The 115,343-nt window shown below is 70.8% G+C and carries 89 protein-coding genes (1 of these 89 running past the window's edge); 40 read left to right on the top strand and 49 right to left on the bottom strand.

The features are described from left to right. The 3 genes from I596_RS15460 to I596_RS15450 all read right to left on the bottom strand — a co-directional run. Nucleotides 1-311, bottom strand: partial view of a hypothetical protein gene (locus I596_RS15460; protein ID WP_067649944.1) — the 5' portion only. 433 nt of this gene lie to the left of the window's left edge; only the first 311 of its 744 coding nucleotides appear in the window; its start codon is at nt 309-311; its stop codon lies beyond the left edge, outside the window. A gap of 227 nt (nt 312-538) precedes the next feature. Then, on the bottom strand, nt 539-1,105 hold the full coding sequence (locus I596_RS15455) for a hypothetical protein (protein ID WP_067649941.1): 567 nt from the start codon (nt 1,103-1,105) through the stop codon (nt 539-541). After that, entirely contained in the window at nt 1,102-4,191 is a 3,090-nt protein-coding gene (locus I596_RS15450; RefSeq protein ID WP_190278925.1) for a CHAT domain-containing tetratricopeptide repeat protein, read from the bottom strand. Before I596_RS15450 ends, I596_RS15455 begins: the two co-directional genes overlap by 4 nt. Before the next feature lie 245 nt (nt 4,192-4,436). Between I596_RS15450 and I596_RS15445 the strand changes: the two genes are divergently transcribed. Both I596_RS15445 and I596_RS15440 read left to right on the top strand, forming a co-directional pair. Further along, nucleotides 4,437-5,570, top strand: coding sequence for a S41 family peptidase (locus tag I596_RS15445; RefSeq protein ID WP_067649934.1), 1,134 nt, complete (start codon nt 4,437-4,439; stop codon nt 5,568-5,570). Nucleotides 5,571-5,804: 234 nt separating this feature from the next. Further along, nucleotides 5,805-6,134: a hypothetical protein gene (locus I596_RS15440; protein WP_067649931.1), complete on the top strand. Its 330-nt coding sequence runs from the start codon at nt 5,805-5,807 to the stop codon at nt 6,132-6,134. 82 nt (nt 6,135-6,216) lie between these two features. On the opposite strand, the gene I596_RS15435 is transcribed toward I596_RS15440, so the two are convergent. Beyond that, complete coding sequence (locus I596_RS15435; protein WP_190278924.1) at nt 6,217-8,325, bottom strand: sialidase family protein; 2,109 nt, start codon at nt 8,323-8,325, stop codon at nt 6,217-6,219. Between the two features lie 330 nt (nt 8,326-8,655). Continuing rightward, nucleotides 8,656-9,162: a nuclear transport factor 2 family protein gene (locus I596_RS15430; protein WP_083965638.1), complete on the bottom strand. Its 507-nt coding sequence runs from the start codon at nt 9,160-9,162 to the stop codon at nt 8,656-8,658. A gap of 123 nt (nt 9,163-9,285) precedes the next feature. Between I596_RS15430 and I596_RS15425 the strand changes: the two genes are divergently transcribed. Continuing rightward, the gene (locus I596_RS15425; protein WP_083965637.1) at nt 9,286-10,104 is read left to right on the top strand and encodes a LytR/AlgR family response regulator transcription factor; all 819 of its coding nucleotides are present in this window, start codon (nt 9,286-9,288) and stop codon (nt 10,102-10,104) included. A 375-nt stretch (nt 10,105-10,479) separates the two neighbouring features. Here the strand turns inward: I596_RS15425 and I596_RS15420 are convergent, their stop codons facing one another. The 3 genes from I596_RS15420 to I596_RS15410 all read right to left on the bottom strand — a co-directional run bounded on the left by I596_RS15420 (nt 10,480) and on the right by I596_RS15410 (nt 13,904). Further along, the gene (locus I596_RS15420) at nt 10,480-11,673 is read right to left on the bottom strand and encodes a M23 family metallopeptidase (protein ID WP_223303850.1); all 1,194 of its coding nucleotides are present in this window, start codon (nt 11,671-11,673) and stop codon (nt 10,480-10,482) included. 73 nt (nt 11,674-11,746) lie between these two features. Beyond that, nucleotides 11,747-12,763 carry a DJ-1/PfpI family protein gene (locus I596_RS15415; protein ID WP_067649919.1) on the bottom strand — a complete coding sequence of 339 codons (1,017 nt, stop codon included), beginning with the start codon at nt 12,761-12,763 and terminating at the stop codon, nt 11,747-11,749. 181 nt (nt 12,764-12,944) lie between these two features. Continuing rightward, nucleotides 12,945-13,904 carry a GlxA family transcriptional regulator gene (locus I596_RS15410; RefSeq protein ID WP_223303849.1) on the bottom strand — a complete coding sequence of 320 codons (960 nt, stop codon included), beginning with the start codon at nt 13,902-13,904 and terminating at the stop codon, nt 12,945-12,947. Here I596_RS15410 and I596_RS19315 point away from each other — a divergent pair. After that, a complete protein-coding gene (locus I596_RS19315; RefSeq protein ID WP_425478779.1) occupies nt 13,806-14,432 on the top strand; it encodes a LytTR family DNA-binding domain-containing protein in 627 nt (208 codons plus the stop codon). The two genes, I596_RS15410 and I596_RS19315, sit on opposite strands and share 99 nt — an antisense overlap. Here the strand turns inward: I596_RS19315 and I596_RS15405 are convergent. The 4 genes from I596_RS15405 to I596_RS15390 all read right to left on the bottom strand — a co-directional run bounded on the left by I596_RS15405 (nt 14,383) and on the right by I596_RS15390 (nt 17,604). Next, on the bottom strand, nt 14,383-15,099 hold the full coding sequence (locus I596_RS15405) for a hypothetical protein (protein ID WP_150132196.1): 717 nt from the start codon (nt 15,097-15,099) through the stop codon (nt 14,383-14,385). The two genes, I596_RS19315 and I596_RS15405, sit on opposite strands and share 50 nt — an antisense overlap. Before the next feature lie 183 nt (nt 15,100-15,282). Continuing rightward, nucleotides 15,283-15,753: an rRNA maturation RNase YbeY gene (ybeY, locus tag I596_RS15400; protein WP_067649911.1), complete on the bottom strand. Its 471-nt coding sequence runs from the start codon at nt 15,751-15,753 to the stop codon at nt 15,283-15,285. Nucleotides 15,754-15,760: 7 nt separating this feature from the next. After that, entirely contained in the window at nt 15,761-16,627 is an 867-nt protein-coding gene (locus I596_RS19060) for an SMP-30/gluconolactonase/LRE family protein (protein ID WP_067649908.1), read from the bottom strand. Beyond that, nucleotides 16,624-17,604 carry a PhoH family protein gene (locus I596_RS15390; protein ID WP_067649906.1) on the bottom strand — a complete coding sequence of 327 codons (981 nt, stop codon included), beginning with the start codon at nt 17,602-17,604 and terminating at the stop codon, nt 16,624-16,626. The genes I596_RS19060 and I596_RS15390 overlap by 4 nt, the downstream gene beginning before the upstream one ends. Nucleotides 17,605-17,785: 181 nt before the next feature. Here I596_RS15390 and I596_RS15385 point away from each other — a divergent pair, with 181 nt between their 5' ends. The 6 genes from I596_RS15385 to I596_RS15360 all read left to right on the top strand — a co-directional run bounded on the left by I596_RS15385 (nt 17,786) and on the right by I596_RS15360 (nt 24,282). After that, entirely contained in the window at nt 17,786-20,245 is a 2,460-nt protein-coding gene (locus I596_RS15385; RefSeq protein ID WP_083965635.1) for a M14 family zinc carboxypeptidase, read from the top strand. Between the two features lie 28 nt (nt 20,246-20,273). Continuing rightward, nucleotides 20,274-21,056, top strand: coding sequence for an ABC transporter ATP-binding protein (locus tag I596_RS15380; protein ID WP_067649900.1), 783 nt, complete (start codon nt 20,274-20,276; stop codon nt 21,054-21,056). Then, a complete protein-coding gene (locus I596_RS15375) occupies nt 21,053-21,856 on the top strand; it encodes an ABC transporter permease (RefSeq protein WP_067649897.1) in 804 nt (267 codons plus the stop codon). Before I596_RS15380 ends, I596_RS15375 begins: the two co-directional genes overlap by 4 nt. A 120-nt stretch (nt 21,857-21,976) precedes the next feature. Next, nucleotides 21,977-22,711, top strand: a complete 735-nt coding sequence (locus tag I596_RS15370) for a glycosyltransferase family 2 protein (RefSeq protein WP_067649894.1) — start codon at nt 21,977-21,979, stop codon at nt 22,709-22,711. After that, the gene (locus tag I596_RS15365; protein ID WP_067649892.1) at nt 22,708-23,091 is read left to right on the top strand and encodes a DUF2304 domain-containing protein; all 384 of its coding nucleotides are present in this window, start codon (nt 22,708-22,710) and stop codon (nt 23,089-23,091) included. Before I596_RS15370 ends, I596_RS15365 begins: the two co-directional genes overlap by 4 nt. A gap of 39 nt (nt 23,092-23,130) precedes the next feature. After that, nucleotides 23,131-24,282 (top strand): glycosyltransferase, encoded by a 1,152-nt coding sequence (locus tag I596_RS15360; RefSeq protein WP_067649889.1) that lies wholly within the window; start codon nt 23,131-23,133, stop codon nt 24,280-24,282. Here I596_RS15360 and I596_RS15355 read toward each other — a convergent pair. Together I596_RS15355 and I596_RS15350 are read right to left on the bottom strand one after the other, a co-directional pair. After that, a complete protein-coding gene (locus tag I596_RS15355) occupies nt 24,266-24,844 on the bottom strand; it encodes a hypothetical protein (RefSeq protein ID WP_067649886.1) in 579 nt (192 codons plus the stop codon). The two genes, I596_RS15360 and I596_RS15355, sit on opposite strands and share 17 nt — an antisense overlap. A gap of 57 nt (nt 24,845-24,901) precedes the next feature. After that, a complete protein-coding gene (locus I596_RS15350; RefSeq protein WP_067649883.1) occupies nt 24,902-26,182 on the bottom strand; it encodes an MFS transporter in 1,281 nt (426 codons plus the stop codon). Nucleotides 26,183-26,482: 300 nt separating this feature from the next. On the opposite strand from I596_RS15350, the gene I596_RS15345 reads away from it, so the two are divergent. Next, a complete protein-coding gene (locus tag I596_RS15345; RefSeq protein WP_067649880.1) occupies nt 26,483-26,692 on the top strand; it encodes a cold-shock protein in 210 nt (69 codons plus the stop codon). Between the two features lie 253 nt (nt 26,693-26,945). Continuing rightward, nucleotides 26,946-27,833 carry a hypothetical protein gene (locus I596_RS15340; protein ID WP_067649877.1) on the top strand — a complete coding sequence of 296 codons (888 nt, stop codon included), beginning with the start codon at nt 26,946-26,948 and terminating at the stop codon, nt 27,831-27,833. A 40-nt stretch (nt 27,834-27,873) separates the two neighbouring features. On the opposite strand, the gene I596_RS18570 is transcribed toward I596_RS15340, so the two are convergent. Continuing rightward, on the bottom strand, nt 27,874-30,057 hold the full coding sequence (locus I596_RS18570; protein ID WP_067649874.1) for a delta-60 repeat domain-containing protein: 2,184 nt from the start codon (nt 30,055-30,057) through the stop codon (nt 27,874-27,876). 337 nt (nt 30,058-30,394) lie between these two features. Between I596_RS18570 and I596_RS19055 the strand changes: the two genes are divergently transcribed. Then, on the top strand, nt 30,395-36,007 hold the full coding sequence (locus I596_RS19055) for an RCC1 domain-containing protein (protein WP_083965634.1): 5,613 nt from the start codon (nt 30,395-30,397) through the stop codon (nt 36,005-36,007). Between the two features lie 438 nt (nt 36,008-36,445). Here I596_RS19055 and I596_RS15325 read toward each other — a convergent pair whose 3' ends face one another. From I596_RS15325 to I596_RS15315, 3 genes are all read right to left on the bottom strand, one after another. Next, nucleotides 36,446-44,803 (bottom strand): glycoside hydrolase family 94 protein, encoded by an 8,358-nt coding sequence (locus I596_RS15325; protein ID WP_425478813.1) that lies wholly within the window; start codon nt 44,801-44,803, stop codon nt 36,446-36,448. 434 nt (nt 44,804-45,237) lie between these two features. Continuing rightward, a complete protein-coding gene (locus I596_RS15320; protein ID WP_067652121.1) occupies nt 45,238-45,849 on the bottom strand; it encodes a glycine zipper 2TM domain-containing protein in 612 nt (203 codons plus the stop codon). Nucleotides 45,850-45,956: 107 nt separating this feature from the next. After that, nucleotides 45,957-46,556: a YdeI/OmpD-associated family protein gene (locus I596_RS15315; protein ID WP_067649868.1), complete on the bottom strand. Its 600-nt coding sequence runs from the start codon at nt 46,554-46,556 to the stop codon at nt 45,957-45,959. Between the two features lie 190 nt (nt 46,557-46,746). Between I596_RS15315 and I596_RS15310 the strand changes: the two genes are divergently transcribed. Both I596_RS15310 and I596_RS15305 read left to right on the top strand, forming a co-directional pair. Continuing rightward, nucleotides 46,747-47,094 (top strand): guanyl-specific ribonuclease, encoded by a 348-nt coding sequence (locus tag I596_RS15310; RefSeq protein ID WP_425478812.1) that lies wholly within the window; start codon nt 46,747-46,749, stop codon nt 47,092-47,094. Beyond that, nucleotides 47,091-47,504: a barstar family protein gene (locus tag I596_RS15305; protein WP_067649866.1), complete on the top strand. Its 414-nt coding sequence runs from the start codon at nt 47,091-47,093 to the stop codon at nt 47,502-47,504. Before I596_RS15310 ends, I596_RS15305 begins: the two co-directional genes overlap by 4 nt. Before the next feature lie 103 nt (nt 47,505-47,607). Here I596_RS15305 and I596_RS15300 read toward each other — a convergent pair whose 3' ends face one another. Continuing rightward, nucleotides 47,608-47,967: a hypothetical protein gene (locus I596_RS15300; RefSeq protein ID WP_067649863.1), complete on the bottom strand. Its 360-nt coding sequence runs from the start codon at nt 47,965-47,967 to the stop codon at nt 47,608-47,610. 675 nt (nt 47,968-48,642) lie between these two features. On the opposite strand from I596_RS15300, the gene I596_RS15295 reads away from it, so the two are divergent. Further along, nucleotides 48,643-54,021: an ExeM/NucH family extracellular endonuclease gene (locus tag I596_RS15295; RefSeq protein WP_150132193.1), complete on the top strand. Its 5,379-nt coding sequence runs from the start codon at nt 48,643-48,645 to the stop codon at nt 54,019-54,021. Nucleotides 54,022-54,129: 108 nt separating this feature from the next. On the opposite strand, the gene I596_RS15290 is transcribed toward I596_RS15295, so the two are convergent. Next, nucleotides 54,130-54,495: a hypothetical protein gene (locus tag I596_RS15290; RefSeq protein ID WP_067649856.1), complete on the bottom strand. Its 366-nt coding sequence runs from the start codon at nt 54,493-54,495 to the stop codon at nt 54,130-54,132. 219 nt (nt 54,496-54,714) lie between these two features. On the opposite strand from I596_RS15290, the gene I596_RS15285 reads away from it, so the two are divergent. The 4 genes from I596_RS15285 to I596_RS15270 all read left to right on the top strand — a co-directional run bounded on the left by I596_RS15285 (nt 54,715) and on the right by I596_RS15270 (nt 59,427). Beyond that, nucleotides 54,715-56,349 (top strand): serine hydrolase, encoded by a 1,635-nt coding sequence (locus tag I596_RS15285; protein ID WP_067649852.1) that lies wholly within the window; start codon nt 54,715-54,717, stop codon nt 56,347-56,349. A gap of 10 nt (nt 56,350-56,359) precedes the next feature. Next, nucleotides 56,360-57,571, top strand: a complete 1,212-nt coding sequence (locus tag I596_RS15280) for a sensor histidine kinase (protein WP_223303847.1) — start codon at nt 56,360-56,362, stop codon at nt 57,569-57,571. Next, nucleotides 57,568-58,332, top strand: coding sequence for a LytR/AlgR family response regulator transcription factor (locus I596_RS15275; RefSeq protein WP_067649846.1), 765 nt, complete (start codon nt 57,568-57,570; stop codon nt 58,330-58,332). Before I596_RS15280 ends, I596_RS15275 begins: the two co-directional genes overlap by 4 nt. 219 nt (nt 58,333-58,551) lie before the next feature. Further along, entirely contained in the window at nt 58,552-59,427 is an 876-nt protein-coding gene (locus I596_RS15270; protein ID WP_067649843.1) for a CHAD domain-containing protein, read from the top strand. Here the strand turns inward: I596_RS15270 and I596_RS15265 are convergent. Continuing rightward, nucleotides 59,415-61,739 carry a TonB-dependent receptor plug domain-containing protein gene (locus I596_RS15265; RefSeq protein ID WP_067652115.1) on the bottom strand — a complete coding sequence of 775 codons (2,325 nt, stop codon included), beginning with the start codon at nt 61,737-61,739 and terminating at the stop codon, nt 59,415-59,417. The two genes, I596_RS15270 and I596_RS15265, sit on opposite strands and share 13 nt — an antisense overlap. Nucleotides 61,740-61,908: 169 nt before the next feature. On the opposite strand from I596_RS15265, the gene I596_RS15260 reads away from it, so the two are divergent. Both I596_RS15260 and I596_RS15255 read left to right on the top strand, forming a co-directional pair. Continuing rightward, nucleotides 61,909-63,048: a phytase gene (locus tag I596_RS15260; RefSeq protein WP_067649840.1), complete on the top strand. Its 1,140-nt coding sequence runs from the start codon at nt 61,909-61,911 to the stop codon at nt 63,046-63,048. A gap of 272 nt (nt 63,049-63,320) precedes the next feature. Beyond that, nucleotides 63,321-63,701 carry an HU family DNA-binding protein gene (locus tag I596_RS15255; protein WP_067649837.1) on the top strand — a complete coding sequence of 127 codons (381 nt, stop codon included), beginning with the start codon at nt 63,321-63,323 and terminating at the stop codon, nt 63,699-63,701. 193 nt (nt 63,702-63,894) lie between these two features. On the opposite strand, the gene I596_RS15250 is transcribed toward I596_RS15255, so the two are convergent. From I596_RS15250 to purE, 4 genes are all read right to left on the bottom strand, one after another. Continuing rightward, nucleotides 63,895-65,016: an alpha/beta hydrolase family protein gene (locus I596_RS15250; RefSeq protein ID WP_067649834.1), complete on the bottom strand. Its 1,122-nt coding sequence runs from the start codon at nt 65,014-65,016 to the stop codon at nt 63,895-63,897. A 358-nt stretch (nt 65,017-65,374) separates the two neighbouring features. Beyond that, nucleotides 65,375-66,976, bottom strand: a complete 1,602-nt coding sequence (locus I596_RS15245; RefSeq protein WP_067649831.1) for a phytoene desaturase family protein — start codon at nt 66,974-66,976, stop codon at nt 65,375-65,377. 13 nt (nt 66,977-66,989) lie between these two features. Further along, entirely contained in the window at nt 66,990-68,123 is a 1,134-nt protein-coding gene (locus I596_RS15240; RefSeq protein WP_067649828.1) for a 5-(carboxyamino)imidazole ribonucleotide synthase, read from the bottom strand. A 4-nt stretch (nt 68,124-68,127) separates the two neighbouring features. Beyond that, nucleotides 68,128-68,637: a 5-(carboxyamino)imidazole ribonucleotide mutase gene (gene purE / locus I596_RS15235; protein ID WP_067649825.1), complete on the bottom strand. Its 510-nt coding sequence runs from the start codon at nt 68,635-68,637 to the stop codon at nt 68,128-68,130. Nucleotides 68,638-68,736: 99 nt separating this feature from the next. Here purE and I596_RS15230 point away from each other — a divergent pair, with 99 nt between their 5' ends. Further along, the gene (locus I596_RS15230; protein WP_067649822.1) at nt 68,737-69,006 is read left to right on the top strand and encodes a Trm112 family protein; all 270 of its coding nucleotides are present in this window, start codon (nt 68,737-68,739) and stop codon (nt 69,004-69,006) included. A gap of 220 nt (nt 69,007-69,226) precedes the next feature. After that, on the top strand, nt 69,227-71,611 hold the full coding sequence (locus I596_RS15225) for a DUF1631 domain-containing protein (RefSeq protein WP_067649819.1): 2,385 nt from the start codon (nt 69,227-69,229) through the stop codon (nt 71,609-71,611). Between the two features lie 252 nt (nt 71,612-71,863). Here I596_RS15225 and I596_RS15220 read toward each other — a convergent pair whose 3' ends face one another. From I596_RS15220 to I596_RS15165, 12 genes are all read right to left on the bottom strand, one after another. Next, on the bottom strand, nt 71,864-74,371 hold the full coding sequence (locus I596_RS15220) for a S9 family peptidase (RefSeq protein ID WP_067649816.1): 2,508 nt from the start codon (nt 74,369-74,371) through the stop codon (nt 71,864-71,866). A 32-nt stretch (nt 74,372-74,403) separates the two neighbouring features. Beyond that, nucleotides 74,404-74,820 carry an SRPBCC family protein gene (locus I596_RS15215; RefSeq protein ID WP_067649813.1) on the bottom strand — a complete coding sequence of 139 codons (417 nt, stop codon included), beginning with the start codon at nt 74,818-74,820 and terminating at the stop codon, nt 74,404-74,406. A 228-nt stretch (nt 74,821-75,048) separates the two neighbouring features. Beyond that, nucleotides 75,049-75,546 (bottom strand): GNAT family N-acetyltransferase, encoded by a 498-nt coding sequence (locus tag I596_RS19050; protein ID WP_223303846.1) that lies wholly within the window; start codon nt 75,544-75,546, stop codon nt 75,049-75,051. Nucleotides 75,547-75,730: 184 nt separating this feature from the next. Next, complete coding sequence (locus I596_RS15205) at nt 75,731-76,003, bottom strand: YbdD/YjiX family protein (protein ID WP_083965628.1); 273 nt, start codon at nt 76,001-76,003, stop codon at nt 75,731-75,733. Next, a complete protein-coding gene (locus I596_RS15200) occupies nt 76,000-78,063 on the bottom strand; it encodes a carbon starvation CstA family protein (RefSeq protein WP_067649810.1) in 2,064 nt (687 codons plus the stop codon). Before I596_RS15200 ends, I596_RS15205 begins: the two co-directional genes overlap by 4 nt. 205 nt (nt 78,064-78,268) lie before the next feature. Beyond that, nucleotides 78,269-79,291, bottom strand: coding sequence for a magnesium and cobalt transport protein CorA (locus I596_RS15195; RefSeq protein WP_067649807.1), 1,023 nt, complete (start codon nt 79,289-79,291; stop codon nt 78,269-78,271). 7 nt (nt 79,292-79,298) lie between these two features. After that, nucleotides 79,299-80,600: a lipoprotein N-acyltransferase Lnb domain-containing protein gene (locus I596_RS15190; RefSeq protein ID WP_083965627.1), complete on the bottom strand. Its 1,302-nt coding sequence runs from the start codon at nt 80,598-80,600 to the stop codon at nt 79,299-79,301. Then, nucleotides 80,597-81,442, bottom strand: a complete 846-nt coding sequence (locus I596_RS15185) for a CorC family transporter (protein WP_067649804.1) — start codon at nt 81,440-81,442, stop codon at nt 80,597-80,599. Before I596_RS15185 ends, I596_RS15190 begins: the two co-directional genes overlap by 4 nt. Before the next feature lie 124 nt (nt 81,443-81,566). Next, the gene (locus tag I596_RS15180) at nt 81,567-83,285 is read right to left on the bottom strand and encodes a M28 family metallopeptidase (protein WP_067649801.1); all 1,719 of its coding nucleotides are present in this window, start codon (nt 83,283-83,285) and stop codon (nt 81,567-81,569) included. Nucleotides 83,286-83,389: 104 nt separating this feature from the next. Then, nucleotides 83,390-84,679 carry a TCR/Tet family MFS transporter gene (locus I596_RS15175; RefSeq protein WP_067649798.1) on the bottom strand — a complete coding sequence of 430 codons (1,290 nt, stop codon included), beginning with the start codon at nt 84,677-84,679 and terminating at the stop codon, nt 83,390-83,392. Nucleotides 84,680-84,752: 73 nt separating this feature from the next. Then, the gene (gene folE / locus I596_RS15170) at nt 84,753-85,346 is read right to left on the bottom strand and encodes a GTP cyclohydrolase I FolE (protein WP_067649795.1); all 594 of its coding nucleotides are present in this window, start codon (nt 85,344-85,346) and stop codon (nt 84,753-84,755) included. A 10-nt stretch (nt 85,347-85,356) separates the two neighbouring features. Continuing rightward, entirely contained in the window at nt 85,357-86,982 is a 1,626-nt protein-coding gene (locus I596_RS15165) for a tetratricopeptide repeat protein (RefSeq protein ID WP_067649792.1), read from the bottom strand. 160 nt (nt 86,983-87,142) lie between these two features. Between I596_RS15165 and I596_RS15160 the strand changes: the two genes are divergently transcribed. Together I596_RS15160 and I596_RS15155 are read left to right on the top strand one after the other, a co-directional pair. After that, nucleotides 87,143-89,032, top strand: a complete 1,890-nt coding sequence (locus I596_RS15160; RefSeq protein WP_067649790.1) for an MFS transporter — start codon at nt 87,143-87,145, stop codon at nt 89,030-89,032. 94 nt (nt 89,033-89,126) lie between these two features. Continuing rightward, nucleotides 89,127-89,636, top strand: coding sequence for a hypothetical protein (locus I596_RS15155; protein WP_067649788.1), 510 nt, complete (start codon nt 89,127-89,129; stop codon nt 89,634-89,636). Nucleotides 89,637-89,710: 74 nt separating this feature from the next. On the opposite strand, the gene I596_RS15150 is transcribed toward I596_RS15155, so the two are convergent. Continuing rightward, nucleotides 89,711-90,544, bottom strand: coding sequence for a polysaccharide deacetylase family protein (locus I596_RS15150; protein ID WP_067649785.1), 834 nt, complete (start codon nt 90,542-90,544; stop codon nt 89,711-89,713). Nucleotides 90,545-90,654: 110 nt separating this feature from the next. Here I596_RS15150 and I596_RS15145 point away from each other — a divergent pair, with 110 nt between their 5' ends. From I596_RS15145 to I596_RS15135, 3 genes are read left to right on the top strand one after another with little or no spacing between them, the layout of a single operon-like run. Continuing rightward, on the top strand, nt 90,655-91,827 hold the full coding sequence (locus I596_RS15145) for an acyl-CoA dehydrogenase family protein (RefSeq protein WP_067649782.1): 1,173 nt from the start codon (nt 90,655-90,657) through the stop codon (nt 91,825-91,827). Between the two features lie 52 nt (nt 91,828-91,879). Then, nucleotides 91,880-92,434: a GNAT family N-acetyltransferase gene (locus tag I596_RS15140; protein WP_067649779.1), complete on the top strand. Its 555-nt coding sequence runs from the start codon at nt 91,880-91,882 to the stop codon at nt 92,432-92,434. Next, nucleotides 92,431-93,033, top strand: a complete 603-nt coding sequence (locus I596_RS15135) for a glutathione S-transferase family protein (RefSeq protein WP_257722433.1) — start codon at nt 92,431-92,433, stop codon at nt 93,031-93,033. Before I596_RS15140 ends, I596_RS15135 begins: the two co-directional genes overlap by 4 nt. A gap of 27 nt (nt 93,034-93,060) precedes the next feature. Here the strand turns inward: I596_RS15135 and I596_RS15130 are convergent, their stop codons facing one another. Continuing rightward, the gene (locus I596_RS15130) at nt 93,061-95,394 is read right to left on the bottom strand and encodes a serine/threonine-protein kinase (RefSeq protein WP_083965625.1); all 2,334 of its coding nucleotides are present in this window, start codon (nt 95,392-95,394) and stop codon (nt 93,061-93,063) included. Nucleotides 95,395-95,496: 102 nt separating this feature from the next. On the opposite strand from I596_RS15130, the gene I596_RS15125 reads away from it, so the two are divergent. The 3 genes from I596_RS15125 (at nt 95,497) to I596_RS15115 (ending at nt 98,893) form a co-directional block, all read left to right on the top strand. After that, the gene (locus tag I596_RS15125) at nt 95,497-97,776 is read left to right on the top strand and encodes a thiamine pyrophosphate-dependent enzyme (protein ID WP_067649773.1); all 2,280 of its coding nucleotides are present in this window, start codon (nt 95,497-95,499) and stop codon (nt 97,774-97,776) included. A gap of 89 nt (nt 97,777-97,865) precedes the next feature. Then, nucleotides 97,866-98,417, top strand: a complete 552-nt coding sequence (locus tag I596_RS15120) for an NADPH-dependent FMN reductase (RefSeq protein WP_067649770.1) — start codon at nt 97,866-97,868, stop codon at nt 98,415-98,417. Nucleotides 98,418-98,503: 86 nt separating this feature from the next. Next, a complete protein-coding gene (locus I596_RS15115; protein WP_067649767.1) occupies nt 98,504-98,893 on the top strand; it encodes a VOC family protein in 390 nt (129 codons plus the stop codon). Between the two features lie 54 nt (nt 98,894-98,947). Here the strand turns inward: I596_RS15115 and I596_RS15110 are convergent, their stop codons facing one another. The 4 genes from I596_RS15110 to I596_RS15095 are packed head-to-tail and all read right to left on the bottom strand — an operon-like array spanning nt 98,948 to nt 104,246. Beyond that, entirely contained in the window at nt 98,948-101,908 is a 2,961-nt protein-coding gene (locus I596_RS15110) for a valine--tRNA ligase (RefSeq protein ID WP_067649764.1), read from the bottom strand. Beyond that, nucleotides 101,905-102,327: a DNA polymerase III subunit chi gene (locus I596_RS15105; protein WP_067649761.1), complete on the bottom strand. Its 423-nt coding sequence runs from the start codon at nt 102,325-102,327 to the stop codon at nt 101,905-101,907. Before I596_RS15105 ends, I596_RS15110 begins: the two co-directional genes overlap by 4 nt. A gap of 3 nt (nt 102,328-102,330) precedes the next feature. After that, a complete protein-coding gene (locus I596_RS15100) occupies nt 102,331-102,756 on the bottom strand; it encodes a hypothetical protein (protein ID WP_083965624.1) in 426 nt (141 codons plus the stop codon). Beyond that, nucleotides 102,753-104,246, bottom strand: a complete 1,494-nt coding sequence (locus tag I596_RS15095) for a leucyl aminopeptidase (protein WP_067649758.1) — start codon at nt 104,244-104,246, stop codon at nt 102,753-102,755. The genes I596_RS15100 and I596_RS15095 overlap by 4 nt, the downstream gene beginning before the upstream one ends. Nucleotides 104,247-104,398: 152 nt before the next feature. Between I596_RS15095 and lptF the strand changes: the two genes are divergently transcribed. Both lptF and lptG read left to right on the top strand, forming a co-directional pair. Then, the gene (gene lptF / locus I596_RS15090; protein ID WP_067649755.1) at nt 104,399-105,514 is read left to right on the top strand and encodes an LPS export ABC transporter permease LptF; all 1,116 of its coding nucleotides are present in this window, start codon (nt 104,399-104,401) and stop codon (nt 105,512-105,514) included. Then, on the top strand, nt 105,511-106,614 hold the full coding sequence (gene lptG, locus I596_RS15085) for an LPS export ABC transporter permease LptG (RefSeq protein ID WP_067649746.1): 1,104 nt from the start codon (nt 105,511-105,513) through the stop codon (nt 106,612-106,614). Before lptF ends, lptG begins: the two co-directional genes overlap by 4 nt. Before the next feature lie 25 nt (nt 106,615-106,639). Here lptG and I596_RS15080 read toward each other — a convergent pair whose 3' ends face one another. The 5 genes from I596_RS15080 to I596_RS15060 all read right to left on the bottom strand — a co-directional run bounded on the left by I596_RS15080 (nt 106,640) and on the right by I596_RS15060 (nt 110,011). After that, nucleotides 106,640-107,110, bottom strand: coding sequence for an RDD family protein (locus tag I596_RS15080; protein ID WP_067652097.1), 471 nt, complete (start codon nt 107,108-107,110; stop codon nt 106,640-106,642). A gap of 93 nt (nt 107,111-107,203) precedes the next feature. Then, nucleotides 107,204-107,455, bottom strand: coding sequence for an RNA recognition motif domain-containing protein (locus tag I596_RS15075; RefSeq protein WP_067649743.1), 252 nt, complete (start codon nt 107,453-107,455; stop codon nt 107,204-107,206). Nucleotides 107,456-107,529: 74 nt separating this feature from the next. Beyond that, complete coding sequence (locus I596_RS15070; RefSeq protein WP_067649740.1) at nt 107,530-107,739, bottom strand: cold-shock protein; 210 nt, start codon at nt 107,737-107,739, stop codon at nt 107,530-107,532. A gap of 279 nt (nt 107,740-108,018) precedes the next feature. Further along, nucleotides 108,019-108,840: a hypothetical protein gene (locus tag I596_RS15065; protein ID WP_067649737.1), complete on the bottom strand. Its 822-nt coding sequence runs from the start codon at nt 108,838-108,840 to the stop codon at nt 108,019-108,021. Between the two features lie 250 nt (nt 108,841-109,090). Continuing rightward, on the bottom strand, nt 109,091-110,011 hold the full coding sequence (locus I596_RS15060; protein WP_067649734.1) for a pseudouridine synthase: 921 nt from the start codon (nt 110,009-110,011) through the stop codon (nt 109,091-109,093). A 161-nt stretch (nt 110,012-110,172) separates the two neighbouring features. On the opposite strand from I596_RS15060, the gene I596_RS15055 reads away from it, so the two are divergent. Then, nucleotides 110,173-110,655 carry an MgtC/SapB family protein gene (locus I596_RS15055; protein WP_067649731.1) on the top strand — a complete coding sequence of 161 codons (483 nt, stop codon included), beginning with the start codon at nt 110,173-110,175 and terminating at the stop codon, nt 110,653-110,655. Nucleotides 110,656-110,658: 3 nt separating this feature from the next. After that, entirely contained in the window at nt 110,659-111,027 is a 369-nt protein-coding gene (locus I596_RS15050; protein WP_067649728.1) for a DUF6164 family protein, read from the top strand. Between the two features lie 13 nt (nt 111,028-111,040). Here the strand turns inward: I596_RS15050 and I596_RS15045 are convergent, their stop codons facing one another. Then, complete coding sequence (locus I596_RS15045) at nt 111,041-111,634, bottom strand: HNH endonuclease (RefSeq protein WP_067649725.1); 594 nt, start codon at nt 111,632-111,634, stop codon at nt 111,041-111,043. A 407-nt stretch (nt 111,635-112,041) separates the two neighbouring features. Here I596_RS15045 and thrS point away from each other — a divergent pair, with 407 nt between their 5' ends. From thrS to rplT, 4 genes are all read left to right on the top strand, one after another. Continuing rightward, nucleotides 112,042-113,946, top strand: a complete 1,905-nt coding sequence (thrS, locus tag I596_RS15040) for a threonine--tRNA ligase (protein ID WP_067649722.1) — start codon at nt 112,042-112,044, stop codon at nt 113,944-113,946. Between the two features lie 44 nt (nt 113,947-113,990). Further along, the gene (gene infC / locus I596_RS15035; protein ID WP_083965623.1) at nt 113,991-114,515 is read left to right on the top strand and encodes a translation initiation factor IF-3; all 525 of its coding nucleotides are present in this window, start codon (nt 113,991-113,993) and stop codon (nt 114,513-114,515) included. Nucleotides 114,516-114,762: 247 nt separating this feature from the next. Next, the gene (gene rpmI, locus I596_RS15030; protein WP_067649716.1) at nt 114,763-114,960 is read left to right on the top strand and encodes a 50S ribosomal protein L35; all 198 of its coding nucleotides are present in this window, start codon (nt 114,763-114,765) and stop codon (nt 114,958-114,960) included. A gap of 13 nt (nt 114,961-114,973) precedes the next feature. Continuing rightward, nucleotides 114,974-115,333 carry a 50S ribosomal protein L20 gene (gene rplT, locus I596_RS15025; protein ID WP_067649713.1) on the top strand — a complete coding sequence of 120 codons (360 nt, stop codon included), beginning with the start codon at nt 114,974-114,976 and terminating at the stop codon, nt 115,331-115,333. The last annotated feature ends 10 nt before the right edge of the window (nt 115,334-115,343 follow it).

Below are 115,343 nucleotides of genomic sequence, written 5' to 3'. Positions count from 1 at the left end.
GCAACCCAGCGGCGTCGCGGTTCGCCTGCCTCCGCCACCCGGCGCGCGGCGCGCTTGACGGCCAGCGCGCGTGCCACCTGCCAGCGCCAGTGCCCGTCCCGGTCGGCGATCAGGTGGCGCGCCACGTCCGCCTGCGTGGCGGCATCCAGCCGCCCGGCAGCGTGATCGTCGATCAGGTCGGTTTCCGCCTCGCGCAGCTGCGCCACCAGCGCATCCTCGCGCAGCAGCCGCTCCTCCAGCGCCGCGCGCGCGGCATCGGGCAGGCGGTGCAGCAGCCAGTCACGCAGGGTGGCGGGGGTGGGCGGGGTCATCTCTGGCAGGAGCGGGGTTTGTCTGGAGTGAGACGAACGGCCGAAACATCACGCTGGTGGGCGACGCATGCCGATTCGTCCGATGGAGTTCGTCCCGATGGCCGGCATCCGAGGCTTCCTCCGCCGGTCGGCAACGGGTTTCTTCCTCCGCCTGTCCGTGGGCCGGCGAGGCGCGGATTCCGGAATGAGTGCGCTCGGCGATGGCGCGCCCGATGGCCGGCGGTCGCTCAGCCGGGCAGCAGCCGGCCGCGTACGCAGGCTTCCAGCGCCTCGCGCAGGCGCAGCGCACGGTTGCGCAATGCGTTGAGGCTGATGCCGAGTGCGGCCGCCAGCCGCTGGCGCAGGGCGATGCGTTCGCCGCCGTCGGCGCCGTAGTAGTCCAGGATCAGCCGGCCCTGCGCCGGGCCGGCGGCGTCCAGGCAGGTATCCAGTGCGGCCAGTACGGCTTCGAACTGGAGCGCGTCGGCAGCGGCGTCCGCATCCGGGTCCGGCGGCTGCAGGGACGGATCGTCCTGCGCGCGCGCGGCCCGCGCTGCCTGCCCGTGTGCCTCGCGGACCAGGAAGCGGGCGATGCCGAGCGCGTAGCCGCCGGTGTCCTCTACCGCCACGCCCTCGGCCAGGCGCCGGCCGAGGCGGTCGAGCGCGACATCGGCCAGGTCGTCTGCCTGGGCCGGCAGGTGCAGGCGGAAGAACGCGATCAGCCGTCGGCGCAACGCCTCGTAGGCCGCCGCCGCGCCGCGGCCACCGTCCAGGTGCGCCAGCAGCGCGCGCAGCGGATCGTTCGCCTCGTTCATCGCCAGTCCCCCTGCAGCACGTAGCCGGCCCAATAGTACGGCGCCGCCCAGCGCGGCTCGGCGCGCAGTCTGTCCTGCGCACGTTTGAGCGCCTGCGGCGGCAACAGGCCGTGGCGCAGCAGGCCCTCGTAGAAGTGGCCCATCAGCGTCGCGCCGGCGCGGTCGTCCACCGCCCACAGGCTGGCCATCACGCGGCCTGCGCCGGCGTGGAAGAACGCCCGTGCCAGGCTGAATGGCCCTTCCGCACCCGGCGCCTCGCCGAGCGCGCCGTCGCAGGCGCCGAGGACCACCAGGTCCACCGGCATGTCCAGCGTGTAGAGGTCGTCGGCACGCAGGTCGCCCTGCTGGGGCCGGCCGGCGGCATCGTAGGCGGACAGCGCGATCGCCGACAGCGCCGGCCGCGTGGCGTCCAGGTGCGCGTGGGTCGCGAAATGCACCGTGCCGTAGCGGCTCCACGGCAGCGCCGCGAGCGTAGTACGGCTGGCGGCGAAGCCGTCGATCCAGCGGGAGGTGCCGCGGTCCGCCAGCGCCAGGAGTGCGCGCGCCTCGTCCCGTGCGGCCGGCAGCGGCACCGGCGCGTCCGCCGCCGCCCGGCCCGGCTTAGGCAGGCGCGGATCGTCCGCGCGCAGCACCGGGTCGGCGATGACCACCACGGCCTCCGGTGCACCGCTGCGCGCGATCGCGCGGATGCCGTGCAGCGCCGACAGCGCCGGCAGGTAGACGCGGCCACGCGTGCTGTCCGGTTCCAGCAGCGCGAACGGAATCCACGCCAGCGCACCGTCCGGCACGGTGACGCGCAGGGCATCCGCCGCCGCGTCGGGCAGGTCCAGCAGCCTCGCCAGCGCGCGCGCCGTGGTGTCGACGTCGGCCGCCTGCGCCGCATCCTGCGCGGCGAGCCGCTCGATCGGCAGCGTTGCCGCCACCGCCGGGGGCGCCGCCAGGCGCTCGCGCAGCGTGCGTGCCGCCTGCTCGATCGCGTCGCGACCCGGCAGCGTCGCCGCCGTCAGGCCGGCTGCCGTCACGCGCCAGCGATAGCTGCGCGGCTCGGCCAGCCACCAGCTGTCGGCCACCACGCCGCTGTCGCGCACGGCCAGCCGGAGCGTGTCGGCCGTCGGCTGCGGCGGATGCGCCAGCTCGGCGTAGCGCGGGCTCTGTGCACGGATCCGGCCACGCACCGCGTCCAGTGCCTGCTGTGCCTCGGCCAGCACCGCGCCGCCGGCCGCCGCGGCCTGCCGCACCGCCAGTTCGGCCGTGCGCTCGGCATCCAGCAGTGCCAGGTCCACCGTGTGCGGCAGCGCCAGCCGCCGCTCGGCCAGGCGGTCCTGCAGCGCGCGTGCCCGTGCGCGTTCGCTGACCACCAGCGCCTGCGTCGCGTAGTCGCCGTCCGGCTGCGCGGCGTGACGCTGCATCAGGATGTCGACGGCCAGGTCATAGGCATCGCGCCGCGTCGCGAAGTAGCGGCTGCGCAGCATCGGTGGATCGATCGCGCCGCGGGCGCCCTCGATCAGGTCCAGTGCCGGCAGCACGGCCGCCTGCGCGGCGGCGAGATCGCCCGCGGCCTGCGAGGCGCGTCCGCGCAGGATCAGCGCCTGCGCCTCGCCGGACACGTCGCGTCCGCGCCGTGCCTGGTCGAGCGCCCTGGCGATCGCGCGTGCCGCGTCCTCGCGATCGCCGCCGCGCAGGGCGAGGTCCGCCAGCGCGAGCCGTGCGGCCACGGCGTTCGCGCTCGCGCCGATCGACTCGGCCAGTGCGGCGGCGGCCTCCAGGTGCGTGCGCGCCTCGGCGTCCTCGCCGCGCAGTGCGGCCACACTGCCCAGGCCGATCCGCGCGTGCGCCTCCTCGCGGCGAAAGCCCTGCGCACGATCGAAGTCGAGCGCCGCGCGATAACCCTGCCAGGCCGCGTCGAGTTTTCCTTCGTCGAGGTCCAGGTCGGCGAGATTCAGCTGCACCTCGGCCAGACCCGAGGTGTCGCCGCTCGCGCGCCACACCGCCGCGGCCCGGCCGAGCGCATCGCGCGCTGCGGCGCGGTCGCCGGTTTGCCGGTAGAGCACGCCCAGATCGTTCCAGGTCATGCCTTCCACGCGCGGATACGGCGTCGCCTCGAGCGCATCCAGCGTCAGCCGGTACGCCGAAAGCGCCGGTCCCAGCTCGCCGCGCTGCAGGCGGATCGCCGCGATGCTTTCCTGCGCGAACACCGCCCGCCTGGCATCGCCCGCGCGCTCCGCCGCGGCGAGGGCCTGATGCGCCGTGGCGAGCGCCTGTTCGGTATCGCCCAGCGAACGGTAGTTGGCGCTGAGGTTGACCAGCAGCAGGGCCTGGTAGGCCAGGTCCCCGGTGCGGCGGTACAGCGCCAGCGCCGCTCCCTGGTCCGCCACCGCCCCGGTGAAGTCCCCGAGATAGCCCAGCGCCGCCCCGCGCGTGCGCAACGCGGCGGCGCGCTCCGCATCACCGGCCAGGCCGTCGTCGCAGGCCGTCGCCAGTGCGGCCTCGGCCGCCTGCCGGGCCTCGCGGTAGCGTCCCTGCGCAAAGTGGTGTCGCGCACGGCCCGTGCCGATCCGCAAGGCCAGGCAGTCATCCGCGGCGGCCTCCGCCAGCGCCTGCGCGTAGCGTGCATCGACCGCGGCACTGTCCGCGGCAGTGCCGGCCTCCAGGCTGCCTGCCGCGCGGCGCAGTGCTTCGGCCTCCGCCAGCAGGCGTTGCGACTTCGCGCGCGCGGCGAGCGCGGGTGTGACCGGCTGCCCCGGAGAAAACGCCACCTCCACCGTGGCTGGCCGGTCCGTACGGGTCGAGGTCAGCGTCAGCGTCCAGCGCGCCGGTTCGGTGCCGGCGGAGAGCACATGGTCGATCCGGCTGGCCTGGCCGGCGTCGTTGCGCAGGGTGACCGTCTCGCCGGCCGGCGACTGCAGCTGGACTTCGATGGCGCCACCGGTCTGGGTGAAATGGAGTTCCGCGGCCTGCAGTGCAGGGACATCGAGGGCGTAGGAACTGCCGCCGGCAGGGAGCGTGACCGAGGTGGACTGACCGGGCTGCAGCGAAGCCGCCGCCGCTACCGATGGCCCCGCCGAGGCGGCCAGTACGGCGGACACGAGGCAGTGCACGGGTAGGCGGGCCGGGCGCATGGGGGCATTGTCCACCTGTTCGAGCGGCGGCGTTATGACCTGTCGACACAGCCCGGATGCGGCCGCCCGAGGAACCGCGATTGACCTGTCCCGATCCGGGCGTAAGGTGCGCGCTTTCGCCTCCGCCCCGCCTGCTGGTCCGGAGCTCTTGCGACCTTTCCGCCACGCTCGGCATCTGTAGCGAGAACCCGATCCCCTCGCGAAGGCCAGCCATGCACACGCACGAGACGACGTCCGGTTCACCCCACGCCTTGCGTCACCGGCTGCTGGGCATCGGCCTGGCCGCACTCGGCGTGGCGGCCTCGCCGGCATTCGGAGCCGATGCAGCCGATACCTACGCGGAGGCGATCAATAGGCTGGCCGATACGCTGGCGACTCGCTTCGTCGATCCGGCTGCAGGCCAGCGGTACGCCCAGATGCTGCGTGCCAATCTCGCCGCGGGGAAGTACGAGGACATCGGTGACGCCAAGGCCATGGCACAGCGCCTGACGCAGGACCTGCAGGCCGTCGCGCCCGACGGCCATCTGCGTGTCGATCCTGCGCCCGAATCCGGCGTGCCGAGCGGCCCGGGACCCGGTGGTCCGCGCCGCATCGAAGGCGCACCGCCACCGGGCCGGCATTTCAATGAAGCACTGCCGCGCCTGGCAGCGCCCGGCGGGGCGCCGCCGCTGGTGTCAGCGCGCGCGCCGACCGACCTGCCGAGCGTCGCCGAGACGAAGTGGATCGCGGATGGCGTGGCCTACATCCGCTTCAACCAGTTCGCGGGCGAACCGGCCTCTGTCGCGGCGATGCGGGCGTTCGTCAAGGACTACGTGACCGCCAAGGCGATCATCATCGATACGCGGACCTTGTCGCGCGGCGGCGGGCTGGCCGAGATGGACGTGCTGTTCCCGTATCTTTTCGAGCGCGAAACCGTGCTGGTCGAGATGGCCGTGGCCAAGACCGGTGGTCCGGTGCCAATGGGCGGCGCCACCCTGCGCGAGGTGCCCGGTCCCGCCGGTCTGCGGGTGCGCCAGCACGTGGCCGTTCCCGATGCCACCGAGCACCGGCTCGCCAAGGCCAAGGTGTTCTACCTGACGTCCAGGCGCACGCGCTCGGCGGGCGAGCACTTCGCACTGGCGCTGCAACGCACGCATCGCGCCACGCTGATCGGCGAGCGCACCGCGGGCGCCAACCATTTCGGTGGCATCGAACCGATCGGCGCGGGGCTGGTCGCGTTCGTTCCGGTGGGGCGCACGTACGATCCGGATACCGGCAAGGACTGGGAGGGGACCGGCATCGTCCCCGACATCGAAGTGCCCGCCGACGCGGCGCTCGAACGGGCGTTGGCGTTGGTCAAGGGCTGATCATCCAGCGCCCATCGCTGGCGCTTGGATTTCCAGGGTGAGCGGGTCCTGAGGATGGTGCGCCAAGCAATCCCGCCTTCGCCAGATGGCGGCAGCGAATTCTGTTACGACTACGCCGTGCCTGAACCGACCAGTTGCTCAGCGATAGGCAAGCCTTGCCGCCGGGCCTTCGTCGCGACCGCTGAAGAGGGGTGATGATAGGGAAACCAGATCCGGTTCGAGGGTTTTCCCGTCATGAGCGTGAGCAAGATCGTATTCCACGAACGGGAGAGCAGCCCCGGTCGTCTCGTTCTTTCCTGCGAGACCAGGGAGTTTTCCGACACCCTTGCATTGGAGACGATCGGCATCCTCACGCTCGAACCCAAGGGGCAGGGCGTGGCATTCGTGCCGACGGGACCCTGGACATGCTATGGGGACGCCCTCGCTCGCGCTATCGTCCACAAGATCGAATCAGGCATCGATTCAGGGCGCGATGAGGACCTGGGGAGGCTGGATCCCTGGATCAGACTCATCGCGCACCGGGCTCGCCGCGAATGGGACTTGTTGACCCTGGCGAGCGAGTAAATCGCAGCGACATCGGACAGACGGTCCGATTCGTTCCTGCTGATGCGCAGTGCTGCCCGCCGCGGCGTTCCCGGTTCCGCTCTCAGGGATCGAACGCCTCCCGCAAGAGCGTATCCCCCGCCTCGGGTTCGCGTATCAGGAGTCCGGCTCCGAGGCCGCCTTCGCCCATCACCGCGACCGCATGAGTCTTTCCGTCCAGGCACAAATTCTCGAATCGGCCAAGCTTTGTCGGCGTCGCATCGACATCGCTGCGGAACGTCAGGCCATTGTCGCGTGAAATGGAGCCGCTGTTCGGCTCCCATACGGTGCGGCCGTCGCACGCATCGATTGACCACGCGCCGCTATAGCTGTTGATAGGCCCCGGACCCAGTATTTTCCAGTTCGCGCCGTCATCCGTGGTTTCCCAGGTGCGAACGGGGTTTGCGCCGAGTAAGACGTTGGACTCCTTGAGCAGCCGACGCCGCCAATTGTTGGGATCGGGGCGAGACGGCGCCCAGGAGGAACCGTCGGGGAAATCGGTGGGAACCGCTATGGGATGAAACGGCAGGGCGGCGCCTTGGCTGGCCAGATAGAGCGCGCCCGAGCCGGGCAGTCCATACGGGGTGACCGCCCCATATTCGTAGGCCAGATAGACCCGGTTCGTTTCCCTGTGTGTCTGCAGGTCTTGAAATGCCATATTCGTATCATTCGGCACGGCGACCGGCAGCCAGTGCGCGCCGCCATCGCTGGACCAATAGGTCATCCTGCTTTCCGGGGCGTACGTGAAGGTAACGAGGTGGGTGGAATCATCACCTATGAAGGTGATCGAATTGGGTACGTTGGCATCGAAAGGATAGTCGGACGCCAGCGGCGTCCATGTCACGCCACCATCCTGACTTTTGTAGAACGATTCCGTGCCGTAGCCGATCATCAGCCTGTGGTCGGCACGTGATCGCGCGATCCTCTGCGGATGGGCGGAGTAGAGTTCACTGTAGAAGTCGGCTTCGACCGCCTGGAAGCTGGTGCCACCGTCCTTGGTATGCAGCATGGGCAGGAGCCGGCGAGCCACCACGAACTCGGCAGGATCGCTCGGATTGACGGACACATTCAGAATCGTGCCGCCGGTCATGCCGGCGTGGTGGGGATTCCACGTGATGCCGCCGTCGTCGGAACGATAGACGCCGGCGCCCAGGCTCGGCATGTAGCTGCGTCCAGGCGTCGACGGATCGAAGACGAGGCGAAACTCCGTGTCGATCTGCCGCTCCAGGCTGGAAAGCGTCTGCCACGTCGCGCCACCGTCCAGGCTCTCGCGGATCGGGTAGCCCGTGATCGCCGCCGTATCCGGCGCGAGAGTCGTGGACGGTGCGAGAAGGCGCCCGGGCCGATGCGGATCGGGGACCACGCGGCGATGACAGTCACAGGGGTCCGAAAACAACGTGACCGACCAGTCCCGGGTGTCGACCCAGCCGCTGGTCGATACTTCATTGCCGTCGATATAGGCCCGAAAAATCGAGAAATAGAGGCGCTCGGGCTGGAGCGCATCCTGCACGACATGAGCCCGTCCATGGCGCCGGAGCGGCGGCGTCAAGTCGTGCAAGATCCAGGTCAGCCCGCCGTCGGTCGATTCAAGGAACTGAAGATTCACACCTGGCGAATGCGCCACGAAACGGCCCACGGCATCGGGAATCGCGAAGAGCTCGCTCCAGTTAGAACGGTCATCGACCGTCCGCCAGGTCTGGCCGCCGTCTTCGGAGCGTCGGAGCCTTACGTACTCCGCGAAGAGGATGACATCGCGATTGACCGGGTGGCTGATAAACCGGCCCGCAGATGTGCCTGTGTTACCCCAGAACAATGAATCCGACAACGTCACCCGCCATGTGGTGCCGCCGTCGGTACTGAGCTCCAGCGCGAGCGAATCGTACCTGCCGAGCGTTTCAGTGTAGGCGACCAGCCGATCACCTGAGCCGTCGACCGGGTGGACCTTGTGGAACTTCTTGTAGGAGGGCATGAGTTCCGCGCGCGTCCAGTGATCGCCGGCGTCGTCGCTGCGATAGAGGCCATCGGTAGTGCCGGCATAGAGCCGTCCGTCAGCGAGGACTGCCAGATCCTCGATTGCGCCTCCGGGCACCGGAACGCGGCGCCACGGCGCAGCATTGGCATTCCATGTCATCAGCGATGCGATCGCTGCGATCACTATGATTCGCACCTTCATTCCCTGACTCCTTGCGAATGGCTTGGCCGGAGTGGTCATTCGGCCGGACTGGCCGCATCCACGCAGGATGCATCAGCAACGCCCGGGCGATCAATGGGAACACGGCGTCGTCAAGAGGCCTTTATGCGCAGGAACGCGCTCTTCGGGCCGACCCGCTCGTGCGATGATCCGATGCGGACAGTTCGTGTGGGGCCGGATCCAGGCCGCTTCAGCAGAACCCGCCGACATATCGGCCTGAGCTGTCTCGAATCCGATGCACAGGATCGGTGCGCTTGGTCCGGCCGGGTGGCCGGATCGTCGCAGAACCGGCACACCGGTATCGCACCTGCCTCAAGGTGCAGGGGCAGGCGCGCTCGTCACGCGGACGAACTGGTTGGCGGCGTTCAGCCACTGGTCGCCTTGCCGCCGCCAGAGGTTGAGGTAGCGAATGCGCCAGGGCGGGGCGTTGGCGGGGGCGGCGCTGGCACTGGCTTCGATGAGGCCGGTCACGACGGCGGTGTCACACCGGTAGACGTGGATCTGGAGGTCGGCCAGCTCGAAGCGGCGCGCCCATCCGGGGCTCCGGCCGTCGGTGAAGCCCGCGAAGACCGCATTCAGGCGGCGGATGCTGCCGTCCATCTGGATCGAGAAATACTCCGGCGCGAAGAAGCCGCGCGCATCGGCCAGGGTCCAGCCGTCGAGGTTGGCGCGCGCGCCGCGCAGTTCTCGCGCTCGTACGGCTTCGACGTCGGCTCCGGTGGTCGCCACTTCGGGACAGGCCGGCGCCGGCGCAGACCGGCCGGGGGTGGTGAGGGTGCAGGAATGAACGGCAAGCAGCCAAGGCAACACGATCCGCATACGGCCTCCGGGGGCGACGCGTGTGCTGGCACGCGCTGGATGGTTGGACGATCCTGGGGCCCAGGATCCTAGTCAGGCCCGCGAAAGGCGGCGGAAAAAGTCCACGAAGCGTCGGTGACGCCGATGAATCGACATTCCGATCGACAGACGTCCCAGGCCGGGGCGGCATCCCGCAGTCCATGGCGCTACCTGGGCTGGATGGCGCTCGCGGTCGTGCTCATCGGCAGCCTCTACGCAGTGCTCTTCTGGGCCGCGATGGCGGTACCTCCGGGGGATGCGGTGTTGTACGCCGGGACCAATGCCGTCCCGCTGGTGCTGCTCGCCGGCATCTTCGGCCTGGTCATCCGCGGCGCCGTCCGGCCGCTCGCCCTGTCGTACCAGGCCCTCGCGCATGCCGCGCTGGCGGTCTCGTTCGCGGCCGCGTGGTACGGCGCCGTCATCGTGCTCCAGGCACTGGTGCGGCTGGCGCAGGGACGCGGGTTCGTACCCGGTCACTTCGCGCCCCAGGCGCTGGCCTGGCACGCCTTCCAGGGCGTGGCGCTGTATGCCGCGATCGCGGCGACGAGCTACGCCACCGCGCGGCAGGCGCAGCGGGATGCCCCGCCGCCGATGGATCGCCTCGAGCGGTACTTCAGCAAGGCGAGCGACACGATCCGCTGCATCCAGGTTCGCGACATCGTGTCCATCAGCGGCGCGCAGGACTACTCGGACGTCACGACGACATCGGGGCGCCACCTCGCGCGCTTCAGCCTCGGTGAGTTCGAGCGCCGCCTCGATCCCACGCGCTTCCTGCGCATCCATCGTTCCGGCATCGTCAACCTCGACCATTTCGACCGGGCCGAGCCGGCCGGCAGCGGCTGTTTCCTGGTTACCCTGCGCAACGGCGAAACGTTGCGCACCAGCCGGGAAGGCGCACGCAAGCTGCGCGCGCTGCTGTTCTGACGGTAACGGGCCCGGCACGCGGGGGGCTTGCGTCGGCCGGCGCCCCTTTCCGGTCCGGAACCGCCTTTGGTGCGCCAGGAGCCCGGCCGGCAACTCGCCGGAGAGGATCGCCATGCATGGCCAACCGGGTGCCCGCCGCCGCGCCTGCCGATGCCGCTCCGGGACGTCGCCGCTTGCTGCAAGCGACCGCGCTTGCAGCGTTCAGTACCGAGGCGCTGGCGCGGGAGGCTCGGATGAGCGAGGCGATCACCGACAGCCGCCTCTCGGCTACGAGGCGAGTCGTCTGGCCGCCGGCCGTCCGAATCGGCCGCGCCACGAGACGCACCGGCCTGGACGGATGCCTCATGGAGGTGTCGGCCGGTGGTCGCCGGGGGGCTAGGGCTGCTCGGCGGAATCGGGTGCGCGGAAATCGATCACGCGGTCGCCCAGCGGGAATTCATGTGCGTGGCTCTCCCAGTCACCGCTGGCCGTCCTGGTGCGGTAGTGGTCGATCAGGTACGGGATGCCTTCGCTGGCGAGAATCCCGGGGCCGTTCGTGACCTGGAAGTGCAGGTGCGGCCAGCGCGAATCGCCCGAATTGCCCACCTTGGCCAGGGGCTGGCCGCGCCGTACGCGGTCGCCGGTCCTGACGCGCAGGCTTCCGGGCTTCAAGTGGGCGTAGTAGGCGAACTGCCCGTCGCCCAGGTCGAGCACGACCGCGTTGCCGGCCACCGTTTCCATGGTCATCGGTACGGCGGTTTCGAACCCGGCAGCGGTGCGGGGGATGTTGTCGGGAAAGCCGTCCTTGGCCAGGACCACCGCTGCGTCCGCGACGGCGACCACGTCCGCGCCATAGGCGTGGTAGGAGCGAACGGCACGCGCGTCACCGGCGAAGAAGGCGCCGTCCCTGGACCGCTTCCAGTCGATCGCATAGCGACGGGAAATCTGCGCGAGGCCGCCGGCAACGACCAGCCCCTTCCTGTGGTGGGCGGTGATGCTGAGGCCGTTGTCCGCGATCCAATCGGTTCCCCGTACCGGTGGCCCGAGCACCTTCAGCGGGTCGTGGTGGGTCCCGATGGTCGGGCCGATCGCCACGGCACCATCGAGCAGCACGCGGTGACCGATTCGGTTGGGAGGCGTGCTGCCACCGTCGAACGCCAGGCAGAGGAAGGCGACCGCCCGTTGGTCGCTGCCCAGAGACGGGTCGCTGCCGAGCGTTTCGGCGCCGATCGGGACGAGCTTGTCGAAGAGACCAGGGCCCGCGAGCGTGGCAATGGATCGGCCTTCCGCGCTGTCCGGATCGAACACCTCGATCCCGCGGAGGGCCATCGGTGCCTCGGTGAAGTTCTGGAGATGCAGCTCGTAGACCAGGTAGTTGCGGCCGCCAGCGGGGAAGGCCGTGGGCTCGAAAGGCGTGCGGATTTCCAGTTGCACCGGCGGAAACGGCGGCTCGCCGGGAACGCGGGCGGTGGCCGGGGCGGTACCTCGTCCAACGCTCTCGCATCCGGCGGGTATCGGCGGGGTGTCGACACGTCCGGCGGCCGCCGCCGTGCTCGCGAGCAGACAGGCCAATACGGTCGTCGAGACCATGCGTCTGTTCAAAATGGGTACTCCTTCGTCGTTCGTTCTGCGTGACGGCTGGTTCGGCCGGAGCACCGGCGTCTCAGCGGCCCGGCGCGGCGGCCGCTACTGCGACGGTCAGTTCCAGTTCGTAGCTGCCGGCGGTCGCGGCCGGCGTCGTCGCCAGTGCCATGGTCACGCGGCGGCCGTCGGCGGTCGCGTGCCAGCGCCAGCCGTCCTTGCCGTCGCGCGTCCAGCCGCCGACATTCTCGACGCCGTCGGCGATCCGTGCCAGCAAGGCTTCGGCCGCGGTCGTGGTGGTGACGCGGTAGCGCTTGCGCCAGTGGCGCTCGTCGCCGAAGGAGACCAGCTGCGTGATCGCGAGGTCGGCGGGCCAGCGGATGCGGGTATCCAGCTGCCGGGGCAGGTAGCGATCGGCCATGCGCGAGCGGACGAAGCCGCCTTCGCGTTGCCAGTCGTACTCCAGCTGCAGGGCGGCCGTGCGGGCGGCGTCCTCGCCGCGCAGCCGGGCGACCACGTGCAGCGCGGCGTCCATGCCGGAGGACAGGCCGGCGGAGGTGATCAGCTTGCCGTTGTCGGTCCAGCGCACATCGGCGACCACCTGCACCTTCGGATAGCGTTGCGCCAGCTCGCCCAGCCGCGGAAAGTAGGTGGTGGCCTTCAGCCCGTCGAGCAGGCCCGTGGCGCCGAGGATCGAGGCGCCGGTGCATACCGAGAGCACGTGGCGTGCCGATGCGGTGCGCTGGCGGATGAAGTCCAGCAGCGCCCTGTCGCGCTGGGCCTCGCCGACGTCGCCGCCGGGCACCAGCAGCACGTCGAAGGCGGGCGCATCGGCAAAGCCGTGGTCCGGCGTCACCGTCAGGCCCATCGCGGTGGTGATCGGTTTGCCGTCGCGCGAAACCGTGACGACGCCGAAGCCGGCGGTGCCGAACACCTCGTACGGCGCGGCGAAATCGATGATCTCCACGTCATCGAACAACACGATGCCGACCGTGACCGGTGGATCGGAGCGCGGGGTATGGGCGGCGGAGGCGGGCGAGCAAAGCGCGAGCGCGAAGAACATGGCGAGCACGAGGGTGGGGGCCGAGGCGGAGCGCATGGGGCACCGGTGGATGCGGGGGCGTGAACACCGCAGCCTAGGCAGGACGGACGCGCAAATGCGGACAACCGGCCTGCAGATACGGACAATCGATGCTTTGCCGGCTGCCGGATCGACTGTTGCTGGAGCGTGCCGTGGATCTCGAGGGCCCTTGGCACCGGCTCAATGCCCGCAACACGCGCTAGGGCATGCCGAACCGGGTCCGATAGTCGCTGGGGGAGACGCCGAGCTGGCGTGCGAACGCGCGACGCATCGCCTCGGCGGACGGGAAGCCGCACTCGGCGGCGATGCGCTTGATGTCCTTGTCGGAGCTCTCCAGCAGTGGCTTGGCGGCTTCCACGCGCAACCGCTCGACATAGGTGTGCGGCGTGGTACCGAACGCGGCCTGGAAGCGGCGACCGAACTGGCGCGGACTCATGTGCAGCCGTTGCGCGAGCTGGGCGACGCCGAGCGTGGCGCGCAGGTTGGCGCGGATCCAGGCGGCGAGCCGTGCGAGTGGGTCGGGCAGGTCCAGGGCCTCCAACTGGTCGCTGAACTGGCTTTGCCCGCCGGCGCGCTTGCTCGTCATCACCATGCGCTTGGCCACCTTGAGCGCCAGCGGCAGGCCGTGGTCGGCGGCCACCATCGCCAGGGCCAGGTCCATGCCCGCGGTAATCCCGGCGCATGTCCAGACCGGCCCATCGCGGGTGTAGATCGCGTCGGGCAGGACGCGCACGCGCGGATAGCGCTGCAGGTCCTTCACGTCGCGCCAATGCGTGGTGGCCTGGCGCCCGTCCAGGATCCCGGCTTCGGCCAGCAGCAACGCGCCGCTGCACACCGAGGCGACCCGGCGCACGCGCGGCGCGGCGTCCCGCAGCCAGGCGACCAGGTCCACATTGGCGCGCGCACGGTCCAGTGCATCGCCCATGCCGCCGCAGACCAGCAGCGTGTCGGTGTCCGCCGGCAGGTCCTCGCACCGCAGGTCCGGCATCAGGCGCAGTCCGGAGGCCGTCGTGACCGGCCCCAGCCGCTGCGCGACCAGGCGCAGGTGGTACAGCGGCGGATGGCCCGGGTCGTCCTCGCGGGCCTGCCGGTCGGCCAGCGCGAACACCTCCAGCGGCCCGTTGACGTCCAGCGATTGGGCGTCGTCGTAGACCAGCATGCAAACGGTCCGTGCAGGCAGGGCGAGCGGCGGTGTGGCAGGGCAAGGCGGGGGACGCATCGCGAAAGGGTAGCGGAAGCGGCGCCCGGCGATCCGGGCGCCTGCCGTGCGGCGCCGGTGCGTGACGCGGCCGGATCACCCGTCGCCGGTGTCAATCGCGATAGGGGGGCAGCCACGCCCAGCCCGGCCAGCATGCGCAGCCTCGGCGAGTTCGAGCGCCGCCTCGATCCCACGCGCTTCGTGCGCATCCATCGTTCCGGCATCGTCGACCTCGACCCTTTCGACCGGGCCGAGCCGGCCGGCAGCGGCTGCTTCCGGGTCGCCCCGCGCAACGGCGAAACGCTGCGCACCAGCCGGGAAGGCGCACGCAAGCTGCGTGCGCTGTTGTTCCGAATGTGCCAGCGTGGCAGGGCACGTCCGCGTCTACGGGGGCGGCGACGTGGACCTCCTCGTCGTGTTGCTCGTGGTGGTCGAACGCCTAGATGCCGCCGGGGTCGGACCGCTCGACGCCTTCGAATCCACCCTTGAAAACAACGTCGCCGTAGTGAACGATCATCAGGTTGTCGACCCGTAGGTCGAACCCAAGGCTATGGCCGGGGGTGAACGCGCCCAGCTGGTCCGTAGTCAGGGAAACATAGCCGACATTGGCCATCACGTCGGCGAAACTGATGCCCTCGGGCAGCCCCGGCGCTAATGTGTAGGGACTGCTCGTAAAGCCAACCCAGCCGTCGGGCAGAACTGTACTGCGTGGATTCCATGTGAGACGCAGCGTACGCCAGTCCTGCCCCTCCGCCATGTCTGCCAGGTGATACACCACGACCGCCGTTCGCTCGGTGTTACCGATTCTCACCCAAAGTTTGGCGGGAAGAGGCAGTCCGGAAAAGTGATGAATCCGCTCGACCTTCAGGTCCAGACCGAAGGTCACGGCCACGCTGGACGCGTAATTGCCGACGAAGAATTCGGACCAGCCATTCCAGTACGAAAAGAACAAGCCGTCGATGTAGGGCTGGTACATCCGCGCATGCGCGCCGGGATTGCCGCCTTCGGATGGATACTCCGCAGTTCCCGAACCCAGTAGCCAGGGTGGTATCTGGTCGTATGTTTCGACTACGCCCGCAGTCTGGGCCGTAGCAGTCTGGGCGGCTGCCAACCCCAAAGCCAGCAACCGAACTCGCCATGCTCGTTGCATCTTCATGAGGCCTCCCTTCATCGAAGCGCCGGCATCTCCCCGCACTCGGGGTGCCGGCACGGATACGGACGGTGATGGGGGCACTACCGTTGCAGCGGAGTGGGGGTGGCCGAAACAGATCGGGGTGCTGCGGCCGGGATGGGCTTCAGCTCGAAACGCCGGCCGAGGCCGGATCACCCGTCGTGCATGTCAATCGCGATACGGGTCGGCCACGCCCAGCCCGGCCAGCACGCGCGTTTCCAGCGCCTCCATGCGCTCGGCGTCGGCGTCGGCTTCATGGTCGTAGCCGAGCAGGTGCAGCACACCGTGGACGGTGAGGTGGGCGTAGTGGTCGCGGGCGGTCTTGCCCTGTTCGGCGGCCTCGCGCGCGACGACCGGTGCGCAGATCACCAGGTCGCCGATCAGCGGCAGCCGGAGACCTGGTGGCAGGTCGGCAGGAAACGACAGCACGTTGGTCGCGTAGTCGCGACCGCGGTACTGGACATTGAGCAGCCGCCCTTCGTCGACGCCGACCAGGCGGATCGACAGCTCGGTCGCGCGGCGGCGGCGGGCGGCGGCGACGGCCGCGGCGACCCAGCGCGCGAAGCTCGTGCGCTGTGGCAGGCCGCGGCGCAGCAGGCCGACGGCGAGCGACAGGTGCACGGTCGGTTCGGCGGTCAAGCCGGCATCACCGCTCGAAGTCGTCGATGAAGAGGGAGCGACCGCAGCTGCTGGGATGCAGGCTGACGCGCGCGCCGCCGGATTCGGGCACGGTGATCTCGGCCGTGCGCATGTCGTAGTCGATGTCGGCGGGATTGGCCAGGCCATTGGCGACGACGACGGCCGGCGAGTCGATCGCGAACGGCGGGTCGAAGCGGCGCAGGCAGCCTCCGGCGGTACCGCAGCCGCTCCAGGCGGCGACGAAGAGCGTGCCGCGGCAGTCGAGCACGATGCCGTCGATGTTGCCGAGCGTGGTCTGGATCAGTGTCTGCGGCGTCGCGCCGGGCGTGCCGAGGTCCAGGCTCAGCACCTTGGCATTGCTGCCCCAGGTCGCGATCAGCAGGCGGTTGCCGTCGCGGTCGTAGACCACGCCGTTCGGCGTCGCGGTGCCGGTGGAGGTCAGCTCGACCTGCGTCGGCGCACCGAGGTCGGCGACGCCGACCTGGTAGATGCGCCGTCCGTTGAAGTCGCTGACGTAGAGCGTGTCCAGGCCGTTGGACGTGATGCCGTTGAGGAACGCGGCGCCGGTCAGCGGCAGGTTCATCACCGGCGCGGCGCTGTCGATGTCGTAGCCCTTGACGCGGCCGGAGTCGAGCACGAACAGCGTGCCGGCCAGCAGCTCGATGCCGTACGGCGAGGACGGGTCGGACGTGAACACGCTGAGCGTGCCGTCCTCGGCGCGTGCGAGCACGTTGCCGCCGCCGGTATTGCTGACCAGCAGGCGCTTGAGGCGCGGATGTGCCTCCACGCTTTCGGGCCCGTTGTAGGTCTGCGCGGCAGCCGGCAGGGCGGCGAGCAGGGCGAGCGCCGCCAGGCGGCGGTACGGGGTGATCATGGGGCTTCCTTCGGTAGGCCTTCGTGCGCCTCGTAGGCACGGACGATGCGTTGGACCAGCGGGTGGCGGACGACGTCCTTGGCGTTGAAGAACGTGAAGCTGATGCCCTCGACGTCGCGCAGCACCTCGATGGCGTCGCGCAGGCCGGAGCGGATGTGGCGCGGCAGGTCGGTCTGGGTGACGTCGCCGGTGACGACGGCGACGGAACCGAAGCCGATGCGTGTCAGGAACATCTTCATCTGCTCGACGGTGGTGTTCTGCGCTTCGTCGAGGATCACGAACGAGTCGTTCAGGGTGCGTCCGCGCATGTAGGCGAGCGGGGCGATCTCGATGACGTTGCGCTCGATCAGCTTGGTCACGCGCTCGATGCCGAGCATCTCGTAGAGGGCGTCGTAGAGGGGACGCAGGTACGGGTCCACCTTCTGCGTGAGGTCGCCGGGCAGGAAGCCGAGCTTCTCGCCGGCCTCCACCGCGGGACGCACCAGGATCAGGCGCTGGGCGCGGTTGTCGTTGAGCGCGTCGACCGCCATCGCGACGGCGAGGTAGGTCTTGCCGGTGCCGGCCGGGCCGATGCCGAAGTTGATGTCGTGGGTGGCGATCGCGTGCAGGTAGCGCGCCTGGTTGGGACCGCGGCCGCGGATCGTGCCGCGCTTGACCTTGACGCTGACGTCCTGGACGCCTTCGGCGGCCTCGGCGGCGATCGCCTCGATGCCCGACTCCTGCAGGTGCAGGTTGATCTGGGGCGCGGTCAGCACCTCGTCGGCGGTGGCGGCGTAGAGGCGCTGCAGCAGGCGCGTGGCCAGCTGCACCGGCCGCGCGTCGCCGATCACGCGGAACACGTGGCCGCGGTTGGCGATCTCGACGCCGAGCCGCAGTTCGATCTGGCGCAGGTGCTCGTCGAACGGGCCGACCAGGTTCGACAGCCGTTCGTTGTCGTCCGGCTCCAGGGTGAAATCGTGCTGGGTGGGTTCGGTCATAGGCGCGCGAGGGTAGCGCGCCGCCCGGCCGGCGTCACCCGAACACGCGGCGCGCAGCGTCCAGCATTCATCCGGCGGACGAGTCCGCTGCGCCACGGCCGCTGCATGACCTCCAGCGCGTGGCCTTCGCACCGCCCGGCAGCTACCATCCGGCGCTCGTCGCCGATCAGGATGGTCCGTCATGCCCGCCGCCGCTGGATTGCGTTCGCGCCGCTGTCTCGCCCCGGTCCTGGCCGCTGCGCTCGGATGGCCGCTGGCCGTGCCGGCAGCGAGCTGGATCGCCGAGATCGACTATGCCGACGACGCCGAGCGCGACCGGCTGGCGACGGAGTTCGGCCATCCCGCGGTCGATCCCTTGCGCCGGCGGGTCACGGCGGTGGCCGACGGCGCGACGCTGGCGCGCCTGGGCGCGGCCGGATTCGCGGTACGCATCGATGCGGTGGCCAGTGCGCGCCTGCAGGACCTGGAGCGCCACGGCGCCGCCGAGAGCATCCCCGGCTACGCCTGCTACCGCACGGTCGAGGAGTCCGAAGCGCGCATGCAGCAACTGGCGGCGACGTATCCGGCCCTGGCTTCGGTGGTCGAGATCGGGCCGTCGTGGCGGCGCACCCAGGACCCCGGCGCGGGTCACGCGCTCAAGGTGCTGCGTTTGACCCAGGCGGCGACGGCGGGCACGTTCCCGGACAAGCCGGCGCTGTTCGTGCTGGGCGGCATCCATGCGCGCGAGTACGTGACGGCGGAGGCGGCGCTGCGCTTCGGCGAGTGGCTGGCGACCGGCTACGGCCGCGACGCGGACGCGACGACGCTGCTCGACCACTACCAGATCCATCTGCTGGTGCAGGCCAACCCGGACGGTCGCAAGATCGCCGAGACCGGCGTGCTCTGGCGCAAGAACGCCGACGACGCCTTCGGCGCCTGCACGGCGCAGCCGCCGACCGGCAGCTACCACGCGGGCGTCGATCTCAACCGCAACTATCCGTTCAACTGGAACGCGGGCGGCGCCAGCGCCGATCCGTGCACGCAGACGTTCCGCGGGCCGGCGGCGGCGTCGGAGCCGGAGACGCAGGCGGTGATGGCCTATGTCGCCGGTGTGCAGGCCTCGGCCGGCGCGCCGTATGCGGGCGGCCTGTTCGCCGACCGCCGCCTCGACGACCGCACCACGCCGGCAGCGGACACGGTCACCGGCGTGGTGCTGGACCTGCACAGCAACGGCCGGCTGGTGCTGTGGCCGTGGGGCGACACCGCGACGCCGGCGCCGAACGCGCCGCAGCTGACCACGTTCGCGCGCCGCATCGGCTGGCACAACGGATACCTGCCGATCGTCTCCAACGGCATCGGCGCGACCAGCGGCACCACGCCCGATACGGCCTACGGCGCGCTCGGCGTGGCGGCCTACACGATCGAGCTGGGCGGCCTGGACTTCTTCCAGGACTGCGCGGCGTTCGAGGACGACACCTGGCCGAAGAACCTGGCGGGACTGCGCTACATCGCGCGCAACCTGGCGGCGCCGTACCGGCTGCCGGCCGGGCCGGACGTGGCCGAGGTGCGCGTGGAGCCGAACCTGATCCTCGCCGGCGAGACGGCGCGGATCCGCGCCCGGGCGGACGACGGCGGCTACAACGTCTACGGCGCCGCGCAGCCGGTGTTCGCGATCACCGCGGCCAGCGCGAGCATCGACGCCCTGCCGTGGCACGCGGCGTCCAGCCTGCCGCTGACGGCGGACGACGGCGCCTTCGACCAGGCCGCCGAGGCGGTATCGGCGCCGGTCAGCGCCGCTGCGCTCGGGGCCGGCCGCCACCCCGTGCACGTGCAGGCGCGCAACGCCGCCGGCGCGGACGGTCCGCCGGCCTCGGCCTTCGTCGAGGTGGCGGCGGCCGGCACGGTGGCGACGGTCGCCGGTACCGTCACCGACCGCACGACCGGGCTGCCGCTGGCGGCCGGGGTGCGCCTGGTGGAGAGCGACGGCGACGTCCGCGCGCTGCCCGCCGCGAGCGACGGCAGCTACCGCCTGCATGCGCATCCGGGATCGGCGGTGCTGGAGGCGCGCCGCTTCGGCTACCTGACCGAGCGGATCGAGAACCTCGCGCTGGTGGCCGGCGCGACGCGCACGCGCGATATCGCGCTCAGTCCGCAGTGCAACGCGTTCGCCGACGACGTCGAGGCCGGCAATGCCGGCTGGACGCCGCAGCCGGCGACCGGCGGCTGGGGCATCGAGCCGACGGTGACCGGCCAGCACGTCTGGAACGACAGCCCGGGCGGGCGCTATCCGTCGAGCACGGACCTGCGCCTGGTCTCGCCGGCACTGGACCTGTCCGGCTACGCGGCGGTGTCGCTGGCCTTCGACGAGCGCTGCTACACCGAGGAAACCTACGATACCGGTGTCGTCGAGGTGTCGACCGACGCGGCGCATGCGGTCTGGAGCGAGGTCTACCGCTGCAGCGGCCGTGCGCAGTGGCGGCGCGTGACGCTGGACCTGCCGCAGCTGGCGGGACAGGGCAGCGTCCAACTGCGCCTGCGCACGCGCAGCGACGCCTCGGGTGAGTTCGACGGTTGGAGCGTGGACAACCTGACGGTGGGCCTGCCGGACGCGCAGTGCCGGGCCGGCGTCGATCCGCTGTTCGACGACGGGTTCGAGCCGTGATGCGGCTCCGACACGTCGGAGCCTGCCGATGACGGCGATCGGCGCCGGGCGCGCCGGCCCGGGCGCCGCGCCGGTACTCGCCGTCGCCGATCTCGCCAAGCGCTACGGCGCGACGACGGCGGTGGACGGCATCGCCTTCACGGTCGGCCGCGGCGAGATCGTCGGCCTGCTCGGCCCCAACGGCGCCGGCAAGACGACCACGATCAACATGATCCTGGGCCTGCTGGCGCCGAGCGCGGGCAGCATCCGGATCGACGGCGTGGACCTGGCGCGCCACCGTTCGCAGGCGCTGGCGCGCAGCAATTTCGCAGCGGTCTACGCGGCGCTGCCGGGCAACCTGACCGTGCGCCAGAACCTGCGCTGGTTCGGCATGCTCTATGAGGTGCCGGACCTCGGCCGCCGCATCGAGGACCTGCTGGCCGAGTTCGACCTCGTGCGCTTCGCCGACACGCGCTGCGGTCTGCTGTCCTCGGGCGAGCAGACGCGTGTGGGCCTGGCCAAGGCGGTACTCAACGATCCGGTCCTGCTGCTGCTGGACGAGCCGACCGCCTCGCTGGACCCGGCGACGGCCCAGGACCTGCGCGCACTGATCCGCGGCATCGCCGACCGTGGTCGTGGCGGCATCCTGTGGACCTCGCACAACATGCACGAGGTGCAGGCAGTCTGCGACCGCGTGCTGTTCCTGGCGCAGGGGCGCATCCTGCTGGAAGGCGATCCGCGCACGCTGCCGCACCAGCACGGTGCCGATTCGCTGGACGCGCTGTTCATCCGCCTGGCGCGCCAGCCGCTGGCGGCCGAGGGGGAGCGATGAAACTGCGTCGTGTCGGCGCGATCGTGCTGCGCCAGTTCTACCTGATGCGCGCCAGCCCGACCCGGCTGGTGCCGGCCTTCGCCTGGAGCGCGATCGACATCGTGCTGTGGGGCTTCATCACGCGCTACCTGGCCACGCTGTCGGATGCCGGGCCGGCGTTGGCGCTCGGTCTGCTCGGCGCGGTGCTGCTGTGGAATTTCTTCGGCCGCATCATGCACGGCGTGACGACCGCGTTCTTCGAGGACATCTGGGCGCGCAACCTCCTGAACCTGTTCGCGACACCGCTGGCGATCTCCGAATACGTGACCGGCCTGGTGCTGACCAGCCTGGCGACCGGCGCGATCAGCCTGGCGGTCATGCTGGCGCTGGCGACCGGGGTGTTCGGCCTGTCGTTCTTCGCCTACGGGCTGGCCTTCGTGCCGTTCCTGCTGGTCCTGCTGCTGTTCGGCGTGGGGCTGGGGATCCTGGCCAGCGCGATCGTGCTGCGGCTGGGACCGGCGTCCGAATGGCTGATCTGGCCGATCCCGGCGCTGCTGTCGCCGTTCGCGGCGGTGTTCTATCCGCTGTCGATCCTGCCGGCGTGGATGCAGTGGGTCGCCCACCTGCTGCCGCCGGCCTACGTGTTCGAGGGGATGCGGGCGATCCTCGCCGGCCAGCCGTTTCCGGCCCAGACCCTGGCCTGGGCGCTGGGGCTGGCGGTGCTGGAGGTGCTGGCGGCCTATGCGTTCTTCGTCCATATCCATCGCCGCGCGGTGCGCAGCGGCCTGCTGGCGCGCTACAGCGCCGAGAGCGTCAGCTGAGCGGCGCCGGGCGGGCCGGAACCGCGCCGTTACGCGGTTTCCGGCGGGCCCGCGGTTGACAGCGGCTTGCGTGACTGCCGAGAATCGCGGTCCTTTCTCGCCGGGCCCGCCCCGATCCCGATGCGTCCGCCCTTGAATCCGCGCGATTGCCTGGCCGTCATGCCCGCCCGTAACGAGGCGGCCACGGTGGGCGAAGTCGTGCGCGGCGTCCGCCAGGTGCTCGGCTGCGACGTGCTGGTGGTGGACGACGCCGGCGACGACGGTACCGCCGAGGCGGCCCGCGCGGCGGGCGCCGAGGTGCTGGTCCTGCCGATCGGGCTGGGTGCCTGGGGGGCGACCCAGGCCGGCATCCGCTACGCCTTGCGGCGCGGCTACGGCGGCGTGGTGACCCTGGATGCGGACGGCCAGCACCTGCCGTCCTCGCTGCCGGCGCTGTTCGGCGAACAGGCGCGCAGCGGAGCGGACGTGGTGATCGGCACCTGCACCGAGCGGCTCAGCCGGCCCAAGCGCGTCGCCTGGCACTACCTGCGCGTGCTGACCGGCCTGCCGCTGCGTGATTTCACCTCGGGCCTGCGGCTCTACCACCGCCGCGCGGTGGCGCGCCTGGCCTCGCCCGAGGCGAGCCTGCTCGACTTCCAGGACGTCGGCGTGCTGATGCTGCTGGCGCGCGAAGGCCGCACGATCGCCGAGGTGCCCACGCCGATGCGGCCGCGCTGCAACGGTCATTCGCGCGTGTTCGCGTCCTGGTGGGTGGTGCTGCGCTACATGATCAACACGACGGTGCTGTGCCTGGCGCGCTTCGACGCCGGCCGCCGTGCGCCGCGGCAGGCGCCCGCCGGGAGCGCGCGGCGATGAACGCCCAGCTCACCGCCGGCATCATCGGCATCGGCCTGGCACTGGCGATCCTCTACCTGGTCCGGCGCGACCACCTGCACGGTCCCTATGCGGTCTGGTGGCTGGGCGTGGCGCTGGCGACGCTGGTGCTCGGCCTGTTTCCCGCCCTGGTCGGCTGGCTCGGCCGCGCGACCGGCATCAGCTACGCGCCGGTGCTGCCGATCATCATCGGCCTGTCGTTCGTGCTGCTGCGCCTGCTCAAGCTCGACATCGAGCGCTCGCGCCAGGAGCGGCAGCTGCGGCGGTTGACGCAGAAGCTGGCGATCCTCGAGCGGGAGCTGGACCGGGTCGGCTACAAGCTGCCCGAAGGCGACCTCGACCTCGTCTCCGACGACGAATGAGCGTCCGGCGCGCCGTGGCGCCGTCCTGCTGAGGCCGCCATGCGCATCCTGCACGTCGGCAAGTACTACGCACCGCAGCGCGGCGGCATCGAGCGCTGCACGCAGGACCTGGCCGAATGGATGCGCGACCGCGGCCACGCGGCCGCCGCGCTGGTACACCAGCCGGCCGGTCGCCGGTACGCCGAATCGGCCACGGTCGACGGTATCGAGGTGGTGCGTGCCGGCTGTCTGGCCGCGCCGCTCTACACGCCGCTCAGCCCCGCTTTCGCACTGCACCTGGCGCGCCTGCTGCGCAGCTTCCGGCCGGACGTCCTGCACCTGCACCTGCCGAACCCGTCGGCGTTCTGGGCGTTGACCAGCCCGGCGGCGCGGCGGCTGCCCTGGGTGGTGCACTGGCACGCGGAGGTGCCGACCGATACGCCGGACTGGCGCCTGCGTGCGGCCTACCGCGTCTATCGCCCGTTCGAGCAGGCGCTGCTGCGCCGCGCCGCCGCCGTCGTGACCACATCCGAAGCCTACGGCGCGGCGAGCCGGGCGCTGGCACCGTGGCGGGCGAAGACGCGGGCGATCCCGCTCGGCATCGGCCCGGCGCCGGCCGTGGCCGCGGCACCGCCGGACTGGCCGGCCGGGACCGGCCTGCGGCTGCTGGCGGTGGGGCGCTTCAGCGCCTACAAGGGGTTCGACGTGCTGCTGGCCGCCTTGGCGCGGACGCCCGCTGCCGGCCTGGTGCTGATCGGCCAGGGCGAGGAAGCGCCGCGCCTGGCCGCGCTGGCCGACCGGCTCGGCATTGCCGCGCGCGTGCGCTTCGCCGGTGCCGTCGACGATGCCGTGCTGGCGGCGGCCTATGTGGCGGCCGATGCCGTGGTGCTGCCGTCGCTGGACCGCGGCGAGGCGTTCGGCGTGGTGCTGCTGGAAGCGATGCGGGCCGGCCGTGCGGTGATCGCCAGCGACGTGCCGGGCTCGGGTATCGCCAGCGTGGTCGGCGACGACGCCGGCCTGCGCGTGGCCCCGGGCGACGCCGGGGACCTGGCTGCGGCGATCGCGCTGCTCGGCGGCGATCCGGCGCGTCGCGACCGGCTCGGCGCGGCCGGCCGTGCGCGCTGGGAGGCCCGCTTCACGCTCGACCGTTCCGCCGCGCAGTTCCTCGATCTCTACACCGAGGTCATCGCCGGCGTCAGCGGCCGGCGCTGACCGGCCGCACGATCGTCACGCTCGCCGCCACGGCCAGCACCGGCGTCAGCACGCTGGCGTCGTGGTCGCTCGAATACAGCGTGAAGACGATGACGGCCTCGCCGTCGAGCCGGACGCCGCGCGTCAGGAACAGGAACTCGCCCTGGCGCGGGTGGCGGTCGGTCAGGCGCGCATAGGCGCCGTCGCCGGCCGGACCGAAGCGCACCGGCGCCACCGCGGTCTCGAGGAACCGCGGCAGCAGGCCGGACAGGCGGCTGACCAGGTAGCCCGGAAGGCCATCCACGGTCAGCGCCGGCAGCCCGAGGCGTTCGCGGGTGTTGACCTGGATCTCCAGGCCGAAGCGGCGCGAATCGGGCGGCAGCAGCCGCACGAAGGTGGTGCCGGCGCCGTCCTGGCGTTCGTAGGCGAGCCAGTCGGGCGGCACCTGCAGCTGGATGCGCCCCACCTGCGGGTTGTCGAAGTCGCGGACCGATGCGGGTTCGGCGGCCGGTGCCGGCAGCGCGGCGATGGCCGCCACGAAGAAGGCAATGCAGCGCCAGGTCCCGCGCGTGATCGCGGACACGCCGCCGCCGGGCCGGGATGCCGGCGCTGCGCGGCGGCGGATCCCGGTGGGCATCGGTCAGCGGCCGGCGGGGCTGCCGCCTGGCGGCCGCATCGCCAGCAATGCGGCCAGCGACACCGCCGCGGCGGCCGACAGGTAGTAGCCGACCCAGGCGAGGCCGTGGTGGCCGGCCAGCCAGGTGGCGATGTACGGCGCCAGCGAGGCACCGACGATGCCGGCGAGGTTGAAGGTCAGCGAGGCGCCGGTGTAGCGCACCGCGGTCGGGAACAGCTCCGCCAGTGCGGTGCCGAGCGGGCCGTAGGTGAGCCCCATCAGGCCCAGGCCGATCGCCAGGAACGCCAGCACGCCGGCCGGGCTGCCGGCGCCGAACAGCGGCGCGAAGGCCAGGCCGTAGGCACCGATCGCGACCGTGGCGCCGATCAGCACCGCGCGGCGGCCGCGCCGGTCGGCGGCCACCGCCGACAGCGGGATCGTCGCGGCGAAGAACAGCACGCCGACCATCTGCAGCAGCAGGAACTGCTCGCGCTGGTAGCCGAGAGCCGAGGTGCCCCAGCTGAGCGCGAAGACCGTCATCAGGTAGAACAGCACGAAGGTGGCGGTGGCCGCGAAGGTGCCGAGCACCAGCGCCAGCGGGTGCTGCGCCAGCACGGTGGCCATCGGCAGGCGCACGCGCTCCTCGTTGGCGATCGCGGCGCGGAACGCCGGCGTCTCGGTCAGCCTGAGGCGGACGTAGAGGCCGACGAACACCAGCAGCGCGCTCGCCAGGAACGGGATGCGCCAGCCCCAGGCGAGGAACTGCGCCTCGTCCAGCCACGCGGTCAGCAGCAGGAATACGCCGGTCGAGCAGAGGAAGCCGATCGGCGCGCCGAGCTGCGGGAACATGCCGTACCAGGCCTGGCGGCCGGGCGGGGCGTTCTCGGTGGCCAGCAGCACGGCACCGCCCCATTCGCCGCCGAGGCCCAGCCCTTGGCCGAACCGGCACAGCGCCAGCAGGGCCGGCGCCAGCAGGCCGATCGAGGCGTAGGTCGGCAGCAGGCCGATCAGCACGGTCGAGCCGCCCATCGTCAGCAGGGCGGCGACCAGGGTGGCCTTGCGGCCGATGCGGTCGCCGAAGTGCCCGAACAGCGCCGAGCCGATCGGCCGCGCGAAGAAGGCCAGGGCGAAGGTCGCCAGCGACTGCAGGGTGGCCGAGGCCGGGTCGCCGGACGGGAAGAACAGCTGCGGGAACACCAGCACCGCGGCCGTTGCGTAGATGTAGAAATCGAAGAACTCGATCGTCGTGCCGATCAGGCTCGCGAACAGCACGCGCCGCGGCGAGTTGCCTGCGGGTGTCGCCATGTGGTCCGTCCCCCTCCGGGTCCCGCCCCGGGCGGCGCCGATTCTGGCACCCGCGGGGGGCGGAACGCACGGGTCCGCCGCCGGCCGGCGCAACCTGCACTCGCTTTGCGGCGAAAACCCCTGTACAGTGGCGGCACTGTGTTTACCAGGGTCACTGTGAATCGTGGCCCGATGTGGTTGATCGCTCGATCCGCTCCTTCGTTCCCTCTCGCGTTCTCCTTGGCAACTCAGTACCGGCCGACGGCTTTTTCGTAGGCCACACCCATTTCATCACTTATTGAGTTGTCAGGAGTTAGAGACATGGCCAATCGCCAGAACGGTACCGTCAAGTGGTTCAACGACGCCAAGGGCTTCGGCTTCATCACGCCGGAAAGCGGCCCGGATCTTTTCGTGCATTTCCGCTCGATCCAGGGCAGCGGCTTCAAGTCGCTCCAGGAAGGCCAGCGCGTGACGTTCGTCGCCGTGCAGGGCCAGAAGGGCATGCAGGCCGATGAGGTCCAGGTCGCCTAAGAAGCGCCCGCAGCCGCCCAGCGGCAGATCCAAGCAAACCCCGGGTGGCGACACCCGGGGTTTTTTGTTGGGCGCCGCGCGGAAATGCGCCGTGCCGCGGGAAGCGTTCGCCGCCGCCTGATGCCGGCCGGGCATCTAGCCACCGCAGCGGCTCGTCCGTAATACTCCCCCTGAGGGATCGGCCTGCACGCGTCGACCCTCGGCCGGTCGCGACGTCCGGCGGACCCATGAAGTGCCTTCAGGGGGGCATGCGGTGCTGATCGTCAAGGCAGCGATTTGGGCGCTGTTGCTGGCTTCCGTTCTGGTCTTCGTCCTGGGAGCGCTGCTGTCGTTCAAGCGGGTGCGCGATCTGCTCGCGCAGATGTCCCAGGCCGTGGAGGCCGATCTGGCGGCCCATCCCCTTGCCGACCTGCGCAAGCGGCTCTACGAGTATCTGCTGCGGGTGTTCTTCCTGACCAGGAACGGCCGCGTTTCGCGCCTGAAGACCCTGGGACTGGGCGTAGCTGGCGTGGCGAGCCTCGTGATGGCGGCCGACCTGATGCGGTCGGAGCCAGCGCGCGATGCCGCGCTTGAGCTGGCGCAGGGGGCCGTGATGGCGGTACCGGTGCATTGGCTGGTCGAGTACCAGTGTGTCGTGTGGTTCTTTCGAGCCTACAAGCGGCTGAGCGGGAGCGGCCTGGCCAGGCAGGTGGCCCGGGCGACGTTGGCATCGCTGTCGGGAACCGTCGCGGCGTGCATCGGCGCGTCGTTGGCGATGGTCGGGTTGGTCGTCACCGCGATGGTCGCCATGGGCGAGCGGTTCGATCCGGGCTTCCTGCTGGCCATCGCGCCGGCCGTGATGCATGGATACACCCTCGTCGGCCTGTTCCTGATCGACGTGCTTCTGGGGCTGGAGATCGCGATTCCGAACCGGGGTCCCGTCATCGCGTTGATGCTGGTCTCGGTGACGCCGACGTTCTTTGCGATCCTCCTCTGGTTGGTCGTGGCGGCCATCAGCACGAACCACTCCGTCCTGCACGGCTTGAAGCGCGTGCTCGACAGACTCGGATCGCTGACCGCGCCGATCCTGATGGGTGTTTCCTACACTTTGTTCCGGCACGCCCTGGATCTGATGCAGGCTTATTCGTTCCTGGCCCTGTGAAGCGGCCGCCTGCGGCCGCTTCTGCCGTGCGCGCCGACGGCTACGGCTCGAAGTCGTCCGCGAACAGCACGTCCGAGGCCGGCAGCGCGGCCAGGCCGTTGCGCGATGCGCCGCCGATCACATCGAAGCGGCCGCCGGCATAGATCACGCCGCTCGACGCGCGTGCCAGCGCGAGCACGTCGGCATCGGCGCCCGGGTTCCAGTCCGGATCGACGGCGCCGGTAGCGGCATCCAGCCGTGCGATGCGATCGCGGCCGATGCCGCCGACGGTCGACACCTTGCCGCCGACGTAGACCCAGCCGGCCGGGTCCGTCGCCAGTGCGGTGACGGCACGATCGGCACCGGGGTTCCAGGACGGATCGGCAGCGCCGGCACCGGTGCCGGCCAGCCTGGCCAGTCGCGCGCGCGCCTGGCCGCCGGCATGGGTGAAGCTGCCGCCGGCGTAGACGCGGCCGGCTGCATCGACGGCGAGCGCACTGACTTCCTCGTCGGCGCCGGGATTCCAGGCCGGATCGACCGCTCCGGTGCCGCTGCCGGCGATCTTGGCCAGGCGGTTGCGCGGCTGCCCGCCGACGCTGGTGAAGCGGCCGCCGGCATAGACGTTGCCGGCGCCGTCGGTGGCGAGCGCGTAGACGCCGCCACCGGCGGCGTTCGGATTCCAGTCCGGGTCGAGCGTGCCGTTGGGCCGCAGCTTGGCCAGGTAGTTGCGCGGCGTGCCGCCGACCGAGGTGAAGGCGCCGCCGAACACGAAGCTGCCGTCCGGCAAGGCGACCACCGCCCGCAGCACGCCGGATATCGTCAAGGGGCCGGGCTCGCCGAGCGAGGCGGCCACCAGCGCCAGGATCGCGTCGTCGGCGCTGGGATGGGTGTCGATCGTGCCGTCGCTCTTCAGCCGCAAGGCGTACGGCGCCAGGATGCCGTTGGCCTTGAGGAACTCGCCGCCGACCAGCATGCCGTACGGACGCTCGAGCAGCAGGGAGGCGGCGCGGGCCGGTGTTTCGGCATCCACCGCAGCGCCGGGCGCGCCGACGCCGCTGCCCGAGAGCATGGCCAGGCCCAGGCGGTAGGCGCCACCGACATGGAAGAAGCTGCCGCCGGCGTACACCCGGCCGGCGTCGGCCAGCAGCGCGCTGACCTGGCCGCCCTGGGGCGAGGGGTTCCAGTTCGCGTCGGCCGCGCCGCTGCCGTTGCCGGACAGCTTGGCCAGGCCATTGCGCGCCTGGCCGCCGATCGTCGTGAAGAGGCCGCTGGCGTAGACATGGCCTGCGGCGTCGACGGCCAGCGCGCCGACCCGGCGATCGGGTGCCGGGTTCCAGCCGGCATCGACTGTCCCGTTGGCCGTGGAGAGCTTGGCGACATAGGGGCGGGCCTGGCCGCCGATCGTCGTGAACTCGCCGCCGGCATAGACGCCGCCGGCGCCATCGAGCGCCAGCGCGCCGACCAGGCCGCTGGCCGTCGGATTCCAGGTGGCATCGACCACGCCGCCACCCGAGATCCGCGCGATGTACCGGCGGGCCTGGCCGCCGACCAGGAAGAACTGGCCGCCGGCATAGACATTGCCCGCGCCATCGACGGTGAGCGCACGGACGGTGGAATCGGGCGCCGGGTCCCAGGTCGCGTCCACCGCGCCCGAGCCGGTACCGGCGAGCTTGGCGAGGTTCGCACGGTTCTGGCCGCCGATCATGCCGAACTGGCCGCCGGCATAGACGGCGCCGCCGGCATCGACCGCCAGTGCATAGACGAACGAATCGGGCGCCGGATTCCAGCTCGCATCGGCCGTGCCGGTGCCGGTGGCGGAGACCTTGGCGAGGTTCGTGCGCGACTGCCCGCCGATGGCGTAGAACCAGCCGCCGACATAGACATTGCCGGCCGTGTCGGCGGCGAGCGCATAGACCTCGCGATCGGGGGCCGGATTCCAGTCCGGATCGAGCGTGCCGTCGGGCCGCAGCTTGGCCAGGTTGGCCCGCGGCTGGCCGTTGACCGAGGTGAATGTGCCGCCGAACACGAGGCTGCCATCGGGCAGCCGCAGCAGCGCCTGGACGCTGCCGTTGACGACCAGGTGGAGGTCGGGGCGGGGCAGCGGCGCCGGGCTCTGCGCCGCTGCGGGGATCGACCCGGCGAGCGCCGCGAGGAGGACCCCGGCGAAACGGATGATCGCAGTGGGACGCCGCGCGGCGCGGAGCGGCAGGCACCGGAGCGGGACGGGGGTGCGGGTCGGGTTCATGGCGGTTCCGTGGTCGGCGTCGAAGCGGTCGGGGGCTGCACCCGCGCGGCGGAGGGGTGTCTGTCGTGCCCCAGGGCGCAGGACGGCGCCGCCGTGTGTCACCCCGGCCTTCCGGTCATGGCCGGGCCCCGCGCTGCGGGTCGGCCGCCGGCGCGCAACGGCGCCCGCCGGCCGCGTCCCACGGTCCCGCGCGCAGCCGCCGACGGTGTACGGCGGACCCGGCCGCCGATGACATGCCAGCATCACGGGACCGCAACGATGTCCGGCCACACTCCCCGCGCTTCGTCGCTGCACCTTCGTGCGGCGCCGCCGTTTTTTCTTTCGGGGAGTACCCACCATGGCTTTTGTTCGCACATACCGGCTGGCCGCCGGATTGTTGCTCGTGCTGTCCGCCAGCGCCGCCCAGGCGCAGATGCGGATCACCGAATGGATGTACGACGGCGCCGGCGGCGAGTTCATCGAGCTGACCAACGTCGGCACGACGGCGGTCGACATGACCGGCTGGCGCTACGACGACGACAGCGCCAATCCGGCGATCGGCTTCGACCTCAGCGGCTTCGGCAGCGTGCAGCCGGGCGAGTCGGTGGTGCTGGCCGAGAGCGAGACCGAAGCGTTCCGCAGCGACTGGCGCCTGTGCGCCGGCGCCAAGATCCTCGGCGGCTACACCAACAACCTCGGCCGTGCCGACCAGATCAACCTCTTCGACGGCAGCGGCACGCTGGTGGATCGCCTGACCTACGGCGACCAGGCGTTCCCGGGCAGCATCCGCACGACCGGTGCCAGCGGCTGGGTATCGGCGGCGGGCCTCGGTGCGAACAACGTCTTCGCCTGGACGCTGTCGGCGGTCGCCGACGGCGAAGGCTCGGTGACCTCGAACAACGGCGCAATCGGCAGCCCCGGTCGCAGCACGCGCGCCGGCACGGCCTATGACCCGTGCGGCGGTGGCGCCCAGGCGCAGATGCGGATCACGGAGTGGATGTACGACGGTGCCGGTGGCGAGTACATCGAGCTGACCAACGTCGGCACTGCGCCGGCCGACATGACCGGCTGGCGCTACGACGACGACAGCGCCAATCCGGCGATCGGCTTCGACCTCAGCGGCTTCGGCAGCGTGCAGCCGGGCGAGTCGGTGGTGCTGGCCGAGAGCGAGACCGAGGCGTTCCGCAGCGACTGGCGCCTGTGCGCCGGCGCCAAGATCCTCGGTGGCTACACCAACAACCTCGGTCGCGCCGACCAGATCAACCTCTTCGACGCCAGCGGCACGCTGGTGGACCGCCTGACCTACGGCGACCAGGCATTCCCGGGCAGCATTCGCACGACCGGCGCCAGCGGCTGGGTGTCGGCGGCGGGTCTCGGCGCGGACGACGTGTTCGCCTGGACGCTGTCGGCGGTCGCCGACGGCGAAGGCTCGGTGACCTCGAACAACGGCGCGATCGGCAACCCCGGCCGCAGCACGCGCGCCGGCACGGCCTATGATCCGTGCGACGGCGGCGGCCCGGCGCCGGTGCTGGCCACGATCGCGGCCGGTTCGCAGTTCGCTTGCGGACTCGATGCCGGCGGCTTGCCTTATTGCTGGGGATCGGATGCGGGGGGGCGCCTGGGCAATGGCGCGGCCGTGACGTCCAACATGGTCAGCCCGTATCCGGTGGACCTGACCGGCCTGCCGGCCGGAACGCGGTTCGCGTCGATCGTGGCGGGCATGTCGTTCGCCTGCGGGTTGACTAGCGACGGCCTGGCCTACTGCTGGGGACAGGACGAGTACGGCCAGCTCGGCAACGGCGCGGCGGTGACCGCCAACCAGCCCGCCCCGGTCGCCGTCGACATGACGCCGCTGGCCGGCAAGGGCTTCGTCTCGCTGGCGGCCGGCTCCACGCATGCCTGCGGCATCGCCGAGACCGGCACCGCGTATTGCTGGGGCCGCAGCGGCCCGCTCGGCCTGCCGGCCGGCGTCACCGGCAACCAGGCCAGCCCGTCGCCGGTGGACATGGCGCGGCTGCCGGCCGATACGTCGTTCGTCTCGCTCAGCGCGGCATCCGGCCATACCTGCGGCCTGGCCAGCGACGGCAACCTCTACTGCTGGGGTCGCAACGGCAACGGCCAGCTCGGCATCGGCACCAGCGGCCAGACCGACCTTCCGATCAGCGCGGTCGTCACCTCGGGACTGCCGGCGGGGACGCACTTCGCGGCGGTGACCGCCGGCGACAGCCACAGCTGTGCGCTGACCACCGGCGATGTCGCCTACTGCTGGGGCGCCGGCATCAACGGCGCGGTCGGCAACGGCGCGCAGAGCCTGGACATCCTGCTGCCCAATCCGGTCGTGACGACGACGATCCCGGCCGGCACGCATTTCATCGCGCTGGAAGGCGGCAGTACCAATACCTGCGGCATCCTCGACACCGGCGCGGCCTACTGTTGGGGCTTCGCCAACTGGGGCGCGCTCGGCACCGGCGACGGTACCTCGCGCTACAGCCCGCATCCGGTGGCAACGGCGACGCTGCCGCCCGGAACGGTCTTCACCGAACTGAGTGCCGAGAACAACCTCACCTGCGGCGCCACCGCGGCCGGCCGCTTCTACTGCTGGGGCCGCGACGACCAGGGCCAGCAGGGCAACGGGCCGTCGCTCACGGCCGATCCTTCACTGGTGCCGACGCTCGTCGAGCCGTTCGCGCCGGTGACCGGCCTGCCGCCGACGATCACGGCTGCCGATTCGATCGTCGTGGGCTCGGTCGGTGATCCGACCAACCTCGGCACCACGCTGACGATCGCCGATCCGGACAGCCCGCTGGCCGGCCTGACGATCCAGGTGACGACCGCGAACGCGTCCGTGATCACGCCGGCCGGCGTGACCCTTTCGGGCGAGGGCGCCGAGCGGACCGTGACGTTCGCGCCGGTGGGGCGCGGCCTTTCCAATGTGACCTTCATCGTCACCGACCCGGACGGCAACGGCCAGTCGGCGACGCTGCAGTACGCTTCCTCGACGCAGGCACCCGACCCCAGCGGCCGCTACCACCACCACATCAGCGACGCTTCGGCCGCGCTCGACGTCGGTGATGGCTACGTGATCCTGCTCAACGACGAGACCAACACGATCTTCCTGCACCGCGCGGGCGAGACCGGACGGCCGGTCAAGACCTGGGCGTTCAACGCATCACAGCTCGGGACCAGCTCGGAGATCGACTTCGAGGGCATCACGCGTTCGGGCGACCTGCTGCTGCTGACCGGCTCGCACGGCAACAACCGCAGCGGCTCGGCGCGGCCGGAGCGCCGCACCTTCGTGGCGGCGACGATCACCGGCTCGGGTGCCGGGACGGAGCTGGTGTTCCGCGGCCGCTACAACAACCTGTGGGCGGAACTGCGCGCCTGGGACCAGACCAACGGCCACGGCCTGGGCGCCAATGCGCTGGGCTTCATTGCCGCCACCGCCGGCGGCGTGCTGCCGAATGCGCCGGGCGGGTTCAACATCGAGGGATTGGAGTTCAATCCCGACGGTTCGGCGGTCTACCTGGGCTTTCGCGCGCCGACGATCCAGCGCGAAGGTCGCTACGATGCGCTGATCGTGCCGCTGCTCAACGCTGCCGCGCTCACCAATGGCACGCCCGGCAGCGGCCCGGCGGTGTTCGGCGCGCCGATCTTCCTCGACCTCGGCGGCCGCAGCATCCGCGCGCTGGCGTCCAATGCCCAGGGCGACTACCTGATCTCGGCCGGTCCGTCGCCGCAGAACGAGTCCTGGGCGCTCTACACCTGGGACGGCCGTCCGGACCATGCGCCGCAGTTCAACCAGACCCTGCCGAGCGACGACGGCCTGACCGGCGGCGCCTGGGAGGCGATCGGCGCGGTGCCGCATCCGCTGGTGGAGGGCGCGACCGTGCGCGTCATCACCGACAGCGGCGACACCAACTTCTACGGCACCGGTGCCACCAAGGATCTGCAGCAGGTCTACCAGAAGTCCTACAGCCAGGCGTTCACGCTGGCCGCCGTGCCGACGGACCGGCCGGCGATGCGCATCACGGAATGGATGTACGACGGCGCCGGCGGCGAGTTCATCGAGCTGACCAACGTCGGCACGACGGCGGTCGACATGACCGGCTGGCGCTACGACGACGACAGCGCCGATCCGGCGATCGGCTTCGACCTCAGCGGCTTCGGCAGCGTGCAGCCGGGCGAGTCGGTGGTGCTGGCCGAGAGCGAGACCGAGGCGTTCCGCAGCGACTGGCGCCTGTGCGCCGGCGCCAAGATCCTCGGTGGCTACACCAACAACCTCGGTCGCGCCGACCAGATCAACCTCTTCGACGCCAGCGGCACGCTGGTGGACCGCCTGACCTACGGCGACCAGGCGTTCCCGGGCAGCATTCGCACGACCGGCGCCAGCGGCTGGGTGTCGGCGGCGGGTCTCGGCGCGGACGACGTGTTCGCCTGGACGCTGTCGGCGGTCGCCGACGGCGAAGGCTCGGTGACCTCGAACAACGGCGCAATCGGCAGCCCCGGTCGCAGCACGCGCGCCGGCGTCGCCTACGATCCGTGCGGCAGCGTCACCGAGTACCTGCTGACGGTGGCGATCGAAGGCGCCGGCCAGGGCCTGGTCAGCGGCGACGGCATCGCCTGTCCGGGTGACTGCGAGCAGCGCTACGCGGCCGGCACGGCCGTGCAGCTGACCGCGACGCCGGCCTCCGGCTTCGTGTTCGGCGGTTGGAGCGGCGCCTGCAGCGGCAGCGCCGCGTGCACGGTGGCGATGAGTGCCGACCAGAACGTCATCGCCACGTTCGTCGCCGCGCCGTTGCCGGTGCTGGCCTTCGACCCGGCGAGCCTCGATTTCGGCGAGGTCCAGACCGGCACCACCGCCACGCCGCTGACCGCCACCTTGCGCAACACCGGCGCGGCGGACGCGAGCGAGCTCAACTTCACCGCACCGGGCGGCGCCTTCACGGCCGACACCAGTGCCTGCGGTACCGTGCTGCCGGCCCAGGCCAGCTGCGCGGTCGTCGTCAGCTTCGCGCCGACCGCCGCCGGACCGGCGACCGCCGTGCTCGGCGTCGGCAGCGCCGGCGGCGTCACCGCCACGCTCGGCCTGCAGGGCGTCGGCCGCGTGCCGGTACCCCAGACCGACCTGGCGGTCGGCCTGGTCGCCCATCTGGACTACGCCCAGCGCGGCCAGCTGCTCGACTACGTGGTCACCGTCAGCAACCTCGGTCCGGACCCGACCACCGCAGCCAGCGTGGCGAGCAGCCTGTCGCCGGCGCTGGATCTCGACTTCGCCACGTGGCTGTGCATCGACGCGGCCGGCAGCGGCTGTACGGCCAGCGGCACCGGCAACCTCGGGGATGCCGGCCTGACGATTCCGGTCGGCGGCAGTGTCAGCTACCTGGTGAGTGCACCGGTGCGCTGGGAAGCCGATGGCGCGGTGACGACGCAGGCCCAGGCCATGGACGATCGCGATCCGAACCTGGGCAACAACACGGCCGAGGTCTCCGGCCAGGTCGTGATCCATCGCGACGGCTTCGAGCCGGAGAACCCGGGTGCATTGCCGCTGGACGCGGTGAGCGCGTCCCTCGCCACCGGCGATACGCTCGGCCTGACCTGGCCGGCACCGGGCCAGCCGCTGATCGAGACCGTGCTGGCAGCGGTACCGGACGGCCTGCAGCCGGCATCCGGGGCGTTCCGCCTGGAACGGCTCAATCACGGGGTGCGTACCTGGCTGCGGCTGGTCGCGCAGGACGAAGGCGGCAACGCCTATGCCACCGGCTGGCTGGCGGTGGTCGCGGGTGCCGAGCTTCGCCTGGCGCTGGTGCCGGCACCGCGTCCGGAGGACGCGAGCGGCGGGACCGGCGCGCCGACGGCACGGCTTCGCGTCGCCGGTGCCGAGCTGCAGCTTCCGCTGGCCGGACAGCCCGTCGCCTACCGGCTGCGGTCGGCCCTGCCGCTGGTCGTCGCGCCCGAAGGCGACGCCGACTAACCGGCTGTCGAGCTACGAACACCCTGTCAGCGCGATCCCGGGAGGGATCGCGCGCGGAACGACGGCGCACGCCGTCGGTCCGCGGAACCGGTAGCGCGGCCTTGCTGCAACCGCATGTGCGTCGAGAACGGGCAGGGCAACCCTTTCTCGACACCGTGCCAGCGACGGCGGGCGGGCCGGGCGCGTGCGCCTGGTTCCGCGTCCGGCGCCGCAGGGCCGGCTGCTTCGCGGCAGCCGACCGGGCCGGTGGCGGAAGCCTCGCCCCTGGCACGCACCATCCGAGACGGAAGCGACCGCGGAGAACCTTGCTGCGGCGCTCGTGGCCGAGCGGCACGCCGGCGCGCCTTGCGGTCTCGCCGGCAGCTCGGGCGGGCAATCCGCGCGTCGTGGCCGTTGCCAAGGCGCTGCGCGGACAGGGCCGGCTCCGAGGTCCGCGCGTCAGCGTGCGACCACCACCTCGACCGCGTGCTCGCCGCCGTCGTCGACCAGGGCCAGCGTGGTGCCGCCCGGCGCGACCGGGCCGTCGCCGACGACGACCGCCACGCGATAGGTCGTACCGCCGTAGCGGTAGCTGAAGCGGAAGCCGGGCCAGCCGGCGGGCAGGCGCGGATCGATGCGCAGCTGCGCGCCCTCGCGGCGGATGCCCAGCAGCGACTCGATCGCCAGGCGGTACATCCAGCCGGCCGAGCCGGTGTACCAGGTCCAGCCGCCGCGGCCGGTATGCGGCGCGACCGCGTAGACGTCGGCCGCGACCACGTACGGCTCGACCTTGTAGACCTCCGCTTCCTCGCGCGTGCGCGCATGGTGCAGCGGGTTGATCATGTCGAACAGCGCCCAGGCGCGCGCGGTGCGTCCGGCCTGGGCGAAGGCCATCGCCGCCCAGATCGCCGCGTGCGTGTACTGGCCGCCGTTCTCGCGCACGCCGGGCACGTAGCCGCGGATGTAGCCCGGGTCCGGCCCGGCACCGTCGAACGGCGGGGTGAGCAGCTGGACCAGCCGGGCGTCCGGCTTGACCAGTTGCGCGTCGAGCGCGTCGAGCGCCTGTGCCGCGCGCGCGGCGGGAGCGGCATCGGACAGCGTCGCCCAGCTCTGCGCGATCGAGTCGATGCGGCACTCGGCGTTGCGCTGCGAACCCAGCGGCGTGCCGTCGTCGAAATAGGCGCGCCGGTACCAGCCGCCGTCCCAGCCGTGCCGGTCGAGCTGCTCGCGCAGCACCGCCGCCGCGGTCTCGCAGCGTTCCGCAAAGGCCGCATCGCCGCGATCGCGCGCCAGCGGCGCGAAATCGACCAGCACGCGGTGCAGGAAGAAGCCCAGCCAGACGCTTTCGCCGCGTCCGGCGCTGCCGACGGTGTTCATGCCGTCGTTCCAGTCGCCGCTGCCGATCAGCGGCAGGCCGTGCGCGCCCAGGCGCAGGCCGTGCTCGATCGCACGCACGCAGTGCTCGTACAGCGTGGCGTGGTCGTCCCAGCGCAGCGGCAGGTCGTAGTAGGATTCCTCGTCGGCGTTGAGCGGCCGGCCTTCCAGGAACGGCCGGGTCTCGTCGAGGACGGCGCGGTCGCCGCCGCAGGCGATGTAGCGGCAGCAGGCCAGCGGCAGCCACAGGTAGTCGTCCGAACAGCGCGTGCGCACGCCGCGGCCGGCGGGCGGGTGCCACCAGTGCTGCACGTCGCCCTCCTTGAACTGCCGCGATGCGCACAGCAGCAGCTGATCGCGCAGCCGCCGCGGTGCGGCATGCACCAGCGCCATCGCGTCCTGCAACTGGTCGCGGAAGCCGAACGCGCCGCCGGACTGGTAGTAGCCGCTGCGCGCCCACAGCCGCGCCGAGATCACCTGGTAGAGCAGCCAGCCGTTGGCGAGCCGGTCGAGCGCGCGGTCGGGCGTGGCGATCTGCACCGCGCCGAGCAGGTCGGCCCAGCGCGCACGGACGGCTTCCAGCGCGTCGCGCGCGGTACCCGGCTGGCGCAGGCGCAGGATCAGCGCGCTGGCGTCGTCGGCCTGGGCCGCCGCGCCGAGCCGGAAGATCAGTTCGCGCGACTGGCCGTCCTCCAGCTCGAACGGGATCTGGATCGCCGCGCACGGATCCATCAGCGCGCCGACCCGGCCGGACAGGCGCTGGCGCTGCAGGGCCGCCGGCTGCGCCAGCGTGCCGTTACGGCCGATGAACTCCAGGCGGTCGCCGGTCAGCGTGCGGGCCGGCTCGTCGACGTCGAAGAAGGCCACCCGTTCGCCGAACTCCGGATGGAACCGGTTGCGCGCGACCAGCGCGCCGCTGCGCGGATCGAGCTCGGTGACGACGTGCATCGCCGATTTCTCGGCGAGGTCGCCGAGCACCCATTCGACGTAGCCGGTCGCCGAGAGCGCCCGGCGCCGGCCGGACAGGTTGCGCAGCCGCAGCACGAAGAACTTCACCGCCGCGTCCGGCGCCACGTAGATGCGCAGCTCGCTGCGTATGCCGTCCTCGACGTGCTCGAACACGCTGTAGCCGAAGCCGTGCCGCGTCGTGTACGGCCCGCTGCCGCGAGCCGGCAGCGGCGCCGGCGACCAGTAGCGGCCGCTGTCCTCGTCGCGCAGGTAGAACGCCTCGCCGGCGGCATCGGTGACCGGGTCGTTGTGCCACGGCGTCAGGCGGTACTCGTGTGCGTTCTCGTGCCAGGTGTAGCCCATGCCGCTTTCGCTGACGACGCAGCCGAAGTGCTCGTTGGCGATGACGTTGGACCAGGGGGCCGGCGTCGTCTCCCCGGGGCGGCTCACGATCAGGTACTCGCGGCCGTCCTCGGAGAAGCCGCCCAGGCCGTTGTCGAGCGCCGGTGACGGCGCCGGCTCGGGTTCGACTGCCGCGGACACGGGCGGGTTCTCGCGCGGCAGCAGCCGCGGCGGCGTCGGGTCACCGATCGCGCGGCGCCGCAGCTGCTCGCCGAAGCTGCCGTTCTTGTCGCTGAGCACGACCCGCGCCACCGCCAGCAGCAGTACCCGGTCCTCGTGCGGGATCTGCTCGACCGCGCGGACGAAGATGCCGCCGGGGCGTTCGAGCACGTTGGCGTCGACGCTGGCGGCGATCATCCCCATCAGCGCGTCGTTGAGGCTCTGCCGGTAGCCGCCGCGCTCCTCGTTCCAGATCACGAGGTCCACGACCAGGCCCTTCATGCGCCAGTAGGCGTGCGCCTGCACCGCTTCGCGCGCCAGGTCCAGGTGCGCCTCGTCGCTGACCTGCACCAGCATGATCGGCAGGTCGCCGGAGATCGCATAGGTCCACAGCCCGGGCTGGCCGCGGCGGTTGCGCACGACCAGCTGCGCCTCGGCGCGCAGCGAGGCGTGGCTGTAGAGCAGCCGGCCGGCCAGGTGGGCATAGGTCTGCGCCGCCGCTTCGCTGATGTTGATCTGGCGCAGCGAGATCTGGCTGTGGGTCCAGGCCAGGTCGATCACGCGATCGGCCAGCCGCCGGTCGTGATAGGTGTCGGCCAGCTGCAGGCACTGGTCGCGGCTGGCGCCGACGCCGGTGACCAGGTCGACCAGGACGGTCTGGTCCGGCGGCACGCGGATGCGGCTGCGGATCGCCACGATCGGATCGAGCACCGAGCCGGCCGTGCCCGACAGGTCGGCGCCCGGTGCCAGCGCGGCGGCGCGCGCCGGCGAGCCGTGGCGCCCGAGGAAGCGCGCGCGATCGGTCTCGAACGAGGTGCCCAGGCTCTGGCCTTCGTGCACGGCCAGCAGGTGGAACATCCACGGCGGCTGGTCGTGCGCGTCGCGCGGCCGGCGCGAGCAGACGATGGCATTGCGCGAGGCGACGATCTCGGTCTGCACGAACAGCTTGCTGAAGGCCGGATGCAGGCTGTCGCTGATCGCCGGCGCCAGCACCACCTCGGCATAGCTGGTGACCTCGATCGTGCGCGCGGTCGCCGCGCGGTTGGTGATGCGGGTGCGGCGCAGCTCGATGTCGTCCTCGGGAGACACGACGATCTCGGTATGCGTTTCCCAGTCGTCCAGGCGGCGGCGGAATTCCACGCGCGCCTCGGTGAAGACCGCCTCGTAGGTTTCGTCGGCCTCCAGGGTCGGCTGGAACGCGGTCGACCACACCCGCCCGCTGCCGAGGTCGCGCAGGTAGCAGAAGCTGCCCCAGTCGTCGCGCGTGGGATCCTCGCGCCAGCGCGTCAGCGCAATCGAGCGCCAGCGGCTGTAGCCGCCGCCGGCGCTGCTCAGCATCAGGTGATAGCGCCCGTTGGAGAGCAACTGCACGGCCGGCACCGCCGGATCGGGACGATCGAACACGCGCAGCGGCACCGCTGCCGCTTCGCCGGCGTTGCGCGCATCGACCAGCTTGGGATCGCGCGCCGGCTGGCCGGTGGCGCGCGGCAGGCGCTCCTGCAGCAGCAGCAGCGCGGACTGCACCTGCGGGTCGGCCTCGAAGCGGCGCTGCATCGGCCGGTCCAGCAGCACGTGCTCGATCGCCAGCAGGGCCATGCCCTGGTGGTGCGCCATGAACGAGCGCACCACCGCGCAACGCTGGCCCGGCGGCAGGCGCGTGCCGGTGTAGTCGATCGCCTCGTAGAAACCCTGCGGCGCCAGCCAGCCTTGCCCGGCCATGCGCTGGAGGTTCTCGGCGGCGGCATCGGGTGCCGCGAGCAGGGCGAGCGCGCTGGCATACGGGGCGATCACCAGCTCCTGCGCCAGTCCGCGCTGCAGGCCCAGGCCCGGCACGCCGAAGGCGCGGTACTGGTAGTTCTGCGCCGCGTCGGTCAGGAGGTAGCCGCTTTCGGAGATGCCCCAGGGAACGTCGCGTTCGCGGCCATAGGCGATCTGCCGGGTGACCGCGGCGCGGCCGGTGTGCTCCAGCAGCGAGCCCGGGTAGGCCGGCATCACCAGGTTCGGCATGAGGTACTCGAACATCGAGCCGCTCCACGACAGCAGCACCGGCGCGCCCCCGGCCTGGGTCAGCAGCCGTCCGAGCGAGAACCAGCTCTTCGGCGATACCTGGCCCTGGGCGATCGCGACGAAGATGCCCAGGCGCGCCTCGGAGGCCAGCAGGTCGTAGTAGCCCAGGTCGCGGCGGTGGTCGTCGACGTTGAAGCCGATGCTGAAGAGGTCGCGCGCGCGGTCGTGCAGGAAGCCGTAGTCGGGCCGGGCGAAGCCGGCCGCGCGCTCGGCCAGCTGCCGCGCCACGCCGAGCCAGGTGATCGCCGTGGCGGAGCCGGTGCCGGCCAGTTCCGCCAGCGAGGCGGCGGGCGCGGCGGCGAACACCTGCAGCTCCTCGACCGCTTCGGCGCATTGGACGACCAGGCGGCGTGCCCAGTCGGCCGCGTCGGTATCCGGAGCGGCTTCCAGTACGGTGCGCGCCTCCTGCTCCAGCACCGCCAGGATCGCCGCAAGATTGCACGGACCGGCGTTGCAGCGGGCCTCGGCCTCGGCGGCAGTTTGCAGGAAGCGCGTCACCGACGGCTGCAACGGCGCGGGTGCCAGGCTGCGCAGCACGGTGGCCGTGTCGATCAGGCCGGGCAGCAGGCGCGCGCGCGATGGCGCGTAATCCGCCAGGCCCAGCAGGCCCTGGCGCAGCGTCAGCAGGAAGCCGGCCAGGTTGCCGCTGTCGACGGTGGACACGTAGCGCGGCGGCAGCGGGGCGAGGCTGCGGGTGTCGTACCAGTTGTAGAAATGCCCGCGGTGGCGTTCGAGCCGGTCGAGCGTGTCGAATGTCGCCGTGATGCGTTCGAGCAGGCTGCGCAGCGACAGGTAGCCGAGGTCGTTCGCGGCCAGCGCGGCCAGCAGGCTGAGCCCGATGTTGGTCGGCGAGGTGCGCGTGGCGAGGATGCCGTCGGGCTGTTCCTGGTAGTTGTCCGGCGGCAGCCAGTTATCGGAGCTGTCGACGTGGCGCTCGAAGAAGTGCCAGGTCCGGCGGGCGACGTCGCGCAACAGGGGCTGGTAGCGCGGGTCGAGCGTGGTCTGCGCCGGCCGCGGTGGCCGGCTGACGTGCCAGGCGATCCAGGGCGCCAGCAGCCAGACCAGCAGGAACGGTAGCGCCGGCAGCAGCGCGGCCGGCTGCAGCCAGGCCACGCTGCCGCCGATGCCGAGCGCCGCCAGCGGCGAGAACGCCATCTGCCGCAGCATGTGCGCAGGCCCGGCGCCGAGGCTGCGCTGGACCATGTTCGAAGGCGTCCACGCGAGCAGGTGGCGCCGCGACACGAACAGCCGCCAGAGCGTGCGCACGATCGCGTCGACGGCGACCAGCGCCTCGAAGGGCAGGCAGGCCAGGGCGAACAGCGCCTGGCCGAGCCGCCGGCCGGCGCTGCGCACCGCGAAGCCCAGGTGACGGCGCCACGCGGCCTCGGCCGGCTTGCGCGCCGCCGCCAGCAGCGCCTCCACCAGTACCGGCACCAGGACCAGCTGCAGGACGATCGCCGTCCAGTAGCCCGGCGCGGGCAGCACCGTCCAGCCGAGCACCAGCAGGGCGAACAGGGCCGGTGCCACCAGGCTGCGGCGCAGGTTGTCGAAGATCTTCCAGCGAGCCAGTCCCGACAGCGGATTGGCTTCGTGGCGGCCGTCGCTGCCCGGCACCCACGGAAGCAGCCAGCAGGCGATCTGCCAGTCGCCGCGGATCCAGCGGTGGCGACGGCGGATGTCGGCGGCGTAGCTCTGCGGGAAGTCCTCGAACAGCACCAGGTCGCTGGCCAGGCCGGCGCGCACATAGCTGCCTTCGAGCAGGTCGTGGCTGAGGATGCGGTTGTCGGGCAGGCGCTGGCCGAGCGCGCGCTCGAACGCCTCGACGTCGTAGATGCCCTTGCCGGTGAACGAGCCCTCGCCGAACAGGTCCTGGTAGACGTCGGACACCGCGCGGGTATACGGGTCCAGCCCCGGGTCGCCGCCGAACAGCGTGGCGTAGCGCGACAGCCCGGCCAGGGTCAGCGCGGTACCGACGCGCGGCTGCAGGATGCCGTAGCCGGCGACCACGCGGCTGCCGTCCGGCGCGAAGCGGGGACGGTTGAGCGGATGGCGCATCGTCGCCACCAGTTCGTGCGCCGCGCCATGCGGCAGCTGGGTGTCGGCATCCAGGACGATCACGTAGTTGATGCCCTGCAGGGCATCGACCGTGCCGACGATCCGCGAGAAGCGCGAGGCATCGCCGCTGCGCAGCAGCGCGTTGAGCGCACCGAGCTTGCCGCGCTTGCGCTCCTCGCCGATCCAGGCGCCTTCGCCTGCGTTCCAGCGGCGCGGCCGGTGGAACAGGAAGAACGGCCCGCCGCGCTCGCCGGCATGGCGCCGATTCAGTTCCTCGATACCGGCCACGGCGGCGGCGAGGATCGCCTCGTCGCCATCGGTGTGCTCGCTGGCGGCATCGGGGAAGTCGCTGAGCAGGCCGAAGTACAGGTGCTCCTGGCGATTGGCCAGGTAGCGGATCTCCAGGTCCGCGATCGCCTCGCGCGCGGCGTCTTCGTCGCCGATCAGGAGCGGCACGGCCACCAGGGTCGCGGCATCGGCCGGGATGCTGCGGCTGTAGTCCATCCGCGGCAGCGCCTGCGGCACGGTCACGATCGCGGTGAGCCAGTGGGTCATCGTCAGCGCGAGCTGGCTCGCCGCCAGCGTGAGCAGGCCGATGGTCGCGAGCGCCAGGCCGAGGGAGGTGGGCGTACGCAGCAGCCACAGCGCGGGCGCGGCGACCAGCGTGGCGGTGAGGACGGCCAGCGTGCCCAGGTACAGCGACAGCGGTGGCCGGCGCAGTGCCGCGCGCAGGCCGCAGGCCCGCCGCAGCACCGGCCGGCCCTCGCCGATCAGGTACCAGCCCACGTGGGCCTGCGGCGCGTCGGGCGTGGCCGCATGCGCGGCCGCCAGCGCGATCGCGGCAGCGGCGACGTCCTCCTCGGGGCGGGCGGCGCGGCGCGCCAGGCGCTCGACGACATGGCGATAGGTATCGCGGGTCGCGAAGTCCATCGCAGGATAGACCCCCGCCGGATCGGTGTGCAGGATCGCCTCCATGCGGCTGAGGCCCTCGACGAAGCGGCGCCAGTCGGTCGACAGCAGCAGGCGCAGGCTGGCGATCGAGTTGCTGACCGAGATCTGGTCGGCGGCCTGCTGCTGGTTCTCCGACTGCACCAGCTGCTCGATCGTCACGCCCGCCTCGGCCAGGCGTTGCTCGAGCCAGGACACCGGCAGGGCCAGCGAAGCGCTCTGGCCTTGCAGGCGCTGCATCAGTTCGGCGACGAAGGAACTGCTCGCCGGCGGGTCCGAGCGCGCCATGTCCGCCACGGCGAGGATCAGGCTCTTGGGATCGCGCGCGGCGACCTGGGCCATCGTCTCCCCCCAGACCGCCGCCAGGTCGCGGTGGCGGCGATCGAGCATCACCCGCATAGCGACGCGCCGCAGGTTCTCGATCAGCGCCAGCCGCAGCATGATTGGTATCGCCCACAGTTCGCCGAGAGAGAGCGGCGCCACGCGCTGGTAGGCGGCGACGAAGCGATGCAGGCTCTCCTGGTCGAACCGGCCGTCGCCGTGCGAGATCGCGTTCAGCGCGATGTCGTAGATCCGCGGCAGGCCGGCCGATACGCCGTTGGCCAGTCGCGGCAGCTGCCAGCTGTACCCTTGGGGAAAGTGCCTGCGCGCGGTGCGCAGGTGCTCGTCGATCAGGTAGTAGTTGTCGAGCAGCCACTCGCTGGCGGGCGTGACGCGCCGGCCTTCGCGGATCGCGGCATTCAGCAGGTCGCAGGTCTGCAGCAGGGCCGCTTCGTTGTCGGCGAGCCGGGCCAGCAGGCGGTTGCGGCTGCGCCCGCCGTACAGCCGGTGGAACCGGGCCAGTACCGCCCCGTGTTCTTCCATCTGCTCGGTGCTGAACAGCTCGGCGCGCAGCGGCTGTTCGATCTCGGCCGCCAGCAGGCTGCGCGTATCGGCGGCCTTGGGCCCTGTGAGCCAGCGGTTCCAGGATCCGAGCGGTAGCTTCACGGCGACCTCGGTAGTGTCCAGCCCGGTCGGGTGGAGTGGAACGATGCGGCCTGCGCATCGCGCGCGGCAGGCGCCGGCACGGAGCGTCGCGAGCGGACACCGGTTGCCGGCGTGGCGATCCGAACCCGCTGGCGCCCGGCCAGCATCCCGTACGTGGGCGAACCGCCGCCTGCGCGCCGACGCCAAGGCGCGCGCGTCGTCCGGCGGGGCTTCGCCCGATGCGACCCGGCGTTACGGGACGTCGGCGGGATCGCGCCGCCACCGCTGCGGCATCGCGCGGCGTCCGCTGTCGGCGCGGTGCCGCGTCGCGGTCATTGCACCATGCCGCGGACCGGCAGCTTCACGCGGTCGCCCGGGTCGTGGTCGAGGCGCGCGGTGAGCACGGTGCCGGCGTACTCGTAGCCGACGTCGTAGGCGTAGACCTCTTCGGTGGCGTCGTTGACGGTGCGGCAGACGTTCTCGACGTGGGTCACGGTGTTCTTGCGCTGCTGGTTTTCCTGGATCTTGCGCCCGGCCACTGCGCCACCGACGACGCCGGCCACCGTGGCCAGGTCGCGGCCGCGGCCGTCGCCGACCTGGTTGCCGGCGACGCCGCCGACCAGGGCGCCGACCACGGTGCCGGTGACCTTGTTCTCATCCTTGGGGCGCGCCTGCCGCGTGACGACACGGTCTTCGCAGACCTGGCGCGGGTGATCCACGCGGCGCTTGACCGGCGTCACGCTGACGACGCGGGCGTAGTCGGCGGCGGCCGGGGCGCGCTCGGCCGCGTCGGGCGCGGCAGTGGGGGAGGCGGCATCGGCCGCCGCCGGTTGCTGTTCGGCGGCCAACGGTGCGGGGGCCTGGCTCTGGGTGCAGCCGGACGCCAGGGCGACGACGAGCAGGCCCAGTCCCAGGTGGGCCGGCGACGGAAGCGGCAGTTTCATGAGCATGCGTCTCGCGAGTGGAAGGAATGCGTCTTTGTGCCCAATGGCCCCCACCGGCGGCTGAACGGGGCGCGATCCGCGTGGACCGCCGTTGCCGGGAGCGGTGTTCAGCCCTTCACGTATTTCCAGTTGCGCGGCTTGCCCTCGGTCATCCAGGCGACCGCCTGGGCGATCCGCCGTTGCCGTGTCTCCGCGCGCTTGGCCTCGAGCACCCACTCGACGTACTCGCGCCGATGACTGGGACTGAACGCCTCGAAGGTCCGGGCGGCGGCCGGCACGGCGCGCAACGCCTGCTGCAGGTCGGCCGGCACGGCCAGCGGCGGCCGGGCGCGGCGTGGCGCCGCTGCGGTCCGGACGCCGTGCTCGTTGAGACGGACCGCCTTGCGGATCAGCGCCATCAGCGTGCGCTTGGGCGGCAGGTCCTCGATCGAGACGAGCCTGCCGAAGCTGCCCATGCCGTTGCGCTCGCCGTCCTCGCCCATGACCAGGCCGTGCTTCCAGAAGCCGAACGAGGCGTGCTGCTTGAACGCCGCCATGCCGCAGAGCAGGCCGCCGGCGTGCACGAAGGTCGGCATGCCCCATTTGATCGTTTCCTCGACGTCCGGGCAGGTTTCGTGGACGAGGCCGCGGACGTGGGTGAGGATCGGTTGCGCGAACGGCTGGGCGCGGTCGATGTAGGCGTCGATGCGGGGATCGCGAGCAGGCATGGTCGGCGTCCGCGTGGCCGGGATGGCTACTGTACGCCGAAGCGGCAGAGCGGGGTCGCGCGGCGCGGCGTGGCACAGGCACAATGCGGCCTGGTTTTCCTGATGGCCGCATGCCGCCTTGGCCTCGCCGATAGCCCGCACGTCGTTTTCCGTCCTGGCCTTGCTGGTGCTGGTCCTCGTCGCGGCCTGGCTGCGGCCTGCGTCCGGACCGGTGCCGTCGCCGGCAGCGCCGGCCGGTGGCGAGGTGGCCGCCCCCGTCGACCTGCCGGCCTTCCTGCCGCCCGAGGCACGCGAGACCGTGCGGCTGATCGCGCGCGGCGGCCCGTTCCCGCACCCGCAGGATGGCGGCGTGTTCGGCAATCGCGAAGGGCATCTGCCGCGCATGGCGCGCGGCTACTACCGGGAATACACGGTCGCCACGCCGGGCCTGGGTCATCGCGGTGCGCGCCGCATCGTCACCGGCGGCCAGCCGCCGGCGGCGTACTACTACACCGACGATCACTACGCGAGCTTCCGCCGCTTCGAGGTGCCGCGATGAGCGCGCCGCTGCCGTTGCTGGCCGATCCGGCACGGGCGGGCCTCTACCTGGTCGCCGCTGCGGACTTCGGCGCGCTCGCGCAGGCGGCGCGGGAGGCCGGCCTGCTGGCGCGTCAGGTCGACCTGCGCGGCTGCCGCGGCAAGACGGCCCTCCTGCGGCGCATCGCCGAGGCGCTGGATTTTCCGCCGACGTTCGGCGGCAACTGGGATGCGCTTGCCGACAGCCTGCGCGACCTGGGCTGGCTGCCGGCCGGCGGCTACGTGCTGACGCTGCTGCGCGACGCGCCGCTGCGGCACGGCGATCGCACCTTCGATGTGCTGCTCGACGTACTGGAGGAGGCCGCGCTGGCCTGGGCCGAGCGCGGCGTGCCGTTCTGGGCCCTCGTGGCGATGCCGGACACCGCCGGGTAGGCGGCACGGCATCCGGATCGCGCGGCCGCGCCTTCCGGCCTCCTTGCACGGAAAGCGCGATCCGATGGCGTGCGGTACGGCGGGCCCCGTCCCGCCGTGGCGGTCAGATCTGCAGGGCCTGCTCGGCTTCCTGGGCGGCGCGGCGCGCCAGCGCCAGGTTCGAGCGCGCCTTGTCGAGCACGAGGTAGACGAAGAGCCCGGGCTTGGCCACCACCGGCCGGATGATGTGGTACTGCTTGCCGAGCGTGATGAGGATGTCCTCGATCGTGTCGTTCAAGCCCAGCGACTTCATCGTCTTGAGCTTGGCGCGGACGACCTCGGTATTGCCGGCGGCCGCCAGGTCCAGGTCGATGCCGGTACCGGCCTTGCCCAGCATCATGCCGCTGTTGGCATCGACGATCGCGCCGCAGGTGGCGCCGTCGATCTCGAGCAGCTTCGCCAGACTTTCGTTGATATTGGCCACGGGTGTTCTCCTTGGGATCGAAGCGACAGGTCGGTTCCGCTGCGGACGTCGCCTCGTGGATCGCGCAGGGTGGTTGAAGAAGGTCCTGGTCCGGGGCGGTGCCGGCACGAGGGCCGGTGATCGCATCGCGACGAAGCGCCTGGGGCCGGACGCGCCGGCGGGTCATACCCGCGCGCAATTTGTCGACAAGCGACGCGCCGCGTCGCGCCGGCCCGGGCCGCTACGCCGGTGTCGCGTACATCCGCCGGATGCCGTCCTCGCCGCGCTGCGCACGGCCTTGCAGGCGCTGCATGCGCGAGGCCGGGCGGGGAAGCGAACGAGGCGCGGTGGGTCATGGCTACCAGGAAGCAACTCCTGCGCCCGGGTGCGAAGGGTTTTCAGGAACGGCTTCGCGTTTTCGCGAATGTTGCCGGTGCACATCGGGAAGTGTGACGCGCAGCGGCTTTTCCCCACGGACGGTCGCAGCGCGGTGGCGTTTCGCCGGCGCTTCGGAAACCCGGCATCATGCGGTTCTGCAGGGGGACTGTGGCGCCGCCGGATCGGTCAGGCGTCATGACGGTGTCGCATCGGCCGACCACCATCGCCGCGGTGCTCTGGCGTCGCCTTCGTGGCAAGGCGAAGGCGTGGGCGTGGGGATTTCGTCGATTGCAACCGTTCGCTTCCAAGGAGAAGTCCGTGGTCCTGCTTCGTTTCGCCTGCCCGCCCCGGGAGGGCGGTGCTCATGAGCGCGCGCTCGCGCGCCGCAATCGGTTCGGCCGGGCTCTGGCCCTGGCGGCGCTCGCGCTCGGCACGGCACCGGCCGCGGCACAGGTCGCGCTGACCGCGCTCGATACGCCGTACACGCAGGACTTCAACGGCCTGCCGGCGAGCGGCTCGACGACCTGGACCAACAACGCGACGATACCCGGATGGTTCCACGCGCGGGTCGGCACCGGCACGACGATCGTCGCCGATACCGGCGCCAGCAACGCCGGCAACCTCTACAGCTACGGCGCCAGCGGCAGCAGCGATCGCGCACTCGGCTCGCTCGGCTCGGGCAATGCCGCCGTCGGCAACCTGTTCTGGGGCGTGCGGCTGCAGAATGCGACCGGCACGACGATCACCTCGCTGGACGTCGCCTTCACCGGTGAGCAGTGGCGCAACAGCGGCGCGACCGGTACGGCCGCGCAGCAGACGATCACGTTCTCGTACCTGATCGGCAATCCGTCGGTGACCGGCACGCTGGCCGAATTCCAGTCGACCGGTGTCGCCGTGACGGCGCTCGACTTCACCAGCCCGGTAACCACGGGGACGGCGGGCGCGCTCAACGGCAACCTGGCCGCCAACCGCACGGCCAAGGCCTTCACGATCACCGGCCTCAGCATCCCGGCTGGCAGCGAGGTCATGCTGCGTTTCGCCGATCCGGATCACACCGGCGCCGATCATGGCCTGTCGATCGACGACTTCTCGGTCACTGCGCACGGTGAAGCCGCCGGTCCCGAACTCAGCATCGACGACGTGACGCTCGACGAGGGCGACACCGGCACGACGGCCTTCACGTTCACGGTCAGCCTGTCGGAACCGGCCCCGGCCGGCGGCGTCCATTTCGACCTCGCGACGATCGACGACACCGCGACCGCGCCGTCCGACTACACCGCGCTGTCGCTGACCGGTCAGACCATCGCCGCCGGCCAGTCGAGCGCGACCTACACCGTCCTGGTCAACGGCGACACCGTGCCGGAGGACGACGAGGTGTTCCTGGTCCGCGTGTCCAACGTGGTCGGCGCGAGCGTCGCCAACGACACCGGCATCGGTCTGATCGTCAACGACGACGCCGGCGTGCTGCTGCGCGTGGACAGCGTCTCGGAGACCGAGGGCAACAGCGGCACCAAGGCGTTCACGTTCACCGTGAGCCTGACCGAGCCCGCCCCCGCGGGCGGCGTCAGCTTCGACATCGCCACGGCGGACGGCAGCGCGACGGCGCCGTCGGACTACATCGCGCGGTCGCTGACCGGCCAGACGATCGCGGCCGGCACCGACAGCTACAGCTTCGCCGTCACCGTCAACGGCGACACGACGCCGGAACCGGACGAAACCTTCTACGTGCGGGTCAGCAACGTCGTCAACGCCGTGGCCGTGGTCGCCGAAGGCATCGGCACGATCCTCAACGACGACGCGCCGCCGACCTCGCATCGCATCCACGACCTCCAGGGCAGCGGCGCCGCCACGCCGATCGCGGCCGGCGTCACGGTCTCGGTGGAAGGCGTCGTCACCGCCAGCTACCAGGGCAATGGCCGCCTGTCGGGCTTCTTCCTGCAGGAAGAGGACGCCGACGCCGATGCCAATCCGGCCACGTCCGAAGGCATCTTCGTCTACTGCGGCGCCTGCCCGGTCGGCGTGGCCGAAGGCCAGCGCGTGCGCGTCTCCGGCACGGTCTCCGAATACTTCGGCATGACGCAGCTCAATGCCACGACGGCAGCGGCGGTGGTCGTGACCTCGACCGGTAACCACCTCGACGAAGTCACGCCCACGCCGATCACGCTGCCGATCAGCGGCGACGTCGACGCGTTCTACGAAGCGCGCGAAGGCATGCTGGTGACCTACGTCGATTCGCTGGCGGTGTCCGAGTACTTCCAGCTCGCGCGGTTCGGCCAGATCACGCTGTACCAGGGCGAGCGGCCGCGCCAGTTCACCGAGGACCACGCCCCCGGCGCCAGCGCCTACAACGCCCACCTGGCGGAGCTCGCGCGCCGCCGCGTGATCCTCGACGACGACAACAACACCGAGAACGTCTCGCTGACCCAGCCCGACGGCCAGCAGTACATCTACCACCCGCGGGCCAACGGCGGCCTCGGCGTCGGCGTGCAGGGCACGGACTTCTTCCGCGGCGGCGACCAGGTGCAGAACCTCACCGGCGTGCTGCACTGGTCCTTCGCCGGCTTCACCGGCACCGATGCCTGGCGCATCCGGCCGACGACGGCGCGTCCGGCGACGTTCACCGTCGCCAACCCGCGCCCGGCGACGGCGCCGGTGGTGCCCGGCGCGATCAAGGCGGCCGGCTTCAACGTGCTGAACTACTTCTCGACGATCGACACGACCGCCAGCACCTCGTCCGGCCCCTGCGGCCCGTCCGGCACGATGGATTGCCGCGGCGCCGACAGCGCCGCCGAACTGGTGCGCCAGCGCGAGCGCACCTCGCTGGTGGTCTGCGGCCTCGACGCCGACGTGGTGGGCCTGGTCGAGATCGAGAACCACCCGACCTCGGCCGCCGTCACCGATTTGCTCGGCGCGGTCAACGCGCGCTGCGGCGGCAGCCATCCGTATGCCTACGTCAACACCGGCGGCGCACTCGGCAGCGATGCGATCCGCGTGGCGCTGATCTACCGCTCCGGCGTGCTCTCGCCGGTCGGTGCGCCACAGGTCGATCTCAACGCGATCCACAACCGGCCGCCGACCGCGCAGACCTTCGACGTGGTCGATGCGGGCAATCCGGCGTTCGGCGAGCGCTTCACCGTGGTCGCCAACCACTTCAAGTCCAAGGGCTGCTCGGGCGCCAGCGGTGCCGATGCCGATTCCGGCGACGGCCAGGCGTGCTTCGCCAGCCGGCGCAACCAGCAGGCCAGCCGCCTGCTGACCTGGATCAACGGCACGGTGATACCGGCCGCCGGCGACCCGGACGTGCTGCTGCTCGGCGATTTCAACTCCTATGCGCGCGAAACCCCGATGACGACGCTCGCCGGTGGCAGCTATGTCGACCTGATCGCCGACCGGCTCGGCCCGGCCGCGTACTCGTACCTGTTCGACGGCCAGCTCGGCCACCTGGACTACGCGCTGGCCAATGCCGCGCTCGACACCCAGGTCGCCGGCATCGGCGTCTGGCACATCAACGCCGACGAGGTGCCGCTGTTCGACTACAACGACGAAGTACGCGATACCGGCGAGCCGGACTACGAGGAGAAGCCCGACGGCTCGGGGCTGACGCCGCCGCGCGTGCTGTTCGAGCCGGCCAGCCCCTACCGCGTGTCCGACCACGATCCGGTCCTGGTCGGCCTCTTCGCCGATGCGGTATCGACCGACCTGGCGATCAGCGCCAGCGCCACGCCCGATCCGGTCCTGGCGGGCGGAACGCTGACCTACGCGATCGAGGTCCGCAACCTCGGCCCCGCGTCGGCCAGCAGCGCGAGCTGGACGCTGGCCCTGCCGGCCGGCACCGGGTTCGCCACGCTTTCCGGCGCCGCCGGCTGGACCTGCACGACACCCGCGGTCGGTACCGCCGGTACCGTGACCTGCACGCTGGCCACGTTCGCGCCGGGCACCGCGGCCTTCACACTGGCGGTCACCGTCGCGGCGGACCTGGCACAGGGCAGCACGCTGGCCGCCGCGACCACCGTCACCTCGGCGACGGCCGATCCGGCCACCGCCAACAACAGCGCCACCGAGACGGTCGGCGTCGACACCGCGGCCGATCTGGCCGTCACCCTCCTCGACAGTCCGGACCCGGTCGCTGCCGGTGCGGCACTGACCTACACGATCACGCTGACCAATGCCGGCCCGAGCGCCGCAGCCGCGGTGACGCTGACCGACGCCTTGCCGGCATCGCTGCGTTTCGCGTCGCTGACATCGCCCGCCGGCTGGTCGTGCACGACGCCGGCCGCCGGCCAGGCCGGCACGGTGAGCTGCCAGCGGCCGTCGATGGCGGTCGGCAGCGCCGTGTTCACCCTGGTCGCCGACGTGGCGGCGGACGCCAGCGGCAGCGTGACGAACACCGCCTCGGCCACCTCGACGACGTTCGACCCGGTGCCGGGCAATGGAAGCGCGACGGCGACGACCACGGTATCGGCGCCGCAGGCGGATCTTTCGGTGATGCTGGTGGACGCGCCCGATCCGGTCGAGGCCGGCGGCGCGCTGACCTACACGATCACGCTCGCCAATGCCGGTCCGGACAGCGCGGCGTCGGTGACGCTGACCGATGCCTTGCCGTCCGCGGTCCGCTTCACGTCGCTGGGCGCGCCGTCCGGCTGGTCGTGCACGACGCCGGCGATCGGCCAGAGCGGTACCGTGACCTGCCAGCAGCCGACGATGGCGGTCGGCTCGGCGGTGTTTACCCTGGTGGTCGCCGTGGCAGCCGATGCCGGTGGAACGACCGTGACCAACACCGCGACCGTGACCGCGGCCACCGCCGATCCGGCGGGCGGCAACAACAGCGCTACGGCCACGACGGCGGTGACCCTGCCGGCGCAGGCGGACGTCGCGGTGACGATCACCGACGGGCGCGACTTCGTGCAGGTCGGCCAGACGCTCGACTACCTGATCACCGTCAGCAATGCCGGGCCGGCCGCGGCGACCGCGACGGTCAGCGACGTGCTGCCGGCGGTGCTGGCCGACGGCACCTGGGTCTGCACCACCACCGGCGGCGCCACCTGCGCCGACGGCAGCGGCGAGGTCTTGAGCGACACCGTCACGTTGCCGGCCGGCAGCCAGGTGACCTACCTGTACTCGGCTACGGTGCAGGCCGGTGCCGACGACGAGCCGATCGTCAACGCGGTCACCGCGACGGTGGCGCCCGGTGTGACCGACCCGAATCCGGCCAACAACAGCGCCAGCGACACGGCGACGCTGATCGTGTTGTTCCGCGACGACTTCGAGCAGGCCGAGGCCGACCAGGCGCTGGATGCGCCGGACGCAGCGGGCTTCGTCGGCGCCAGCCTGCTGCCGGACGCGGACCTCGTCGGCCGGCTCGGCGCACTGCCGGTGCGCGTCGCCGTCGGCCAGGCCGGCAGCGGCGAGGCGCTGTTCGCGATCGACCTGGTCCGCCTGGGCGCGCAGCCTGCCGTGCGCGTCACCGTCCGCGATGCCGATGGACGCGCTGCGCGCAGCGGCTGGCAGCCGCTGACGCCGGGCGCCGGCCCGCTTGAGCTGGGCTGGCAGCAGGCCGGCGAGGCACGCGGCTATCTGTATGTCGGCAGCGCCGGCGCAGCGCCGGCACCGCTGGCCCACGACCGCAACGCGCTGCCGGTGCGGTTGCGCACCGTGGTCGGCGACGAGCGGCCCTGGCTGGCGCCGGTCACGCAATGACGACCGCGTCGCCCGGGGCCGGCAGGGCCGGATCCCGGGCGACGATCGCAGGATGCGAGCAACCGATGACGAGCCCCGCGCCGGTGTGCCGGCGCGGGAGCCACCGGTTCAGTCGCGCTTCTTCGGCCGGCCGGGCTTGAGCGGAACGAGCCGTTCCAGTCGTGCCTGCAACGCCGCGTCGTCCAGAGCCGCCAGGGCTTGCAGGCCGGCACGCAGCAGTTCGCTCTTCTTCGCCGGGTGCTTGAACCCGAGCGCGCGCTCCTTGAGCGCATGAATCAGCTCGAAGTCCGCACGCGGCATCGTGAAGCTGTCGCGGACCAGCTTGTGCTTCTTCGGTTCCTTGCCGTTGCCGGCCGCCGCGGTGCCGCTGGCCGGCGCCGGGGGACGCTTCACCGGCCGCGCGACGCGTGCCGGAGTCTTGCCGGGAGCGGCCGGCTTCTTGCCGGTCCGGTCCGCCGTCGTTCGATTCGCCATACACTTCTCCGGTCAATCGGTATAAATGGTTTATACCGAAGCCAAGCCTAGCCGGTTCGCGCGATCCCCGCCAGCGGCGCCCGACGGACGGCACCGCCACGCGGCCGCTCCGGCCAGGGCGGGGTTCGTCGGCGGGATCGGCCGGTTCGTCGCAGCGTCGGGCAGGACGCGCCCGCACCCGGCAGCATCGGTCTCCCTCGACCACAGGAGATCACGACCATGCATCTGGCAACGATCGGCGTCGCGCTGGGGTTGGCCCTTGCGTCCGGACAGGCCCGGGCGATCGACGACGCGCAGCTGCGCGACCTGGTGAACCGGCGCCTGGCCGGCGACCGTACCGGCGCCTGCATGGCCGTGGCCGTGATCGAACGCGACCGGGTCGCACGCACGATCGCCTGCGCCGATCCGGCCGACGCGGCCCGGGTCGACGCGAAGACGGCGTTCGAGATCGGATCGGTCAGCAAGACGATGACGGCCGCCCTGCTGGCCGACCTGATCGCGCAGGGCAAGGCCGCGCTCGACGATCCGCTGGCGGACTACCTGCCGAAGGGGACGCCGCTGCCGGTCTTCGAGGGCCAGCCGATCCGCCTGCGCCATGTGGTGACGCATACCTCGGGCCTGCCGGCGCTGCCCTCGCGCATGTCGACGGCCACCCAGGCCGATCCGTACGCGAAGCTGACCGAGCGCGACCTGCTCGACTCGCTCGGCGACGTGAAGCTGACGGCGGCGCCGGGCACGCAGTTCGAATACTCCAACTTCGCCTCGATGGTGCTGTCGCTGGCGGTGGCCCGCCGCGCCGGCAAGGACTACGAGACGCTGCTGGCCGAGCGGCTGCTGCGGCCGCTCGGCATGGACGGCGCCTACGTCGCGCGGCGGCCCGGGGGCATCCGCGCGGCGATCGGCCACACGCCGAACGGTCGCGCGACGCCGGCCTGGACCTTCCCGGTGGACTTCGCCGGCGTCGGCGGCGTGCGCGTGACGCTGGAGGACATGGTGCGCTACGTGCGGGGCCAGCTCGGCCACGGCGACGCGCCGATCGTCGCGGTGCTGGAGGCCACGCAGCAGCCGCTTTCGCAGCATCCACCGATGGGCATGAACTGGATGCTGATGCCGGTCGGCGAGCGCCGCGTGCTGGTCCACGAGGGCGGCACCGGCGGATTCTCCTCGTTCGTCGCGGTGGACCGTGCGCGCCAGCGTGGCGTGGTCATCCTGGCCGATACCGCCTGGACCTCGATCGGCAGCCTCGGCAGTCTCGGCCTGCACCTGGTCGATGCCAGCTTCCCGCTCGGCGCGCCGCGCAAGGCGGCCGCTCCCGATCGCGCCCTGCTCGACGGGCTGGCCGGGCGCTACCGCATCGGCGATGGACTGACGATGCAGCTCACGCAACGCGACGGCGCCCTGGTGATCGAGCCGGAGGGGCAGGGCGCGCATGCGATGGGCTACGACGACGCCGGCGACTTCTACCCGCTCGATTTCGACGCGGTGCTGCGGCCGCAGCGCACGCCGGGCGGCTACACGTTCACGTGGATGCAGCTCGGCGCGGAGCTGCCGGCCGTGCGGCTCGATCCGCCCGTCGCCAAGGCAGCCGTGACGCTGACGCCCGAGGCGCTGCGCGACTACGTCGGCGAGTATCCGCTGGTACCGGCCTTCTCGCTGACGGTGAGCGCGAAGGCGGGCACACTGTACGTCCAGGGCAGCGGCCAGCAGCCGATCGAGGTCAAGGCAGTGGAGAAGGACGTGTTCGTCGCCGAGGCCGTCGCAGCCGAGATCCGCTTCGAGCGTGACGACGCCGGCGTGGTCCGCGCGCTGACGCTGCTGCAGGGCGGCCAGCAGTTGCGCGGCGAGCGCCGCTGAGCGCATCGGCATGACCGCCGGCTACCCGCTCGACCGCCGCCTGCCGCCCGACGTCCTGGTCGGCGGCGGCACGGCCTGGAGCCGCTACCGCCAGTACCCGGTGTTCAGCCTGCCGTGGCTGCGCGGCCGCAGCGCCTTGTTCGCGACCATCATCGGCGTGATCGCGCTGCTGATCGGCGGAACGATCGGCCTGTTGGCGCGCGACTACGGCCTGGTGCTGCCGATGGCGTCGTACCAGTTCGCCGGGTTCGCGCTGATGGCGACCGCCGGGCCGGCGCTGGCGACCTGGGTACGGCATCGCGGCTGGTCGGCGCTGGCCGAACGGCGCGGCATCGTCGCGGCGATGCTGCTCGGCATGGTCGTCAGCTACTTCGCCGACTCGATCGCCTCCGCACGCATCGATGCGATGCTGGTGGCGGCCCTCGGTCCGTCCGCCCGTCCACCGGCGCCGGACCTCGGGCCGATCGAGCAGGCGGTCTCGACCGCGCTCAACATACTGCTGCTGATCGTGATCTACGGCCTCTTCGGTGGCGGGCTTGCGCTGCGCGCCTACTTCAGCGAGCGGCAGCGCTGGCGCGATCACCGCAACCAGCGCGAACTGGCCGATGCACGCGTGCAGGCGCAGCGTGCCGACCTGCGCCTGGGCCTGCTGCAGGCGCAGGTGGAGCCGCACTTCCTGTTCAACACCCTGGCCTCGGTGCGCGCGCTGGTCCGCCGCGATCCGGCGCGCGCCGAGGCGACGCTCGACGCGCTGGTCGACCACCTGCGCGCGACGATCCCGAAGCTGCGCGAAGACGACGCGCTGCTGCATTCCACGCTCGGCCAGCAGCTGGACATCTGCACCAGCTACCTGGAGCTGATGCGGCTGCGCACGGGCGACCGGCTGGGCTACGCGGTCGAGGTGGCGCCCGCGTTGCGTGGCTGCGCCTATCCGCCGCTGCTGCTGCTGACCCTGGTCGAGAACGCGGTCAAGCACGGCATCGAACCCAAGCCCGGTCCCGGGCGCATCCGGATCGACGCACAGCGGACCGAGGGCGAGCTGGTGGTGACGGTGAGCGACGACGGCGCCGGCCTGCAGCCGGGCCTCGGCAGCGGCATGGGCCTGGCCAACGTGCGCGACCAGCTGGCGATGCGCTACGGCGATCGCGCGCGGCTGCGGCTGGACGGCCGGCCCGGCGAGGGGACCCGGGCGCAGATCCGCATCCCGGTCGAGGCGCCATGAGTGCCGTGGTCACCGCCCTGATCGCGGAGGACGAGGCGCCGCAGCGCGCCGCGCTGCTGGACATGCTGGCCGAGGCGTGGCCGGAGCTGGAGGTGGTCGGCGCCTGCGAAGACGGGCCTTCGGCGCTGCTGGTCGCTGCGGAACAGCGTCCGCAGGTGGCCTTCCTGGACATCCGCATGCCGGGCGTCGGCGGCCTGGACGTCGCCCGCGCGGTGGTGGCCGGTGGCGGCCTGGTCGTGTTCACGACGGCCTACGACGAGTACGCGATCCGCGCGTTCGAGGCCGGTGCGACCGACTACCTGCTCAAGCCGGTACAGGCCGCCCGGCTGCAGCAGACGGTGGACCGGCTGCGCATCCGCCTGCAGCAGCCGCGGCCGGTCGCGCCGGCACCGGCGATCGACGAGCTCGAAGCGCAGCTGCGGCCGCGCGGCGAGCGCCTGATCCGTTGGATCAGCGCCAGCGCCGGCGACAGCGTGCGCATGATCGGCATCGACGAAGTGGTCTACTTCCAGGCGCAGGACAAGTACGTGCGCGTCGTCACCGCCGCCGACGAGGCGGTGATCCGCATGCCGCTCAAGGAGCTCCTGGCAGGGCTCGATCCGGACCTGTTCTGGCAGGTGCACCGCAGCGTGGTCGTGCGGGTCTCGGCGATCGAGCGGCTGCGCAAGGACGACCTCGGCCGGCCGGGACTGCGCCTGAAGAGCCGGCCCGAAACGCTGCCCGTCAGCGCCGCGTTCGTGCATCGGTTTCGCGGCATGTAGCCGGCGCGGTGCGTGCCGGTCTCATGGCGCCTGGCGCCGGCGCCGGAGGCGTAACGGTTCTCTCACGGCGTTCGGCTAGTCTTGGCATCGACCGGCCACAGCGGCCGCGGGATTCCCGATGCGCGCCGTTTCCGCAAAACGCCGCTCCAGGCCACCGCGCCGTGCCGCCGGGTCCGGCGGGCCGCGATCGACCCCGGTGATCGCCGGTGGGGATGAGCCATGACGGTGCCGGCGGACGAGCGGGGCCTGGGCGCGGACTTGCGCGCGGGGGCCCTCGACCAGATGCGGGCGATCGCGGCGGCCTTGGCCGGCACCACGGCACGGCATCGCGGCGTCCACGAGGCACGCAAGGCGATCCGCCGGCTGCGGGCCGTACTGGAGCTGGCGCACGCGCGCTTCGGCCGGCGTGCGCAGCGGCTGGACGCCCGGCTCAAGACGCTGGCCGGCAGCCTGTCGGCGCTGCGCGATGCCCACGTCGTGGTCGATCTGGCCGGGCGGCTGGCCCGTCGCGCAACCGATGAAGAAGAGCGCCGCCGCTGGTCGGCGGCACGGCGCCGGCTGGTCGTACGCCGCCAGCAGCTGCTGGCGTCGACGCTGGCGCAGGATCCGGCATTCGCCACACGGCTGGCCGAGGTCGCGCGGCTCGAGACCGCACTGCGGCGGCTGCCGTGGAACCGGCTCGACCCGGAGGATGTCAGGCGTGCGCTCGCACGCAGCCTGCGGCGCGTCGAGCGGGCCCGCGTGTCCGCGACGGCCACCGCGGCCACGGTGGAGCAACGCCATCGCTGGCGCCGCCGTCTGCGCCGGTTGCGCATGCAGTGGAACGCGCTGAAGACGCTGCGCCAGCGCGAGCCGGAAAGCGACCCGGCTGTTCGCCGGCTGCTGGCCTGGCTGCGCCGCAAGGCCCCGGGCTTCCGGACCGTATCCGAGGCGGTCGATGCCCTCGGCGCCGAGCAGGACCTGGGCCTGCTTCGCGTGGCGCTGGAAGCGCTGCCAGAAAGCCAGGTCCGTACCGAGGCGCTGGCCGGGCTGCCGGGACCGGGCCCCGGTGGCGCCAGGTCCGTCGCGCCCGCCGACGCGGCTCAGAACACGTAGCGGGCGACCAGCTGGAACACCGGGCCGGCCTTCTCGGTCTCCCGCTCGTACTCGTCGTAGTCGCGGTCGATCTGGTCGCCGAGCGTGTCGAACGCGTGGAAGGTCTCGTCCTTCGACGCGTCGAGCAGGTTCGAGCCGGTCAGGCGCACGGTCCACTTCTTGCCGAAGCGCTTCTCGACGAAGGCTTCCAGGTCGGCGCCGTACTCGGTCGTCACCTCCTCGGCCAGCAGGCGCGCATACGCGTCGCCCTGGCGGCGATAGCTGGCGCCGAAGGTGAGGCCGGCGGACGGGATGTCGTGGATGAAGCCGACGTTGAACACCGAGCGCGCCTGGTCGTTGAACCGGCGCTTGCCGAGCGCATCCTTCACGCTCGAATCGAGCCAGGAGTAGTTGAGGAACACGCCGGTATCGGGCAGGCCGAGCGCCGTCAGCGGCGTGGACAGGTCCAGCTCGACGCCGTACACATGGCCGTCGCCGACGTTGGCGGCAGTGTAGACCCAGCTGTCGGGATCGAGCTGCGGATAGCCGGGTGTTTCCGGCGTAGCGCCGGGGTGGTCGGCCAGGAAGTCCTCGATGTCCTCGGCATGATCGTCCAGCGCGGTGGCGCTGGGCTGGCCGGTGCTGACGATCTCGATCAGGTCCTGCACGTCGCGGTAGAACAGGTTGACGCCGACGATGCCGCGGCGGCCCAGCCGGTGCTCGAAGCCCAGGTCCAGGCCCCAGGCGCGCTCCGGGTCGAGTTGCGGGTCGCCGATGAAGTCGTTGTCGCCGTACTCTTCCTCCAGCAGCAGCGGCAGCAGGTCGCGGAAGGCCGGGCGGCGCACGGTCCGCGCCAGCGACAGGCTGATGCGGTCGTCGTCGCCGAGGTTCCAGCGCAGGTGTGCCGACGGCAGCAGCGTGGCGTAGTCGTTGGACCAGGCGGCGCCGTCGGCGGTCACGTCCACGTCGGTGGTCTCGTAGCGCAGGCCGGTCTCCCAGTCGATCAAGCCGCGGCTGCCGGAGAACATCAGGTACGGATCGACGCGCCGTTCCTCGATCGTGCTCGCGGCGGTCTCGAAGTCCACGTACGGCGGCAACGGCGCTCCTTCGTCCTCGGCCTCCACCTCGCTGGTGCGCAGCCGCGCGTCGCGGTCCTTGCCGGTGTAGTCGACGCCGAACGCCAGCGTGGCGCCGCCGAGATCGCGCTTGTGCGAGACCGTCAGCGCCCGTTCGCTGTCGCGCATGTCGCCGAGCGTGCGCGTGCCTTCGTAGCCGTCGAACACCGGCGGCGTCTCCTCGGCGTCGTAGGCGATCTCTTCCTCGGTGTCGAACTGCGTGTCCTTGAAGCGCGCGTAGCTGGCCTCGACCTCGGTGCGCCCGCCGCCGGCGTCGATGGCGTAGCCGAGCGACAGCGCGAGGTTCTCCTGGTCGATGTCCACGACCTGGTCGTTGACCGAGAGCAGGTGGTCGGGTGTCGAGCCGGTGCGGACGTTGAACTCCCTCGAATGCTCGGTCTCGGTGCGGTCGGTCTTCACGTACAGGCCCGACAGTGACAGTCGCCCGGGGCCGAGTTCGCGCGTGTAGGAGAGGTTGAACGAATCATCGGTGCCGTCGCGCGTGTCGCTCTGGTCCTCGCGGTCGACGAAGGCGCCGCCGGGCGCCTCGTAGCGCAGGCTCTGCTTCTGCTTGGGGTTGTAGCGGCCCTGGTGGCTGATGCCGACCAGGGCGTGGCCGCCGGCGAAATCGCCGCTGGCGACGCCTGCCAGCGTCGGCGTGACCTCGCCGTCGTCGAAGACCGACGCGCCGGCCCGGATGTAGGCGCCGTCGAATTCGTAGGCGTCGCGCAGCACGATGTTGATCGCGCCGGCCATTGCGTCGCCGGAGCGGTTGGCGCTGGGACTGCGCACGATCTCGATGCGCTCGACCACCTCGGCGGGAATGCGGTCGACGAAGAACGAGCGGTCGTCGCCCGCGCCCGGCACCTTCTTGCCGTTGATGAGGATCTGCGTGTAGCCCGGGTCCATGCCGCGCAGCCGCGCACCGTCGTACTCGAGCACGTCGGACAGGAAGGCCACGCTCGGTACGCGCTTGAGCATGTCGCCGACCGTGCGCGGTTCGAAGCGCTGGAAGTACGCCAGGTCGTACGACAGCGTCGGCGCCACGGCGTCGGCGCGATCGCGATAGACGATCTGGCCGGTGACCACCACGCCGTCGAGCTCGACCGGAGCTGTCTGCGCGTCCTGCGGCGTCGCCGCGGTCTGTGCCGCTGCCTGCATCGGCAATGCCAGCGCGATCGCCTGCGAGAGACTCACGGCCAGAAGCTGTCTTTTCATCGCGTACTCGAGGAGGCCGCCGGAGGGGTGGCAGGGCACGCGAAAGTAGAAGGCCAAGATGGCGGCAATGTGACCCTGCACGCGACCGGGCGGCGTCTTCGCGCTGCAACGAAAACTGCCGGCGGGCCGTGGTACAAGCTGCGCCCTCACCGCCATTCCGAGGCCTGGCATGTCCCGTTTCGCATTTCGTCCGGCGTTCGCCGTGGTGCTCGCCGTCGGTATCCTGGCCGGCTGCGCCGGCAGGCCGGTCGCCACCGCACCCGCGTCCGAGCCGGACCAGGGCGGCGCCGACCCGCTGCTGGCCGGGTCGGGCATCGCGCACGTGGTCGTCGGCGAGGCCTTCGTGACGCCGGCCACGCCGGACGACAACGTCGATTCCCCGGCGGTCTGGATCGACGCCGCCGGCCGGCCGCTGCTGCTGGCCACGGCCAAGGCCAGCGGCCGCCTGAAGATCTACGATGGCGACAGCGGGGCGCCGCTCGGCGACCGCGGGACGCCCGGCACCGGTGTCGGCCAGTTCGACCGGCCCAACGGCATCTTCGTCATCGGCGACCTCGCCTTCGTGGTCGAGCGCGACAACCACCGTGTCCAGGTGCTGCGCCTGCCGGCCTTCGCGTCGCTGGGCAGCTTCGGCGAAGGCGACCTCGTGCAGCCGTACGGCCTGTGGCTGCAGGAGACCGCGCCCGGCCGCTACGACGTGCTGGTCTCCGACGCCTACATGGCCGGCACCGACGCACACGGCGAGGATGTCGCACCACCGCTGTCCGCGCTCGGCGCACGCATCAAGCGCTATGCGGTCGAAGTCGACGCCGGGCGGCTCCGGGCGCGGCTGACCGGTACCCACGGCGATACCACCGAAGCCGGCGCGATCCGCATTCCCGAGTCGCTGTGGGGCGATCCTGCCAATGGCCGCCTGCTGGTCGCCGAGGAGGACACTGCTACCGGCACGGCGGTCCGCGACTACGGACTGGACGGTCGGTTCCGCGGCCGTACGCTCGGCCTGTTCAAGGCCCAGGCCGAAGGCATCGCGCTGTGGGCCTGCGGCGACGGCAGCGGCTACTGGATCGCGACCGACCAGTTCAAGGACCGCAGCCTGTTCCATGTCTTCGACCGGCGCACGCTCGAGCACCTGGGGGCCTTCGCCGGTCGCGTGACCGGCAATACCGACGGCGTCTGGCTGCACGCCGGAGCCACGCCGCGCTTCCCGGACGGCGCCTTCTACGCCGTGCACGACGACCAGGCGGTGGCCGCGTTCGACTGGCGCGACATTGCCCGCGGCCTGTCGCTGGCGCCGCGCTGCCCGAACTGACAGGGCGGGCGGCATCCGCGCCCGCTTCCGGCCGCCGCCCGGGCCCCCGGCGACACCCGGCTCGGACCCGCCGCCGGCCCCGGCGCCGGGGGCCGGCCGGCGCCTCCCGGCAGCCTGGCGTGCCGACACCCGCCCGTAGCGGCGAAAACCCCTGGGTTTTGCGCGTTGCAGCGCCCTCGAACCTGCTTGGCGGCGCGTCGGGCTTGCCCTACAGTGCGCACTCCGAAGCCGTGATTCCCCGTACCCAAACCCCGATACCTGGAGTGACACCGATGACCAAGAAGCCCGCGAAGAAGACCGCCCCGCAGAAGCCGGCCGCCGCCAAGGCCACCACCGCCAAGCCGATCAAGGAAGCCCTCGGCAAGTCGGGCCTGGTTGCGCATCTGGCCGAATCGACCGGTGTGGCCCCGAAGGACGTCCGCGCCGTGCTGTCGAGCCTGGAATCGGCGGTTGCCGGCTCGGTCAGCAAGAAGGGCGTCGGTTCCTTCACGCTGCCCGGTCTGCTGAAGATCAACGTCGTGAAGGTGCCTGCCAAGCCCAAGCGCAAGGGCATCAACCCGTTCACGAAGGAAGAGCAGTGGTTCGCCGCCAAGCCGGCGACCGTCAAGATCAAGGTGCGCGCGCTGAAGAAGCTCAAGGACGCCGCGGCCTGATTGCGTTTTCCCGGATGCGGCGGCAGTGGCCGCCGCATCCGTTCTTCCGCGCGGCATCGCCGCGCGCGCGTCACTCCCAAGCACTCTCCGCCTGATCTTCCGCGCCGATGGTTTCGCTCCGCGCGGGCAGCGCACAGACACTCCGCTCCGGAACGATTCACCGACGCCTCGCCTGATGCGCGAACGGATCCGGCTACCGGAACGACCAGGCGTGTGGATGGCCGGAGAAGCGGGCGGCGGTCGTACGGTCCGCTCCGATCGTCCCTGTCGGCTCGCCGTGCGATCCGGCGATGTACTGCGCGAACAAGGTCCGGTGCGCACGCCCCCAGGCCTCGAGGTCGGCCCCGTCCGTTCCGTACGCCTGCTCGAGAAAGGCCAGTGACAGCGATTGCGTCGCGGCCTTGACCTCGGCCGCCACCTGCCGTGAATCGAAGTAGCGGCGATCGGTGAACACGTTGTGGCTGCCGTGGCGGTAGACCGCCAGTGTCTTGAAGCGGCTGCCGGTGGCGTCGAAGACCTTCAGGCGATCCTCCGGTCCCGAGCCGAAGCCGGGAAGGCGGATCACGTCTTCCGCGGTCGTGATGTGCAGTGTCGGGATGTGGATGCCCGACAGGATCGGCACGAAGTCCGTCTCGCCATAGAACGGGGGTGAGGAGATCAGGATGGCCGCGCCGATACGCGGATCGCGGAACTGCAGGAGCCGCCCGTCGCGATGGACCGCCGCGCCGGCTGCGAGCAGGGTGGTGGTGGCGCCATAGGAGTGTCCGGCGGCGGCGATGCGGTCGCGTGCGACCTGCGCACCGCGCTCGCTTTCGAGCAGACGGTCCAGGGCGTAGCGCAGGTCCTCGACGCGCGCGATCGCCTCGGTCTCGTCGGTCGCCTGCCGGAAGCGCGCGACCAGCGATGCCACGCTGCCTTCCCACAACGCGCGATCGCTGCCGACGTGCTGCACGTGCAGGCTGGCGATGCCGTGACCGGCCCAGTAGCGGCCCAGGTAGGTGTAGCCGTCGCGCGAGCTGCCGATGCCGTGCGAGAAGATCACCAGCGGCACGGGACGTCCCGCTGCGGCCGCCGGCCAGAACAGCTTCGCCGGCACGCGCCGGTCGCGGCGCGAGTCGATCCATTCCAGATCGGTCACGGCATAGGCTTCGTGGCCGGTGTCGATCTCGGCGAACGGTTCGGGAGCGGTCGACGGCAGCAACGCGCTCGCGCGCAGCCACGCCGGCGTCGTCAGCAGCGCCGCGATGGCGCAGGCCGACAGCAGGGCGAGGGTGCGCAGCGGCACGCGGAAACGGTGTGCGAACGGCAGGCTCATCGACTCGAAAACGAAGCCGGCGTTCGAGCGCGCGGCGCGTGCAGGGTAGGACCGGATGCATCGTGCCGGGATGCCGGCACGATGCGCTGCGATAAATGATTTATACAGTTTATACCGTTATCCGGTGCATCGCCACGACGTCTTCGTCCGGGCGTCATTTGCGGTTCAGCCGCTGGACGTCCATTGGCATCGCGGTGGGGCGCGTGCGATGTGCGCCCCGGCACGGCCGATGAAGCGAGCATCGATGGCGGCATCCGCCGCAGGCGCGCGGTCTCTCGCGTTCCGCGATCACGCGCGCCGTTTCGCGCGCACGGGTTCGGTGCGGCGCCGAGTGGATCGATCGAAGGAACGCGCGATCTCAGCGCAGGTCGGCGGCGATCACGCGGGCGGCATTGTGGCCCGGTGCGCCGGTGACGCCGCCCCCCGGATGGGTGCCGGCGCCGCACAGGTACAGGCCGGGCAGGGCGCCGCGGTAGCCGGCCTGGCCGAGCATCGGCCGGGCGCTGAAGAGCTGGTTCAACGTGAGCGCGCCGTGGAAGATGTCGCCGCCGACCAGGCCGAAGTCGCGCTCCAGGTCCAGCGGGCTCTTGATCTGCCGGCCGAGCACCGAGGCGGCGAAGCCCGGCGCATAGCGGTCCACGGTCGCGATCATGAGGTCGGCCACCGTGTCGCGGTGATCGTCCCAGGAGCGTCCGTCCGGCAACGCCGGCGCGACGTGCTGGCAGAACAGGCTGGCGACGTGCTTGCCGGGTGGCGCCAGGCTGTCGTCCAGCGTCGAGGGAATCAGCAGCTCGACGATCGGCTCGCGCGACCATCCGTGCGCGACAGCGTCGCGGTAGGCGCGATCCATGTAGGCCAGGCTCGGCGCCAGGATGATGCCCGCTGTCAGGTGGTCGCCCGTTCCGGGCAGTGCCGTGAAATCGGGCAGGCGGTCGAGCGCGACATTCATGCGGAACGTGCCGGAGCCGCAGCGCCAGTGGCGCATGCGCTCGCGCGTCGGCGCCGGTACCACGTCGGGCGCGATCAGCCGTTCGTAGAGCAGCTTCGGGTTGACGTTGGCGACCACCGCGCGCGCCGTGAGGACGTCGCTGCCGGTCGTGACCACGCCGGTGACGCGGCCGTTCTCGACGGTCACCTCGCGTACGCCGCAGCCGGTGCGGATCTCGGCGCCGGCCGCTTCGGCAGCCCGGGCCATCGCCTGGGTGATCGCGCCCATGCCGCCGATCGCATGGCCCCAGGCACCCTTGACGCCGTCGACCTCGCCGAAGACGTGGTGCAGCAGCACGTAGGCGCTGCCCGGCGTGTAGGGGCTGGCGTAGTTGCCGACGACACCGTCGAAGCCGAAGACCGCCTTGATCGGCTCGCTCTCGAACCAGCGGTCCAGGTACTCGGCCGCGGAGATCGTGAACAGATCCAGCAGCTCCTGGCGCAGCGTCTCGTCGAGCGCATGCAGGCGCCGCCCCAGCCGGCCGGCGCGCAGCAGTTCCGGCAGCGCCTTCCACCAGCCACCGTCGGTCACGTTGGGCGGCGGCTCCAGCGCCAGCGCACGCAGCACGTCGGCAATCGCGTCCAGTCGCCGCTCGTAGTCCGGCAGCCGCTCCGCGTCGCGGCGCGAGAACTTCGCGACCTCGGCCTGGGTGACGCCGGCGCCCACCTTCAGGTGGGTGCCGTCCGGCAGCGGCAGGAAGTTGCCGAGCCGGCGCCGCACGATGCGCAGGCCGTGCGCGTGCAGGTCGAGATCGGCGATCACCTTCGGCTGCAGCAGCGAGACCGTATAGGCGGCGACCGAGTTGCGGAAGCCCGGATGGAATTCCTCGGTGACCGCCGCGCCGCCGACGACGTCGCGGTTCTCCAACACCAGGACCTTGAGCCCGGCCTTGGCGAGATAGGTCGCACAGACCAGGCCGTTGTGGCCGCCGCCGATCAGGATGACGTCGTGGCGATCGGACACGGCGCTCATCGCACGGGTCGGCTCAGCTGGCGCGCAGCGCGGCGAGGACCGGCGCCACCTGCTCGTTGCGTCCCAGTGCCGCGCCGATCCGTTCGAGGCGATCGGCCAGTTCGCGCGGGTCGTCGCCGCAGAGCGTCGCATGGCCGACCTTGCGGCCGGCGCGCGGAGACTTGCCGTAGTCGTGCCAGTGGGCGCGCGGCTCGCGCAGGACGGCATCGGCTTCGGGAAGTTCGCCGATCCAGTTCAGCATGACGCTGGTGCCGATCGCCGCGGTGTCGCCGAGCGGCAGGCCCAGGATCGCACGGACGTGGTTCTCGAACTGGCTGCAGCCGGTGCCTTCGATCGTCCAATGCCCGGAGTTGTGCACGCGCGGCGCCATCTCGTTGCCGAGCAGGCGCTCGCCGTGGACGAACAGCTCCAGCGCGAACACGCCGACGTAGTCCAGGTGCTCGGCCAGCGTGCGGGCATGCGCGACCGCGCGCGCCTCCAGCGCCGGATCGCCGGCCAGGGGTGCCAGGCTGGCGGAGAGGATGCCGCCGGCATGCCAGTTGCGGGTCAGCGGGTAGTGGCGGAATTCCCCGGTGCGCGAGCGCACCGCGACCACCGACACCTCGCGGTCGAACGGCACGAAGGCTTCGAGGATCAGCGGCACGCCACCGAGTGCCTGCCAGGCGGCGTCGAGGTCGGCGGGGGCGCGCAGCACGAACTGGCCCTTGCCGTCGTAGCCGAGGCGACGCGTCTTGAGCACGGCCGGCAGGCCGGTCGCGGCGACGGCGCGCTCCAGGTCTTCGCGGCTGTCCACGGCGGCGAAGGCCGGTGTTTCCAGGCCGATCCGGCCGAACAGGGTCTTCTCGGCGAGCCGGTCCTGGGCGACGGAGAGCGCGGCCGGGTTCGGGAAGACGCGCGTGCGGGCGGCCATCCATTCGGCGGTTTCGGCCGGTACGTTCTCGAAATCGAAGGTGACGACGTCGCTGTCGGCGGCGAAGGCCTCCAGTGCGGCGAAATCGCGCCAGTCGGCCTGCACCAGCGGGGCGATCTGTGCGGCACAGGCATCGCCGGCGCTGTCGACCAGGCGGAAGCGCTGGCCGAGCGGCGTGCCGGCGAGGACGAGCATGCGGGCGAGCTGGCCGCCGCCGAGGATGCCGATCGTCGCCATCGGATCAGTCTTCGCGCGGGTCGGACTTGGCGAGCACGGCGTCGGTCTGCTCGCGCCGGAACGCATCCAGGCGGTTGGCCAGCGCGGCGTCCTCGAGCGCGAGCACGGCGGTCGCCAGCAGGGCGGCGTTGACCGCGCCGGCACGGCCGATCGCCAGGGTGCCGACCGGAATGCCGGCCGGCATCTGCACGATCGACAGCAGCGAATCCATGCCGTTGAGCGCGTGCGACTGCACCGGCACGCCGAAGACCGGCAGCCGCGTCTTGGCGGCCAGCATGCCGGGCAGGTGGGCGGCGCCGCCGGCCCCGGCGATCACGACCTTGAGGCCGCGGCCGGCCGCCTGTTCGGCATAGTCGAACAGCAGGTCCGGCGTGCGGTGGGCGGAGACGACGCGGACCTCGTGCGCCACGTCGAGACGCTCGAGGGTTTCGACGGCATGACGCAGGGTGTCCCAATCCGAACGGGAGCCCATCACCACGCCGATCAGCGGTTGCCCGGCCTTGCTGTTGGTCATTGCGCTGCTGGATCGCGAGTCTGGCGCGCACAACCTGCGCGAAACCGCTATTGTAAGCACAACCGGGCGCCTTCCGGTGCCCGCCCGATGCGACGACCGATGGATTCACGATTGCTGGACATCCTGCGCTGCCCGGTCAGCAAGGGTGCCGTGCGCGCGCTGCGGCGCGACGAACTCGATGCGCTCAACCGCGCGATCGCCGCCGACGGGCTGGCGACGGCCGATGGCCAGGTGCGCCGCCAGCCGCTGCAGGCGGGGCTGTTGGCCGCCGACGGGCAGCGCGTCTACCGGATCGACGACGGCATCCCCGTGATGCTGGCGGACCAGGCGATCCCGGTGGCCGGAGTGGCCGGTTTCGTGGCCGGGTAGGACGCCTGCGATTCGCCGCAGGCGGGCAGTGCCGCAAAAGGGAGCGGCGGATGCGAGGACGGCGGCCGATAACCGGCAGATGACGACGGAAATCGTCGACATTCGTCATGGCCTGTCGGCCTTGTGCGTTGGTTCACATAAGAATAACGGTGTGTGAATAAGCTTGTCGGCGATGGCGGGAGGGGACCGCTCCGACAGGTTCACCCGGACTGCAGATCTCATGGTCAGCCCCGACGACAGCAAGAAGATCATCGACCTGCACCAGCGGCAGTCGATCCAGAGCGCCGCCGGCGACCGTCTGGGCGATCTGCTCAAGCGGGTCCGGGGCATTGCGCTCAAGCGCATCAGCGCCCTGGTCGGCGTCCTGTTCGAGAACATCGACGACGCCCTGTTCGACCTCGCCGAGAAGGCCGAGAACAACGCCGCGCAGACCCAGTTCTTCGACGGCATGCGCGAGGTCCGCAAGAAGCGCCACCTGGTCGAGCGCCGGTTCCAGGAGCAGGTCTCCAAGGCCTTCACGGATTTCGCCGAAGGCCGGATGCGCACGGCACGCCCCGAGGTCGCCCCGCAGGCCGGTGGCGGCCTGTCGCTGGTCGACGACCAGGAGCTCGAGCAATCGCTGGCGGTCTCCGGCATGGTCGCCAAGGCCAACAGCCGGTGGTCGCGGTCGCTGTTCCAGATCAACCAGCGGCTGTCGGTCGTGACCGGCGGCGGGCAGGTCGACGACGGCAGCAACCCGATCGGGCCGGCCGCGCTCGGCGAGGCGTTCCGCGAGGCGACGCGTGAGTTCGACCTCGGCATGCACGTGCGCCTGATCGTCTACAAGCTGTTCGATCGCTACGTCATGAGCGGTCTGGACGGGTTGTACGAGGAAGTCAACGGCGAGCTGATCCAGGCCGGCGTGCTGCCGCAGATCGCGTCGGCGCCCGCGCGTCCGTCGGCGGGCGCCGGCGGCCATGCCGCGGCGCCGGCCGGTCATGCGGGTGCGCCCGCGCCGCACGTCGACGCGCACGCCGATCGGGGCCGCTACGACCCGGCCACCGTGGCCTGGCAGACCGAGCTCTACCAGACGCTCAACAAGCTGCTGGCCGGCCGCCGGAGTCCGGCGCACGAGGCCGCCGAGCATTTCCGCCACGAGTCCGAACTGGCCGCGCCGCCGGTATTGAGTCCGGTGGACCTGCTCAGCGCGCTGACGATCCTGCAGAGCCAGAACCAGCTCGCCGCCAGCCGGCAGCACGCGCAGGCCAGCAGCATGGCCGATGCCGCGCAGGCGGTGCAGCAGATCAAGCAGGACCTGCTCGACCAGGTCCAGCGGATCGGCAGCGGCGACGGCCATGGTCACAGCCATGTCTCCAGTGCCGACGAGGACACGATCGACCTGGTCGGCATGCTGTTCGAATACATCCTGCAGGACCGCAACCTGCCGGCCCAGATGCAGGCCGTGCTGAGCCGGCTGCAGATCCCGTATCTCAAGGTCGCGATTCTCGACCGCCACCTGTTCGCGCAGCGGGCGCACCCGGCGCGGCGCCTGCTCGATGCGCTGGCGCAGGCGGGCCTGGGCTGGTCCGAGGAAGCCGACCGCGACCATCGGCTGCTCGATCGCGTGCGCCAGTCGGTCGAGAAGATCCTGACCGAGTTCGACGACGACATCGCGATCTTCGAGCACGAACTGGAATCCTTCGAGGGGTTCCTCGACCAGGGCCGCAAGCGCGCGGGACTGGCCGAGCAGCGCGTGGCCGAGGCCGCGCGCGGGCGCGAGCGCCTGGAAGAAGCGCGGCGCACGGCGGCGCGCGAGATCCTGCAGCGTATCGACGAACGGGTACTGCCGCCGATCATCCATGCCGTGCTGTCGCGTCCCTGGGCCAACTATCTCGTCGTCGCGCTGCTGCGCCACGGCGAGAATTCCGAGGAGTGGCGCAACGGCCTGCGCTTCGTCGACGAGTTCGTCTGGAGCGCGCTGCCGAAGGGCACCGAGGCCGACCGCCTGCGCCTGCAGAAGGTCAAGCCGCAGATCGAGCGTGCGCTGCGCCATGGCCTGGGCACGATCGGCCTGCACGACAACGAGATCACCGAGACGATGAGGGCGCTGGCGGATTTCTACGCCTCGCTCCAGGGAGGCGCGCCGGTCGAGCGCAAGACCGTGCGCGAGGTCATCGTCGAGCGCGCCTGCCTGGCCGCCGCCGGCGCGCAGCCCGCTGCCGAGGCAGGGCAGGCAGCCGATGCCGCAGGCACGGCCGAGCTGGCCGGCAGCCCGGTCGAGGAGATCGTGCTCGGCACCCGTACGATCGAGGGCGACCGTGGCGAGGCCTTCCTCCAGGAGGACGAGTTCCTGCAACTGGCGCGGTCGCTGCGGCCGGGCACCTGGCTGGAGCTGGTCGACGAGAACGGCCATCGCGAGCGCGCCAAGCTGTCCTGGATCAGCCCGATCAGCTCGAAGTACCTGTTCGTCAACCGGCGCGGCCTGAAGGTCGACGACAAGACCCTCACCGCGCTGGCCGCGGAGCTTCGGGCCGGCGCGGCCGTCGTGCTGGAGGAAGCACCGCTGTTCGATCGCGCACTGGACGCGATCGTCGCGCGGCTGCGCGAGGATCACGAGGCGGCCTAGCCGTCTGGACGGACGCACCCGCGGGATAGGAGGGTGCGCGCCTCCGCGTGTCCATCGTCATCCGCTACGCGACGCCTGCACATGCTGCAGGTCGATGCCGGTTGCAGGCACCTGTCGTCACAGGTCGTGCGGATGCGTGGGAAGTCGACCGATCGGAGGCCGGACCTGTTGGGGACCACAGTCGCGACAGCGTGCGATGCACCGGTCATCCGCCGGCGCAGTCTTCAACCCATCGTTCGCTTCGGAAACTCGTCAGGGTGTAGCGCCGGCCGGCTTGAGGCAGTCGGCCAGAAACGAATCGACTGCCGCCTCCAGGCGCAGGCGATTGTCCAGGCTGGCGATGCCGTGTCCTTCGTCGTCGAACGGCAGCCAGCGCGCCGGGCGTCCGGCCTTGGCCAGCAGCAGCCGCAGCCGCAACGCATGCTCGATCGTCACGCGGCGATCCTGTGCACCGTGCGCCAGCAGCAGTGGCTTGCCGATCTGGCGGTACCGGTAGACTGGGGAAATCGCCTCGACCTCGGCGATCTGCTTGACGGGGTCACCGACCATCTTCTTCATCAGGTCCTGCGCCGAGGTGCTCGCGGCCCAGTCGCTGGACGAGAACGTCAACGGCCAGTCCGTCACCGCCGCCGTCGCGATGCCGCAGCGATACCGCTCCGGGAAGCGGATCAGGCCCATCAGGGTCGAGTATCCGCCGTAGCTGCTGCCACGCAGGGCGACACGTCCCGGGTCGAGGGGATGCTCGCGCAGCGCCTTGTCCACGGCGCTGAGCACGTCGTCCTCGATCTGGGTCCCGAACGCGCCGTAGCCGGCATGTCGGAACTCGCGGCCGAATCCACCGGAGCCCCGGAAGTTCACCCGCAGGACGGCATGGCCGCGGTTGGTCATCAGCTGGACTTCCGGGTCGTAGTGCAGCGTATCGCGCACGCCGATCGGGCCGCCGTGGGGCATCACGACCAGCGGATGTGGACCCTTGCCTTCGGGCAGGCTGAGATAGGCCTCGATCGGCGTTCCGTCGGTCGCGGCCAGGCGCAGCAGTGAAGAGCGCACGGGGCGTGCCTGCCGGAACGGTTCCAGCCGGGAGAGCAGTTCCTCAATGCGGTTGTGCCCGGCGTCGTAGAGGTAGTAGGTGCCCGGATTGGTCTCGTCGTTGGCGATGACCAGGGCGCGCGTGCCGTCGCGGCTGGTTTCGTAGACGGCCACGCTGCGATCCGGAAGCGCACGGGCCAGTATCGCGTGCAGCGAGCCGCTGGCCGAGTCGAAGTAGTGGATCTGGTGCCGGCCGTCCTGCAGGTAGCTGGCGCCGACTGGTTCGCCGGTCGGCGTCGTCAGAACCTCGAGGATGTCGATGCCGGGCAGGGTCAGCAGGGTCTGTACGATCTTGCCATCGGCCAGGTCGACGCGGACCAGTTCGGTCTGGGCGCGGTCGATGTCGGTGGTGGCATAGAAGCTCGTCCCGCCGGGTGCCATTTCCAGCAACTGGAAGCGGTCCTCCGACGAGAAGCGCCGTACCACCTGCCAGGTGCCGTCGGTGCGGGTCTGGGTCTTGAGCACGTAGTCGCCGTCCTCGGTCGCCATGACGGCGCGCGGCACGCCGCTGCGGTCGGTCAGGACGTTGCTCCAGCCCTCCAGTCCCTTGTCCAGCCTGCGGCTGCGTTCGAACTGGCTGCGTTCGATCCGCTTGCCGTCAAGCGTGACGCGATAGAGGCCAGCGCCTCCTTCCGTCTCGACACGCGCGAATACGGCCTGCCGCCCCTCTGTGCCGATCGTGCTGACGAACCAGCCGGCATACGGAAACGTCAGCAGGTCGAAGGACGGTGCCCGGCCCGGCTCGACGCGAAGGCGGACGGCATAGCTGGTGCGTCCGCGGTTGTTGACGCCGATCAGCAAGGTACGGTCCGCTGCCCAGCTCATCTGGTATACCGGGTAGTCGCCGCTGTAGACGGGGCTGGCCTGCAGCGTGGCTACGTCCAGCACGCTGATCGTGTGTCGATCGCCCTTCTGCTCAGCGACCGCCAGCATGTCGCCGGCGGGGTTCATCCGGATCGTCGATACCTGCCAGTCCGCGAACAGCTCGCGGACCAGGGCAGGTAGCCGGTCGTCTCCGCCTGCCTTCTCCGCGTCGTCCTTCTCCGCCGGTTTGATCGTCGCCGATTCGGCGGCTTCGAGCGCGGCCGACAACGGCATGTCGCCCAGCTCGTTCGCAAGGAACTCGCCGAAGCGATCCGGTACGGCGCCTTGCCAGCGCAACGGCCAGCGCTTGCGCAGACCGGGATAGTCCTTGTCGAGATCAATCGCGAGCTGGGCGAACCGGTTGCGTGGCGCCGTATGGAACCTGCTGTAGCCCAGTGCGATCAGGTCGAGGTCGCCGGCATAGCTGATGACGCCGGGTTCGACCTTGAAATCCAGGCGGCCATCCTTGCTCAGGTTAAGGTACCAAAGGGGCCGGTTGTCCAGGCCGATCTCGAGCCGGCTGAAGCGGTAGTCACCCGCGGGCAGTTCGAGCAGACGCAGGCTGCGTCCATGTCCCAGCCGCAGCAGGCGCTGGCCGCCGAAGCCACCGTCCTTCCGGTCGATCTTGAGCGAGGAAACCGGTAGCGCGGCCTCGACCGCTATCGCCACCAGTCCGCGTCCCTCGCGCGGCTCGACCGTGTCGCCGGGACTGATTTCCCGTGCACCCGCAACGGCGGCCAGGACCATCAGCAAGCCGCCGGCCAGGCCGCGAAGCCCGCGCAGAAACCCCCCGTGGCGCTGCATCATGCACGCCCCTGAAAACCGTGCATGCAGCCGCCTCAGACGTTGAAGAGCTTGCGCAGGTTGTCGAGGCCGGCCTGATAGATGCCCTGCATCGTCGCGACGGCATCGTTCTCCGGTACGCCGGCGGGAACGAAGTCGCCCGACCACTCGACCACGCAGCCCTCCTTGCCTTCCTCGTTGCGCACGCGCACGGTGGACTTGTAGTTGGCGACGGGCAGGGCGCCCTTCTCGAGCGTGTAGGTGTAGACGTGATCGTTGTCGTCGAACGATTCCATGCGCTCGACCAGGCTGGCACCGCCCATCAGCTGAAGGCGCCGGACGCGACCGCCGTCGGCCAGTTCGCTCTTCTGCACGGCAGGATGCCAATCGGGCAGGGCATGAAAACCCCCGATCAGCTTCCAGACCTGATCGGCCGATACCGGCAGCGGCGTGGACATCTTGACCTTGGCCATACGGTTTCTCCTGTTCGGCTCGGCGCGCATCGCATCGATGCGTCGTCAGGCTACATCGGGCGTCTTCGCTCGATCACGGTCGAGCGAAGACGGGCTGCCTAGAAGCGGCCCGGCCAGTATACGCCGGGCGTCCGGCGACAGCGGCAGCGTGGGCGCGGTCTTGCGCACGCAAGCGCCGGACAAGGTTCGCTGCGATGCATCAATATCGTGGCGATTCGCGGCGCGCGACTACAGCGTGCGCTGCCAGAAACCGACGTCCACCCAGCGGTCGAACTTGCGCCCCACTTGCGCGTGGTGCGCGACCTTCAGGAAGCCGCAGCGTTCGTGGAATGCGACGCTGGCCGGATTCGGCAGCGCGATGCAGCCGAGCGCGACATGGAAGCCGTGCTCGGCGAGCGTGCGCAGCAGCAACTGGTACAGCGGCAGGCCCACGCCGCTGCGCTGCGCGTCGGCGGCGACGTAGATCGTCGTCTCGACCGTGGGATCGTAGGCGGCGCGGCTGCGCCAGCGCGTGGCATAGGCATAGGCGGCGACGCGTCCTTCGTGCTGCGCGACCAGCCACGGATATCCCGCGCCGAGCACCTGGTCGATGCGCTCGATCATCTGTGCCGGCGTGACCGGCACGTCCTCGAACGTCACGATCGTCTCGCGCACGTGCGGGTTGTAGATCGCGCAGATCGCGTCGGCATCGTCGCGATGGACGGGTCGGAACAGCGGCGCGCTCACGGTGCTTCCGTTGCGGTGAGGGTGCAGTGGCGGCGTGCAGCGCAGCAGCCGGCGAGGAGCGAGGGTGGAAGGAGCCGGGATGTCGGAACGATCATCGGAGGACGCTGCCGGTGGTGCCGGCGTCCAGTATCCGTGTCCGGGCTCGGCGCCGACAAGTCCGGTTGCGTCCGGTCGGCAGCGGGCGTCAGCAGCAGCGTCCGCCGCCGCCCTTGTAGCGTGCTTCCAGGCGCTCGTTGAAGAACTCGGCGTAGGTCGGGATCGGTCGGTCCGGATGGTAGGCGCGCAGGTGCGCGACATAGGTGCCGTAGTCCGGGATGCCGATGATCTGGCGGGCGATGCGCACGGCACGCAGCCACAGTGCGGCCAGTGGCGAGGCGGCGGCGCGCGCGGCCGCCTCGCCGGGGTCGAGCGGGCCTTGCGGTGCGCGCGGCCCACGCTTGCCCGCAGGCAGGTTCATCGTGCCACCGAGGCCAACGCGACGTACGGCGTTTCCTGCGCGGTCGGCAGCGAGATGCGCCGTGCGCGAACCGCGGCGCGGATGCCGAACACGACGACGACGACGACGATCGCCATGAACGTGGCCGCGAGGCCGGCGTTGACGTAGTCGTTGAACACGATGCGGTTCATGTCGTCGAGCGACTTGGCCGGCGCCAGCACCTGGCCCTGGGCCAGCGCGTCGGCGTACTTCTTCGCATGCGAGAGGAAGCCGATGCGCACGTCGCCGTGGAACACCTTCTGCCAGCCGGCGGTCAGCGTGCAGATCAGCAGCCACACAGTCGGCACCAGCGGGATCCACACGTACTGGTCGCGCTTCATCTTGATCAGGCACACGCAGCATACGGTCAGCGCGATCGCCGCCAGCATCTGGTTGGCGATGCCGAACAGCGGCCACAAGGTGTTGATGCCGCCGAGCGGATCGACCACGCCCTGGTAGAGGAAGTAGCCCCAGCAAGCCACGCACAGCGCGGTCGCGATCAGGTTGGCGGCCCATGATTCGGTGCGCTTGAGGGCCGGCACGGCCAGGCCCGCCAGGTCCTGGATCATGAAGCGCCCGGCGCGCGTGCCGGCATCGACCGTGGTGAGGATGAACAGCGCCTCGAACAGGATCGCGTAGTGGTACCAGAACGCCATCATGCCTTCGCCGGCGATCACGCTGTGCAGGATGTGCGCCATGCCGACGGCGAGCGTCGGCGCGCCGCCGGCGCGCGAGAGGATCGTGCCCTCGCCGATGTCGGTGGCGGTCTGGGCGAGCGCCTCCGGCGTGATCACGAAGCCCAGGTTGCTGATCGCCTGCGCCGCCGATTCGACCGTGGTGCCGATCAGCGCGGCGGGCGCGTTCATCGCGAAGTAGATGCCCGGATCGAGCACGCAGGCGGCGATCAGGGCCATGATCGCGACGAAGGCTTCCATCAGCATGCCGCCGTAGCCGATGAAACGTGTTTCCTTCTCGTTGGCCAGCAGCTTGGGCGTGGTGCCGGACGAGATCAGCGAATGCCAGCCGGACACCGCACCGCAGGCGATCGTGATGAACAGGAACGGGAACAGGCCGCCGGCGAACACCGGGCCGGTGCCGTCGACGAACTTGGTCAACGCCGGCATCCGCAGTTCCGGCGCGGCGATCAGGATGCCGATGGCCAGCAGCACCACCGTGCCGATCTTGAGGAACGTGGACAGGTAGTCACGCGGTGCCAGCAGCAGCCAGACCGGGATCACCGAGGCGACGAAGCCGTAGGCGATCAGCATCCAGGCGAGCTGGCGGCCGTTGAAATGGAACGCCTCGGCCCAGGCCGGGTCGTGGGCGACCACGCCGCCGAGCCAGATCGACAGGAGCAGCAGGACCAGGCCGATGATCGAGACTTCCATGACGCGGCCGGGGCGCAGGTAGCGCAGGTAGACGCCCATGAACAGCGCGATCGGCATCGTCATCGCCACCGTGAAGGTGCCCCACGGGCTTTCCGCCAGCGCCTTGACCACGACCAGGGCGAGCACGGCCAGGATGATGAACATGATCATCGTCACGCCGATCATCGCGACCACGCCGGCGCCCGGGCCGAGCTCGGAGCGGGCCATGTCGCCGAGCGACTTGCCGTCGCGGCGCGAGGAGAAGAACAGCACCATGAAGTCCTGCACCGCGCCGGCGAAGATCACGCCGACCAGGATCCAGAGCGTGCCGGGCAGGTAGCCCATCTGCGCGGCGAGCACCGGGCCGACCAGCGGTCCGGCGCCGGCGATCGCGGCGAAATGATGGCCGAACACCACGTACTTGTCGGTCGGCACGTAGTCCAGGCCGTCGTTGCGCAGCACGGCCGGCGTCGCCCGCGTCGCATCCAGGCGCAGCGCCTTCTCGGCGATGAACTTGCTGTAGAAGCGATAGGCGATGAAGAGGATCGAGACGGCGGCCGTCACCAGCCAGACCGCGTTGATCGTCTCGCCCCGGTGCAAGGCGACGGTGCCCAGGCAGAACGCGCCGAGGATGGCCAGGGCCAGCCATCCCAACTTGCTTGCGACCGATGTCATACCGCCTCCACCCTACGGATTGGGAACCGGGAAAGCGTGTTCCCGCAGCGCACCACGGTCAAGCCGCGGTGCATTAGCCATTGGTCGAATGGACGGCGCCGGTGCCTGCTGCCGGCAGGTCCGCATGGGCGCGCAGGATGGTGGCAGGCGGCCCGCCGGGACCGGCCGCCGCCGTGGAACGAATCGGTGCAGGCGCCGCGGTGCTCTACAGCCAGCGCGCCCGGCGCAGCAACAGGAACAGGCCGCCGCAGATCGAGACGGTCAGCGCGATCATCGCCGGGTAGCCCCAGGGCTTGTCGAGCTCGGGCATCTGGTGGAAGTTCATCCCGTACCAGCTGGTCATCAGGGTCGGCGCGGCGAGCAGCGCCGCCCAGCCCGCCAGGCGCTTGACGACTTCGTTCTGCGAGGCGCCGACCACGGCGGCATTGATGCTGATCGCCGCCGAGAGCATCTCGCGCATCGTGTCGATCGATTCGTTGATGCGGATCGCGTGGTCGGAGACGTCGCGGAAGTACGGCCGGACCTCGTCGCGGATCAGGCCCGGGTACAGGCGTACCAGCTGGTTGAGCATGTCCTGCAGCGGTGCCACCGCCAGCCGCAGCGAGACCAGCTCCTTCTTCAGTTCGTACAGGCTGCGGATCGTCTGGCGCTTGAAGGTGTCCTGGAAGATGTCGTCCTCCAGGTCCTGCAGCTGCTCGCGGAAGTTGCGGACGATCGGCAAGATGTTGTCGACGATGAAGTCGAGCACCGAGTACAGGCCGTAGCTGGGGCCGAGCGCGAGCAGGTCGGGTGTCTGCTCGCAGCCGCGCCGGGCCGGCGCGTACGACAGCGACGCGCCGTGGCGGATCGTCACGATGTAGTTGCGGCCCAGGAACACATGGGTCTCGCCGAACTCGATCCGCCCGCTGACGAACTGCGCGGTCTGCGCGACGATGAACAGCGAGTCGCCGTAGCTCTCGATCTTGGGGCGCTGGTGCGCGTTGTTGGCGTCCTCGATGGCGAGGTCGTGCAGGCCGAATTCCTCCTGCAGCTTGTCGAGCAGCTGGGCGTCCGGCTCGTGGAGCCCGACCCAGACGAACTGGTCGGGCCGTTCGAGCACGTCGCTGATCTCGTCGATCGTGATGTCGCCGACGCGACGGCCCTGGTTGGAGTACGCCACGCAGTTGACGACCATCGGGGTCTGCGGGCGCGGCGCCTCGGCGGTGACGGGGGCGGGAGCTTCGGCCATGGGCCGATCATGCCGCTTCGGGGTCGTCTCCGGCAATGTTCGCCGCGGCCCGGCCGGGCGCCGGCTGGCGCCACAGCGCCAGCGCCAGCGCGACATGGATCGGTACGAGCAGGGCGATCCAATGGCCGTTCTGCTGGACGAACCACGGCAGCACCTTGGAGAACACCGCGAAACCCGCCGCGAGCAGCACCAGCAGCATCAGCATCCGTGCGACGCGGCCCGGCCGCCAGGCCGGTCGCATCGCCGCCCACCAAGTCGGCAGCAGCGCGAGGCAGAGCGGGTCGAGCAGCAGCAGGTTCTCGTTGCGCCAGGCCGCACGGTGCTCGGTGAAGCCCCACAGCAGGGCCAGCACCAGGCCACCGAGGCCGGCGGCCAGCGCGACCAGCAGCGCGGCGAGCGAGAAGCCGATCCGTGCGGCGCGGTAGCGGCGGGCGCGGGCCAGCGCGGTCAATGCCAGGCCGATGCCGATGCCGCCCGCCAGGAACGGCCAGCGCAGGTCGGCCGGCAGCTCGGGAGGAGCGGCGATCCGGTTCTCGGCCAGCGTGTCCTCGGCCATCACCAGCGGGCGGGTGGCGCCGGCGTCGTCGACGATGCGGGCATCGCGCACGACGGACGCCAGCGTCATCGGCACGAAGCTCTCCTGCCAGAAGTCCAGCCGCTGGTCGGCGAACGGCCCGAGGCCGAGGTCGACCACGTGCATCAGCCACGGCTGCGGCGCGAGCAGGCGGACGGCGTCCATGCGATAGGTGTAGCCGCGCGACCGCCCGCGCGACTGGTCGCGCAGCGCGCCGCCGAGCGCGCGGTCGATCGCGTCGCGAATGCGGGTCGAGCAGTTGGAGGTGAAGTAGTCGTAGTCGTAGCGTGCGTGGGCCGGCTGCACGTTCCATTCGAGGAAATCGCGCAAGGCGGCCCGCTGTGCCGGGGCCAGGTCCAGCTGCTGCTCGACCGCGCCGCGGCCGGCGGCGACATAGGCCGGCAGGTCCTCGTCCAGCGGCCAGGCGCCGACGTGGTAGGTCATGCGGCCGCGGACGAAGTTCCAGAAGAAGTCGTCCTCGGCGAAATCGAACATGCCGTAGTTGTAGACGAGGGCTTCGCCGGTGGCGCGATCGCGGACGAGCAGCGCGTTGTGGCCGAAGCGCTCCCAGTACAGCTCGCCGGGGCCGTAGGTGAGCAGGCTGATCTGCAGCGTCTCGCCGGGCTCGGCGGCGTCCGCGGCGGGCACCCGCATCAGGACGGCCAGCAGCGCCAGCCAGGCCCATGCGCCCAGCCGCAGCGCCAGGCCGCCGCGTCGGGACGCAGGCCGGATCACGCGACGTGCATCCGGACCGCGAACTGCTGGACGCGCCGGGCGTCGCCCTTCATGACCTGGAAATGGAAGCCGCCGAGGTCCGCCTCGTCGCCGGGCTGGGGCAGGTGGCCGACGGTCGCCGCGATCATGCCGCCGACGGTGTCGTACTCCTCGTCGTTGAACTCGCTGCCGAAGCGCTCGTTGAACGCGGCGATCGGGGTCTGGGCGTCGACCAGGAAGGTGCCGTCCGGCGAGACCCGGATCAGCGTCTGGCGGTCGTCGTCGTCATCGTGTTCGTCGTCGATGTCGCCGACGATCTGCTCGAGCACGTCCTCGATCGTGACGATGCCGGCGACACCGCCGTACTCGTCGACGACGATCGCCATGTGATGGCGCGACAGCCGGAATTCCTTGAGCAGGATGTTCAGGCGCTTGGACTCGGGGATCAGGATCACCGAGCGCAGCAGCGGCCGGATCTCGCCGGGCGCGTCGCCGGTCTGGGTGAAGCAGCGCAGCAGGTCCTTCGCCAGCAGGATGCCGAGGATCTCGTCGCGGTCGTCGCCGTGGACGGGGAAGCGCGAATGCCCCGATTCGATGACGGTCTGGACGATCTCCGGAAGCGGATCGTCGACGGCGATCGAGACCATCTGTGCGCGCGGGACCATGACGTCGGCCACCTTGAGGTCCGTGACCTCGATGGCACCCTCGATCATCGCCAGCGTATCGTTGGAGATCAGTCCGGTGGACTGGGCGTGACGGAGCTCGTCGATCAGCTCCTCACGGCTGCGCAGCTCGCCGCTCAGCACCTGGAAAATACGGCCGAACCAGGTCCGGGGCGGTCTACTCGGGGGATCCTCGCTCATTCTCGACGGGGGCGGCGCCACGGGGGCGGGACCGCGGAGTGTAGCAAACTCGCTTTACAGCGCTTTTCGCGTTCCCGCAGGCCCCGGACCGGCCGCGTGGCCGGCCCGGAGCGGGCGGTGATCCTTACTCGGGACGCCGGAAGTCGGCGCCCGGCTTCCACTGGGGATAGGTCGATTCGCCGGCCAGCTTGCCGCCGACGGCGTAGAGCAGCTGCAGGTCCTCGATCGTGCCGCTGAGGTCCCAGGCCGGGTCGTACTCGTCGGCCGGCTTGTGGTAGCGGTGGGCGGTGTAGTCGGCCTTGGCCTTGGCGCCGGCTTCGGAGCCGCCCTCGACCAGGTCCTGGCCGCCGGAGGCGTACAGCGCCGGCACGCCGCCGCGCGCGAAGTTGACGTGGTCGGATCGGAAGAAGAAGCCCTTCTCCGGCGAAGCGTCGCCGGTGATGGTCCGGTTCTGGGCGGCGGCGGCCTCGGTGACGTAGGCGTCCAGTTCCGATTGGCCCAGGCCGATCACGTTGACGTCCTTGCTGCGGCCGATGATCGGTAGCGCGTCGATGTTGATGTTGGCCACGGTCTTGGCCAGCGGATAGGCCGGGTGGGCGGCGTAGTAGGCCGAGCCGAGCAGGCCCGATTCCTCCAGCGTGACGGCCAGGAACAGGATCGAGCGCTGCGGCGCCGGCTGCTGGTGCTTGAACGCCTCGGCGATCTCCAGCAGGGCGGCCACGCCGGTGGCGTTGTCGATCGCGCCGTTGTAGATCTGGTCGCCCTGGAGGTGCTCGTCCTTGCCCAGGTGGTCCCAGTGGGCGGTGTAGACGATGACCTCGTCGGCACGCGTGGTGCCGGGCAGCAGCGCGAGCACGTTCTCGGAGCTGGAACGCGTCACCGTGTTGCTGAAGCGGGCCGAGAGCGTGGTGCCGAGATCGACCGGCTTGAAGCCGCGCACGTCCGCGGACTTCTTCAGCGCGTCGAAGTCCTTGCCGGCGGCGGCGAACAACCGCCGCGCGGCGTCGCCGGTCAGCCAGCCGGCGGCCTTCAGGCGCGGCGCCGGGTCCTCGCTGGCGGGCAGGCTCTGCTGGGGACCGCTCCAGCCGCTCTGCACGACACTCCACGGATAGCCGGCACCAGCGTCCTCATGGACGATCAGCGCGGCGGCCGCGCCCTTGCGCGCGGCTTCCTCGAACTTGTAGGTCCAGCGGCCGTAGTAGGTCAGCGCACGGCCCTTGAACAGGTCCGGATCCTGCGAGCCCCAGCCCGGGTCGTTGACCAGCACGACGATCGTCTTGCCCTTGACGTCGACGCCGTCGAAATCGTTCCACTGCTGGTCCGGCGCATCGACGCCGTAGCCGAGGAAGAGCACGTCGCTGTCCTTGAGCTCGACATCGAGGCTGCCGTCGAGGGTGCCGATCACCATGTCGCTGCCGAACGCGAAGCGCGCCTCGCCGGCGCTGCCCTTGACGTCCAGCGCGACCTGGTCGGCGTCGACCAGGGTGGTCTCGACCATCGGCACGGTCTGGAACCAGCTGCCGTTGTTGCCGGGCTTCAGGCCGATCTGCTCGAACTGGTCCTTGAGGTAGGCCGTCGTCAGGCGCTCGCCGACGGTGCCGGGCTTGCGCCCCTCGAACGCGTCCGACGCGAGCTTCTGCACGCGCGCGGCGAAATCCTCGGCGGTGATCGCCGGGCTCCAGGCGCCTTCGGCCGTCGGCACCACCGGCTGGCGCGGCTGCGCGGCCGCCGGTGCGGTGGTGGCCGGTGTCGACGCCGGTGCCGGCGCCTGTTCGCGCTGGCAGGCGACGAGGCCGAGCGCCAGCAGGCTGGCGGCGGCGCTGGCGGGGAGGATGGGACGCATGGGATTCTCCGCGGCGAAAACGGCGATTCTACCCGGCCGCGCCGGTTTGTCCGGTGGATTCGGTGCGCGTGCCCGCAAGGCCGGGCGGCGCGGTGCCGGTCGATTCAGCCGGGCGGGCCGGGCTCGGCGACCGGTGGCGGGGCGGCGTCGGTGGCCGGGATGCGGGCGAAGCGGGCGGTGACCCGCCAGCCGAGCAGCAGGCCCGCGGCCAGCAGCGCCGCCGACAGCACGAACGCCGCGCCGGGCAGGTGCAGGTTCGCCTGCGGGCCGATGAAGGTGGCGAAGACCTGGGTGAACAGGAACGGCCCGAAGATCGTCGCCAGGCCCGCCAGGCCGCTGATCGCCCCCTGCAGGCGGCCCTGCTCGTGCGGGTCGACCTGCTGGGTCAGGATCGCCTGCGCCGGCGGCCCGCCGAGTCCGGCCAGCGCCAGCAGCGGGATGCCGGCCAGGAACACCAGCGGCGTCGCGCCGAGCCCGAACAGCAGGAAGCCGGCGATGCCGAAGGCGAGACCGCTCAGCATGAGACGGCGTTCACCGAAGCGGCGCACCAGCCGCCCGACCAGGCCGGCCTGGACGATGCCGCTGCACAGGCCGACCAGGGCGAGCGTGTAGCCCACCTCTTGCGGGCCCCACTGGAAGCGGTAGTCGGCGAACAGGACGAAGGTCGAGTTCAGCGAGAACTGCGCGAACTGGGTCAGGAAGATCACGACCACCAGGCCCAGCGCGTGCGGGTAGCGGCGCAGCATGCGCAGCGCGCCGAGCGGGTTGGCGCCCTTGAGGTCGAAGCGCGGCGTGCGCCGTTCCGGCGGCAGCGACTCGGGCAGGATCAGCCAGCCGTAGACGAAGTTGGCCAGCGCCAGGGCGCCGGCCACCCAGAACGGCAGCCGCGGCGAGATGCCGCCGAGGAAGCCGCCGAGCGCGGGGCCGATCACGAAGCCGATGCCGAAGGCGGCGCCGAGCAGGCCGAATGCGGCCGCCCGCTTCTCCCGCGGCGTCACGTCGGCGATGTAGGCATTGGCGGTCGTGAAGCTGGCGGCCGTGATGCCCGAGACGAGGCGGCCGATGAACAGCACCGGCAGCGTCTGCGCCAGCGCCATCACGATGAAGTCCAGGCCCAGGCCCAGGTTCGACGCCAGGATCACCGGTCGGCGGCCGAACCGGTCCGACAGCGCGCCCTGGATCGGCGAGAACACGAACTGCATCAACCCGAACAGCGCGCCGAACAAGCCGGTCCACTGGGTGGCCACGGCGATGTCGCCGCCGACCATCGCCTGCACCAGGTGTGGCAGCACCGGGATGATCAGCCCGAACGCCAGCATGTCCAGCACGACCGTGACGAAGATGAAGATCACCGCGGCGCGACGCACGGGGACGACGGTGTCTGGGGCGTTCAAGGGCGATGGCCGATCGGTTCGGAAAACGCCGGGCAGCGCCGGCGCGCGCGAATTGTACGTGATGGGGTACCGCTCAGCGGCGCCCGTTGCCGTCGATGAAGCGCAGGAACTCAGCGCGCGTCCGGGCATCCTCGCGGAAGTCGCCGAGCATCTGGCTGGTGACCATCGACACGCCGCGCTTGTGCACGCCGCGGGTCGTCATGCACTGGTGGATCGCGTCGACGACCACGCCGACGCCGCGTGGCCGCAGCACGTCCTCGATGCAATGGGCGATCTGCGCGGTCAGCTTCTCCTGCACCTGGAAACGCCGCGCGAAACCGTCGACGACGCGCGCCAGCTTGCTGATCCCGACGACCTTGCTCGTCGGCAGGTAGCCGATGTGCGCGCGGCCGATGATCGGCGCCATGTGGTGCTCGCAGTACGATTCGAACTCGATGTCGCGCAGCACGATCATCTCGTCGTAGCCGGCGACCTCCTCGAACGTGCGGCGCAGGTACGCGGCCGGATCGACCGCGTAGCCGGAGAACCAGTCGGCATAGGCGTCGACGACGCGCTTGGGCGTATCGGCCAGGCCCTCGCGCGAGGGGTCCTCGCCGGCCCAGCGCAGCAGCGTGCGCACGGCCTCCTCGGCCGCGCTGCGGGTGACCGCGGGATCGGATGGCGTCATCGGCGGATCCTCAGGGCGCCTTGGCGGCGGGCGTGGGCCGCTCGGGCTTGAACAACGGATGGTTGGTGGCCCAGGGGAGGTCCGGCAGCTGCTTGGCCTTGAAGCGGTCGTAGAACTCGCGGTACAGCGCCTGCCGGGTGGCGTCGCGGCTGCTGACTGCGCCGAAGAGCGCCGCGGCCTGCGTTTCCTCGGCCTCCTTCCACTTGCCGTTGGCGGCCAGGGCCAGCGCATAGGCTTCGGCCACTTCGCCGGCGCCGCTGATCTTGTAGAGCCGTTCACCGTCGGTGAGCGCCTTGCGCCGCTGTTCGGCCGTGGCGCCGCGGCAGGTGCTGGCCGCACGCACCGACAGCTGGATCACGAAGCCGTAGTCGGGCCGGGTGGCGAGCACCTCGTTCATTTCGCGCAATCCCTCCACGCAGCGGCCGGCGGCGGCCTCGGCGGCCAGCAACTGCGCCCAGCCTTCGCCGTCGTTGGGATGCAGCTTCGTCAGCGCGCGGAACTGGGCGACCGCATCGGCCGGCCGGCCGGTCCGCATCAGCAGCGAACCCAGCCGCAGGCGGGCCTCGGACAGCGCCGGGTCGGCGGCGATCGCCTTCTGGAACGCGGTCTGGGCGCCGACGTCGTCCACCGCCATTTCCTGGATCGCGCCCTGCGTCAGCAGCAGCAGGGCGTTGTCCGGCTGTGTTCCCAGCGCGGCCTGGACGCGCTGGCGGGCTGCATCGATACGGCCTTCCACCGCGTCGATGCGCGCACGCAGCGCGATCGCCCCGGCATCGGCGGGCTTGCGGCGCAAGGCGGCGTCGGCGCTTTCGCGGGCGGCGTCGTAGCGGCCGACCGAGACGAAGAACGTCGCCGAGTTCAGGTCGATCGCGAACGGTTCGACGGCTTCGAGGCCGGGACCGCCGAACAATCCCTCGGCGAGCGGGTCGTTGAGCCTGACCGGAACCTCGCCGGCCTTGGCGCGTGCCTCTCCGGCGGCAGCGGCGTTGCCGGCGCCCTGGTAGGCCTCGGCCAGCGAGCGGTACAGGCGCGTGGCCGGCGGATCGAGCCGCAGCGCCTGCTGGTACTGGGTCACCGCCTCGGGATAGCGCTTCTGGCGCAGCGCGATGTCGCCGAGCAGGGCGTAGGCCAGCGGCTGGTCCTGGCGCTTGGCGACGTAGTCGGCGAGCAGCTTGCGGGCGGCATCGAGCTCGCCGGCCTGGATCTGGAGGCTGGCCAGGGCGGCACGGATCGGCAGGTAGTCGGGGGCCACCGCCATCGCCCGCTGGAACTGGGTCCGCGCCGTCGCGTCGTCGCCGCGCGCATGCCCCACCAGGCCTTGCGCGTAGATCCAGCGCGGGTCATTGGCCGACAGCTGCTCGGCGTTCCACAGCGCGGTCAGGGCCGGGTCGTACTGGCCGGCACGCACGTAGGCCGAGGCGAGCACCGCGTAGGCCTGGGCGAGCGGCTCGCCGGCCAGCTCGTTGCGGGTCTTGTCGAACGAGGCGCGCGTCTCGCGCAGCCAGGCGGCCTGGGCCGGGGGCAGCCGGGCCACGTCGGGACTCGGCACGGGCCGCAGCACCGGCTGGGCGGCGAGCGGCGGCGCGGCGGATGCGGCCAGGGCGAGCAGCAGGACGGCGACGAATCTGGAGGACATGCGCAGGGGGTTCACGAGGCGGCGGGAAGGGCCGCGGAGTCCGCCAGTCTACCTGCCGGGGCGGTCCGCGGCGACGCCGTGGGACAACCGCCGAGGCGCGATGTTCCTGCCGCCGCGGCCTCTGCTAGATTCCGCCGCTGCCCCTCCGTGCGGAGCCCCCATGCCGGGCCACAACCAGTTCAGCCTGCTGCGCGAGCGGCGCTTCCTACCGTTCTTCGTGACCCAGAGCCTGGGTGCCTTCAACGACAACGTCTATCGCAACGCGATGCTGATGCTGATCGTCTACCAGCTGGGCCTTTCGACCGAGCAGGGGGCCTTGTACGCGAACCTGGCGCCGGCCCTGTTCATCCTGCCGTATTTCCTGTTCTCGGCGACAGCCGGCCAGATCGCGGAAAAGTACGAGAAGGCCGCGTTGATCCGCGTCACGACGACGATGGAGATCGTCATCATGTCGATCGCGGCGATCGGCTTCGTCACCAAGACGCCGGCGATCCTGCTCGGCGCGCTGTTCCTGACCGGCCTGCAGTCGACGCTGTTCGGCCCGGTCAAGTATTCGATCCTGCCGCAGGCGCTCAAGCCCGAGGAGCTGACCGGCGGCAACGGCCTGGTCGAGATGGGAACCTCGATCTCGATCCTGCTCGGCATGATCGTCGGCACCAGCCTGATGCGTGTCGGCACGATCGGTCCGGTGGTCGCCGCCGTGGCGGTGGTCGCGCTGGCGATCAGCGGCTACCTGGTGAGCCGCGCGATCCCGCGGGCCCCGGCGGCGGCGCCTGACCTGAAGATCAGCTGGATCCCGGTGGCCGAGTCGCTCAGCGTCATGCGCCTGGTGCGCAAGCAGCGCGCGGTGCGCAATGCCGTGCTCGGCATTTCCTGGTTCTGGTTCATGGGCACGGCGCTGACCGCCCAGCTGCCGAACTACGCGCAGATCCACCTCGGTGGCGCCGAGAACCTGTACCTGCTGGCGCTGGCGCTGTTCTCGGTCGGGACCGGCCTGGGGTCGCTGCTGTGCGAGAAGCTGTCCGCGCGCACGGTCGAGATCGGCCTGGTGCCGCTCGGCGCGCTCGGCATGACGGTGTTCTGCATCGACCTGTACTTCGCCCGTCCGGGCGAGGCCGCCGCCGCGGGCCTGAGCGTGGCCGAGTTCGTGGCCCAGCCCGGCAGCTGGCGCATCATGGTCGACCTCGCCCTGGTCGGCGTGTTCGCCGGCTTCTACGTCGTCCCGCTGTTCGCGCTGATCCAGAGCCGGACGCCCAAGGACGAGCTGTCGCGCGTGATCGCCGGCCTCAACATCCAGAACGCGGTGTTCATCGTCGCCGCGGCGGTGCTCGGGATCGTCGCCCAGCAGGTGCTGGGCCTTTCGATCCCGCAGGTGTTCCTGGCGGTCGGCGTGCTGACCGCGATCGTCACCGCGGTCATCTTCTCGATCGTGCCCGAGTTCTTCATGCGCTTCCTGAGCTGGGTGCTGACGCGCCTGCTCTATCGCGTCGAGGTGCACGGCGTCGAGGCGCACGTGCCGGACGAAGGGCCGGCCCTGCTGGTCTGCAACCACGTCAGCTACATGGACGCGCTGCTGATCGCCGGGCAGGTGCCCCGGCCGGTGCGCTTCGTGATGTACCACCGGATCTTCGCGATCCCGGTGCTGAGCTGGATCTTCCGCACCGCCAAGGCAATCCCGATCGCCGGGGCGCGGGAAGATCCGGTGCTGATGCAGCGGGCCTTCGACGCCATCGACCAGGCGCTGGCCGACGGCGAGATCGTCGCGATCTTCCCCGAGGGCGCACTGACGAAGGACGGTGCGATCGGGCCGTTCAAGAGCGGCGTGGAGAAGATCCTCGCACGCCGGCCGGTCCCGGTCGTGCCGATGGCGCTGCGCGGCATGTGGGCCAGCATGTGGAGCAAGCGCGATTCGCGCCTGGGGCGGCTGCGCGTGCCGCGGCGCTTCCGCGCACGGGTGGAACTGGTGGCCGCGCCGCCGCTCGCCGCGGCGGATGCGACGGCCGAGACGCTGGAAACGCAGGTCCGTGCGCTGCGTGGCGATGCGGCCTAGCGCGGGATAGCCAGGCCGTGTGCGCATTGCGCACAATGGCGTGCCGGCACGCGCCGCCTTGCCGTGCCGGCGTCTCCGTTCCCGAGGTCCGTCCATGCCCGTGCTCCCCGCTCCGCTCGATTCCTTCCTGACGATCACCGAACTGGACGAAGGCACGACCAGCTTCGGGCCGATGTTCCAGCACAAGTTTCGCGAGACGATTCCCGATTTCCCGTGCCATCTGGGGGTCTTCCTGCGCGTGGACGGGCCGCGGCTGATTCCATTGTCGTATCTGCACTTCCGGCCGTTCGGCGACATCATGCTGGTCGGCGGCGGCTGCACCGACGGGCGCGCGTTCGTGCACATGACGCCGGAGCAGCGCGACCAGGTGACGGCGGCCGGCGGCATCCTGCTGCACAACCTGCGCTACGGTTTCGAGCGTTTCGCGGACCGGTGCGATGCGTTCTTCGGCTACTGCGGCGATCCGCGTGCCTACGCGGTGGACCTGCAGGCCGGCTTCGTGCCGACACCGCATGAGCGGCTGCTCGCCCGCTGGCACCGGCCGCTGGACGAGGTGCGCCGGCGTGCCCTGATCGCCAAGGCGCACGCGATCGGACCGTTCTGAACGGGACGCTCGGTCGCGACGCCGGATTCCGGGCGCTGCCGGCGTGACCCGCAGGCCGTGAGACTGCTGGGTGGTCAGCGCCCGGTTGCGTCGCGCAGGATCGCTTCGAGGTCCTGCGGTGATTTCCAGTGCCAGCCGCGGATGTAGCGCGGCAGCAGCCAGCGGTCGCTGGCCGGCGTGACCGGGCAGGCACCATCGCTCACCGCGGCCAGCATGCCGTGCTCGTCGCCGTGGCGCGGGAAGTACTCGCGCAGCAGGTAGTCCGGCACGTGGCCGAACGGGTAGCAGAACAGGCTGGTGCGCCGCGGCGCCGTGCGCTGGTCGATGTAGCGCGCCGCGTCGGCGACCTCGGCGCGCGCGCGTTCGCGGTCGTCGACCTGGTGGAAATCGCCGCGCGCCATGCCGGCGATGCCGGGGAAGCGGATCGCGTCGTGGTTGTGGTCCCAGCTGTGGTTCTCGATCGCGAAGCGGCCGGAGGCGGCCGCCTGCGCCCACCAGTCCTCGCTCATCCAGCCCTGTCCTGAAAGGCACTGCGCGTCGATGTCGGTTCGCGCCATCGGCGAGGCGACGACGAAGGCGGTCAGGTGCAGGCCCGGCTGCGCATCGGCGCCGCGTTCGGCGATGAAGTCGTCCATGCGCCCCTTCAGGCTGCGCTGCGGTCCCCAGGTGGGATCGCGCAGGTCGCGCACGTCGAAATCGGTGCCGTCGTCGCAGCTCAGCGCGACGCAGCCGGTGAGGTCCTCGTCGCTGCGGCCGAGCAGGCGCGCCACCACCGACTGCAGCGGCACGATGCGCAGGCCCAGGTCGTCGATCAGCCGCAGGTCCTCGCCGAAGGCGACGAGGTCGTTGCCGGCGTAGTCGTTGCCGGCGATGTTCTGGGCGTGGTAGGTCAGGACGGGGACGCGCATCGGTCGGGTCGGCGGGCAGGACGGGCCATGATACGGCGCTGGCCCGCGGCGGAGGAGAATCGGCCGGGCTTGGCCTACAATAGGCGGTTTCTTCCTTACGGAACGCGTACATGGCCACGTCGCCGCTGAATCCCACCGACCTCTACGACGTCCGCTCGCTGCTCAGCGAAGAGGAGCGCATGGTGCAGGACACGGTGGCGCGCTTCACCGACGAGCGCGTGCTGCCGATCATCGGCGACTGCTTCGACCGCGGCCGTTTCCCGACCGAGCTGATTCCGGAGATGGCCGAGCTGGGACTGCTCGGCTCCAGCCTGCCGGTCGAGTACGGCTGCGCCGGCATGAACGGCGTCAGCTACGGCCTGGTCTGCCAGGAGCTGGAGCGCGGCGATTCGGGCCTGCGCAGCTTCGCGTCCGTGCAGTCCTCGCTGTGCATGTATCCGATCTACGCCTACGGCAGCGAGGAACAGCGCCGCCGCTGGCTGCCCGACATGGCGGCCGGCAAGGTCATCGGCTGCTTCGGCCTGACCGAGCCGCAGGGCGGCTCGGACCCCGGCAGCATGCGCACGCATGCGAAGAAGGACGGCGCCGACTGGATCCTCAACGGTTCGAAGATGTGGATCACCAACGGCAACCTTGCGCACATCGCGATCGTCTGGGCGCAGACCGACGAGGGCATCCAGGGCTTCGTGGTCGAGAAGGACTTCCCCGGCTATGCCGCGCAGGAGATCCACAAGAAGATGAGCCTGCGCGCGTCGGTCACCTCGGCGCTGTACTTCGACAACGTCCGCGTGCCGGACGCCAACCGCCTGCCGAACGTCAAGGGCCTCAAGGGGCCGCTCGGCTGCCTGACCCAGGCCCGCTACGGCATCACCTGGGGCCCGATCGGCGCGGCGATCGCCTGCCTGGCCGAGGTGCTGGACTATTCCAAGAGCCGCATCCTGTTCAAGCAGCCGATCGCCGCACGCCAGGCGGTGCAGATCAAGCTGGCCGAGATGGCCCGGCGCATCACGCTGGCCCAGCTGCTGTCGCTGCAGCTCGGCCGCCTCAAGGACGCCGGTGTCATGCAGCCGACCCAGGTCTCGCTGGCCAAGTGGAACAACTGCCGGATGGCGATCGACATCGCGCGCGAGGCACGCGACATCCTCGGCGGGGCCGGCATCACGACCGAGCACTCGCCGATCCGCCACGCGCTGAACCTGGAGTCGGTCATCACCTACGAAGGTACCGAGACCGTCCACCAGCTCGTGGTCGGGCGCGAGCTGACCGGCATCAACGCGTTCTGACCGCCGGCAGCCGCCGGCCCCGTGCCCTGACCATCCCGGACGACCGCCCCCGATGACGCCGCCCGTTCCACGTCTCGAAACCGAGCGCCTGGTCCTGCGCCCGCCGCTGCCCGAGGATTTCGAGGATTTCGCCGCGTTCAGCGCCGACGCGGAGGCGATGCGCCATCTCGGCGGCGTGCAGCCGCGGCCGGTCGCATGGCGCAGCTTCGTCGGCCTGGTCGGCAGCTGGCACGTGCGCGGCTATGCCTTCTTCTCGGTGATCGAGAAGGCGACCGGGCGCTGGGTCGGCCGGCTCGGGCCCTGGATGCCCGAAGGCTGGCCCGGCACCGAGGTGGGCTGGAGCATCGCCCGGCCGTTCTGGGGCCGCGGCTACGCGCCGGAAGGCGCGGCCGCCGCAATCGACTGGGCCTTCGACACGCTCGGCTGGACCGAGGTCGTCCATGCGATCGACGCGGCCAACACCAATTCCAAGGCCGTCGCCACCAAGCTCGGCTCGCGCTACCTGCGCCCGGGCCGCCTGCCGGCGCCGCTGGACCTGGACGTCGAGCTCTGGGGGCAGTCGCGTGAGGAATGGCGTGCACGCCGCGCGGGCGGGACGCCTGCGTGACCACGGTCTACGGCATGGCGCGGTCCGGCAACTGCTACAAGGTGCAGTTGCTGCTCGAGCAGCTCGGCCGGCCGTACCGATGGGTCGAGATCGACAGCGCCGGCGGCCAGACGCGCACGCCGGCGTTCCTCGCGAAGAATCCCAACGGCAAGGTGCCGCTGCTCGAGTGCGACGACGGCCGCCTGCTCGCCGAATCCAACGCGATCCTGTGCTGGCTCGCGGACGGGACGCACTACCTCGCGGCCGATCCCTGGCAGCGCGCGCAGACGCTGCAATGGCTGTTCTTCGAGCAGTACAGCCACGAGCCCTATGTCGCGGTCGCGCGCTTCATCCGCGGCTGGCTGCCCGAGGACCATCCGCGCCGGGCCGAGCTGCCGCGCCTGCTCGAACAGGGATATCGCGCCCTGGACGTGATGGAGCGGCACCTGGACGGCCGTGCGTTCTTCGTCGAAGCCGGCTACGGCGTGGCCGACATCGCGCTGTTCGCCTATACCCATGCGGCCGCCGACGGCGGTTTCGACCTCGCCGGCTATCCGGCGATCACCGGTTGGCTGGCCCGCGTGCGCGCGCAGCCGGGCTTCGTCGAGCAGGCGTGCTGACCGGCGCCCGCGGCGCGCTCGCGCGCGTCAGCGGGGCGCCTCGGCGTAGCGCGCCGCATCCTCGGGGCGATTCCAGGCGAGGTAGAGCGCGCGCAGCGCTTCGCGGCTGAGCGGCAGGCGGCTGTTGTCCGGCCCGCGCGTGGCGATCTTCATGTCGATCGACCGCAGCAGCGCCTGCTCGGCCTCGGCATAGCGGCCGAGCCGGGTCAGGGCCTTGCCGAGGCCGGTCAGGATCTCGGCTTCGGTCGGGTGCGGCTCGGGGTAGACGCGTCCGGCGGCGGCGAGCGCTTCCTGCTGCGCGCGCAGCGACGCCTCGGCCTGGCCATCGTCGAGCAGCCAGTTCGCGAAGTTGTGGCGGGTCATGATCGAACTGGGGTGGTCGGTGCCGTACAGCCGCAGCGTGCCCTCCATCGCACGCCGGTAGTACGGCCCGGATTCGGCGATCTTGCCCTGCTGCCGCAAGGCGCCGCCGAGGTTCCCGACGATCGTCAGCGTGTAGCCGTTGTCGGCCCCGTGCTGGCGCTCGGTCGGTTCCAGCAGGCTGCGCAGCTCGCGCTCGCCGTCGGCGAAACGGCGCGCCTGCAGGTAGAACACGGCCAGGCTGTTGCGCATCGTCAGCGTCGCCGGATGGTCGGCGCCGAGCCGCGCGCTGCGCCGCTCGATCAGCTCGCGCAGCATCGCGATCGCCTCGTCGAACCGGTCCAGGTCCGCCAGCGTGATGGCCAGCGCGACGCGTGCGTTCATGGTGAAGCCGTCATCGTCGCCGAGCGTCTCGCGCAGGCCGGCCGCCGCCAGCACCAGCTCGGCATGCGCCTCCTCCGAGCGTCCGAGGCTGCGCAGGGCCTGACCCTGCAACTGTCGCAGGCGCAGCGTCAGCGGTGCGTCGCTGCCGGCGGCGAGGACGGCGGCCGCGACCGCCGGGCGCAGCAGCTTCTCGGCCTCGTCGGCCTTGCCGGTGGAGATCAGGGCATCGCCGTAGGCGAGCAGGGTCGACAGCGCCTCGACGCTGCCGGCGCCGTAGCGCGCGACCGCGCTGTCCCTGGCCTGCGTGGCGTGTTCCAGCGCGCGCGGGTAGTCCGCCAGGCCCAGGTAGCTGTTGGCGATGACGGTGCGGATCTGTGCCAGCACCTCGGGCTGCGCGGCCAGCTCGCGCGCGGCGCGGGCGGCCGCCTCGTCGAGCACCTTGCGCAGCAGCGTCTTGTCCAGGTCGCGCGCGATCTCCGGGTCCACGCTCGACAGCACCGTGGACAGGAACTCGGCGGTGACGCGGCTGCGCGCGGCTTCCCGCTCGGCCCTGGCCAGCGACCACAGCGTGGCGCCGAGTCCGCCGAGGACCGTGAGCGTGATCGCCACGCCGAAGGCGACGCCGGCGCGGTTGCGGCGGATGTACTTGCGCAGCCGGTAGCGGCGCGTCCGCGGCACCGCCTTCAGCGGCCGCTGCCACAGGTAGCGCTGCACGTCGTCGGCCAGGGCCGCGGCCGAGGCATAGCGGCGGTTGCGGTCCGGATCCAGCGCGCAGGCCAGCAGGTGGCGCAGCTCCAGCGGCATCGCCTGCAGGCCCGGGTCGGTCGTGCCGTCGATCGAGGCGCGCAGGCGCGCGTGCAGCTCGCTCGGGCGCTGCGTCGGTTCGACGGGGAGGCGCGGGTCGGGCAGCAGCAGGCGCAGCAGGATCATGCCGAGGCTGTAGACGTCGCTGCGGGCATCGATGGCCGCATGGCCCTCGGCGAACTGCTCCGGGCTCATGTAGTCGGTCGTGCCGGCGCGCAGCACCGAGCCGGCCCCGTCGCCGTCGACGCCGATCGCGATGCCGAAGTCGATCAGCTTCGGATGCGGCTGGCCGTCGATCTCGGTGACCAGCACGTTGTCGGGCTTGAGGTCGCGGTGCACGATGCCGCGCTCGTGAGCGTGCTGGACGCCACGCGTCAGTGCGGCGAACACCTGCAGGCGGGTGGCGAGGTCCGGCCGCGTCTCGCGGTTCCACGCGCTCAGCGAGACGCCGTCCACGTACTCCATGGCGAAGTACGGATAGCCCTGCGCGGTGCGGCCGGCATCGTAGACGCGTGCGATGGCCGGGTGCTCCATGCGCGCCAGCGCCTGCCGCTCGATCTCGAAGTAGGCCAGCGCCAGGCTGTCGGCGATCTGGCGGCGGATCAGCTTGACGGCGACGCGGCGGCGGATCGGCTCGACCTGCTCGGCCAGGAACACCTGGCCCATGCCGCCTTCGCCGATGAACGTCAGCAGCGCATACGGGCCGATGCGCGATCCCGGGCCGATCTCGTCCATGCCGGAGGCCACGGCCTGGCCGGCATCGAGGATATGCGTGCGGTCGTCCTCGCCGGAGGACGGGCCCGATGCGGCCATGGGTGCCCCTGTGTCGTTGGCCCGGTTCCGCGGCAGGGGCCGGGCCGGCGGCTGCGCCGGCCGCTACAATAGCCGGCTATCGCCCCGACTCCAAACGCCCCCATGGCAGCCCTTCCGAATCCGCCCGTCGCCGCCATCGCGGCCCGCCACCGTGGCTTGAACCGTGCCGAGATCTGCGACCAGAACTTCCTGGAGTTCGTCCGCGACTGGCAGGGCGATGCCGCCCTGCGGCCGCCGGCCGATGCCCCGGTCCTGCCCGGCAGCGGCTGCACCGTAGCCGATTTCGTCGCGCTGTTCGAATCGCAACTGGTCTCGCGCCACCTGGACCTGATGGCGCGCGTGCTGCGCGTGCGCAACAAGGTCTTCTACACGATCGGATCGAGCGGCCACGAAGGCAACGCGATGGTGGCGCGGCTGACCCGGCACACCGATCCGGCCTTCCTGCACTACCGGTCGGGCGCGTTCATGGCCGAGCGCTTCCGCAAGCTGCCGGACATGGATCCGATCATGGACTCGGCGCTGAGCTTCGCCGCCAGCAAGGACGATCCGGCGTCAGGCGGGCGGCACAAGGTCTGGGGTAGCAAGCCGCTTTGGGTGCTGCCGCAGACCTCGACGATCGCCTCGCACCTGCCCAAGGCGCTCGGCACCGCGATCGCGATCGAGCAGGCGCGCCGGATCGGCCATGCCCTGCCGGTGCCGTCCGATGCGATCGCGGTCTGTTCGTTCGGCGATGCCTCGTCCAACCACGCCACGGCGCAGACCGCGTTCAATGCCGCGGCCTGGACCGCCTACCAGAAGCTGCCGGCGCCGGTGCTGTTCGTCTGCGAGGACAACGGCATCGGCATCTCGGTCAAGACGCCCGATGGCTGGGTCGCGCGCAATTTCGCCGAGCGCCGCGACCTGGACTACTTCTACGCCGACGGCCTGGATCTGGCGGCCGGCTATGCCGACGTCCGGCGCGCGGTGGAGCACTGCCGCCGCACGCGCCGGCCGACCTTCCTGCACCTGCGCACCACGCGGATCATGGGCCACGCCGGCACCGACTTCGAGATCGAATGGCGCAGCGTGGAAGAACTGGTGCAGGTGGAGGCCGGCGATCCGCTGCTGCGTTCGGCCGCGATCGCGCTGGCGTCCGGCATCCACACGAAGGACTCGCTGCTGGCCGCCTACGAGGACATCCGCGCGAAGTGCTTCGCCGCCGCGGAGGAAGCCGACCGGCGGTCGAAGCTGACGACGCTGGCGGAGGTGGTGGAGCCGCTGGCGCCGTACTCGCCGGCGGCGGTCGCCGCCGAGGCCGTGCGCACCGATCATGCCGAGCGCCGCCCGGCGGTGTTCGGCGGCGAGGACAAGCTGCCCGAGAAGCTGCCGCCGCGACACCTGGCGATCCAGATCAACCAGGCGCTGCACGACCTGTTCTGCAAGTATCCCGACACGCTGCTGTTCGGCGAGGACGTCGCCCAGAAGGGCGGCGTCTATACGGTCACCAAGGGCCTGCACAAGGCGTTCAAGAGCGCGCGCGTGTTCAATACCCTGCTGGACGAGACGACGATCCTCGGCCTGGCCCAGGGCTACGCGACGATGGGCATGCTGCCGCTGCCGGAGATCCAGTACCTGGCCTACTTCCACAACGCCTGCGACCAGATCCGCGGCGAGGCGGCCTCGCTGCAGTTCTTCTCGAACGGCCAGTACCGCAACCCGATGGTCGTGCGCATCGCCGGGCTCGGCTACCAGAAGGGCTTCGGCGGCCATTTCCACAACGACAACTCGATCACCGCGCTGCGCGACATTCCCGGCCTGGTCGTCGGCTGTCCCAGCCGCGGCGACGACGCGGCGACGATGCTGCGCACGCTGGCCGCGCTGGCGCGGATCGACGGGCGCGTGACGGTGTTCCTCGAACCGATCGCGCTGTACATGACCAAGGACCTGTACGAGGCCGGCGACGGCCAATGGCTGTTCCCGTACCCGGCGCCGGACCAGGCGATGCCGCTCGGCGAGGGCCGTGTCTACGGCGTGGATGCCGACGACCTGGTGATCTTCACCTACGGCAACGGCGTGCCGATGAGCCTGCGGGCCGCGCGCGAGATCCAGGCGCGCCAGGGCTGGCAGGTACGCGTGGTCGACCTGCGCTGGCTGGTGCCGCTCAACGAGGCCTTCATCGCCGACCAGGCCCGGTCGGCCCGGCGCATCCTGGTCGTCGACGAGGGTCGCCATTCGGCCGGCGTCGGCGAAGGCGTCATCACCGCGGTGGTCGAGGCCGGCCTCGGCAGCACACCGCTGCGCCGCGTCGTCGGCGCGGACACCTACACGCCGCTGGCCGGCGCCGCCCTGGTCGTGCTGCCGGGCGATGCCGACATCGTGGCCGCTGCCGCCGCCCTGGGCTGAACGGATGGCCGCCGCCGGTGCCGCGGCCGCCTGCACGGCCGCTGGCGACGCGGTACGCTGACCGTCCCTTTCCGCCCAGGAGCCGTCCCGTGAGCACGATCACCGTCGCCGTCTTCGTCGGCAGTCTGCGCAAGGAATCGATCAATCGCCGGCTGGCGAAGGCGATCGAGAAGCTCGCGCCGTCCAGTCTCGCGTTCGAGCCGGTCGAGATCGGCGACCTGCCGCTGTACACGCAGGAGTTCGACGGCAGCTACCCGTCGCAGGGCCAGCGCCTGAAGGACCAGGTCAAGGCGGCCGATGCGCTGCTGTTCGTGACGCCCGAGTACAACCGCTCCATTCCCGGCGTGCTCAAGAACGCGATCGACATCGGCTCGCGTCCGTGGGGCACCAATTCGTTCGCCGGCAAGCGCGCCGCGGTGATCGGCGCATCGCCCGGCGCGATCGGCTCGGCGCTGGCCCAGCAGCACCTGCGCAACGTGCTGTCCTACCTGGACGTGGACACGCTGCCGCAGCCGGAGGTCTTCGTGCAGTTCAAGGAGGGCCTGGTCGAGGCCGACGGCACGATCACCAGCGACGGCACGCGCACGTTCCTGCAGGGCTTCGTCGACCGCTTCGCCGCCTGGGTCGGCGCGACGCGCTGAGCGGCGGGGCGGCCGATGTCCGGTGACGCAGCCCGGATCGTACGAACGTCGATGCGCGTTCGTACGCCCGCTGCATCGGAGGCGTCGTGAGCATCGAGCTCGATCACGCGATCGTCCCGGCCCGGGACGCCAAAGCCGCGGCGGCGTTGCTCGCCGCGCTGTTGGACGTGCCGTGGTCGGCGACGGGCGTGGGGCCGTTCTGTCCGGTCTACGTCAACGACGGACTGACCCTGGACTTCGACACGGCCGACGGCCCGTTCCCGGTCCAGCACTACTGCTTTCGCGTCGGCGAGGCCGACTTCGACCGGATCCTGCAGAGGATCCAGGCCCGGGGCATCGCCTATCGCAGCACGCCTCACGGGCCGGTCGATCGCCAGGTCAATACGCAGCACGCCGGGCGCATCGTCTATTGGAGCGAGCCCGACGGACACGTCTGGGAGGCGCTGACCGTCAGCTACGCGCGCCGGCCGCGGTAGGGACCGGCGCGGGCCGCGTGGCTTCCCTGCCACGGTGCTTTCCAGCGCGTATCGTCAGGCGGAACCCAGCCGGCGCGCCTGCTCGCGCAGGCCGTCCAGCGTCCGCGTGAAGTCGGCCAGCCGCTGGCGCTCCTGCTCGACCACGGCGGCGGGGGCGTTGGCGACGAAGGTTTCGCTGCCGAGCTTGCCGTTGCACTTGGCGATCTCGCCTTCGACGCGCTTGGCCTCGCGGTCCAGGCGCGCGCGCTCGGCGGCGACGTCGATCAGTCCGGCCAGCGGGATCAGCACGCGCAGTTCGCCGACGATCGCGGCGGCCGAGGCCGGCTCGTCCTCGCCGTCGGCCAGCCAGCGCTGCGACTCGGTGCGCGCCAGGAACGCGATCTGCGCGGCGAAACGGTCGGTGCGGACGCGATCGGCCGGCTCGCCCTTGGCGAACAGCAGCGGGATTTGCTTGCCCGGCGCGATGTTCATCTCGCTGCGGATGCGGCGCAGGCCGCTCAGCACCGCGCGCAGCCATTCGGTGTCGGCGATGGCCTGCGCATCGAGGCCTGCGGCGAACTCGCCGGCGACCGGGTACGGGCGGATCGACACGCTGTCGCCGGCGATGCCCAGGCGCGGCGCCACGGCGTGCCAGATTTCCTCGGTGATGAACGGCATGATCGGATGCAGCGCGCGCAGGATCGCCTCCAGCACGCGCAGCAGGGTGGTCCGGGTCGATGCCGCGGCCGTCGCGTCCTCGCCGTTGAGCGCCGGCTTGGCCAGTTCCAGGAACCAGTCGCAGTAGTCGTTCCAGACGAACTCGTAGAGCGCCTGCGCGACGAGGTCGAACCGGTAGCTGGCGAACTGCGTCTGCACTTCGTCGAGCGTCACGGCCAGGCGCGAAAGGATCCAGTGCTCGGCCGGCGTCGCCGGTGGCGCACCGTCGTCCGCGCGCGGCCCTTCGACGTTCATCAGCACGAAGCGTGCGGCGTTCCAGAGCTTGTTGCAGAAGTTCTTGTAGCCCTCGGCGCGCTTGAGGTCGAAATTGATCGTGCGCCCGTAGGTGGCCAGCGCGGCGAACGTGAAGCGCACGGCGTCGGCGCCGACCGCGGCGATGCCGCTGGGGTAGTCCTTGCGGATGCGCTTGGCGACCTTCTCGCGCACCTGCGGGATCAGCAGCGAGGCGGTCGACTTGGCGACCAGCGATTCCACGTCGATGCCGTCGATCAGGTCCAGCGGATCGATCGTGTTGCCCTTGGACTTGGACATCTTCTGGCCGTCGGCGTCGCGCACGATGGCATTGATGTAGACCTCGCGGAACGGCACCTTGCCGGTGAAGTACTGGGTGGCCATGACCATGCGCGCCACCCAGAAGAAGATGATGTCGAAGCCGGTGACCAGCACCGCCGTCGGCAGGAAGGCCTGGTCGCCGGACCAGTCGGCGACGACGCGGCCGTCCTCGCGGACCGGTCCGTCCGACGGCCAGCCCATCGTCGAGAACGGCCACAGTGCCGAGGAGAACCAGGTGTCGAGCACGTCGGCGTCCTGCGTCAGCGCGCCGACCGGCGCGACGTCGGCGTGGGCGACCGCGTCGGCCTCGTCCTCGCCGACGAAGATGTTGCCGGCTTCGTCGTACCAGGCCGGGATCTGGTGGCCCCACCAGAGCTGGCGGCTGACGCACCAGTCCTGGATGTTCTCCAGCCACTGGTTGTAGGTGGTGGACCAGTTCTCCGGGACGAAGCGGATGGCGCCGTCGCGCACGGCGGCGAGCGCCGGTTCGGTGATCGCGGTGCGACCGCCCGGCCCGGGCTTGCCGTCCGCCCGCGTCTCGCGCGTGAGGTCGAGGAACCACTGGTCGGTCAGCATCGGCTCGATGACCGCGTCGGACCGCTGGCTGATCGGCACCTGCAGCGTGTGCTTCTTCGTCTCGACCAGCAGCCCCTCGGCATCCAGGTCGGCGATGATCTGCTTGCGCGCGGCGAAGCGGTCCAGGCCGCGATAGGCCACGGGAACCAGGTCGCGGATCGCCAGGGCGGAGTAGGCCGTTTCGGCGGCCTGCTCGATCGTGTGGGCGGTCGATCCGGTGACGGGAATGTCGCCGAGAACCCGCGCCTGCCGGTCCAGGATCGACAACAGCCCGCGCTCGGGCAGGCCGTCGAACAGGCCGGAGCCGACATGGCGCTCCCAGACCTTGTAGTCGTTGACGTCGTGCGCCGGCGTGATCTTGACGCAGCCGGTGCCGAACGCGGGATCGACGTAGTCGTCGGCGATCACCGGGATCTGCCGCCCGGTCAGCGGAAGCTTCAGGTGTTTGCCGATCAGGTGCCGGTAGCGCTCGTCGTCCGGATGCACGGCCACGGCGACGTCGCCGAGCATCGTCTCCGGCCTGGTCGTCGCGACGACCAGGCCGTCACCGCCATCGGCGGCCGGGTAGCGGATCGACCACAGCGAGCCGTCCTTCTCCTCGTTGTTGACTTCCAGATCGGACACCGCGGTTTGCAGCACCGGGTCCCAGTTGACGAGCCGGCGGCCGCGATAGAGCAGGCCGTCGCGGTACCACTGCACGAACACCCGGCGCACCGCGGTGGACAGGCCTTCGTCCATCGTGAAGCGTTCGCGCGACCAGTCCACCGACGCGCCGAGGCGGCGCATCTGGTGCGTGATGGTCGAGCCGGACTGCTCCTTCCACTGCCAGACGCGTTCGACGAAGCGGGCGCGGCCGAGGTCGTGGCGCGACTGGCCCTGGACGGCCAGCTGGTTCTCGACGATCTTCTGCGTGGCGATGCCGGCATGGTCGGTGCCGCCCTGCCACAGCGTGCGGTAGCCGCGCATGCGGTGATAGCGGGTCAGCGCGTCCATGATCGTCTGCTGGAACGCATGCCCCATGTGCAGCGTGCCGGTGACGTTGGGCGGAGGCAGCAGGATGCAGTACGGCTCGCCGTCGCCGCGCGGCGCGAAGCGGCCGTCGGCTTCCCATTTCGCGTACCACTTCGGCTCGATCTGGCCGGGTTCGAAGCTTTTTTCCATGGTGGTCACATGTCGTTCTTTTTGAGTTCCAGTCCGCGACGCTTGTACTCGCTCCAGCGCTGGCGCGAACCGTCGCGTTCGGCCGGATCGGCGGCGACCACCTCGAGCACGCGCTCGAAACGGCCGATGGCGCAATGGTCGCGCAGGTTGATCACCAGCGGCCGGTCCGCGGCATCGGTGCCGGGCGGGACGATCAGCACCGGTGTCACCGCGTCGTCGTCGTCACCGGCGATCTGGTGCGGGATGAACGCCGACTCGTCGAATTCCCACAGCCTGGCGTCGAGCGCCTCGGCCTGGTCGAGCGACCGCACCAGGATCAGCGTCGGCTGCCCGCTCGCGAACGCGCGGCGCGTCAGTTCGCACACGAGCAGCAGCGGATCCTCGCGAAAGCGCGGCTTGTCGATCAGGTAGAAGTCGGCGCGGGCCATCGTTCAGATGCCGGACGTGGGGAGCGGCCCGGCGCGGAATCCGAGCATGAGGCCGCTGCCGATGCTGGAAGCGACCGTCAGGGCCACCACGAAGGCGAAGAACAGCGCGATGGGCACCAGGCGCAGGCCCGGCCGGCGCGTCTTGTACAGGTAGTAGGGGACGAAGAAGATCGCCAGCAGCACGATGCCGATGTTGAGCCAGAGCGGACGGCGGATGTCGAGCTGGGCACTGTCCAGGTGCAGCCAGCGAAAGCCCAGCAGCATCAGCACGATGTTGGCGGCCAGCTGCGTGCCGGTCAGCGCCGCCTGCTGGCCGAAGTCCGGGTTCATCGCCACGTTGACGACGCCCGAGACCAGCGCCACGCCGAGCATGGTCGCGATCGTCGAGTTCTTGCCGCGCTGCAGGGCGTCGTCGGGGGGCGTGTTCATCCGCAGCGATCGATCAGGTACTGCACCAGCAGCGGCACCGGCCGGCCGGTCGCCAGGCCCTTGCGGCCCTCGTCCCAGGCGGTGCCGGCGATGTCCAGGTGGGCCCAGCGGAAGCCGTTGGTGAAGCGCGAGAGGAAGCAGCCGGCGGTGATCGCACCGGCGTACTTGCCGCCGATGTTGGCGACATCGGCGAAGCCGGAGTCGAGCTGGCCCTGGTAGTCGTCCCACAACGGCAGGCGCCAGGCGCGGTCCAGCGTCGTCTGGCCGGCGGCCAGCAACTGGTCGGCCAGTTCCTCGTCCTTGGTCATCAGGCCCGAGGCATGCTTGCCGAGCGCGACCACGCAGGCGCCGGTCAGCGTGGCGGCGTCGATCGTCACCTGGGGGTCGAAGCGCTGCGCATAGGTCAGCGCGTCGCAGAGGATCAGGCGGCCTTCCGCGTCGGTGTTGAGCACCTCGATGGTCAGGCCGGACATGCTGGTGAGGATGTCGCCCGGCCGGTAGGCCGCGCCGTCGGGCATGTTCTCCACGGCCGGCACCAGGCAGACGAGGTTCAGCGGCAGCTTCAGTTCCACCGCCGCGACGAAGGTGCCGAGCACGCCGGCCGCGCCGCACATGTCGAACTTCATCTCCTCCATGCCGGCGCCCGGCTTGATCGAGATGCCGCCGGTGTCGAAGGTGATGCCCTTGCCGACCAGGGCATAGGGCTTGTCGCCGGCGCCGCCGCCGCGCCACTGCAGCACGATCAGCTTCGGCGGGTTGGCCGAGCCTTGCGCGACGCCGAGCAGCGAGCCCATGCCGAGCTTGAGCATGTCTTCGCGCTCGAGCACTTCCAGCGTGACGCCGCTGCGGTTGTCGGCGATCGTCTTGGCCTGGGCGGCCAGGTAGGCCGGATTGCAGATGTTCGGCGGCAGGTTGCCCAGCTCGCGCGCGAAGCGCACGCCCTTGGCGATGGCCAGCGCCTCGCCGAGTGCCTTGTTGCCGGCCGCCGTGTCGGCCGCCACCGACAGCGCCAGCGCCTCGATCTGTGGGCTCTTGGGCTTGTCCTTGGGCTTGAACGTGGCGGTATAGCGGTAGGCCTGGTGGTCGGCGGCCAGCGCCAGCGTGCGCAGCTTCCAGCCGAGGTCGCGGCCGGGGACGTCGATCTCGGCCAGCGTGGACAGGGCAGCGGCGATCGGCAGGCCCTTGAGTGCGCGCGCCGATTCGTAGGCGGCACGGTTGAACGCCGCGGCATCCATCTTCTTCTGCTCGCCGAGGCCCACCAGCAGGACGCGCGGCGCGGCCACGCCTTCCAGTGCGAACAGCAGCGTCGTGTTGCCGGCGCGGCCGGTCACGTCGCCGCTCTCGATCAGGCGCTTGATCGCGCCGCCGGAGCGCTCGTCCAGGCGCGCCGCGGCGCTGGTCAGGACACGGTCCTCGTAGAGGCCGGCGATGACGCACGGTGTCGCGGCGGATTCGGGGGATTCGCGGGTCAGGCTGAACTGCAGGGTCATTACGGGCACCAGGGCAACGGGATTTGAATCGCTTGCGCGGGCCGGGCAGGTACACTGCGCGACCGGATGCGGCACAGCCCGGCAGTTTAACAGGCGCCGGCCGCACCCCCTATCCCCGAAGCCCCGGCCCGGCCGGAACGATCCCGACCCGCATGCTGCGAATCATCGACCGCTACCTGCTGCGAGAGCTGGCCCAGAGCTTTGCCGCGGTCTCGGTCATCCTGCTGCTGATCACCGTCGGCAGCACGGTAGCCGACCTGCTCAACCGGGTCGCGCGTGGACGGGCGCCGGCGGACCTCCTGTTCGTCCTCATCGGCCTGCGCACGGTGGACGGCCTGACGGTGCTGCTGCCGCTGGCGATCTTCCTCGGCGTGCTGATGGCCTACGGCCGGCTCTGGCGCGACAGCGAGATGGCCGTGCTCTCGGCGTCCGGCCTGGACCTGCGCGGCCTGGTCCGGCCGCTGCTGCTGCTGGCGGGGCCGGCCATGCTGGTGCTGGGCCTGGTCTCGTTCTGGCTCGCGCCGGCCTCGGTGCGGCTGGCCGACCGCCTGCTCGACGACGCCAACCGCTCGATGATCGTCGCCGGCCTGGAGCCGGGCAAGTTCGTGTCGCTGCCGGGAACCGACGGCGTGATCTACGTCGCCGGCATGTCCGAGGACGGCCGGCGCTTCCAGCGCCTGTTCGTCGCGACCGAGCGCGGCGACGAGGACGACGGGCAGCGGCGCATCGACATCATCACCGCGCCGAGCGGCGAGATGTACCACGACGCCGACGGCGAAGGCCGCTACCTGGCGCTGATGGACGGCTTCCGTGTCGAGGGCCGGGTGGGCGCGGACGACTACCGCCTGATGCGGTTCGCGCGCAACGACGTCAAGCTGCCGTCCGGCGAGGCCGACCAGGGCAGCGACAAGAGCAAGCGCTCCGCACCGACGGCGCAGCTGTGGTCCAGCGACGACCTGGTCCAGCGCGTCGAGCTGCATTGGCGCCTGGCCTCGCCGCTGTCGGCCCTGGTGCTGACCCTGCTGGCGCTGCCGCTCGCACGCTCCAATCCGCGCGAGCCGCGCTACGCGCGCCTGCTGATCGCGGTGCTGTGCTACTTCATCTACGCCAACGCGATCGTCCTCGGGCGCGCCTGGATGGTGGCGGGGAAATTGTCGACGGCGGTCGGCTACTGGTGGATCTATCTGGCGACGATCGCGATAGCCGGCGTCCTGGTCTGGCGTGGGCAGCAACTGCGCCGGCCGCGCGCCGTGCGGGGTGCCGCATGAGCGCGCGGAGCTGGCGGCGGCAGACCGACCGCCTGGTGGCCCAGTCGGTCCTCGGTGCGGTGGCGCTGACCTGGCTGGTCCTGGTCGGCATCGACGCGTTCATGGCCCTGATCGGCGAGTTCGGCGATGTCGGCAAGAACGACTACGGCATCGGCAAGGCGGTCACCTACGTCCTGCTGACGGTGCCGCGCCGGCTCTACGAGATGTTCGGCTATGCCGCCCTGATCGGCGGCCTGCTCGGGCTCGGGGCGCTGGCCGGCAGCGGCGAGCTGACGGCCCTGCGCGCGGCGGGCCTGTCGAAGCTGCGCATCTGCGCTTCGGTGGCGCTCGCGCTGTTCGTGCTGACGGTGGCGGTCACGGCGATCGGCGAGACCCTGGCGCCGCTCGGCGACCAGCGCGCGCAGGCGCTCCAACTGGCCGCCAAGTCCAACGACGTCACGCTGGCGAAGGGCGGCAGCCTGTGGGCCCGCGACGGCGACAAGGTGGTCAGCGCGCGCCGGGCGCGCACGCTCGATACGTCCTCGGGCACCGAGCTGGAGCTGTTCGGCGTGCGCGTGTTCGAGTTCGATCCGGACGGCCGCCTCTCGGTCCTGATGCTGGCCGCGCGGGCCACGCATGCAGGCGGGCGCTGGCTGCTCCACGACGCGCGCAGGACCGAGTTCGGTACGGATCGCGCGAACACGACGCTGTCACCGCAGATGGACTGGAACTCGCGGCTGGACGCGCGCCTGCTGTCGCTGAGCATCGTCCGTACCGACTACATGTCCAGCCGCGATCTCGGGCGCACCATCCGGACGCTGGAGCGCAACGGCCAGGAGGCTTCGCGCTATCGCGAGGCGTACTGGAAGCGGCTGTTCTATCCGCTGAGCGTCCTCGTGCTGGCGTTCTGCGCGATGCCGTTCGCGTTCGGCGCGCTGCGCAGCGGCGGGCTCGCCAAGCGCCTGTTCATCGGCATGGTGCTGGCGATCGGCTTCTACTTCCTGCAGAGCGCGATCGTCAGCATGGCCACCGTCTACGGTTTCCATCCGGCGCTGGCCAACCTGGTTCCGCCGCTGATCTTGGTCGCCGCGGCCTTCGCCTATTTCAGGCGTCACGCCTGACGCGACGGCGCGTCGCCGGCCTTCTTCAGCGCCTGGGCTGGCGCAGCAGGCGGGTCCCGGCGGCGATGTCGTGCCAGGCGCGCCGTTCCCGGTCGAACAGGCTCCACAGGAAGCCGGTGCCCAGCAGTGCCGTCGACGGCAGCGCGACCGCGAAGCGAAGCAGGGCCTGCCGGAGGCTGGGAGAACGTCCATCCGCCGCGGCCAGCCGGATACGCCATGCGCGCATGCCGATGGTCTGGCCGCCGCGGGTCCAGGAGACGACGAAGTAGGCCGCCGTGACGCCGAGCAGGGCGGCCTGCAGGCTGTAGTGATACAGCGGCGGCTGATGGGCGACGTCGACCTCGCCGTGGAACGCGAGCAGCACCAGTCCGGCCGTCAGCATCCACAGCGCAAGCAGCGGCATCAGGTCGTAGCCGAGCGCCGCCAGGCGCCGCCAGAGCGGAGCGGCGGCGGAATCCGGTTCGGCTGCGGCAAGGTGCGGTGGGTGGGCGGACATCGTGGCGGTCATCCGGCCGGGACGCCGGCCGCGGCGGAGTATCGCAGACGCGGCCGGCGGCTCGCAGGATGCGCCGGCGTGTCCCGGCAGGGCTCAGCGGCGCTTCTTCTCCGATTTCAGCTCCACGCGCAGCGCGCCGTCGCCGGTGAACGCGCCGTTGAGGGCGGCGATGGCGTTGCGGGCCTCATGGCCTTCCATTTCGATCTCGGCGTAGCCCTTGCACTCGCCGCTGAATACGTCGCGCGCCAGACGCAGGCTGCGGACCTTGCCGTGGGTGGAGAAAAGATCGGTCACCTCCTTCTCGGTGGACGAGCGTGAGAGACCGCGGACGGTGAGAGTCAACATTTATCTTTCCTCCAAAAATGAAAACGCCGGGAGTGCGAGCCTCCCGGCGCCAATGACACGCTGAGTACGGTCGTTTAAAGCGGCTGGACCTGGTCGGCCTGCATGCCTTTCTGTCCCTGCACGGCGATGAAGCTGACGCGCTGGCCTTCCTGCAACGACTTGAAGCCGGTCCCCTGGATGGCACGGAAGTGCACGAACAGGTCAGGACCACTCTCGGGCGTGATGAATCCGAAGCCCTTGGCGTCGTTGAACCACTTGACGGTACCGGTCTGACGTTCAGACATCTTTCTAACTCCTGCAACGGCGGTGATTAAGTTAACCCTGAAAACGGAACACCCGAATCAGGACTGAGTTGCAGGGAGTAGCGAAACGACGGTATGTAGCGGTTGATCGGAATCGACCGCATCAGGCCACGATTCACCGTGACCCAAGCAAACACAGTGGGAGTCACTCTACCGCTTTTCTTAACGAAAAGCGAATAGCACTTTGAAAAAACTGTACGCCTATGCTGCGTTGCAGCATGCCGGGCGAGCCGCCTGAGCGGCGCCGCGCCGGGCGGGCCGTCAGCCACCGCTCCAGGGAACCGTCACGGCGGTGTAGTTGAGATGGAACCACCAGCCGCTTTCTCCCTCGAACAGGTCCCGGTCATCGTGCGCGGCACAGCTGCCGGTGCCGCCCGGCAGGATCGACGACAAGGGGCGCCCGCCGACCAGGGGCAGGCTGGCGGGAAGAAGGGCGGCATCGGCGTCGGCCTCGCGGACGAACGCCGAAATCAATCCGTTCTGCAGCGTCACCGGTGCCCCCGCGAATGTCGCCGCGAACGTCACCGCGCGCGCCGGGACGGCGATGCCGGCCAGGTCGAGCGTCGTGTCCTGGGTGTCGCTGCGCCAGCAGGGCGGCGCCGGCAGGGCGACGGCAGGCGTGTACGGGCGGACCGAGCCGGCCGGCGGCGCCAGGCAGGTGTCGGTGGCCGACGTCGTGCAGCTGCGCACCTGGACCGGCTGGCCGGGGTCGCGGACGCAGGCCGTGGCCGATTGCGGCGCCAGGCAGGCCGCGGACGTGACATCGACGCGGCCGCTGCCTGCGGTCGCCAACGGCCGGAACAGCTGCATGAAGCTGGCGTCCAGCAGCCCGTCGCCATCCGCATCGGTCTCGATCTGCGTCTGGATCGAGGCGTTCAGCGAGAACCCCAGTAGCGGCGTATCGGTTGCATCCAGGCAACTGACGATCGCATCCACGTAGACGTGCGGATCGCGCAGGTCCAGGTCGGTCAGGCGCAGGGCGGTGACCGGCTCGAAGTTGTCGGCGAAGACGAAATCCTGCGCCGAAGCGCCGGTGGCCAGCAGGCACGACAGCACGGTCGCCGGGATGCGGACGGGCGGCATGGCGGTTTCCCCCTTGTAGGTGCCGTCAGTTTAGAGCGTGCGATGGGGCTTGGTGTGGACTGCAATGCACCGTCGTGTCGTCCCACCGGGCGCCCGTCGCCACGTGTCGACTGACGTCCGAGGCGCGGCGGACAACGCGGCCGGGCCCGGCGTGATGGGCGCAGCCTGTCGTGAGGGCCGCCGGTTTCGCTTTCGTCTAGGTGTCCCTGGCGTGCCGCGGCCGAAGGCGGAAGCGGGAGGCCCGTCCGCGTCAGGCCGGATCGACGAGCGCCTGCCGGCTCACGAAGCGGCGCGGCGTGCCGTCGATCGGGTCGGCGAAGCTCAGGCCCTGGGCGAGCAGTTGCAGCGGCCGGCCGTAGTCTCCGGGCGGCCGCGGATCGAGCCTCGGGTAGAGATCCTCGCCGAGGATCGCCGCGCCGAGGGCGGCCATGTGGACGCGCAGCTGGTGCTTCCGGCCGGTGACCGGGCGCAGCGCATAGCGCCAGTGCGTGGGGCCGCGGGCGATCACGTCGACCTGCGTTTCGCTGTTGGCCGGCCCGTCGATCTCCTGCATCCGGAAGAACGGCTCGCCGGCTGCGAGGCGCGTCGCGCGCGTCAGCGGAAACTGCAGCGTGGGCAAGGGTGCTGCGATCGCCTCGTAGCGCTTGTCGACGTGCCGGTCGCGGAACAGGGCCTGGTAGCGGGCCCGCGTATGCGGGTCGGCCGAGAACATCACGAGGCCGCGGGTCGCGCGGTCGATGCGGTGCAGCGGCGCCAGGTCGGGGTTGTCGAACCGGCGGATCAGGCGCGCCAGCAGCGTTTCGCCAACGTGGCTACCGGCCGGGACCACCGGCAGGAACGGCGGCTTGTCGACGACGATCAGGTGCCGGTCGACGTGGACGATGCCTTCGGCGAACGGGATCGGCGGCTCGGCCGGGACCTCGCGGAAGTAGCGCACGCAAAGGCCGGGACGATAGCGTTGCAGCGGACCGATCGGCTGGCCGTGCGCGTCGAGCACCAGGCCGCGGGCCATGCGGTCGCGCCAGTGTTCGGACGGTACGGTGGGAAACAGCGCGCACAGGCCGTCGAGCACGGTCGGCCAGGGCCCCGGAGGCAGGTGGACGGTGCTCGCGACGACACCGTCGCGTACCGGCCGTGCGGGGAGCGGGGCCGGGGTGGGCTGATCGGACATGGTGAGGGGAGGGTATCCTGCGCCGGCGGTCCGCGCAGCTTCAGCATCGAACCGCAAAGATCCGCAGCGGCTCGCGAGCGATGCCGTAGCGTCCGCACCAGGGCGCGCGCGCCGACTCCGTTCGCATGCCGGCAGGCCGTCCCCCGGACCGAGGACTACGCATGAGCGCATGGCAACAGATCGGCGGCACGATCGCGGCGGAGTTCTCCGACCTTCCGGACCTCGTGGAGCTGACGCGGGTCTGCATCCGCCTGCTGATCGCCGCCCTTCTCGGCGGCATACTCGGCTTCGAGCGCGAGCAGAAGGGCAAGGCGGCGGGCATCAAGACGCATATGCTGGTCTCGCTGGGCTCGGCGATCTTCGTGCTGATCCCGCTGCAGGCCGGCGTGCAGCCGGCCGAGCTGACGCGGGTGATCCAGGGCATCGTGTCCGGCATCGGCTTCCTCGGCGCGGGTACGATCCTCAAGGCCGATACCGAGGACCGGGTCAGGGGCCTGACCACCGCCGCGGGAATCTGGATGACCTCGGCGATCGGCATGACCGCCGGGCTCGGCCACGAGGCGTCGGCCGTGCTGTGCACGCTGCTGGCGCTGTTGATCTTCGCTGCCATGCCGCGGTTGATGCGGTTGATCGAGAAGGAGTAGCGCGTGCCGATCCAGCTGTTGAACCTGCGCCATGTCCCGGACGAGGAAGCCGACGAGGTGCGTGCGCTGCTCGACCGGCACGGCATCGTCCACTACGAGACGCGGCCCAGCCGCTGGGGCATCTCGGCCGGTGCGATCTGGGTCGCCGATCCGGTGCAGGCGGACCGGGCCCGCGGCTTGATGATCGGCTACCAGGCCGAGCGCGGTGCGCGGGTCCGTGCCGAATACGAAGCGGCCCGGGCCGCCGGCCAGACCGATACGCTGTGGCGCTCGTTGCGCCGTACGCCGTTGCGCGTGGTCGGCATGCTGGCCGGCGCACTGGCGCTGATCGCGCTCAGCCTGCTCTGGCCGTTGCTGCTGCGCGGCGGCTGACGCCGGCGCCGGCTCAGCCCGGCCGGCGGTCGCGCGGGAGGTGGTTGACCAGGAACTCCATCTGGTCGACCAGGATGTTGCGATTGGACAGGATCAGGTGCTCGACCCAGCTCGGGCGGTACGGGACCGCGATCAGCGGCATGTCGGCCTGCTGCGGCGTGCGGCTGCCCTTGCGGACGTTGCAGTGCAGGCAGGCGGTGACCACGTTCTCCCAGGTGTCGCGACCGCCCTTGGACAGCGGCATGACGTGGTCGCGGGTCAGGTCGCCGCGGTGGAAGTGCCTGCCGCAGTAGAGGCACAGCATGCGGTCGCGCGCGAACAGCGCGGTATTGGTCAGGGCGGGGGCGGGATCCAGCGCATGGCCGCGGGCATGCCCGGTGCTGGCGACGATCGGATGCAGGGCCAGCCGGCTCTGCTCGCCGTCGCGCCGGTTGATGCCGCCGCGGATCGTCAGGCAGGGCGCGCCCAGGGTCCACGCCACGGCTTCGCGCACGTAGAGGCAGACGGCGTCCTGCCACGAGATCCAGTCCATGATGCGGCCAGCCGCGTCCAGGGACAGCACGCGGGTGCTGTGGATGTCGCCGATCGTGCGTACCACTTCCAGCATTCACGCCTCCGTCGTCGGTGGACCGGGAGTGACATTTGCTGGGTCGGCAGCATAGAGCAAAAATGTTACGGCGGGGAACCGCTGCGGCCGCGCCGGCACACCGGTGCCGGCGCGGCCGGCGCGATTGAGCGCGCTGGCGTCGTGCGCTATCCTGCGCGTCCGTTTCCGGTACTGGCCAAAGGTGGCCCGCGAGCGATCGCCGGCCGAGTGTGCGACATGTCCACGCGAACCATCCGCCGCTGATTCGTCGCAGCGCCTGAGGCGCGGCCGCCGGTTGCGGCCGCACTGCCCGAAGCTGGCGCCCCCGCAGGCCTGGAACGTCGACCGCCCCCGTGAGCGGCGGCCTCCGATCGTTTTCGAGCATCGGCACCCGTGGTGCCGGCGCCATCACCCCCGGAATCTACGCAATGATCGCCATTACGCTTCCCGACGGCAGCCGCCGCGAGTTCGACCATCCCGTCAGCGTGGCCGAGGTCGCCGCATCGATCGGCGCCGGCCTGGCCAAGGCCACGGTCGCGGGTGCGGTCGACGGCAAGCTGGTCGACGCGAGCGACCGCATCGACCACGACGCGTCGCTGCGCATCATCACGCCCAAGGATGCCGAAGGCGTCGAGATCATCCGCCATTCCTGCGCGCACCTGGTCGGCCACGCGGTCAAGCAGCTGTATCCGACCGCGAAGATGGTGATCGGCCCGGTCATCGAGGACGGTTTCTACTACGACATCGGGTACGACCGGCCGTTTACCCCGGACGACCTGGCGGCGATCGAGCAGCGCATGCGCGAGCTGATCGACAAGGACTACGACGTCGTCAAGAAGGTCACGCCGCGCGAGGAGGTCATCGCGGTGTTCAAGGCGCGCGGCGAGGACTACAAGCTGCGCCTGATCGAGGACATGCCCGGCGAGAAGGCGATGGGCCTGTATCACCACGAGGAATACGTGGACATGTGCCGGGGTCCGCACGTGCCGAACACGCGCTTCCTCAAGGCGTTCAAGCTCACGCGCATCTCCGGCGCCTACTGGCGCGGCGATGCCAAGAACGAGCAGTTGCAGCGCATCTACGGCACGGCCTGGGCCGACAAGAAGCAGCTCGATGCCTACATCCAGCGCATCGAGGAGGCCGAGAAGCGCGACCATCGCCGGCTCGGCAAGCAGCTGGGCCTGTTCCACATGCAGGACGAGGCGCCCGGACTGGCGTTCTGGCACGCCAAGGGCTGGGCGATCTGGCAGGTGGTCGAGCAGTACATGCGCCGCGTCTACCGCGCGTCCGGCTACCAGGAGATCCGCTGCCCGCAGATCCTGGACAAGTCGCTCTGGGAGAAGACCGGGCATTGGGACAACTACCGCGAGCACATGTTCGTGACCTCCTCGGAGAACCGCGACTACGCGCTCAAGCCGATGAACTGCCCGGGCCACGTGCAGGTGTACAACCACGGCCTGCACAGCTACCGCGACCTGCCGATCCGCTACGGCGAGTTCGGCTCCTGCACGCGCAACGAGCCGTCCGGCGCCCTGCACGGGCTGATGCGGGTGCGCGGCTTCGTGCAGGACGACGGCCACATCTTCTGCACGGAAGCGCAGGTGGAGCCCGAGGTGGTCGCCTTCCACCGGCAGGCGATGGCGGTTTACGCGGATTTCGGCTTCGAGGACATCGCGCTGAAGATCGCCCTGCGTCCGGACTCCCGGATCGGCTCGGACGAGGTCTGGGACCGGGCCGAGGGGGCATTGCGCTCGGCGTTGCAGGCCTGCGGCGTCCAGTGGCAGGAACTGCCGGGCGAAGGCGCGTTCTACGGGCCCAAGATCGAGTACCACATGAAGGACTCGATCGGCCGGGCCTGGCAGGTCGGTACCATGCAGGTGGACTTCTCGATGCCGGGCCGGCTCGGCGCCGAGTACGTGGGCGAGGATTCGGCCCGGCACACGCCGGTCATGCTGCATCGCGCCATCGTCGGCTCGATGGAGCGCTTCATCGGCATCCTGATCGAGCACCATGCCGGCGCTTTCCCGGCTTGGTTGGCGCCCGTTCAGGCTGTGGTCATGAACATAACCGACGCCCAGGCCGATTACGTGGCCGAGACGGCCAAGCTGCTGGCGGCCCAAGGATTCCGGGTCGAGGCGGATTTGCGCAACGAAAAGATCGGCTATAAAATCCGCGAACACACGCTTAACAAAGTGCCCTACCTGCTGGTTGCGGGCGACCGCGAAAGGGAGGCGGGGGCGCTTTCCGTGCGTGTTCGCACGGGTGAGGACCTGGGATCGATGTCGGTCCAGGCCTTCGCCGAGCGCCTGAAATCCGAGACCACCCGGGCCTGAAGCCGGGTATCCGGGTCGTGTTTTCCCCTTCGGAGGATTGACGTATCGCCACGGAAACCAAGTCGAACCGCAAGAACCACGAGATCCGGGTTCCGCGGGTTCGTGTCATCGGCGCCGAGGGCGAGCAGGTCGGAATCCTGTCGCGCGACGAAGCGCTGAGCATGGCGCAGGAAGCCGGACTGGATCTGGTCGAGATCCAGCCCAACGGCGACCCGCCGGTCTGCCGCATCATGGACTTCGGCAAGTTCAAGTTCGAGATGCAGAAGAAGGCGCATGCGGCGAAGAAGAAGCAGAAGCAGGTCGAGATCAAGGAACTGAAGTTCCGGCCCACGACCGACGTCGGCGACTACGCGATCAAGCTGCGCAACCTGCGCCGGTTCCTGGAGGAAGGCGACAAGGTCAAGATCACGATCCGCTTCCGCGGTCGCGAGATGGCCCATCAGGAACTGGGCAAGGCGATGGTCGACAAGATTTCAGCGGATATTGTCGAAGAGGCCGTGATCGAACAGTACCCGCGCATGGAAGGCCGCCTCATGGTCATGATGATCGCCCCCAAGAAGAAGCAGTAGCTTGTTGAAGAGTGCGGTCAGGACGACCGCTTCTTGATCTTCGCGCCGAGGGACCGGCGCAAAAAGTAAAGCTGAAGAGTGCGGTCAGGACGACCGCTTGTTGATCTTCGCGCCGGGACCGGCGCAAAAGCAGTACCAGGAACCAGGCCCGCATGCGGGTCTTACACGCCGGATTCGAGCAGGATGGAAAGCGCGGTGTCGTGCCGCCGCTCGGGCCAGTAACGAAAACAACCTAAGGAGCTGGGCCATGCCCAAGATCAAGACCAACCGGGCCGCTGCCAAGCGGTTCCGCAAGACCGCGTCCGGCAAGTTCAAGTGCGGCCACGCGTTCAAGAGCCACATCCTCACCAAGAAGTCGACGAAGCGTAAGCGCAACCTGCGCGGCCCGAACCATGTTCGCGCCGAGGATGCTGGTCGCGTCGCTCGCATGCTTCCCTACGCCTGAGGAGGACTGACCCATGGCACGAGTCAAGCGTGGCGTCATCGCCCACCGTCGGCACAAGAAGCTTCTGTCCAAGGCGAAGGGCTACTACAACGCCCGTCGCAAGGTCTATCGCGTCGCCAAGCAGGCGGTCACCAAGGCGCACCAGTACGCCTACATCGGCCGCAAGCAGCGCAAGCGCCAGTTCCGGGCGCTGTGGATCGTCCGCATCAACGCCGGTGCGCGCCTGTTCGGCCTGTCCTACAGCCGGCTGATGAACGGCCTGAAGAAGGCCGAGATCACCGTCGACCGCAAGGTGCTCGCCGACATCGCCGTCCACGACATCAAGGCGTTCGGCGCGCTGGCGGAAAAGGCCAAGGCCGCTCTGTCTGCGTAAATCCGGTGTC

Origin of the sequence: Dokdonella koreensis DS-123 (genome assembly GCF_001632775.1) — a bacterium.
GTDB classification, from domain to species: Bacteria; Pseudomonadota; Gammaproteobacteria; order Xanthomonadales; family Rhodanobacteraceae; genus Dokdonella; species Dokdonella koreensis.
The sequence above is the reverse complement of the archived record's forward strand: the minus strand, read 5'-3'. Positions and strand labels throughout refer to the sequence as shown.

Bases quoted from the DNA above. Each gene is read 5' to 3' on its own strand.
- I596_RS15455 (WP_067649941.1), bottom strand. From the start codon at position 1,105: ATGAACGAGGCGAACGATCCGCTGCGCGCGCTGCTGGCGCACCTGGAC.
- I596_RS15445 (WP_067649934.1), top strand. From the start codon at position 4,437: ATGCACACGCACGAGACGACGTCCGGTTCACCCCACGCCTTGCGTCAC.
- I596_RS15440 (WP_067649931.1), top strand. From the start codon at position 5,805: ATGAGCGTGAGCAAGATCGTATTCCACGAACGGGAGAGCAGCCCCGGT.
- I596_RS15435 (WP_190278924.1), bottom strand. From the start codon at position 8,325: ATGAAGGTGCGAATCATAGTGATCGCAGCGATCGCATCGCTGATGACA.
- I596_RS15430 (WP_083965638.1), bottom strand. From the start codon at position 9,162: ATGCGGATCGTGTTGCCTTGGCTGCTTGCCGTTCATTCCTGCACCCTC.
- I596_RS15425 (WP_083965637.1), top strand. From the start codon at position 9,286: ATGAATCGACATTCCGATCGACAGACGTCCCAGGCCGGGGCGGCATCC.
- I596_RS15420 (WP_223303850.1), bottom strand. From the start codon at position 11,673: ATGGTCTCGACGACCGTATTGGCCTGTCTGCTCGCGAGCACGGCGGCG.
- I596_RS15415 (WP_067649919.1), bottom strand. From the start codon at position 12,763: ATGCGCTCCGCCTCGGCCCCCACCCTCGTGCTCGCCATGTTCTTCGCG.
- I596_RS19315 (WP_425478779.1), top strand. From the start codon at position 13,806: ATGGCCCGGGTCGTCCTCGCGGGCCTGCCGGTCGGCCAGCGCGAACAC.
- I596_RS15410 (WP_223303849.1), bottom strand. From the start codon at position 13,904: ATGCTGGTCTACGACGACGCCCAATCGCTGGACGTCAACGGGCCGCTG.
- I596_RS15405 (WP_150132196.1), bottom strand. From the start codon at position 15,099: ATGAAGATGCAACGAGCATGGCGAGTTCGGTTGCTGGCTTTGGGGTTG.
- I596_RS19060 (WP_067649908.1), bottom strand. From the start codon at position 16,627: ATGATCACCCCGTACCGCCGCCTGGCGGCGCTCGCCCTGCTCGCCGCC.
- I596_RS15390 (WP_067649906.1), bottom strand. From the start codon at position 17,604: ATGACCGAACCCACCCAGCACGATTTCACCCTGGAGCCGGACGACAAC.
- I596_RS15385 (WP_083965635.1), top strand. From the start codon at position 17,786: ATGCCCGCCGCCGCTGGATTGCGTTCGCGCCGCTGTCTCGCCCCGGTC.
- I596_RS15380 (WP_067649900.1), top strand. From the start codon at position 20,274: ATGACGGCGATCGGCGCCGGGCGCGCCGGCCCGGGCGCCGCGCCGGTA.
- I596_RS15375 (WP_067649897.1), top strand. From the start codon at position 21,053: ATGAAACTGCGTCGTGTCGGCGCGATCGTGCTGCGCCAGTTCTACCTG.
- I596_RS15370 (WP_067649894.1), top strand. From the start codon at position 21,977: ATGCGTCCGCCCTTGAATCCGCGCGATTGCCTGGCCGTCATGCCCGCC.
- I596_RS15365 (WP_067649892.1), top strand. From the start codon at position 22,708: ATGAACGCCCAGCTCACCGCCGGCATCATCGGCATCGGCCTGGCACTG.
- I596_RS15360 (WP_067649889.1), top strand. From the start codon at position 23,131: ATGCGCATCCTGCACGTCGGCAAGTACTACGCACCGCAGCGCGGCGGC.
- I596_RS15350 (WP_067649883.1), bottom strand. From the start codon at position 26,182: ATGGCGACACCCGCAGGCAACTCGCCGCGGCGCGTGCTGTTCGCGAGC.
- I596_RS15345 (WP_067649880.1), top strand. From the start codon at position 26,483: ATGGCCAATCGCCAGAACGGTACCGTCAAGTGGTTCAACGACGCCAAG.
- I596_RS18570 (WP_067649874.1), bottom strand. From the start codon at position 30,057: ATGAACCCGACCCGCACCCCCGTCCCGCTCCGGTGCCTGCCGCTCCGC.
- I596_RS19055 (WP_083965634.1), top strand. From the start codon at position 30,395: ATGGCTTTTGTTCGCACATACCGGCTGGCCGCCGGATTGTTGCTCGTG.
- I596_RS15325 (WP_425478813.1), bottom strand. From the start codon at position 44,803: ATGGAAGAACACGGGGCGGTACTGGCCCGGTTCCACCGGCTGTACGGC.
- I596_RS15320 (WP_067652121.1), bottom strand. From the start codon at position 45,849: ATGAAACTGCCGCTTCCGTCGCCGGCCCACCTGGGACTGGGCCTGCTC.
- I596_RS15315 (WP_067649868.1), bottom strand. From the start codon at position 46,556: ATGCCTGCTCGCGATCCCCGCATCGACGCCTACATCGACCGCGCCCAG.
- I596_RS15305 (WP_067649866.1), top strand. From the start codon at position 47,091: ATGAGCGCGCCGCTGCCGTTGCTGGCCGATCCGGCACGGGCGGGCCTC.
- I596_RS15290 (WP_067649856.1), bottom strand. From the start codon at position 54,495: ATGGCGAATCGAACGACGGCGGACCGGACCGGCAAGAAGCCGGCCGCT.
- I596_RS15285 (WP_067649852.1), top strand. From the start codon at position 54,715: ATGCATCTGGCAACGATCGGCGTCGCGCTGGGGTTGGCCCTTGCGTCC.
- I596_RS15280 (WP_223303847.1), top strand. From the start codon at position 56,360: ATGACCGCCGGCTACCCGCTCGACCGCCGCCTGCCGCCCGACGTCCTG.
- I596_RS15275 (WP_067649846.1), top strand. From the start codon at position 57,568: ATGAGTGCCGTGGTCACCGCCCTGATCGCGGAGGACGAGGCGCCGCAG.
- I596_RS15270 (WP_067649843.1), top strand. From the start codon at position 58,552: ATGACGGTGCCGGCGGACGAGCGGGGCCTGGGCGCGGACTTGCGCGCG.
- I596_RS15265 (WP_067652115.1), bottom strand. From the start codon at position 61,739: ATGAAAAGACAGCTTCTGGCCGTGAGTCTCTCGCAGGCGATCGCGCTG.
- I596_RS15260 (WP_067649840.1), top strand. From the start codon at position 61,909: ATGTCCCGTTTCGCATTTCGTCCGGCGTTCGCCGTGGTGCTCGCCGTC.
- I596_RS15255 (WP_067649837.1), top strand. From the start codon at position 63,321: ATGACCAAGAAGCCCGCGAAGAAGACCGCCCCGCAGAAGCCGGCCGCC.
- I596_RS15250 (WP_067649834.1), bottom strand. From the start codon at position 65,016: ATGAGCCTGCCGTTCGCACACCGTTTCCGCGTGCCGCTGCGCACCCTC.
- I596_RS15245 (WP_067649831.1), bottom strand. From the start codon at position 66,976: ATGAGCGCCGTGTCCGATCGCCACGACGTCATCCTGATCGGCGGCGGC.
- I596_RS15240 (WP_067649828.1), bottom strand. From the start codon at position 68,123: ATGGCGACGATCGGCATCCTCGGCGGCGGCCAGCTCGCCCGCATGCTC.
- purE (WP_067649825.1), bottom strand. From the start codon at position 68,637: ATGACCAACAGCAAGGCCGGGCAACCGCTGATCGGCGTGGTGATGGGC.
- I596_RS15230 (WP_067649822.1), top strand. From the start codon at position 68,737: ATGGATTCACGATTGCTGGACATCCTGCGCTGCCCGGTCAGCAAGGGT.
- I596_RS15225 (WP_067649819.1), top strand. From the start codon at position 69,227: ATGGTCAGCCCCGACGACAGCAAGAAGATCATCGACCTGCACCAGCGG.
- I596_RS15220 (WP_067649816.1), bottom strand. From the start codon at position 74,371: ATGATGCAGCGCCACGGGGGGTTTCTGCGCGGGCTTCGCGGCCTGGCC.
- I596_RS15215 (WP_067649813.1), bottom strand. From the start codon at position 74,820: ATGGCCAAGGTCAAGATGTCCACGCCGCTGCCGGTATCGGCCGATCAG.
- I596_RS15205 (WP_083965628.1), bottom strand. From the start codon at position 76,003: ATGAACCTGCCTGCGGGCAAGCGTGGGCCGCGCGCACCGCAAGGCCCG.
- I596_RS15200 (WP_067649810.1), bottom strand. From the start codon at position 78,063: ATGACATCGGTCGCAAGCAAGTTGGGATGGCTGGCCCTGGCCATCCTC.
- I596_RS15195 (WP_067649807.1), bottom strand. From the start codon at position 79,291: ATGGCCGAAGCTCCCGCCCCCGTCACCGCCGAGGCGCCGCGCCCGCAG.
- I596_RS15185 (WP_067649804.1), bottom strand. From the start codon at position 81,442: ATGAGCGAGGATCCCCCGAGTAGACCGCCCCGGACCTGGTTCGGCCGT.
- I596_RS15180 (WP_067649801.1), bottom strand. From the start codon at position 83,285: ATGCGTCCCATCCTCCCCGCCAGCGCCGCCGCCAGCCTGCTGGCGCTC.
- folE (WP_067649795.1), bottom strand. From the start codon at position 85,346: ATGACGCCATCCGATCCCGCGGTCACCCGCAGCGCGGCCGAGGAGGCC.
- I596_RS15165 (WP_067649792.1), bottom strand. From the start codon at position 86,982: ATGTCCTCCAGATTCGTCGCCGTCCTGCTGCTCGCCCTGGCCGCATCC.
- I596_RS15160 (WP_067649790.1), top strand. From the start codon at position 87,143: ATGCCGGGCCACAACCAGTTCAGCCTGCTGCGCGAGCGGCGCTTCCTA.
- I596_RS15155 (WP_067649788.1), top strand. From the start codon at position 89,127: ATGCCCGTGCTCCCCGCTCCGCTCGATTCCTTCCTGACGATCACCGAA.
- I596_RS15150 (WP_067649785.1), bottom strand. From the start codon at position 90,544: ATGCGCGTCCCCGTCCTGACCTACCACGCCCAGAACATCGCCGGCAAC.
- I596_RS15145 (WP_067649782.1), top strand. From the start codon at position 90,655: ATGGCCACGTCGCCGCTGAATCCCACCGACCTCTACGACGTCCGCTCG.
- I596_RS15140 (WP_067649779.1), top strand. From the start codon at position 91,880: ATGACGCCGCCCGTTCCACGTCTCGAAACCGAGCGCCTGGTCCTGCGC.
- I596_RS15130 (WP_083965625.1), bottom strand. From the start codon at position 95,394: ATGGCCGCATCGGGCCCGTCCTCCGGCGAGGACGACCGCACGCATATC.
- I596_RS15125 (WP_067649773.1), top strand. From the start codon at position 95,497: ATGGCAGCCCTTCCGAATCCGCCCGTCGCCGCCATCGCGGCCCGCCAC.
- I596_RS15105 (WP_067649761.1), bottom strand. From the start codon at position 102,327: ATGGCCCGCGCCGACTTCTACCTGATCGACAAGCCGCGCTTTCGCGAG.
- I596_RS15100 (WP_083965624.1), bottom strand. From the start codon at position 102,756: ATGAACACGCCCCCCGACGACGCCCTGCAGCGCGGCAAGAACTCGACG.
- I596_RS15095 (WP_067649758.1), bottom strand. From the start codon at position 104,246: ATGACCCTGCAGTTCAGCCTGACCCGCGAATCCCCCGAATCCGCCGCG.
- lptF (WP_067649755.1), top strand. From the start codon at position 104,399: ATGCTGCGAATCATCGACCGCTACCTGCTGCGAGAGCTGGCCCAGAGC.
- lptG (WP_067649746.1), top strand. From the start codon at position 105,511: ATGAGCGCGCGGAGCTGGCGGCGGCAGACCGACCGCCTGGTGGCCCAG.
- I596_RS15080 (WP_067652097.1), bottom strand. From the start codon at position 107,110: ATGTCCGCCCACCCACCGCACCTTGCCGCAGCCGAACCGGATTCCGCC.
- I596_RS15075 (WP_067649743.1), bottom strand. From the start codon at position 107,455: ATGTTGACTCTCACCGTCCGCGGTCTCTCACGCTCGTCCACCGAGAAG.
- I596_RS15070 (WP_067649740.1), bottom strand. From the start codon at position 107,739: ATGTCTGAACGTCAGACCGGTACCGTCAAGTGGTTCAACGACGCCAAG.
- I596_RS15065 (WP_067649737.1), bottom strand. From the start codon at position 108,840: ATGCCGCCCGTCCGCATCCCGGCGACCGTGCTGTCGTGCCTGCTGGCC.
- I596_RS15060 (WP_067649734.1), bottom strand. From the start codon at position 110,011: ATGTCCGATCAGCCCACCCCGGCCCCGCTCCCCGCACGGCCGGTACGC.
- I596_RS15055 (WP_067649731.1), top strand. From the start codon at position 110,173: ATGAGCGCATGGCAACAGATCGGCGGCACGATCGCGGCGGAGTTCTCC.
- I596_RS15045 (WP_067649725.1), bottom strand. From the start codon at position 111,634: ATGCTGGAAGTGGTACGCACGATCGGCGACATCCACAGCACCCGCGTG.
- thrS (WP_067649722.1), top strand. From the start codon at position 112,042: ATGATCGCCATTACGCTTCCCGACGGCAGCCGCCGCGAGTTCGACCAT.
- rpmI (WP_067649716.1), top strand. From the start codon at position 114,763: ATGCCCAAGATCAAGACCAACCGGGCCGCTGCCAAGCGGTTCCGCAAG.
- rplT (WP_067649713.1), top strand. From the start codon at position 114,974: ATGGCACGAGTCAAGCGTGGCGTCATCGCCCACCGTCGGCACAAGAAG.